This is a genomic window from Aquisalinus flavus (assembly GCF_014640095.1).
In the GTDB taxonomy this organism is placed as follows: Bacteria; Pseudomonadota; Alphaproteobacteria; order Caulobacterales; family Parvularculaceae; genus Aquisalinus; species Aquisalinus flavus.
This window is the reverse complement of record NZ_BMGH01000001.1, coordinates 1,853,808-1,966,501: the sequence shown is the minus strand read 5'-3', so window position 1 is coordinate 1,966,501 and position 112,694 is coordinate 1,853,808. Positions and strand designations below refer to the sequence as shown.

General features: G+C 62.5%; 108 protein-coding genes (2 of these 108 cut by a window edge). 83 read left to right on the top strand and 25 right to left on the bottom strand.

Features of this window, described 5'->3' with window-relative positions; genetic code table 11:
* Positions 1 to 546 carry the 3' portion of a right-handed parallel beta-helix repeat-containing protein gene (locus IEV88_RS09100; protein WP_188158745.1) on the top strand. Its footprint begins 555 nt before the window's first position, so only the last 546 of its 1,101 coding nucleotides appear in the window; its start codon lies beyond the left edge, outside the window; it ends in the stop codon at positions 544 to 546.
* A gap of 25 nt (positions 547 to 571) precedes the next feature.
* On the top strand, positions 572 to 1,450 hold the full coding sequence (locus tag IEV88_RS09095) for a phytanoyl-CoA dioxygenase family protein (RefSeq protein WP_188158746.1): 879 nt from the start codon (positions 572 to 574) through the stop codon (positions 1,448 to 1,450).
* A gap of 38 nt (positions 1,451 to 1,488) precedes the next feature.
* On the opposite strand, the gene purU is transcribed toward IEV88_RS09095, so the two are convergent.
* Positions 1,489 to 2,355 (bottom strand): formyltetrahydrofolate deformylase, encoded by an 867-nt coding sequence (gene purU, locus IEV88_RS09090; protein WP_188158747.1) that lies wholly within the window; start codon positions 2,353 to 2,355, stop codon positions 1,489 to 1,491.
* A gap of 132 nt (positions 2,356 to 2,487) precedes the next feature.
* Here purU and IEV88_RS09085 point away from each other — a divergent pair, with 132 nt between their 5' ends.
* From IEV88_RS09085 to IEV88_RS09040, 10 genes are all read left to right on the top strand, one after another.
* Positions 2,488 to 2,769, top strand: a complete 282-nt coding sequence (locus IEV88_RS09085; RefSeq protein WP_188158748.1) for a hypothetical protein — start codon at positions 2,488 to 2,490, stop codon at positions 2,767 to 2,769.
* Between the two features lie 169 nt (positions 2,770 to 2,938).
* On the top strand, positions 2,939 to 4,255 hold the full coding sequence (locus IEV88_RS09080) for a UDP-glucose dehydrogenase family protein (protein WP_188158749.1): 1,317 nt from the start codon (positions 2,939 to 2,941) through the stop codon (positions 4,253 to 4,255).
* Between the two features lie 163 nt (positions 4,256 to 4,418).
* A complete protein-coding gene (locus IEV88_RS09075) occupies positions 4,419 to 5,576 on the top strand; it encodes an NAD-dependent epimerase/dehydratase family protein (RefSeq protein ID WP_188158750.1) in 1,158 nt (385 codons plus the stop codon).
* A gap of 784 nt (positions 5,577 to 6,360) precedes the next feature.
* Positions 6,361 to 7,086 (top strand): DUF3450 domain-containing protein, encoded by a 726-nt coding sequence (locus IEV88_RS09070; RefSeq protein WP_188158751.1) that lies wholly within the window; start codon positions 6,361 to 6,363, stop codon positions 7,084 to 7,086.
* A 28-nt stretch (positions 7,087 to 7,114) separates the two neighbouring features.
* The gene (locus IEV88_RS09065; protein WP_188158752.1) at positions 7,115 to 8,470 is read left to right on the top strand and encodes a MotA/TolQ/ExbB proton channel family protein; all 1,356 of its coding nucleotides are present in this window, start codon (positions 7,115 to 7,117) and stop codon (positions 8,468 to 8,470) included.
* Positions 8,471 to 8,501: 31 nt separating this feature from the next.
* Complete coding sequence (locus IEV88_RS09060) at positions 8,502 to 9,041, top strand: MotA/TolQ/ExbB proton channel family protein (protein ID WP_188158753.1); 540 nt, start codon at positions 8,502 to 8,504, stop codon at positions 9,039 to 9,041.
* 12 nt (positions 9,042 to 9,053) lie between these two features.
* Positions 9,054 to 9,476 carry an ExbD/TolR family protein gene (locus tag IEV88_RS09055; RefSeq protein WP_188158754.1) on the top strand — a complete coding sequence of 141 codons (423 nt, stop codon included), beginning with the start codon at positions 9,054 to 9,056 and terminating at the stop codon, positions 9,474 to 9,476.
* 56 nt (positions 9,477 to 9,532) lie between these two features.
* A complete protein-coding gene (locus IEV88_RS09050; protein WP_188158755.1) occupies positions 9,533 to 9,940 on the top strand; it encodes an ExbD/TolR family protein in 408 nt (135 codons plus the stop codon).
* Position 9,941: 1 nt separating this feature from the next.
* On the top strand, positions 9,942 to 10,544 hold the full coding sequence (locus IEV88_RS09045; RefSeq protein WP_188158756.1) for an energy transducer TonB: 603 nt from the start codon (positions 9,942 to 9,944) through the stop codon (positions 10,542 to 10,544).
* A gap of 69 nt (positions 10,545 to 10,613) precedes the next feature.
* Complete coding sequence (locus IEV88_RS09040) at positions 10,614 to 12,158, top strand: tetratricopeptide repeat protein (RefSeq protein ID WP_188158757.1); 1,545 nt, start codon at positions 10,614 to 10,616, stop codon at positions 12,156 to 12,158.
* Positions 12,159 to 12,766: 608 nt separating this feature from the next.
* On the opposite strand, the gene IEV88_RS09035 is transcribed toward IEV88_RS09040, so the two are convergent.
* Entirely contained in the window at positions 12,767 to 16,339 is a 3,573-nt protein-coding gene (locus IEV88_RS09035; RefSeq protein WP_188158758.1) for an autotransporter domain-containing protein, read from the bottom strand.
* Positions 16,340 to 16,470: 131 nt separating this feature from the next.
* Entirely contained in the window at positions 16,471 to 16,776 is a 306-nt protein-coding gene (locus IEV88_RS09030; protein ID WP_188158759.1) for a hypothetical protein, read from the bottom strand.
* Positions 16,777 to 16,921: 145 nt separating this feature from the next.
* On the opposite strand from IEV88_RS09030, the gene IEV88_RS09025 reads away from it, so the two are divergent.
* From IEV88_RS09025 to IEV88_RS08970, 12 genes are all read left to right on the top strand, one after another.
* Positions 16,922 to 18,127, top strand: a complete 1,206-nt coding sequence (locus IEV88_RS09025) for a DUF2336 domain-containing protein (protein WP_188158760.1) — start codon at positions 16,922 to 16,924, stop codon at positions 18,125 to 18,127.
* A gap of 330 nt (positions 18,128 to 18,457) precedes the next feature.
* The gene (locus IEV88_RS09020) at positions 18,458 to 19,042 is read left to right on the top strand and encodes a Na+/H+ antiporter subunit E (protein WP_188158761.1); all 585 of its coding nucleotides are present in this window, start codon (positions 18,458 to 18,460) and stop codon (positions 19,040 to 19,042) included.
* Positions 19,042 to 19,341, top strand: a complete 300-nt coding sequence (locus IEV88_RS09015; RefSeq protein WP_188159233.1) for an MrpF/PhaF family protein — start codon at positions 19,042 to 19,044, stop codon at positions 19,339 to 19,341. Before IEV88_RS09020 ends, IEV88_RS09015 begins: the two co-directional genes overlap by 1 nt.
* On the top strand, positions 19,338 to 19,682 hold the full coding sequence (mnhG, locus tag IEV88_RS09010) for a monovalent cation/H(+) antiporter subunit G (RefSeq protein ID WP_188158762.1): 345 nt from the start codon (positions 19,338 to 19,340) through the stop codon (positions 19,680 to 19,682). The genes IEV88_RS09015 and mnhG overlap by 4 nt, the downstream gene beginning before the upstream one ends.
* Positions 19,682 to 20,299: a DUF4040 domain-containing protein gene (locus IEV88_RS09005; protein WP_188158763.1), complete on the top strand. Its 618-nt coding sequence runs from the start codon at positions 19,682 to 19,684 to the stop codon at positions 20,297 to 20,299. The genes mnhG and IEV88_RS09005 overlap by 1 nt, the downstream gene beginning before the upstream one ends.
* Positions 20,300 to 20,303: 4 nt before the next feature.
* Positions 20,304 to 20,747, top strand: coding sequence for a Na(+)/H(+) antiporter subunit B (locus IEV88_RS09000; RefSeq protein ID WP_188158764.1), 444 nt, complete (start codon positions 20,304 to 20,306; stop codon positions 20,745 to 20,747).
* Positions 20,747 to 21,442, top strand: coding sequence for a sodium:proton antiporter (locus tag IEV88_RS08995; RefSeq protein ID WP_188158765.1), 696 nt, complete (start codon positions 20,747 to 20,749; stop codon positions 21,440 to 21,442). Before IEV88_RS09000 ends, IEV88_RS08995 begins: the two co-directional genes overlap by 1 nt.
* Positions 21,442 to 22,980 carry a monovalent cation/H+ antiporter subunit D family protein gene (locus tag IEV88_RS08990; RefSeq protein WP_188158766.1) on the top strand — a complete coding sequence of 513 codons (1,539 nt, stop codon included), beginning with the start codon at positions 21,442 to 21,444 and terminating at the stop codon, positions 22,978 to 22,980. The genes IEV88_RS08995 and IEV88_RS08990 overlap by 1 nt, the downstream gene beginning before the upstream one ends.
* Complete coding sequence (locus tag IEV88_RS08985; protein WP_188158767.1) at positions 22,980 to 24,497, top strand: proton-conducting transporter transmembrane domain-containing protein; 1,518 nt, start codon at positions 22,980 to 22,982, stop codon at positions 24,495 to 24,497. Before IEV88_RS08990 ends, IEV88_RS08985 begins: the two co-directional genes overlap by 1 nt.
* Position 24,498: 1 nt before the next feature.
* The gene (locus tag IEV88_RS08980) at positions 24,499 to 24,831 is read left to right on the top strand and encodes a hypothetical protein (protein ID WP_188158768.1); all 333 of its coding nucleotides are present in this window, start codon (positions 24,499 to 24,501) and stop codon (positions 24,829 to 24,831) included.
* Entirely contained in the window at positions 24,828 to 26,585 is a 1,758-nt protein-coding gene (locus IEV88_RS08975; protein ID WP_188158769.1) for a proton-conducting transporter transmembrane domain-containing protein, read from the top strand. Before IEV88_RS08980 ends, IEV88_RS08975 begins: the two co-directional genes overlap by 4 nt.
* A 254-nt stretch (positions 26,586 to 26,839) precedes the next feature.
* Positions 26,840 to 27,382 (top strand): helix-turn-helix domain-containing protein, encoded by a 543-nt coding sequence (locus IEV88_RS08970; RefSeq protein WP_206711223.1) that lies wholly within the window; start codon positions 26,840 to 26,842, stop codon positions 27,380 to 27,382.
* A gap of 19 nt (positions 27,383 to 27,401) precedes the next feature.
* On the opposite strand, the gene IEV88_RS08965 is transcribed toward IEV88_RS08970, so the two are convergent.
* The 3 genes from IEV88_RS08965 to IEV88_RS08955 form a co-directional block, all read right to left on the bottom strand.
* On the bottom strand, positions 27,402 to 27,890 hold the full coding sequence (locus IEV88_RS08965) for a GNAT family N-acetyltransferase (protein ID WP_188158771.1): 489 nt from the start codon (positions 27,888 to 27,890) through the stop codon (positions 27,402 to 27,404).
* A 28-nt stretch (positions 27,891 to 27,918) separates the two neighbouring features.
* Positions 27,919 to 28,329, bottom strand: a complete 411-nt coding sequence (locus IEV88_RS08960; protein ID WP_188158772.1) for a SufE family protein — start codon at positions 28,327 to 28,329, stop codon at positions 27,919 to 27,921.
* Between the two features lie 94 nt (positions 28,330 to 28,423).
* On the bottom strand, positions 28,424 to 29,362 hold the full coding sequence (locus IEV88_RS08955) for a hypothetical protein (RefSeq protein WP_188158773.1): 939 nt from the start codon (positions 29,360 to 29,362) through the stop codon (positions 28,424 to 28,426).
* Between the two features lie 318 nt (positions 29,363 to 29,680).
* Here IEV88_RS08955 and IEV88_RS08950 point away from each other — a divergent pair, with 318 nt between their 5' ends.
* Positions 29,681 to 30,898: a PAS domain-containing sensor histidine kinase gene (locus IEV88_RS08950; protein ID WP_188158774.1), complete on the top strand. Its 1,218-nt coding sequence runs from the start codon at positions 29,681 to 29,683 to the stop codon at positions 30,896 to 30,898.
* Between the two features lie 39 nt (positions 30,899 to 30,937).
* On the top strand, positions 30,938 to 31,282 hold the full coding sequence (locus IEV88_RS08945; RefSeq protein ID WP_188158775.1) for a DUF1491 family protein: 345 nt from the start codon (positions 30,938 to 30,940) through the stop codon (positions 31,280 to 31,282).
* A gap of 118 nt (positions 31,283 to 31,400) precedes the next feature.
* Here the strand turns inward: IEV88_RS08945 and IEV88_RS08940 are convergent, their stop codons facing one another.
* Both IEV88_RS08940 and IEV88_RS08935 read right to left on the bottom strand, forming a co-directional pair.
* Positions 31,401 to 32,477: a DUF2336 domain-containing protein gene (locus tag IEV88_RS08940; RefSeq protein ID WP_188158776.1), complete on the bottom strand. Its 1,077-nt coding sequence runs from the start codon at positions 32,475 to 32,477 to the stop codon at positions 31,401 to 31,403.
* 208 nt (positions 32,478 to 32,685) lie between these two features.
* Entirely contained in the window at positions 32,686 to 34,884 is a 2,199-nt protein-coding gene (locus IEV88_RS08935) for a transglycosylase domain-containing protein (protein WP_188158777.1), read from the bottom strand.
* Between the two features lie 123 nt (positions 34,885 to 35,007).
* On the opposite strand from IEV88_RS08935, the gene IEV88_RS08930 reads away from it, so the two are divergent.
* The 15 genes from IEV88_RS08930 (at position 35,008) to IEV88_RS08865 (ending at position 43,674) form a co-directional block, all read left to right on the top strand.
* Positions 35,008 to 35,478, top strand: coding sequence for a YcgN family cysteine cluster protein (locus IEV88_RS08930; protein ID WP_188158778.1), 471 nt, complete (start codon positions 35,008 to 35,010; stop codon positions 35,476 to 35,478).
* On the top strand, positions 35,475 to 35,933 hold the full coding sequence (locus IEV88_RS08925) for a GNAT family N-acetyltransferase (RefSeq protein ID WP_188158779.1): 459 nt from the start codon (positions 35,475 to 35,477) through the stop codon (positions 35,931 to 35,933). The genes IEV88_RS08930 and IEV88_RS08925 overlap by 4 nt, the downstream gene beginning before the upstream one ends.
* Before the next feature lie 146 nt (positions 35,934 to 36,079).
* The gene (locus tag IEV88_RS15255) at positions 36,080 to 36,436 is read left to right on the top strand and encodes a hypothetical protein (RefSeq protein WP_229731443.1); all 357 of its coding nucleotides are present in this window, start codon (positions 36,080 to 36,082) and stop codon (positions 36,434 to 36,436) included.
* Between the two features lie 64 nt (positions 36,437 to 36,500).
* Positions 36,501 to 37,628, top strand: coding sequence for a DNA-packaging protein (locus tag IEV88_RS08920; RefSeq protein WP_229731442.1), 1,128 nt, complete (start codon positions 36,501 to 36,503; stop codon positions 37,626 to 37,628).
* Positions 37,629 to 37,640: 12 nt separating this feature from the next.
* The gene (locus IEV88_RS08915) at positions 37,641 to 38,786 is read left to right on the top strand and encodes a phage portal protein (protein ID WP_188158780.1); all 1,146 of its coding nucleotides are present in this window, start codon (positions 37,641 to 37,643) and stop codon (positions 38,784 to 38,786) included.
* A complete protein-coding gene (locus IEV88_RS08910) occupies positions 38,779 to 39,033 on the top strand; it encodes a hypothetical protein (protein WP_188158781.1) in 255 nt (84 codons plus the stop codon). The genes IEV88_RS08915 and IEV88_RS08910 overlap by 8 nt, the downstream gene beginning before the upstream one ends.
* A 10-nt stretch (positions 39,034 to 39,043) precedes the next feature.
* Positions 39,044 to 39,565 (top strand): HK97 family phage prohead protease, encoded by a 522-nt coding sequence (locus tag IEV88_RS08905; protein WP_229731441.1) that lies wholly within the window; start codon positions 39,044 to 39,046, stop codon positions 39,563 to 39,565.
* A gap of 14 nt (positions 39,566 to 39,579) precedes the next feature.
* Positions 39,580 to 40,818, top strand: coding sequence for a phage major capsid protein (locus IEV88_RS08900; protein WP_188158782.1), 1,239 nt, complete (start codon positions 39,580 to 39,582; stop codon positions 40,816 to 40,818).
* Between the two features lie 74 nt (positions 40,819 to 40,892).
* On the top strand, positions 40,893 to 41,453 hold the full coding sequence (locus IEV88_RS08895) for a head-tail connector protein (protein WP_188158783.1): 561 nt from the start codon (positions 40,893 to 40,895) through the stop codon (positions 41,451 to 41,453).
* Positions 41,450 to 41,767: a head-tail adaptor protein gene (locus IEV88_RS08890; protein WP_188158784.1), complete on the top strand. Its 318-nt coding sequence runs from the start codon at positions 41,450 to 41,452 to the stop codon at positions 41,765 to 41,767. The genes IEV88_RS08895 and IEV88_RS08890 overlap by 4 nt, the downstream gene beginning before the upstream one ends.
* Positions 41,764 to 42,183: a DUF3168 domain-containing protein gene (locus IEV88_RS08885; RefSeq protein ID WP_188158785.1), complete on the top strand. Its 420-nt coding sequence runs from the start codon at positions 41,764 to 41,766 to the stop codon at positions 42,181 to 42,183. The genes IEV88_RS08890 and IEV88_RS08885 overlap by 4 nt, the downstream gene beginning before the upstream one ends.
* A 9-nt stretch (positions 42,184 to 42,192) precedes the next feature.
* On the top strand, positions 42,193 to 42,609 hold the full coding sequence (locus tag IEV88_RS08880; protein WP_188158786.1) for a phage major tail protein, TP901-1 family: 417 nt from the start codon (positions 42,193 to 42,195) through the stop codon (positions 42,607 to 42,609).
* Positions 42,606 to 42,998: a gene transfer agent family protein gene (locus IEV88_RS08875; protein WP_206711225.1), complete on the top strand. Its 393-nt coding sequence runs from the start codon at positions 42,606 to 42,608 to the stop codon at positions 42,996 to 42,998. The genes IEV88_RS08880 and IEV88_RS08875 overlap by 4 nt, the downstream gene beginning before the upstream one ends.
* Positions 42,998 to 43,141 carry a phage tail assembly chaperone gene (locus IEV88_RS08870; protein ID WP_188158787.1) on the top strand — a complete coding sequence of 48 codons (144 nt, stop codon included), beginning with the start codon at positions 42,998 to 43,000 and terminating at the stop codon, positions 43,139 to 43,141. The genes IEV88_RS08875 and IEV88_RS08870 overlap by 1 nt, the downstream gene beginning before the upstream one ends.
* Positions 43,138 to 43,674 (top strand): phage tail tape measure C-terminal domain-containing protein, encoded by a 537-nt coding sequence (locus IEV88_RS08865; RefSeq protein ID WP_188158788.1) that lies wholly within the window; start codon positions 43,138 to 43,140, stop codon positions 43,672 to 43,674. The genes IEV88_RS08870 and IEV88_RS08865 overlap by 4 nt, the downstream gene beginning before the upstream one ends.
* Here the strand turns inward: IEV88_RS08865 and IEV88_RS08860 are convergent.
* Complete coding sequence (locus IEV88_RS08860) at positions 43,671 to 44,345, bottom strand: DUF6498-containing protein (RefSeq protein WP_188158789.1); 675 nt, start codon at positions 44,343 to 44,345, stop codon at positions 43,671 to 43,673. The genes IEV88_RS08865 and IEV88_RS08860 overlap by 4 nt on opposite strands.
* Before the next feature lie 114 nt (positions 44,346 to 44,459).
* On the opposite strand from IEV88_RS08860, the gene IEV88_RS08855 reads away from it, so the two are divergent.
* From IEV88_RS08855 to IEV88_RS08790, 14 genes are all read left to right on the top strand, one after another.
* Positions 44,460 to 45,089: a DUF2460 domain-containing protein gene (locus IEV88_RS08855; RefSeq protein WP_188158790.1), complete on the top strand. Its 630-nt coding sequence runs from the start codon at positions 44,460 to 44,462 to the stop codon at positions 45,087 to 45,089.
* Entirely contained in the window at positions 45,089 to 45,973 is an 885-nt protein-coding gene (locus IEV88_RS08850) for a phage/gene transfer agent baseplate hub protein (RefSeq protein WP_188158791.1), read from the top strand. The genes IEV88_RS08855 and IEV88_RS08850 overlap by 1 nt, the downstream gene beginning before the upstream one ends.
* Positions 45,970 to 46,416: an NlpC/P60 family protein gene (locus IEV88_RS08845; protein ID WP_188158792.1), complete on the top strand. Its 447-nt coding sequence runs from the start codon at positions 45,970 to 45,972 to the stop codon at positions 46,414 to 46,416. Before IEV88_RS08850 ends, IEV88_RS08845 begins: the two co-directional genes overlap by 4 nt.
* A 12-nt stretch (positions 46,417 to 46,428) precedes the next feature.
* Positions 46,429 to 50,337 (top strand): baseplate multidomain protein megatron, encoded by a 3,909-nt coding sequence (locus IEV88_RS08840; RefSeq protein ID WP_188158793.1) that lies wholly within the window; start codon positions 46,429 to 46,431, stop codon positions 50,335 to 50,337.
* Positions 50,338 to 50,455: 118 nt separating this feature from the next.
* On the top strand, positions 50,456 to 51,415 hold the full coding sequence (locus IEV88_RS08835; protein WP_188158794.1) for a DnaJ C-terminal domain-containing protein: 960 nt from the start codon (positions 50,456 to 50,458) through the stop codon (positions 51,413 to 51,415).
* Positions 51,416 to 51,498: 83 nt separating this feature from the next.
* Positions 51,499 to 53,016 carry a hypothetical protein gene (locus IEV88_RS08830; RefSeq protein WP_188158795.1) on the top strand — a complete coding sequence of 506 codons (1,518 nt, stop codon included), beginning with the start codon at positions 51,499 to 51,501 and terminating at the stop codon, positions 53,014 to 53,016.
* Positions 53,017 to 53,246: 230 nt separating this feature from the next.
* Positions 53,247 to 54,743, top strand: coding sequence for a Do family serine endopeptidase (locus IEV88_RS08825; protein ID WP_188158796.1), 1,497 nt, complete (start codon positions 53,247 to 53,249; stop codon positions 54,741 to 54,743).
* 173 nt (positions 54,744 to 54,916) lie between these two features.
* Positions 54,917 to 55,594 (top strand): response regulator transcription factor, encoded by a 678-nt coding sequence (locus IEV88_RS08820; RefSeq protein ID WP_155142806.1) that lies wholly within the window; start codon positions 54,917 to 54,919, stop codon positions 55,592 to 55,594.
* Positions 55,595 to 55,611: 17 nt separating this feature from the next.
* Positions 55,612 to 57,189 (top strand): sensor histidine kinase, encoded by a 1,578-nt coding sequence (locus IEV88_RS08815; protein WP_188158797.1) that lies wholly within the window; start codon positions 55,612 to 55,614, stop codon positions 57,187 to 57,189.
* A gap of 196 nt (positions 57,190 to 57,385) precedes the next feature.
* Positions 57,386 to 57,673: an HU family DNA-binding protein gene (locus IEV88_RS08810; protein WP_155142810.1), complete on the top strand. Its 288-nt coding sequence runs from the start codon at positions 57,386 to 57,388 to the stop codon at positions 57,671 to 57,673.
* Between the two features lie 131 nt (positions 57,674 to 57,804).
* Complete coding sequence (locus tag IEV88_RS08805; RefSeq protein ID WP_188158798.1) at positions 57,805 to 60,726, top strand: bifunctional [glutamine synthetase] adenylyltransferase/[glutamine synthetase]-adenylyl-L-tyrosine phosphorylase; 2,922 nt, start codon at positions 57,805 to 57,807, stop codon at positions 60,724 to 60,726.
* Positions 60,727 to 60,823: 97 nt separating this feature from the next.
* Positions 60,824 to 61,393, top strand: a complete 570-nt coding sequence (locus IEV88_RS08800) for an RNA polymerase sigma factor (protein WP_188158799.1) — start codon at positions 60,824 to 60,826, stop codon at positions 61,391 to 61,393.
* 16 nt (positions 61,394 to 61,409) lie between these two features.
* A complete protein-coding gene (locus IEV88_RS08795) occupies positions 61,410 to 61,820 on the top strand; it encodes a hypothetical protein (protein WP_188158800.1) in 411 nt (136 codons plus the stop codon).
* Position 61,821: 1 nt separating this feature from the next.
* Positions 61,822 to 62,379, top strand: a complete 558-nt coding sequence (locus IEV88_RS08790; protein WP_188158801.1) for a periplasmic heavy metal sensor — start codon at positions 61,822 to 61,824, stop codon at positions 62,377 to 62,379.
* Positions 62,380 to 62,397: 18 nt separating this feature from the next.
* Here the strand turns inward: IEV88_RS08790 and IEV88_RS08785 are convergent, their stop codons facing one another.
* The 4 genes from IEV88_RS08785 to pepN form a co-directional block, all read right to left on the bottom strand.
* Positions 62,398 to 64,794, bottom strand: a complete 2,397-nt coding sequence (locus IEV88_RS08785; RefSeq protein ID WP_188158802.1) for a sensor histidine kinase — start codon at positions 64,792 to 64,794, stop codon at positions 62,398 to 62,400.
* Between the two features lie 283 nt (positions 64,795 to 65,077).
* Positions 65,078 to 65,704 carry a porin family protein gene (locus IEV88_RS08780; RefSeq protein WP_188158803.1) on the bottom strand — a complete coding sequence of 209 codons (627 nt, stop codon included), beginning with the start codon at positions 65,702 to 65,704 and terminating at the stop codon, positions 65,078 to 65,080.
* A 189-nt stretch (positions 65,705 to 65,893) separates the two neighbouring features.
* Positions 65,894 to 66,769, bottom strand: a complete 876-nt coding sequence (locus IEV88_RS08775; RefSeq protein ID WP_188158804.1) for a restriction endonuclease — start codon at positions 66,767 to 66,769, stop codon at positions 65,894 to 65,896.
* Positions 66,770 to 66,859: 90 nt separating this feature from the next.
* Entirely contained in the window at positions 66,860 to 69,475 is a 2,616-nt protein-coding gene (gene pepN, locus IEV88_RS08770) for an aminopeptidase N (RefSeq protein ID WP_188158805.1), read from the bottom strand.
* A 110-nt stretch (positions 69,476 to 69,585) separates the two neighbouring features.
* Between pepN and IEV88_RS08765 the strand changes: the two genes are divergently transcribed.
* The 4 genes from IEV88_RS08765 to IEV88_RS08750 all read left to right on the top strand — a co-directional run bounded on the left by IEV88_RS08765 (position 69,586) and on the right by IEV88_RS08750 (position 73,904).
* Positions 69,586 to 70,218, top strand: coding sequence for a LysE family translocator (locus IEV88_RS08765; RefSeq protein ID WP_188158806.1), 633 nt, complete (start codon positions 69,586 to 69,588; stop codon positions 70,216 to 70,218).
* Positions 70,219 to 70,233: 15 nt separating this feature from the next.
* Entirely contained in the window at positions 70,234 to 70,833 is a 600-nt protein-coding gene (locus IEV88_RS08760; RefSeq protein ID WP_188158807.1) for a hypothetical protein, read from the top strand.
* Positions 70,808 to 71,812: a glutamate cyclase domain-containing protein gene (locus tag IEV88_RS08755; RefSeq protein ID WP_188158808.1), complete on the top strand. Its 1,005-nt coding sequence runs from the start codon at positions 70,808 to 70,810 to the stop codon at positions 71,810 to 71,812. Before IEV88_RS08760 ends, IEV88_RS08755 begins: the two co-directional genes overlap by 26 nt.
* Positions 71,813 to 71,924: 112 nt before the next feature.
* Complete coding sequence (locus tag IEV88_RS08750; RefSeq protein WP_188158809.1) at positions 71,925 to 73,904, top strand: glycoside hydrolase family 97 protein; 1,980 nt, start codon at positions 71,925 to 71,927, stop codon at positions 73,902 to 73,904.
* Positions 73,905 to 74,007: 103 nt separating this feature from the next.
* Here IEV88_RS08750 and IEV88_RS08745 read toward each other — a convergent pair whose 3' ends face one another.
* Complete coding sequence (locus IEV88_RS08745) at positions 74,008 to 75,018, bottom strand: DUF6807 family protein (protein ID WP_188158810.1); 1,011 nt, start codon at positions 75,016 to 75,018, stop codon at positions 74,008 to 74,010.
* A 56-nt stretch (positions 75,019 to 75,074) separates the two neighbouring features.
* Entirely contained in the window at positions 75,075 to 75,536 is a 462-nt protein-coding gene (locus IEV88_RS08740) for a hypothetical protein (RefSeq protein WP_188158811.1), read from the bottom strand.
* 148 nt (positions 75,537 to 75,684) lie between these two features.
* On the opposite strand from IEV88_RS08740, the gene IEV88_RS08735 reads away from it, so the two are divergent.
* The 3 genes from IEV88_RS08735 (at position 75,685) to IEV88_RS08725 (ending at position 78,636) form a co-directional block, all read left to right on the top strand.
* Positions 75,685 to 76,680: an N-acetylornithine carbamoyltransferase gene (locus IEV88_RS08735; RefSeq protein WP_188158812.1), complete on the top strand. Its 996-nt coding sequence runs from the start codon at positions 75,685 to 75,687 to the stop codon at positions 76,678 to 76,680.
* Positions 76,681 to 76,781: 101 nt separating this feature from the next.
* The gene (locus IEV88_RS08730) at positions 76,782 to 77,150 is read left to right on the top strand and encodes a hypothetical protein (protein ID WP_188158813.1); all 369 of its coding nucleotides are present in this window, start codon (positions 76,782 to 76,784) and stop codon (positions 77,148 to 77,150) included.
* A 166-nt stretch (positions 77,151 to 77,316) separates the two neighbouring features.
* Positions 77,317 to 78,636: an acetylglutamate kinase gene (locus tag IEV88_RS08725; RefSeq protein WP_188158814.1), complete on the top strand. Its 1,320-nt coding sequence runs from the start codon at positions 77,317 to 77,319 to the stop codon at positions 78,634 to 78,636.
* A 22-nt stretch (positions 78,637 to 78,658) separates the two neighbouring features.
* Here IEV88_RS08725 and IEV88_RS08720 read toward each other — a convergent pair whose 3' ends face one another.
* Positions 78,659 to 79,045, bottom strand: a complete 387-nt coding sequence (locus tag IEV88_RS08720) for a YkgJ family cysteine cluster protein (protein ID WP_188158815.1) — start codon at positions 79,043 to 79,045, stop codon at positions 78,659 to 78,661.
* Positions 79,046 to 79,303: 258 nt separating this feature from the next.
* On the opposite strand from IEV88_RS08720, the gene IEV88_RS08715 reads away from it, so the two are divergent.
* A complete protein-coding gene (locus tag IEV88_RS08715; protein ID WP_188159264.1) occupies positions 79,304 to 79,450 on the top strand; it encodes a hypothetical protein in 147 nt (48 codons plus the stop codon).
* Between the two features lie 49 nt (positions 79,451 to 79,499).
* Positions 79,500 to 80,564, top strand: coding sequence for a zinc-binding metallopeptidase family protein (locus IEV88_RS08710; protein ID WP_188158816.1), 1,065 nt, complete (start codon positions 79,500 to 79,502; stop codon positions 80,562 to 80,564).
* A 51-nt stretch (positions 80,565 to 80,615) separates the two neighbouring features.
* Here IEV88_RS08710 and IEV88_RS08705 read toward each other — a convergent pair whose 3' ends face one another.
* Positions 80,616 to 81,641 carry an aspartate-semialdehyde dehydrogenase gene (locus tag IEV88_RS08705; RefSeq protein WP_188158817.1) on the bottom strand — a complete coding sequence of 342 codons (1,026 nt, stop codon included), beginning with the start codon at positions 81,639 to 81,641 and terminating at the stop codon, positions 80,616 to 80,618.
* A gap of 143 nt (positions 81,642 to 81,784) precedes the next feature.
* Between IEV88_RS08705 and IEV88_RS08700 the strand changes: the two genes are divergently transcribed.
* Positions 81,785 to 82,216 carry a hypothetical protein gene (locus IEV88_RS08700; RefSeq protein WP_188158818.1) on the top strand — a complete coding sequence of 144 codons (432 nt, stop codon included), beginning with the start codon at positions 81,785 to 81,787 and terminating at the stop codon, positions 82,214 to 82,216.
* On the opposite strand, the gene IEV88_RS08695 is transcribed toward IEV88_RS08700, so the two are convergent.
* Positions 82,213 to 83,217, bottom strand: a complete 1,005-nt coding sequence (locus IEV88_RS08695; protein ID WP_188158819.1) for a DUF3667 domain-containing protein — start codon at positions 83,215 to 83,217, stop codon at positions 82,213 to 82,215. The genes IEV88_RS08700 and IEV88_RS08695 overlap by 4 nt on opposite strands.
* Positions 83,218 to 83,364: 147 nt before the next feature.
* Here IEV88_RS08695 and IEV88_RS08690 point away from each other — a divergent pair, with 147 nt between their 5' ends.
* From IEV88_RS08690 to odhB, 8 genes are all read left to right on the top strand, one after another.
* Complete coding sequence (locus IEV88_RS08690; protein WP_188158820.1) at positions 83,365 to 83,766, top strand: BlaI/MecI/CopY family transcriptional regulator; 402 nt, start codon at positions 83,365 to 83,367, stop codon at positions 83,764 to 83,766.
* Positions 83,766 to 85,361: a M56 family metallopeptidase gene (locus IEV88_RS08685; RefSeq protein ID WP_188158821.1), complete on the top strand. Its 1,596-nt coding sequence runs from the start codon at positions 83,766 to 83,768 to the stop codon at positions 85,359 to 85,361. Before IEV88_RS08690 ends, IEV88_RS08685 begins: the two co-directional genes overlap by 1 nt.
* Before the next feature lie 95 nt (positions 85,362 to 85,456).
* On the top strand, positions 85,457 to 86,878 hold the full coding sequence (locus IEV88_RS08680; protein WP_188158822.1) for a M23/M56 family metallopeptidase: 1,422 nt from the start codon (positions 85,457 to 85,459) through the stop codon (positions 86,876 to 86,878).
* 225 nt (positions 86,879 to 87,103) lie between these two features.
* The gene (gene sucC / locus IEV88_RS08675; RefSeq protein ID WP_188158823.1) at positions 87,104 to 88,297 is read left to right on the top strand and encodes an ADP-forming succinate--CoA ligase subunit beta; all 1,194 of its coding nucleotides are present in this window, start codon (positions 87,104 to 87,106) and stop codon (positions 88,295 to 88,297) included.
* 73 nt (positions 88,298 to 88,370) lie between these two features.
* On the top strand, positions 88,371 to 88,907 hold the full coding sequence (locus IEV88_RS08670; RefSeq protein ID WP_188158824.1) for a hypothetical protein: 537 nt from the start codon (positions 88,371 to 88,373) through the stop codon (positions 88,905 to 88,907).
* 21 nt (positions 88,908 to 88,928) lie between these two features.
* A complete protein-coding gene (gene sucD, locus IEV88_RS08665; RefSeq protein ID WP_188158825.1) occupies positions 88,929 to 89,831 on the top strand; it encodes a succinate--CoA ligase subunit alpha in 903 nt (300 codons plus the stop codon).
* A gap of 185 nt (positions 89,832 to 90,016) precedes the next feature.
* Positions 90,017 to 92,995, top strand: coding sequence for a 2-oxoglutarate dehydrogenase E1 component (locus IEV88_RS08660; RefSeq protein WP_188158826.1), 2,979 nt, complete (start codon positions 90,017 to 90,019; stop codon positions 92,993 to 92,995).
* Positions 92,996 to 92,999: 4 nt separating this feature from the next.
* Complete coding sequence (gene odhB / locus IEV88_RS08655) at positions 93,000 to 94,622, top strand: 2-oxoglutarate dehydrogenase complex dihydrolipoyllysine-residue succinyltransferase (RefSeq protein WP_188158827.1); 1,623 nt, start codon at positions 93,000 to 93,002, stop codon at positions 94,620 to 94,622.
* A 147-nt stretch (positions 94,623 to 94,769) separates the two neighbouring features.
* Here the strand turns inward: odhB and IEV88_RS08650 are convergent, their stop codons facing one another.
* Entirely contained in the window at positions 94,770 to 95,384 is a 615-nt protein-coding gene (locus IEV88_RS08650) for a DUF998 domain-containing protein (protein WP_188158828.1), read from the bottom strand.
* A gap of 136 nt (positions 95,385 to 95,520) precedes the next feature.
* Between IEV88_RS08650 and lpdA the strand changes: the two genes are divergently transcribed.
* Entirely contained in the window at positions 95,521 to 96,936 is a 1,416-nt protein-coding gene (lpdA, locus tag IEV88_RS08645) for a dihydrolipoyl dehydrogenase (protein WP_188158829.1), read from the top strand.
* 116 nt (positions 96,937 to 97,052) lie between these two features.
* A complete protein-coding gene (locus tag IEV88_RS08640) occupies positions 97,053 to 97,751 on the top strand; it encodes a tellurite resistance TerB family protein (protein ID WP_188158830.1) in 699 nt (232 codons plus the stop codon).
* On the opposite strand, the gene IEV88_RS08635 is transcribed toward IEV88_RS08640, so the two are convergent.
* Positions 97,748 to 98,191: an HIT family protein gene (locus IEV88_RS08635; RefSeq protein WP_188158831.1), complete on the bottom strand. Its 444-nt coding sequence runs from the start codon at positions 98,189 to 98,191 to the stop codon at positions 97,748 to 97,750. The genes IEV88_RS08640 and IEV88_RS08635 overlap by 4 nt on opposite strands.
* A 166-nt stretch (positions 98,192 to 98,357) precedes the next feature.
* On the opposite strand from IEV88_RS08635, the gene IEV88_RS08630 reads away from it, so the two are divergent.
* Positions 98,358 to 100,160, top strand: a complete 1,803-nt coding sequence (locus IEV88_RS08630; protein WP_188158832.1) for a peptide MFS transporter — start codon at positions 98,358 to 98,360, stop codon at positions 100,158 to 100,160.
* A 156-nt stretch (positions 100,161 to 100,316) separates the two neighbouring features.
* Here the strand turns inward: IEV88_RS08630 and IEV88_RS08625 are convergent, their stop codons facing one another.
* A complete protein-coding gene (locus IEV88_RS08625; RefSeq protein ID WP_188158833.1) occupies positions 100,317 to 101,822 on the bottom strand; it encodes a lipopolysaccharide biosynthesis protein in 1,506 nt (501 codons plus the stop codon).
* 143 nt (positions 101,823 to 101,965) lie between these two features.
* Here IEV88_RS08625 and IEV88_RS08620 point away from each other — a divergent pair, with 143 nt between their 5' ends.
* The 4 genes from IEV88_RS08620 (at position 101,966) to IEV88_RS08605 (ending at position 106,759) form a co-directional block, all read left to right on the top strand.
* Entirely contained in the window at positions 101,966 to 103,192 is a 1,227-nt protein-coding gene (locus tag IEV88_RS08620) for a GNAT family N-acetyltransferase (RefSeq protein WP_188158834.1), read from the top strand.
* Positions 103,189 to 104,031, top strand: coding sequence for a cupin-like domain-containing protein (locus IEV88_RS08615; RefSeq protein ID WP_188158835.1), 843 nt, complete (start codon positions 103,189 to 103,191; stop codon positions 104,029 to 104,031). The genes IEV88_RS08620 and IEV88_RS08615 overlap by 4 nt, the downstream gene beginning before the upstream one ends.
* A gap of 55 nt (positions 104,032 to 104,086) precedes the next feature.
* On the top strand, positions 104,087 to 105,241 hold the full coding sequence (gene argE, locus IEV88_RS08610; protein ID WP_188158836.1) for an acetylornithine deacetylase: 1,155 nt from the start codon (positions 104,087 to 104,089) through the stop codon (positions 105,239 to 105,241).
* A 192-nt stretch (positions 105,242 to 105,433) separates the two neighbouring features.
* The gene (locus IEV88_RS08605; protein WP_188158837.1) at positions 105,434 to 106,759 is read left to right on the top strand and encodes a class I SAM-dependent methyltransferase; all 1,326 of its coding nucleotides are present in this window, start codon (positions 105,434 to 105,436) and stop codon (positions 106,757 to 106,759) included.
* Between the two features lie 9 nt (positions 106,760 to 106,768).
* Here IEV88_RS08605 and IEV88_RS08600 read toward each other — a convergent pair whose 3' ends face one another.
* Positions 106,769 to 107,548: a metallophosphoesterase family protein gene (locus tag IEV88_RS08600; protein WP_206711227.1), complete on the bottom strand. Its 780-nt coding sequence runs from the start codon at positions 107,546 to 107,548 to the stop codon at positions 106,769 to 106,771.
* Positions 107,549 to 107,651: 103 nt separating this feature from the next.
* On the opposite strand from IEV88_RS08600, the gene galE reads away from it, so the two are divergent.
* Genes galE through kdsB form a run of 3 tightly spaced genes read left to right on the top strand, consistent with a single transcriptional unit; the run spans position 107,652 to position 109,873 of the window.
* On the top strand, positions 107,652 to 108,635 hold the full coding sequence (gene galE, locus IEV88_RS08595; protein WP_206711228.1) for a UDP-glucose 4-epimerase GalE: 984 nt from the start codon (positions 107,652 to 107,654) through the stop codon (positions 108,633 to 108,635).
* The gene (locus IEV88_RS08590) at positions 108,636 to 109,079 is read left to right on the top strand and encodes a VanZ family protein (RefSeq protein ID WP_188158840.1); all 444 of its coding nucleotides are present in this window, start codon (positions 108,636 to 108,638) and stop codon (positions 109,077 to 109,079) included.
* Entirely contained in the window at positions 109,076 to 109,873 is a 798-nt protein-coding gene (gene kdsB / locus IEV88_RS08585; RefSeq protein WP_188158841.1) for a 3-deoxy-manno-octulosonate cytidylyltransferase, read from the top strand. The genes IEV88_RS08590 and kdsB overlap by 4 nt, the downstream gene beginning before the upstream one ends.
* A gap of 67 nt (positions 109,874 to 109,940) precedes the next feature.
* Here kdsB and IEV88_RS08580 read toward each other — a convergent pair whose 3' ends face one another.
* From IEV88_RS08580 to efp, 3 genes are all read right to left on the bottom strand, one after another.
* Complete coding sequence (locus IEV88_RS08580) at positions 109,941 to 111,632, bottom strand: M56 family metallopeptidase (protein WP_188158842.1); 1,692 nt, start codon at positions 111,630 to 111,632, stop codon at positions 109,941 to 109,943.
* A gap of 36 nt (positions 111,633 to 111,668) precedes the next feature.
* Positions 111,669 to 112,049 carry a BlaI/MecI/CopY family transcriptional regulator gene (locus IEV88_RS08575; protein ID WP_188158843.1) on the bottom strand — a complete coding sequence of 127 codons (381 nt, stop codon included), beginning with the start codon at positions 112,047 to 112,049 and terminating at the stop codon, positions 111,669 to 111,671.
* A gap of 120 nt (positions 112,050 to 112,169) precedes the next feature.
* Positions 112,170 to 112,694: the 3' portion of an elongation factor P gene (gene efp, locus IEV88_RS08570; RefSeq protein ID WP_188158844.1), read on the bottom strand. 39 nt of this gene lie beyond the right edge of the window; only the last 525 of its 564 coding nucleotides appear in the window; its start codon lies beyond the right edge, outside the window — the gene reads right to left on this strand; its stop codon occupies positions 112,170 to 112,172.

Here is a 112,694-nt window from a genome sequence, read left to right as displayed (position 1 = left end):
GACGATGGCGTGATCATCCTGTGGGCATCGCGCGAAGCGCTGATCAGCAATTTGCGCAGCTATGAGAACGGCCGCGACGGTGTCGTCTTCGACCATTCCGAAGGCTCTGCCGTCAATGTCATCGCCAATGCCAATGGCGGGAACGGAATTTTCTTCCGCAATCTCTTTGGCGGCAGCTATGTCAATATCTCGGCCACGCGGAATGGACGCCACGGGCTCTATCTGCAGGGATTTGTCGGCTCTACCGGTGCGTCGTGGCGGGCCCAGGCCAACAGCCAGAAGGAAGAGGGCAAGTTCGACGAGATCTTCCTGACCGACTCTGCCGAACTCAGCTATGGCATATCGCGCGACTCGGTCGTCACCGGCGTCGTTACCGGCAGCGGTCCGGAGTTCGGCACGCCTCCGGCGCGATATGGCATCACCTGGCATTCCGCCGATGTCGATATTGAATTCGCCAATGTCCGCTTTGGCGTCACAGCGTCGGGCGATGAATGCCGCGCGCCGGACAATTGCATTGCCGCGTCGGCCTTGAGTGACAGGAATTGACCTTCAGGATCGCGGGAGCCAGCCAGTGAAAAGCCCATCCATTTTCCAGTCCCTCACATCCTCGCTTTTCGGCAGGCAGAGTGCCCAGAAGTGCGACCGGATCGCGCGATGCGTGGCGGATTTCGAGCGCGATGGGTATGTGATCATGCGCGGCGTCGTGGACCATCACCTGATCGATTCGTTCTGGGACGAGGTCGCCCACTTGCAGAAAACCGAAGGCGAGCTGAGCTATGGCTTGTCCGGCGGCGTGCTGAAGAACCGGGATGTGCTTGACGGAACCTATACGGACGATACCAGCCGGTTGCGGATCGTCGGGATCGAGAATTTCAGCGCCGTGGCGCCATCTCTCATCCTCCATCCCTCGATAGCGGACTTTCTCAGCGCCTGGTACGACAACGCGCCGACCTGCATCCAGTCATTGACCTATCGCTATTCGAGCCAGCAGGGTGCCCATTCCGACAAATATCTGGTGTCGCCGCGCAGCGTCGGTCACAAATATGACCGCGACAGCCTCGCGGCATCATGGATCGCCTGCGAGGATGTCGATGAAGGCAACGGTTCCCTGATCATCTATCCGGGCTCCCACAAGCCGGAAAAGAAAACCCTGAAGGAGGACTTCGAGGGCAATTACACGGCCTATGTTTCCTATCTCGAAAATCTGTGTACGAACAGGGGGATCGAGACGGAGCGGTTTACGGCGGCCAAGGGCGATGTGCTGATCTGGCATGGTGACTTCGTTCATGCTGGCGGGCGCATCCTGCAGCCGGAGCGCACGCGCCTCAGCCTGGTCAATCACTACGCCAACCTGACCGCAGAGGACCCCGGCGCAGGCCTGGGCCGCAAGAAGCACAAATATCCCAATGGCTATATCTTCAAGGACGAGGCCGGGACATCAGCGCAATAACATCGGGGCAGTAAAAAAAGTCCTTCCGTATCCGGATATTACCGGCGGAACACGACCGTCTTGTTGCCATTGAGAAAAACCCGGTGCTCCAGATGATAACGCAGGGCCCGCGCCAGCGTGAGGCATTCGACATCGCGCCCGACGGCGATCATGTCGTTGACCGAGTTGAAGTGCTCGACCCGCTCGACCTGCTGCTCGATGATCGGCCCCTCATCGAGATCGGCGGTGACATAATGCGCCGTCGCGCCGATCAGCTTCACGCCGCGTTCATGGGCCCGGTGATAGGGACGGGCGCCCTTGAACCCCGGCAGGAATGAGTGGTGGATGTTGATGATCCGGCCGTGATATTTTCCGGCCAGGCCGGCGGACAATATCTGCATGTAGCGCGCCAGCACGATCGTGTCTGCCTGCGCCTCTTCCAGGATGGCATCGATGCGCGCTTCCGCCTCTGCCTTTGTCGCCGGCGTCACCGGTATGTGGTGGTACGGAATATCGTGCCAATCCGCGAGCTGGCGCAGGTCCGGATGGTTGGAAATGATCGCGGGGATCTTCATGCGGATATCGCCCGTGCGATAGCGAAACAGGAGATCGTTCAGGCAGTGGTCGAGCTTTGAGACCATCAGTACGACCCGCCGCTTCGCGGTGCGCTCGAACAGGTCGACCTGCATGCCGAGCCGGGTCCGCAGAGGGGCAAACCCATCCATGAAGGCATCGGCATCGAACCCGGCCAGGGTCGGGCGGAACCGGATGCGCATGAAGAAGCGGTTGGTCTGCGGGTCGCCATAATCGGAGGATTCCTCGACGAAACAGGCATGACCGGCAAGGTGCCCGGTCACTGCGGAAACGACGCCGATCTGGTCCGGGCAGGACACGTTCAGAATGTAATGCTTGTCTTTCTGGCTCATGGTCTTCGGTCATTCTCCCCCATCGGCACCGGCTGACTTACCATCAGCCGTTTTCAACCGCCGGACGCAATAGCTTATTTCTCTTGCCACCGTATTTTCCGTCTGTGAGGATGGGTCCGGGAGAGAGTTATCATGAGTATCAACAACATTGCCTTTGGCCGTGTCGAGCGGTTTGTATTCGCCTGTTCCAATCCTGCATGCCGTGCCGATATCGAACAGTTCGGCAGGCGGTTGAAGAACAACCATGCCTATGTCTGTCGCAGCTGTGGCCATGCGACCTATCTGGGCGAAGAGGCGATCGAACGATCAATGGCCGGCGCGGGTGCTGCCGGCCTCCGTGCCAACAAAGTGGCGCGGGGCGCAGAAGCGCCGCCCAGTCCCGGTCCCTCGCGCAGCCCGGCCACCCCGGCCTAGCCGGGCCGGCGCAACGCCATGATCTGTCCTCCCGCCGGGAAAAACGTTACCGGCCTTGCGCCTTGGGCGTGATTTTGCGGCGCCGCCATGGTTCAGGGTGGCTTGACGTTTGCGGGTGGACCCGGCAAAGCCGGACGACAGGATAATTCATGACGATAAGGATTCTCTCATGCGCATTGCGATGATCGGTACCGGCTATGTCGGACTCGTTTCCGGGGCATGTTTTGCCGATTTCGGCCATTCGGTCGTCTGTGTCGACAAGGACAAGGACAAGATCGAACGCCTGCTGCGCGGGGAGATACCGATTTTCGAGCCGGGCCTGGACCGTCTCGTGGCCGAGAATGTGGAAGCCGGGCGGCTGTCCTTCACGACCGATCTTGCCGAAGGGATGAAGGGGGTCGAGGCCGTCTTCATCGCCGTCGGCACGCCGTCGCGGCGGGGTGATGGGCATGCCGACCTGTCCTATGTCTACGCGGCGACGGAAGAGGTCGCGGCGCTGATCGACGGCTATACCGTGGTCGTGACCAAATCGACCGTGCCGGTCGGCACCGGTGCCGAGGTCGAGGCGATCATCCAGAAAGTCCGTCCCGACCTGAAGCCGGGGGAGGGCTTCTCCGTCGCCTCGAACCCGGAATTCCTGCGCGAAGGCGCCGCCATCGACGATTTCAAGCGGCCGGACCGGGTGGTCTGCGGGGTTGAGGACGACAGGGCCAGGGAAGTCCTGTCGGAGCTCTACCGGCCGCTATACCTGAACGAGACGCCGATCGTGTTTACGCGGCGGGTCACGTCCGAGCTGATCAAATATGCCGCCAACGCCTTCCTTGCGACCAAGATCACCTTCATCAACGAAATGGCCGATCTGTGCGAGAAGGTCGGCGCTGATGTTCAGGCGGTGGCCCGCGGCATCGGCCTGGACAAGCGGATCGGCTCCAAATTCCTGCATGCCGGACCGGGCTATGGCGGCTCCTGTTTTCCCAAGGACACGCTGGCGCTGGTGCGCACCGCCCAGCAGCATGGCGCGCCGGTGAAGATCGTGGAATCCGTCGTCGAGGTGAATGCCGCGCGCAAGCAGTCCATGGCCGCCCGGGTCAAGGCCGCCGCCGGCGGTGACCTCAGCGGCAAGACCGTCGCTGTCCTCGGCCTCGCCTTCAAGCCCAATACCGACGACATGCGCGACTCGCCCTCGCTCGACATCGTGCCTGCGCTGGTCAGGGATGGTGCCACGGTGCGCGCCCACGACCCCGAAGCGATGGGTGAGGCGCGCAAGCATTTCGGCGACACGATCACCTATTGCGACGGGGCCTATGAGGCGATGCAAGGGGCGGATGTCCTTGTCATCATCACCGAATGGGACGAGTTCCGGGCGCTCGATCTCGGCCGGGCGCGTGAATTGCTGTCAGCGCCGGTCATCGTCGATCTGCGCAATATCTACCCGCCGGCGGAAATGGCCGAAAAAGGGTGGGCCTACACATCCATCGGGCGCTAGGAGGGGGTCGGCCGTGCGCGGGCTCGCAAGCTGTTTGGGCCGCGCACGAACACCGCGCTTGTTTTTTCTGTCGCAAATCTCCTAAACAATCATCACACTCGGTTCACAAAGCGCTAGCACCCGTCATTGCCAGCGCGCTCACTGTATAGGTAAGGAAATCCTGATGGCCAAAGTCATTGTTCTTGGCGGAGACGGCTTTTGCGGCTGGCCGACCAGTCTGCATTTGTCCAAGCGGGGTCACGACGTGATCATTGTCGACAATTTGTCCCGCCGCAAGATCGACATCGAACTCGAAGTCGACTCGCTGACCCCGATCCGCCCGCTGGGTGAGCGGCTCGCGACCTGGGAAGAATTGACCGGCAGCAAGATCCGGTACGAGAATTTCACCATCGGCGAGAATTATCACCGGCTGCTGACCCTCATCAAAGAGGAAGAGCCCGATGCGATTATCCATTTCGCCGAACAGCGCGCTGCGCCCTATTCGATGAAATCCTCCTGGCACAAGCGCTATACGGTCTCCAACAATCTCAACGCCACCAATGATGTGCTGGCCGCGATCGTGGAGGCGGAACAGGACATCCACCTGATCCACCTGGGCACGATGGGCGTCTATGGCTACGGCACCGCCGGCATGAAGATCCCGGAAGGCTATCTGACCGTGAAGGTGCAAACCGCGGAAGGCCTGGCGGACCAGGAAATCCTCTATCCGGCCAATCCGGGCTCGATCTATCACATGACCAAGACCCAGGATCAGCTGTTCTTCCACTTCTATAACAAGAACGACAAGGTCAAGATCACCGACCTGCATCAGGGCATCGTCTGGGGCACCCAGACCGAAGAGACGCGCATGGATGAGCGCCTGATCAACCGGTTTGACTATGACGGCGATTACGGCACGGTGCTGAACCGCTTCCTGATGCAGGCGGCGGTCGACTATCCGCTGACCGTGCACGGCACTGGCGGCCAGACCCGCGCCTTCATCCACATTCAGGATACGTGCCGCTGTATCGAGCTGGCGCTGACCAACCCGCCGCAGAAAGGCGAGCGCGTCAACATCCTCAACCAGATGACCGAAACCCACCGGGTGCGCGATCTCGCCCAGATGATCGCCGACAAGACCGGGGCCGAGGTTGCCTTCGTCAAAAACCCCCGCAAGGAGGCCGACGAGAACGATCTCCATGTCGCCAATGACCGGTTCATCGGCATGGGTCTGGAGCCGATCACGCTGGATGAGGGCCTGATGGCGGAGGTCACCGAGATTGCCCGGCATTATGCGCAGCGCTGCAATCTGGAGAAAATTCCCTGCATCTCGCAGTGGTAAGGCCTTGCCCGTGATCGTGGCTTGCGCCCTGATCGGCTGAATGCCGGATCCAACGGGGCAGAATTTTTCGAATCGTCCACTGCCCTGCAGGATGGTCCTGCGGGGCAGTTTCTGTTTCTGGCCAGCATGGAGACGGCCTGTCCGGGGCTGTCGACGGGTTCCGGCGCCGCTATCGCCATCTTTTTCACCGCATCGGGCGGGGCTGACCATCCGGCCGCCTGCGGTCATGGCGCTTGAGGCGGCAATGCCAGCATTTGCCTGACACTGAGCCGGGTCTGCCGGATGAGCCGTGTACTGACTAGAAATTCATTCCATGCACGAGGTGCGCAGCTCTCTGTCGCGGTTTGACGGGGTTGCGCTAAAATCCTGCAAGATCGCTGGATTTGTAATCCGGTAAATGCTAAATCCTGCCAGCCTTGCCGACAGGGCCTGTAAATAAATTGTTTACATTTGCTGGTTGCTGTCGCTATGGTGTAACAAAATAACAGAGCCAGGCAATGGCCACAGAGGCGTGGGAAACGACCCGCATACCGGTTTTCGCGGATTGAGAAATAAAGGCGTTGCCTTTTGCAGCGTTTTTTCCCAATCTTGGAACGGGGTGTGATTGGGGACAAACTTTTCCACCCTTTATTTATGGCGCCCAGGGCGTCTTTCTATGGCACCTTGCAGGGTGTTCATGTGTTAACAATTCTGGCGGCCATCCCGGTCGCCTTTGACCGAAGCAATGCGGTAGGTGAACAGGATGATTAAACAAGTCGCTTTTTTGGGAACGGCCATCGCTCTGGTGGCGTCAGCAACTGCGCCGGCTGCGGCCCAGTTCAGTGCTGCTATCGACGTCAGCAAGCAGACCGTCGCTGAGGCAAAGGCCTCCCAGCAGCGGATCGACAGCCTTGACGAAGAGACCAGCCGTCTCCTCGTCGATTATCGCGCGAACCTGAAGCAATACGAGCTTCTGTCGCGCTTCAACCAGTCACGTGCTGTCGAGGTTGAGCGTCAATCGACGCAGATCGAGAACCTCCAGCTCGACGTCGACAACATCGAGAACATCCAGCGCGCCATGCTGCCGCTGATGGAAGAGATGCTCGGAACTCTGGAAGAGTTCATTGCGGCGGACATGCCGTTCCTCGAGCAGGAGCGTGCGCGCCGGATCGAGCGTCTTCGCAGCGTCATGACGGACTCCAACACGTCCGAGGCACAGCGCTACCGCCTGATCATCGAGGCCTTCCAGATCGAAAACGAATATGGCCGCACCATCGAGGCTTACAGTGGTACGGTTGCTGCCGATGGCGGCGAGCTCTCCGTCGAGTTCCTGCGCATTGGCCGTATCGCCCTGATCTACAAAACGGCCGATGATTCGGTCCTGCGGATCTATGATCGCGACGCGAATGCCTTCGTTGATCTCGACAGGAAATATATGTCCGACGTTAAGCTTGGCCTGCGCATGGCCAAGGAACAGACAGCGCCAGCGCTGCTCGGTGTGCCGGTTCCGGCCCCGATCCAGGCTCAGTAAGTAAGGCGAATTGGAAGGAATTCTCGACATGAAACTCATTCGTAAACTAGGCATTTCTCTCGTCGCCGGTGCCGCAGCGCTGTCCGCGTTCGGGACAGGCGCCATCGCACAGACCTCGCTTCAGGATGTTCTGAACGCAGCCCGCGCCGAGCGTCAGGCTGTTCAGCAGACCAACCAGGAGCGTGAGCAACGCTTCCTTGCCGAGCGCAACACGCAACAGCAGAAGCTGGCTGAAATCCGCAGCCAGGTGAATGCGGAAACCGCTCGCTCGAACCAGCTCGACGCTGCCTTCGCAGCGAACCGTGCCCGCGTCGAGGAGTTGCAGGCTGAACTCGACAGCCGTCAGGGCGAATTCGCCGAACTGTTCGGTGCTGCCCGCTCCGCTGCCTCCGACCTTGCATCGCGCCTCGATGACTCGATCATCTCCTCGCAATATCCGGGTCGTTCGGAATCCCTGCGCGAAACGGCCGAAAGCGAAACCCTCCCGACCGTTGTCGAACTGGAAAACCTCTATTTCACGCTGCTGCAGGAAATGGTCGCCCAGTCCGAAGTCGCAACCTATGGCGCTGAAGTCGTTCGTGCCGACGGCACGGCGGAAGAGCGTGAAGTGACCCGCATCGGGCCGTTCTCGGTGTTCAACAACGGCAATTACATGACCTATGAAGGTGGTGAGCTGGAACTTCTGGCCCGTCAGCCGGCCGTCGCCGACGCCCAGTCTGCTGCCCGGACTGTCGAAGGCTTTAGCGGCGACGGTTTCGTCCGCGGTGTCATCGACCCCTCGCTCGGCACGCTGCTCGAGCTGGTTGTCACCCAGCCGTCCATCATGGAGACCATCCAGCAGGGCCGTACCGTCGGCTATGTGATCATCGCCATTCTCGCGATCGGTCTGCTGCTCGGCCTGTACAAGCTGGCAACGCTCTGGGCCGTCAATGGCGCCGTTCGCAGCCAGATGCGCAAGAAGACACCGTCCAAGTCGAACCCGCTCGGCCGTATCATGATGGCTTACGACTCCAATCGTAACGCCGATGTCGAAACGGTTGCGCTGAAACTCGACGACGCGGTTCTGAAGGAAGTGCCGAAGCTCGAGGGTGGCCTCAACCTGATCAAGGTTCTTGCCGCTGTCGCGCCGCTGCTCGGCCTGCTCGGTACGGTTATCGGTATGATCCGGACCTTCCAGGCGATCACCCTGTACGGTACGGGCGATCCGCAGCTGATGGCATCGGGTATCTCCGAAGCGCTTGTCACCACCGTTCTCGGCCTGGTCGCGGCTATCCCGCTGCTCCTCATCCACGCCTTTGCCAGCGGTGCCGCGCGCGGCGTCTCGCAGGTCCTGGAAGAGCAGTCTGCCGGGATGATCGCCGAGCACGCGGAGTCTCGGTCTTAAGGGCAACGCCTGTAACATAGGAGTTCGTTAAATGCCCGAAGCCTTGAATCCACTCAACGCGTTGGACTCGCTGAATAACTTCCTGATCGCCGGTGGAAATGTTCTTTTCATCATCATGATCGCGACGTTTGTCATGTGGGCCCTGATCCTGGAGCGGGTGATCTATTTCACCACTGCCCAGGGTGGCGTGAAATCCCGGGCGGTCCGCGCCTGGCAAGCCCGGTCCGAGCATACCTCCTGGTATGCTCTGGCCGTCCGCCAAAAGCTGCTTTCCGAAGTCAAGCTGGCCGCGAATTCGAACCTGACGGTCATCAAGGGCCTGGTCGCAATTGCACCGCTGCTTGGTCTGCTTGGCACCGTTACCGGCATGGTCGAGGTCTTCGAAGTCATGGCCGTGACCGGATCGTCAAACGCCCGCCTGATGGCGGGGGGGATCTCCAAGGCCACCATCCCGACGATGGCCGGTCTTGTCGCCTCCCTGTCAGGTATCCTGATGATAAACATCCTTGAGCGCGCCGCTGCCAAATCTGTTTCCGATACGGCAGATGCGTTCGACAAGGTCAGAGACTGATAGGACCAAACCATGCGTAGACGATTTGGATCCCAGAACGACGAGACCGAAGTCAACGTCACACCGTTGCTCGACATCGTCTTCATCATGCTGATCTTCTTCATCGTGACGGCGACGTTCGTATATGAAGACGGCTTCAATCCGCAGACGCCGGAGGACACGCCTCCGGACGAGAATAACCCGCCGCCGCCCAGCCTCCTGCTTTACGTGCAGGCTGACGGGTTTGTCTCGGTCGACGATGCCCGCATCATCGATCCGGGCTCGACCCAGCCGGTTGTGTCGGAATTCTTCGCTTCCAACCCGCAAGGTGTTGTCATCGTCAGCGCCGCGCCGAAATCCAAGGTCGGGGTCGCCGTGTCCGTCTATGACGAGGCGATGCAGGCCGGCCGGTCCGTCGGCACGACCAGTGTCACTATTACCAAATCCAGTGAATAGGGCGGTGATCGCCCTGTTCCTGCCAGTTCAGTCAACAGCGATACGGAACTAATATTATGGCAAGACGGCCAATCAGATCTGCAGGGGGTGGCGACGACGAGGACGTCAACGTCACGCCGCTGCTCGACATCGTCTTCATCATGCTGATCTTCTTCATCGTGACTTCGACCTTCATCAAGGAGCCTGGTATCGATACGGATCGGCCGGATGCGCAGATTTCGGAAAAGATCAAGCTCATCGCCCTTCTCGTCGGCATCAGCGACGATGACGAGGTCTGGATCGACAACGAGATCTACGCGATCGACGAGGTGAAGGCCAAGGTTCAGGAGTTGCGTCGTGAAACTCCCAAAGGCAGGGCCGTTCTGCGGGTCGATGCCAATGCCAGCTCCGAGACAATGCTCGATGTGATCGAGCAGATGAAGCAGGCGGGTGAAGAGCAGATTCAGATCGCTACGGAGGAATAAGATGGGATCGATCATCAGATTATTCGTCGGCACGCCGCTGGCAATGCTTGTTACGGTCGTCCTGTTTCTGTTCATGTATTTCCTGATCAGCGGGACTGACCTGGATCTCAACGAGGATGCCGAAACCGTCCGTATCGAGATCGGCCGCCAGATCGAGGATACGCCGGAGCAGACGACCCAGAAGCAGTTCGAGCGCCCGCAGCTCGACCAGCCACCACCTCCGCCGCCAGCGATCAATGACGCCAATTTCCGTCCGGAAGTTGCCGGCGTCAGGGCAGGGGCCCCGACATTCGATGCGAATGTCGATATCGGCACCGGCTTCAACCCGGACCGTGATGCCCAGCCGCTCGTGCGTATCGAGCCGCAATATCCGGATCGCTGCCAGGGCCGTTCGGGCGACATCGAAACTGTCGTTGTCGAGTTCGACGTGGACCCCGCCGGCCAGACGGTGAATGCCCGCGTCGTGCGCAGCACCAACAGCTGTTTCGACCGGAACGTCATCCGTGCCGTCGAGCGCTGGAAGTATCAGCCCAAGATCGTCGACGGCCAGGCTGAGCCGCGCTACGGCGTTCGCACGACCTTCAAGTTCCAGATCCAGGAATAAGCTATCGCACGGCCGGCTCCTTCCCGGCGCCGGCCGTATCACACAGTACAGGCACCCAAGAGCAGTATAATGAGCAAATTGTTCCACAAGTCCTTCATGGCGCTCTCCGCAGGCGCATTCATTCTGGCAGCCGGTGGTGTCATGACGGCGGTCAGCGTACCGTCCGCCTGGGCGCAGGACGAAGAGGAAGAGACCGCCAACCAGTCTCTGTCGTCAGCCGTCGCGACCGAGGTGCAGAAAGCCTACATACTCGCCTCCGAGGAAGAGAAATACGCCGAGGCCATCACGGTTCTCGATCGCTTGCTCGCCAGCCGTGGTAGCAGCATGACGGCTTATGAGCTCGGCACGACCTATGAATTGCGCGCCAGCTTCAAGGCGAACCTGGATAATCCGAACTTCACCTCGATCCTCGAGGATCTGGAGCGTGCTGCTGACTCCGGCGGTCTGCCGACCGACCGTGTGCGCCAGATCCGCTTCAACATGGCGCAGATCTACTTTCAGGAAGAGCGCTATCCGGAAGCGATTCGTCTGCTGACCGAATACATCAATTATCAGGAAAGCGTCGGCGAACCGGTCAATGCCAATACCTATCGCCTTCTCGCCGGTGCCTATATCGCCCAGGACCAGTTCCAGCAGGCCCTCGGCCCGATGGAAAATGCCATGCGCCTGCACCGCCGGGAGAACAACCCGCAGAAATCCTACTATGCGACGATGAACTACATCTATTCGGAGCTGAAACAGGAGAGCAAGCGCGGCGATCTGCTGGTCGAGATGATCAATATCTGGCCGGAAGAAGAGCAATACTGGTCGCAGCTCGCCGGCGCCTATTCCCAGGCCGATCGTGACGAAGATGCCGCCGCTGTTCTGGAGCTTGCCTATCGCGCCGGTATCATCACCGAGCCGAGCAAGATCCTGAACCTCGTCCAGTATTTCACCATCCTGGACAACCCCTATCGGGGTGCCTTGCTGCTCGAACAGGAGATTGCTGCCGGCAATCTGGAGCGGGACCTCGACAATCTGCAGCTTCTCGCCCAGGCCTACAACCTCTCCCGCGAACAGAAGAAAGCCCTGGTGCCGCTGCGTGAAGCGGCCCAGATCGCGCCGACCGGTGAATTGTATTATCGCCTAGGCCAGATTCTGTTCGCCGACGAACAGTGGCAGGAATCGGTCGATGCGCTGACGGAGGCCGTCAATCGCGGCGGTCTGGAAGCGCGCGATATCGGTGACGCATGGCTGCTGATCGGCAATGCCTACTACAATATCGATACCAATTCCGAGGCCCAGCGGGACCGCGCGATCGATGCCTGGAACCGCGCCCAGAACTACAGCAACAGCCGCAGCGCTGCATCGGGCTGGATTTCCTATGTTCGCGAGGTCCGCCGCGTCGAGCAGAACCAGGATCGTGTCGAGCGCCTGCAGCGTGAGGAAGCGTTCAAGAGCGAGCGCCGCCGCTGCCAGACCAACCTCGAGATCTTCGAGCGCCTGGGCAATTCCAGCGGCTTCAGCCAGGAAGATGCCAATCGCTGCGAGACCATACTCGATGCCGAATGGAGCAATGGTCAAATCGTTCTCGCCGACGGGTCTACGGCCGTCGCTGTCGAGGACATCGAATAGAGACAGACACGATCGGATCGAACGATCGTCCAGAAAGGCCCGGAGCATCGCTCCGGGCCTTTTTCTTGTGGGCGGTCATTTTCTTATGGGTAGTCATTCCCGTAGGCCTTCCGCCAACTGGCCGCCTGTCTTTCATGCCGTCTGCCTTGCGTGCCCTGAGCGTCCCGGGGCGACCGGCCCCGATTGACGGGTTACTCAGGAGCGGCGCTCTTGCGGAGGCTCATGTGTAGGACATGTTGGTCATGGGTGATATCGGCCCGGATTCGCCCGGCCTGCCATTTCGCGGCGGAAAGCGGGGGCTGTGAAGCACGCCTCACCGATAGCGTTTCCCGGTGAAGTGGAAACCGGTTCACCGTCAGGAAACGCGGAAAACAAGGAGTCTGGGTCGTTTCAGCGTTTCGACAGAACGTTGAAACGATCTACAAGGCGCGCGATGAGAGCCACTTGGGACTGGCAGCATGCCAATGAGCGCGCCGGCGCGTGTACGATCCGGTGGCAGCCTGCATTGCGGGGTCGGCCGCGCCGGACAAAAGAAAAGGCGCCCGGGGCGGGCGCCTTTTCGCAAGGATGAGGGCGATGTCCCGGCGCGTGCCGCCGGGACACCGGTATCAGAAGCGGTAGACGCCGCCGACGCGCAGGGTGCGCATATCGACATTGTCCCGGCCATACATGGCGCTGAATTCCGCCGACAGGCTGAAGGCGTCGTTGATGTCCGCCTCGAGACCGATGCGCGGCTCGAACCAGCTCTCGCCGATATCCGCACCGGTGACCGCGAAGGGAGTCGTCGCGCCATTGGCGAAACTTGCCTGCACGACCTGCTCGTCATCGGCCAGTTCCTGCACATAGGACAGGCCGCCGAACGGACGGATCGTGGCAGTGCCGGTCTCGTGCGACGCCATGAAGTCGACGCCGATCTTGGCCTGCAGCGACTTGATGTCGTAATCCTCGACCGAAAGAGCACCCTGGCCACCGCTCTCGACATAGCCGTCGATGTCATATTCGGAGAAATACAGACCAGCGCGTGGAATGACATGGGTGCCGTTTCCGGTCACCTTGTCATAGCCGAGTTCGAGGCCGGCAAGGACCTGCTCGACATCGGTCGAGCCCATGCCGTCGGCCGCACCGCCGAAGCCAGCCGCGACGCGCGAGACTTCCAGGTCATACCGGCCGCCGCCATACCAGGCTGACAGGCTGAGCGGCCCGGCGATGGCAAGATCGCCATAACCGATGATGCTGTAGCCGTCCGACGAGGCATAGCCGCCATCGCTGACATCGACATCGCCGTCCTGATAATGACCGGAAAGACCAAGGGTCAGCGCCTCCGAGAGGGCCCGTTCGAGGCCGATGGCAGCGGAGAAGTTCTCCAGCTCTTCCTCGTCATTGGCCAGATAGCCGGCCGTATCACCACGGGAATAGGTGATGTCGGCAAAGCCGCTCCACGCCTCATCCATGGCGATCGAGCCCTGGGCCGAGCCCTGGGTCGAGCCGGCGTCCTGCGCCGCCAGCATGGCAAAGGCCGCCGTGCCGTCGGCAGAGGCGGTGCGCATGCCGTCAGCGGCAGCCAGTACCTGAACGTCGTTGACATTCGTCGCGACCGAGAAGCTGCCCGTGCTGCGGCCATAGCTGCGGCGCGTCACGCTGCGTACGGCAAGGTCGCCCTGGCCGAGCAGCATGTTGTTGGCGTAGAAATTCTCCGCCGGGGCGAGCATGTCGAGCGCATTGCCGAGAGACCCGGACGGCAGGTAATCGACCACACCGTAAATCTCGCTGAGGCCGGCATAATTGCCATCGCGCGACGCATCGAGGGCGTTGCCGATGCTGAGCTGGTTCTCCGAGCCGGTAGCGGCGAGGAAGCTGGTGAAGGCCTGCGCCTCGATCGCGACGCTGACAACACCGGCGTCAACGCTGGACGTGCCGTAGAGAACGCCCTGCAGCTGCGGTGTCAGCACCCGGTCGAACCCGCCGATGATATCGCCGGTCGCCATCATGATGTCGTAGCTGTCGCCATAGACCGGCAACGCGTCGAAATCGACGCCCAGCGTGCCGTCGAGCGATATCGAGCCGAAGACATCGAGCAGGTCGGATTCCCCGTTGCGAATATTGGCGAGGAACATGCCGGCCTGGGTCTGGATATAATCGCCATCGAGCAGCAGGGTGCCGGTGGTGTCGAGATCGCCCGGGCTGACCATGCCGGCAATGTTGAACAGCGTGCCATAGGCGAGCACACCATTGCCATAGAGCTGGTTGAAGTCGATCAGCGTCATGGTGCCGTCACCGGTCAGCGCGCCGCCCCACAGGACGACTTCGCGGGTCAGCAGGGAGCCATCGACATTCAGCAGGCCGTCAAAGACCTCGGTGTTGATGTTGACGAACATCGACCAGTCACTGGCGATATCGAGGCCGGTATCGGCGCCGTTCAGTGTCAGCTTGTCGATCTCGACATCCATGTCGAGGGTCGTCGTGCCGGCGGCATTCAGCGTGACCTCGAAGAACTGCGCCGGGTCGACGAAGGTTTCGCCACGGGCACCATAGAAATTGTCCGGCACGAAGTTTGTCGAACCCGGGCCGGTGAGCGACTGCTCCAGGCCGGTCAGCGTGCTGACCTCGGACAGGGCGCGGTCGAGCGCGGGCGTGCTGGCGGAAAGACCGGTCGCCTCGCTGGTGAGGTCCGTCGTGACGATACCACCAAGATCCGCTGTACCTGACAGCCCGCCACCGAGCCCGTCGCCGCGGGAGACAGCTGCCGTCGCGGTGAGACCGGTGTCGAGGCTGATGGACGCATCTTCCCGGGCCCCGGCAAAACCGGCCAATTCGACTTCAGCCATGCCGTCGCCTTCGCCCTCTGCAGCATCGGCCGTGTCATAGGTCTGGACGTCGGTATCGAAGACCGTGCCTTCGGTCGGACGTTCCTGGAACACGCCGCCTTCATCGCCGGAGGGCAGACCGTTTACCAGATTGCCCTCGCTGTCATAGACGAAATAGTTCGGGTCGAGGGTCTGGATCCAGCGGGTCGGGTCGGACCAGTTGCCGTCGCCTTCCAGTGCCGAGACATATTTGTAGGGGTTGTTCTCGGAAATGAACTGGTAGGAGGTGAACAGCGGGTTGTAATAGGAGACCTCGCCATAGCTCTGGCCTGCCGCGTGGAAGAAGCCGGGCTGGAAGCCGCCGGACAGGACGCCGAGGATGAGCGGGAAGTCGGCGAGCTGGTCGGCAAACAGCGGTCCGCCGGAATCGCCACCGGCCGTGGCGAATTCGAACGGCAGGGCATCGCCGGGGAACAGGTCGATCGACGGGCCGGGCAGGACCACCGTATCGCTGTCGAGGAAGGTGCCGCTGAACCCGTCCCAGTCGGAACAGACAATGGAGTTGCTGGCGCCAAAGGCGGTCGTGCGCTCGCACTCGCCTTCGCGGCCCGGCAGGTCGAAATCGATCCAGTAGAGAAGCTGGTTGGAAGCGCCACCAGAGCCAAATTGCAGGTTTTCGTTCTGGGCGAGGGCCTGGACGAAATCGTTCTGCGAGGCGAGCAGGCCGAGCATGTTCTCGCCCGCGCGGCGCTTGCCGTTGATGCCGATACCCGTCCCCGAGCCGGGTCCGTAGGTGCCGTAGCCGACGCCGACGGTATGAAGCCCGTCCTCGATCGCGCCTTCCGGTACCGGGCTGAACAGCATGGCATAGGACGGAATGGTGTAGATCGGGTCTTGCAGGCCGATCAGGGCGACGTCGGCAGCCGGGAACGGCATATTGCCGAATTCGGCATCCGGATGGAGGATGACATCGACGCCGAAGGTCAGGCCGTTGCGGTTATCGAGGAACTGTTCGCCGGTGCCGATCCAGTTGAACAGCGGATCGAACGTATCCGGGCCATAGGCAATGATCGGTGTGTACCACAGCGTGTCCGGGCCATATTCCTCCGATGGCAGGTTGTTGAAGCAGTGCGCGGCCGAAATGACGGTGCGCGGGTTGATCAGCGAGCCTGTGCAGTTGAACAGGATGTCGCCGAAAAGATTGTCGAGGAGATAGATCTGGACCACACCGTCCCAGTAAGCCGCGTAATCCTGAGAGCCCTCATCGCCGACATCGTCGCGATACAGTTCTGCATTTGCCGGCACGGCCATGGCGGCCAGTGCAAGAGCGGAAACGCCTGCGCCAAGGCGGCTGGCGAGCTTTTTGTTGATGGTCATGATAATCCATTCCCAAGGCTGATAGGTACCATAGTACGCATATCGCCCGCCCCCTCAAGCAGGATAAGGAGTTATCTCTCGTGATAAGTGCAGATTTAACTCAGGTCGATCTCGCCTGACGCGGCGATCTTCTAGAACGGTTCAAACCCGTTGCCGGCGCGGTCGGGAGAATCGATTTGTTCGGTCTTGCAGGATGAAAAGCCCTGGCGCCAGCCGGTGCGATAGCTGCGGTCGTTCGCGAACAGCGCCTCGTCCTGGATAACCTTGGTCGAGAAGGCGCGATCCGCTTCCCGGGCGCTGGCGCAGCCATCGGCATAGCCTGCCGGATACATCGGCCCGTCGATCGCCTGCTGGGTCGTTTCGGGGCTTGCGCACCCGCTTGCCGTCAGGGTCAGGCCGGCCAGAAGGCAGGCGAGGGCTGGAAATCCGGTTCTCATGGTCATCCCACTCACATAGGGCCGGACGCGCGTCCGGCGATTAACGAAATCCTTCTGACCCTCGCATGTCCTGAAGGGAAATGGAAAGCAAGAATTAACGGGATTGCGTCTAGTGTGGGGCGCATCGATCACCAGAGGATTGCCCATGGCTGAAGAAGCGAGAGTTCTGGAGCAGCATCATGCGGTTGCAGGGCCGGGCGAGCAGCTGACCCTGAGCGGCCAGATGACGACCCGTATGGCGCTTGTGCGCAAGCTGACCGATATTGTCGTGCTGCCCCTCGGCAAGATCAGCAGCAATGAGCGTTCCTTCGCCGCCGATATTCTGATCCGTACCCTGTTGAACGTCGATGCCGCCGCGCGCGGCGAGGTTGCCCATCGTCTCGCCGGGATCACCGATATTCCCCGTCACCTGCAGCGCTTCCTGATGACCAGCGATATCGAGATCGCCCGCCCGATGCTGGAGACCCGCACCCATGTGCCGGAGACCATGCTGATGGAGGCAGCAGAGTGCAGCCGCGCGCATCGACAGATCATCATGCGCCGTGACGATGTCACATCGGCAGTGGCCGACGTGCTGATCGGCCATGGCGAAGCCGATATCATGCGGCGCCTGCTCGACAAGCATGAAGTTCATCTGTCCGACCAGGCGATGACGACGATCATTCACAAGTCACGCACTGACGAGCATCTGCGCGAGCCGCTGCTGCGCCGGCTGGAACTGCGCCCCGACCAGGCGTTCGTCATGTACTGGTGGATGAACACGACCCAGCGCAAGCACCTTTTCAAACGCTTCATGACCGACCGCTCGGTCATTCAGGAGGCCATGCACGAACTGTTCGTCGTGACCTTCACCAGCGACAATCCGGACAAGGTCGTCAAGGCCAGCCTGAAACTGATCGACCGCCGTCACCGGCCGCGCGGGCGCAATGGCGAGATGGTGACGATGGACATCGTCCAGAAGACGCTGACCGCCGCCCGCTGCCAGCCGACCCACGAATTCGCCCACGCCGTCGGCCTGTTGGCCGGGGTGTCGACCGATACCGCGGAAATGGTGCTGTTCGACGTGACCGGCGTGTCTTTCGCGATCATCTGCAAGTCCATCGGCCTGTCGCGCAGTTCCTTCCGCGAGGTCATCTCCGACAGCCGTTTCGCCGATGAGGGCTCAAGCGCGATCCTGACCGAAGACCAGATCGAGGAGCTTGTCGGGATTTTCGATTCCATCGCCCGCGACTTCTCTCGCACCATCCTGCGCTATTGGGACTGGAAGACCGACATGTTCGTGATCGGCGAGGAGCAACTGGCCCAGAACGGCCAGAGCGATGTCCACAAGACCTATTTCGGCGAACTTTGATCGAATAGCGAAAATTGCATCTTTCCGCTTAAACCCGTTTTAAGGCTGCCGTGCCATAGTGTTCCGGTCGGTCGCTGCCTTGCGTATTTTGGCGGCGGCCGGCCTTCCCCCCCTCTGTAATCCCTTGAGCCACCATGGCGCAGCGGCTGGCCAAAAACGCCAACGCAACCGGCTTTTGTGCGATTTCTTTCAACAAGGGATTGATTTCGTCGCGAATTTGGCCAATTTCCCCGGAGACATTCCGGTGCGGAAAAGGGTATTGGTGCCGGGACCTTCAACAGCCGCGGTAGGGCGGTGGACAGCAAACAGAACGGGCAGACAATCACAGCCATGCTGCGTTTCCTGACAAAAATTGCCGGTCGGCACGTTGTGCTTGCCCTGTCCATGTTCGGCCTGTGGCTGTTGCTGTCGGGCTACTTCACTTATCCCTCGCTGCTGACATTTGGCATCATATCCGTCCTGCTGACCACATGGCTGGCCCAGCGCGCCGGGATGCTGGACCGCGAGGGCGTGCCGACGCGCGTTTTTCCAGGAATTTTTGCCTACATGCTCTGGCTGACCGTCGAGATCGGCAAGTCCAACCTGATCGTGACCATGCATGCCCTGTCGCCGAAGCTGAAGCTGAGCCCGACGATGGTGACCGTGCCGGCCTATCAGGCGAGCGATCTCGGCAAGGTCATCTTCGCCAACTCGATCACCCTGACCCCCAGCACGGTGTCGGTTGACCTGCACGAGAACAATATTCTCATTCACGCGCTGACCGCAGAAATGGCCGACGTCGCCGGCATGATCGCGATGGGCGAACGGGTTTGCGCGTTTGACGGTCCGGAAGGCCGTGACTGGGTGCGCCAGCGCAAGGCCGAGCGCCGCGCCGAGGCCGACAGGGCCGCCGCCGAGAGGCAGGCCGGTCTATGATGTTCGCTGTCGCCGCTGCCGCCATCATCGTTGCGATGGTGATCACCTTCGCCCGCGCCGTACTCGGGCCGTCCCTCTATGACCGTATCCTCGCCGGCAACTCGTTTGGCACGAAAACCGTCCTTCTGCTCGGCATCATGGGCTATCTCACGGGCCGTCCGGACTTCCTCGATATCGCGCTGCTTTACGCGCTGATCAACTTCCTCGCCACCATCGCCATCCTGAAATTCTTCCGTTACCGGACGATGTCGCCGACGATGGACGACCTGCGCCAGGCAGAGAGGGAGAAGGCGGAATGATCCTCGATAGTCTCAGCTGGTGCCTGTTCCTGCTCGGGGCGCTGTTCATCATTTCCGGCTCGCTTGGCCTGTTGCGTTTTCCGGACTTCTACACCCGCCTGCATGCGGCCGGCGTAACCGATACGCTGGGCGTGGAGCTGATGCTGCTCGCCATGATCTTCCAGTCCGACAACTGGATCACCATCGTCAAGCTGTTGCTCATCGCGCTGTTCATGTTGCTGACGAGCCCGGTTTCAACCCACGCTATTGCCCATGCCGCCTGGGTCGGCAAGCTGAAGCCAATGCTCGGCCCCGACCTCAGGCGCGACGGCGACGCAGAAACACATGAGGAGGACGCCTGATGGAAGAATTCCAGACGCCACTCCAGCCGATCATCCTGCTCGATCTGGCAATCCTGTCGCTGCTGATCGCAACGGCCTTCGCGATGATGCGTGTCCGCCGGCTGTTCGCGGTCGTGATGCTGTCGGGCATTTTCTCCTTCCTCGCCGCGCTGTTTTTCGTCTCGCTCGATGCGGTCGACGTCGCCTTTACCGAGGCTGCGGTCGGCGCGGGCATTTCCACCGTACTGATGCTGTCCGGCATGCTGTTGACGGCCCGGCGTGAAAAGCCGGCGGTGCCGGGGTACAGGAATGTCGCGATGGTGGTCTGTCTCGTCACCGGCGCGGCGCTGTTCTATGCGACCATCGACATGCCGGCCTTCGGCGACCCGAACGCGCCGGCAAACGCCTATATCGGCCAGCAATTTGTCGAGCGTACACCGCAGGACGTCGAGATACCGAATATCGTCACCGCCATTCTCGCCTCCTATCGGGGGTTCGATACGCTGGGCGAGGTGCTGGTCGTCTTCGCCGCCGGTGTCGGCGTCATCATGCTTCTTGGTGCCGGGTCTCTGCGCGGCGGCCGGAAGGTGAAGGACGAGCGCCCCGAGGACGATAGCAACGAGGGAAGGGAGTTCTAGAACCATGATGGCTCACCTGATCCTCCGCGTAACGATCAAGCTGCTGTTCGCGCCGATCATCGTCTTTGCGCTCTATGTGCAGTTCCATGGAGAATACGGGCCCGGCGGCGGCTTCCAGGCCGGGGTCATCTTTGCTGCGGCCTTCGTGCTCCATGCCCTCGGCTTTGGTCTCGACGAGACCAAGAAGGTCCTGCCGCCCAAGGTATTGCCCTGGCTGATGGTCACCGGAGTCATGTTGTATGCCGGGACCGGCGTTGCGACGATGCTGCTCGGCGAAAACTTCCTCGATTACGACATCCTGCAGCCGGACAGCCATCACCATGCCGGCCAGCATATCGGCATCATCCTCGTCGAGCTCGGCGTGGGCGTTGCCGTCGCCTCGACCATGCTGACGATCTTCTATTACTTCGCCGGCCGCGAGCCCGAGATCAGGGACGAGGACTGGTAATGGATATCATCGAATTCATCGTCGGGCGGTACAATTACTGGATCTTCATCACGCTGATGATGATCGGGCTTTATATCGTCATTTCGCGCGGAAACCTGATCAAGACCATTGTCGGCCTGAACCTGTTCCAGACGTCGGTCTTCATCTTCTACATCTCCATCGGCAAGATCGTCGGCGGTACCGCGCCGATCCTGGTTGGCAGCTATAAAGCCGATGATAGCTATGGCGAGGGATATGGTGACGAAAGCCATGGCGCCGGCGAGCAGACCTCCGGCGCTCGGGAAGGCCTGCATGACGCGGACGGCCTCGATATTCCGTCGAACAGTCTTTCGGCAGAAGTTCCGGCAGGGGGCGCGCCAAGCGCCGTCTCCGGCAGCCTGCACCAGATGCCCGACACCGCTCGCGAAACAGCGGCCGGCATGGCCAGCGGCGTGAACGCCACCTATGACAGCGTCGCCGATGCTGCGGCGCAGGGCGCGGAAGTGATCTATACCAACCCGTTGCCGCACGTGCTGATCCTTACCGCCATCGTCGTCGGCGTGGCGACGACCGCTCTGGGCCTGGCTCTGGCGGTCCGCATTCGCGAGGCCTATGGCACGATCGAGGAAGACGAGCTGGAAGCGGAAGACCATTTCGCCGAGTTCGGCGTGCCCTTGCACCCTGAGCAGGGGCAAGCGCGGGGAGGGGCTGCGTAATGGCAATTCCGGGTCTTGAACAGCTGCCGGTCCTGCCGGTTGTCATTCCGCTTGTCGCCGCGCCGCTGACGCTGCTGATGAAGCCCGGCCGGGCGCCGTGGGCGTGGGCGACGCTGGTCAGCTGGGTCACCTTCGTGGTCACGCTTCTGCTGCTCGAAGCTGTGTGGGTCCATGGGCCGGTCGAATACGCCATGGGCGGCTGGGGCGCGCCGGAGGGTATGTCCGCGCCGATCGGCATCACCTATTATGTCGATCTCGCCAATGCGCTGGTGTTGACGCTGGTCGCCGGCATCGCCTCCGTGGTCTTTCCGTATGCCTATTATTCCGTCGAGTCCGAGATCGACCATCGCCAGACCCCGGCATTCTATACCGCGCTGCTGATCTGCTTCACCGGCCTGCTCGGGGTGACGATCACCGGCGACGCCTTCAACGTCTTCGTCTTCCTCGAGATCTCGTCGCTGTCGACCTACGCGCTCATCGCCATGGGCGCGCGCAATGACCGCCGGGCGCTGACGGCATCGTTCAACTATCTCGTCATGGGAACGATCGGTGCGACCTTCTATGTCATCGGGATCGGCCTGCTCTATCAGGCGACGGGCACGCTCAACATGCTCGACCTGCACCAGCAGCTGATGGGCCAGTCGAATCGCATGGTCGAGGCGGGCTTTGCCTTCATCATCACCGGCATCGGCCTGAAGCTCGCCATGGTGCCGCTGCATCTGTGGCTGCCGAACGCCTATTGCTATGCGCCGTCGGCGATCTCCGCCTTCCTCGCCGCGACGGCAACGAAAGTGCAGGTCTATATCATCCTGCGCTTCATGTTCTCCGTGTTCGGGTTCGAGTTTGCCTTCCTCGAGGTCGCGCTGAACGCCTTCATCGTCCTCGGCATCGTCGGCATGTTCTACGCCTCCTTCGTGGCGGTGTTCCGCGATAACGTGAAGCAGATGCTGGCCTATTCTTCCATTGCTCAGATCGGCTACATGCTGCTCGGCATCTCGTTCGGCACGGTCGACGGTGTCGCCGCGTCGCTGATCCATGTCTTCAACCACGCGCTGATAAAGGCTGCCCTGTTCATGGGCGTCGGCTGTGTCGTGCTGCGTCTCGGCTCCAGCAATTTCGCCGCCTTCAATGGACTGGCCAAGCGCATGCCGTGGACCGCCTGGGGGCTGATCATTTCCGGCCTGTCGCTGGTTGGCGTGCCGCTGACGGTCGGCTTCATTTCCAAATGGAAACTGATGGAAGCGGCGTTCCAGACCCAGACCTTCATTCCGCCGCTGCTGATCGTCCTGCTGATCGGCGCCTCGTCCCTGCTGGCCGCCATTTACATCGGCCGGCTGGCCTATGCGATGCTGCTGCAACCGGTGCCGGAGGATGCCGAGCCGGTGAAGGAGGCGCCGCATCTGATGCGGATCACCATGTGGATCATGGTTCTCGCCAATATCTGGTTCTTCTTCCAGACCGATGTGACGGTCGGGGTTGCCACCCGCGCGGCGCAGGCGCTGCTTGATACCGGCCTCGGTTATGGGGGGGCGTACTGATGTTGTCACTGCTGAGCCCTGAAATGGCGATGTATATCAGCCTGATCCTGCCGATCTTCGGCCTGTTCGGCATCATGCTCGCCGACAAGGTGCCGAATGTGCGCGAGGGCGTGACCCTCGTGACCGGCGCGATCGTGTTCTACATGGCGATCATTGTCGCCGTTGCCGTCTCCGGCGGTGCGCGGCCCGGCTTCGAGGTCGCGGAGATCATCCCCGGTCTCGCCATCCGGTTCGAGGTCGAGCCGCTGGGCGCCATGTTCGGCGTCATCGCGTCCGGCCTGTGGATCGTCAATTCGCTCTATTCCATCGGTTACATGCGCGGCACGCACGAAAAGCACCAGACGCGCTTCTACATGTGCTTCGCCATCGCCATCATGTCGGCGCTGGGCATCGCCTATTCGGCCAACCTGCTGACCTTCTTCATCTTCTACGAAGTGCTGACGCTGTCGACCTTCCCGCTGGTCACCCACAAGGAGAACGAGGCCGCGCGCAATGGCGGGCGCATCTATCTAGGCATCCTGCTCGGCACGTCCATCGGCCTGCTGCTGCCTGCCATCGTGTTGACCTATGTGCTGACCGGCACGACCGAGTTTACCCTCGGCGGGCTGTTCGCCGGCGGTGCCGAGGGCCCGATCCTGATGGCGACCTCGCCGGTCATTTTCGTACTGCTGGCGCTCTTTGCCTTCGGTATCGGCAAGGCGGCGCTGATGCCGATCCACCCATGGCTGCCTGCGGCCATGGTCGCGCCGACGCCGGTCTCGGCCTTCCTCCACGCGGTTGCGGTCGTCAAGGCTGGTGTTTTCGGTATACTGAAGGTGGTCATCTTCATCTTCGGCGTCGATTTTCTCGCCGAAGGCTGGGCGGCCGATTTCTTTCTCTGGCTTGCCGCCTTCTCGGTGCTGGCCGCCTCGGCCATCGCGATGACGCAGGACAATCTGAAATCCCGCCTCGCGTTTTCAACGGTTTCGCAGCTCTCCTATGTCACCATCGGGGCGATGCTGGCGACCTCCATGGGCGTTGCCGGCGGCGCGACGCAGATCGCCGCCCATGCGCTCGGCAAGATGACCTTGTTCATGTGCGCCGGCGCGATTTACGTCGCCCACCACAAATCCCTGATTTCGGAAATGCGCGGGCTGGGGCGGAAAATGCCGTTCACCTTCATCGCCTTCATCATCGGCGCGTTTTCGATTATCGGCCTGCCGCCCATGGCCGGCTCTTGGCCGAAATTCATGCTGATGTGGAGCGCAGCCGATGCCGGCCACCAGCTGGTCTTCGTGGTGCTGATCGCCTCGTCGCTGATGAACATCGTCTACCTGCTGACGCCGATGCTGCGTGGCTTCATGGACCCGATGTCGAGCGGCCTGAAATTCGACAAGGACTGCCTCGCCGAGGCGCCGCTCTTCTGCCTGGTCCCGGCCTGGATCACTGCCATCGGCACCATCGTCCTGTTCTTCTATATCGAGCCGCTGATTGCCTTCCTCGAGCCGGTGACCGGCGCAATCGGGTTTGGAGGATAAGATGAGCGACAATCACCACACCCCCGCCAGCGAAGAGACGGGCGACACCGGCTTTTTCGAGAAGCCGGGGATGCGCAAGATCCTGTGGGTCGCCTTGCTGGCATCCTGCGCCATCTTTGCCGCGCTCGGCATTTACGGCATGGTCGCCGGCTGGATGCATCCCTACTTCACGCTCGACGGCCTGCCGGTCTTCTATGCGCTGGCCGGGGCAATCGTCGCTGCCGTGCTCGGCGCGGGCGGGCGGCTGTTGTCCGAGGCGCTGACAAAGCCGTCGGACTATTATGACAGCCCGGCGGACGAGACGAGGCCAGACGACGGGGAGGGGCGGCCATGAGCGATTTGTTGGCTGGCCTGATCCAGAACCCCGGCATGCTGCTGATTGTCGCCGGCGTCATCGTCGCCTTGTTGCCGGGCCGTCAGCTGCGCGCCATTGCGGCGCTCGCTGCCATTATCGGCTGTTATGCGCTGCTCGCGTCCTATGGCACCGCACCGATGGACGCGCCCGTGCTGATGGGCGAGAGCACGCTGTTCGGGCTCGATCTCGTCTCGATACGGATCGACCGGCTGTCGGTCGTCTTTGCGACCCTGTTCTTCATCGCGGCGGGCCTGAACGCGATCTATGGCTGGCTGCATGCCAGTCGCATGGAAGCGTCGATGGGCCTGATCTATGCCGGCGCGGCGATCGGCGGCGTGCTCGCGGGCGATCTCCTCACCCTGTTCATCTTCTGGGAACTGGCGGCGCTGTCATCGGTCTTCATCGTCTGGGGCGGCGGCACCCATGCCGCGTTCAAGGCGGGCATGCGCTATCTGGTCATCCAGGTCGGTTCCGGCATGGCCCTGATGGCCGGTGTTGCGCTGACGGTCGCGGCCACCGGCGAGACGGCCTTCACCGCGATGAGCCTGACCGCCGAAGATGGCTCGCTGAACATTGCGGCACTTCTGATCTTCATCGGCTTCGGGGTAAAGGCAGGCTTTCCGCTGCTGCATTTCTGGCTGCCGGATGCCTATCCGCGCGCCAGCGCCGTTGGCGCGGTGATGCTGTCGGCGTTTACCACCAAGATGGCGATCTATGCGCTCGCCCGCGGCTTTCCCGGCGAGGACATCCTGATGCTGATCGGCGCGGTGATGGCGGTCGCCTTCATCTTCTTCGGCGCGGCGGCAAGCGATCTGCGCCGGGTCCTGGCCTATTCGCTCAACAGCCAGCTCGGCTTCATGGTCTGCGGCATCGGCATCGGCAGCGAGCTTGCGATCAATGGCGCCGTCGCCCATGCCTTTGCCAGCGTGATCTACAAGGGTATGCTGTTCATGGCGATGGGCGCGGTGCTGACCCGTGCCGGGACACTGCGCGCGGCGCATTTGAGCGGGCTTTACCGCGCCATGCCGCTGACCGCGCTCGTCGCGTTCATCGGCGCGCTGACGATCACCGGCGTGCCGCTCTTCGCCGGGTTCGTGACCAAGTCGATGACGATCTCCGCCGCCGGGTATTACGAGCACATGCTGGTCTGGCTGGCGCTGATCGCGGCGACGGTCGGGGCGGTGAACAATATCGGTGTGCGGATCTTCCATGATACATTCATGGGCGCGCGCAGCGACGCGGCGAAGGTTTCGGGCGATGCGCCGCTGCCGATGCTGATCGCCATGGCGCTTGCCGCCGCGATCTGCCTTGTCGTCGGGATACAGCCGACCCTGTTATGGTCGATGCTGCCCTTCGACTATGACTATGCCGCCTACACGATGGATCACCTGATCACGCAGATGCAGCTGATCCTGTTCGCGGTGCTGCTGTTTGCCCTCGCCCGCCGGTTCGGGCTCGCGGCCCGCCCGCGCGACGGGGTGCTGCTTGATGTCGATTGGCTCTATCGCGTCCCGGGGCGTATTGCGCTGGCGGGCGTGGTGCGCGGGACGGCCGCCGCCTGGCACCGTCTCTGGTGGGGTATCCAGGCCGGCGTGGCCCGGTTGGTGAAAGGCCTCTACGATACGCATGGTCCGGAAGGGGCGCTGGCGCGCTCCTGGCCGGTCGGCTTCATGGCCCTGTTCACCGCGGTGGTGCTCGGCCTGATGCTGATCGTGACATTCGTGGCCTATTGATCAGCGGCCTGTCTCCCGACAATCCATGACGTGACACAACCGCAGGTGCGGTGGCGCTTGCGTCTCGCGCGTGTTCATGGTATGTTCTTATTGCTGGCTGTTTCTACATCGTGATCTTTCGCTCGTGTCCCCGTCGGGGCAGGCGAGACCGGTTGAGGAGACAGTGGATGGTTGGGGACAGGACAGAGGGGGCTGTCGGGCTGCGTGGCCTGGCGCCTGTGAAGGATAGCGCTTGCAGGGCCGCCGCAGGCATTGTGACTGCGCGGCACGGCGAGACGTCCGGTCGTGTCTTGCTGAACGAGGAGGGCTGGAACGCGGCCTGTGCTGCGGCGGCACAGGAAATTGCCGCTCGCGCCTATGACATGACCCTCGACCAGATGCTGGCCAGGAATCGCTGCCGCGCCTGGATTGCCGAAGGGCGTCAGGTCGCCATGTATCTGACCCATGTGATCGGGCAAGTGCCGCTCAGCGAGACGGGTCCGCATTTCGGGCGCGACCGGACCACTGTCGCCCATGCCTGCGCCCGCATCGAGGACAAGCGCGACGAGGACTATTTCGATAACGGCCTGATGCGGCTCGAAGCGCTGATGATGAAGCGTGTCGGCGAGTTGAAGATGCAGCGCCTGCTGACGCTCGAGGCAGCGCGCGCGGCAGGTAATCGCGACCACGAGATTACCATCGAGAAGCCGCTGATCATCCGCACGGCAAAGGGCCGGTTCTATACCTTTCAGCCCGTAGGGGAACAGCCGATGGAGGCCCAGCCGCTCGAAACCCGTCAGCCAGCGGACGAAGGATAATCCAGTACGGACATGTCGATCAGGTCAGCGCGTCGAACGCTTCGGCATAGAGCACTTTCGTCGCCAGCGTGTCGGCGGCGCCGTCTTCGAGCTCGAGGATCTGGAAATAATCCTTCGGATAGGGCGTCTCGAACCGCGCGGCCCTGGCGACGGAAAACCCGAAACGGCCATAATAGGCCGGATCGCCAAGCACGAAGATCGCGCGCCAGCCATTGGAAACGGCGCGATTGATCGCCTCGCGCACCATCTGGGCACCGAGCCCGCCCTTGCGCTGACTTTCCGCCACGGCAATGGGGCCGAGGCCGAGACAATCGGCGGGAGAGCGCATCTGCGACATCAGGCAATAGCCGTCGACCGCGCCATCGCTTTCATGGACGATGGAGACGGGGTCATAACCGCCGCGATTGATTGCCTCGACGAGAGAGGCCTCGGCCGTCGTTTCGAATGACTGCGCCAGCAGGGTGATGATCGCGGCCTGGTCTTCCATCCGCGCGGGTCGCAAAGGCATGCTGCTATCCCCCTTTACTCCAGTTTCTCTATCCGTCCTGCCGCGCGGCTGCGGCCCTGATCCGCGCGATCATCGCCGTGAGCCCGTTGGAGCGCTGCGGCGTGATGTGATCCTGCAGATCGATTGTGCCAAGCGCCGCCGGCGCGTCGATGGCCAGCACGTCGCTTGCGCTCTTGCCATTATACAACCCATGCAACAGGGCGATAAGCCCCTTCACGATATGGGCATCGCTGTCGCCGCGAAAGGTGATCCGGTCCGGCTCGGTCTCGTCAAACACCAGCCAGACCTGGCTTGCGCAGCCGCGCACCTTGTTGGCATCGCTGTGCTCGGCCTCGCTCAACGGCTCGAGCGTGCGCCCGAGGTCGATGATGTATTTGTAGCGCTCCTCCCAATCGTCGAGAAAAGCGATATCGTCGGCTATGGTCTGAAAATCGGTCATCTGTCTCAATATAGGGGCCGCTAAACAAAAAGGCCGCCAGCATGGCGGCCTTGATACAGGACCGGGCGGGCGGCGTGAACCCGCCACGCAGGTCCTAATCGTCGGCTTCGCCCGCGCCGGCGACCCAGCCAAGGCAGCCGGAGACATCGTTGAGGCCATGTTCGCCGATGCAGAAAGCTTCTTCATAGGCGGTTCGGGTCGCGGCGATGCACTGGTCGAAATTCAGCATCGCCATGTTCAGGCACCGGCGCGACTGGTCGGACTTGGCATAGCCATCGACGACAGGATCCGTGACCTCGCCAACGGAATATCGAACCGCCAGCACGAGGACGCGGTCGATGATCGGCGTTGCGCGCGGGTTGATCTGCGGCACGGCCTCTTCGTTGGACCAGGTCGCCTGCCATTCCCGATCCGTCGTCTGGGCGAGGGCGGGAAGCTGCACGCCGGCCGAAACATAGGCCGGCAGCACCGGCGTACCGGCACGCTCGCGGGTCGCTGCATAATCGCGGGCCTCGTAGACGCGGCTCATGCCTTCGCTGAGTTTCTTCTTGGCCCAGGCAGCATTCTGCATGGAATAGGCGCGGTCGATGAAGCTCTGGCCGAGGGAATTGATCTTTGTGGCGTCCCGGGCCGCCATCATCATGACCGCCTCGATCGCCTTGTCTGCGCCCGGCAATTCGCGGATCGAGCGCGGCTCCATGCGCATGCGGGCGAGGAAGGCAGTCTTGGCTTCAGGCGTGGCAACGCTTTCCTGGATGGCCTTCGCGAATTCCGGGGTATCGGCCGCAACGAGAGCCGCATAGGCAACCCAGCCGGAAGACAGCGCATCGGGGTCATGGGAGGCGAGGCGCATATGGGCGTCGCGCATGGCAGACTCGCTGTCGATCGTGGAGCCTTCGATCAGCCCCAGATCGCCGCGGAACTCGACATATTTGATGGCACTTTTTTCAAGCGGGGTGGAGAGCGTCGCTGCGGAGACCGGCTGGGCGTAGGCCGCACCGATGGAACAGGCCATCGTCACCATCACGGTCATGATAAACTGCTTCTGCGGGCACGGTTTTTGGGGGGTCGTCACTGCAAATACTGACTTCAGAAATCCTGCCCGGGATACCATTAACCTGCTCCTTGAACTCTACAAAACTTCCCGTTCAACCCCACGGGACTATGGGTAACATATTTCAGCAAAAAAGAATCGCCGAAATGCCGCCTGTCCAAAAATTTAACATTTAACCCGCTGAGAATTGCTTATCCAATCCCGTAAAATTCGCCAGATACCACTATTGGAGCGGATTCTGGCAAATCGGGGCGATGTTTAGGAAGCGTTAAGATTCGGCGTTCAATGGTTAACCCGATGATCAATACGCTGCGTTCAATCCTGACCGGGTCTTGCCAAGCCGACAGTCTGTGGACTGGCGACAGCGACGACATGATCGCGCTGCATCATCCCGATGGCCGGTTCAGCCGGATTTCTGATTCCGCGCGTCTGGTCACCGGCCATGCGCCCGATGCGCTGTCCGGCAAGCCATTGAGCGCGATTATCGCGCCGGATGATCGCGGGGCTGCGTTCAATGCGCTGGCGAAGGCCTGCTATCGCGGCGGCAAGGCCCGGGCGGAATTCCGCATCCTGAAGGCTGACGGCTCGATCGGCTGGGCCGAGATGGCCGTCTCCGCCGACGGCAAGGGCCGGGTGCGCTCCATCATCCGCGATATCGGCGAGCGCCATGCCATGGCGGTGGCCGATGCCGCGGCGCTTGAACAGGCCGAGGAACAGGCGACGGCCCACACCACCTATCTTGCCGATCTCAGCCACGAAATCCGCACGCCCCTGAACGCCGTCATCGGCTTCGCCGAAATGATGAAGCACGAGACATTCGGCCCGCTTGGCCACCAGAAATACGAGGAATATGCGGGGCTCATTCACAAGAGCGGCCAGCATCTCCTGTCGCTCGTCTCCGACCTGCTCGACCTGTCGAAGCTGGAGGCCGAGCGCTATCAGCTGGAGCCGCAGCCGACCGACATCGCCGGGCTGGTCAGCGATTGCGTGGAAATGACGCGCCTCGGTGCCGAGGAGGCGGGGCTCACACTGACCGCCGATCTCGATGCCCTGCCGGACGACGTGCTGGTCGACCAGAAAGTGCTGCGCCAGATCGTGCTGAATCTGATCTCCAATGCCGTCAAGTTCACCCGCGATGGCGGCATCGAGGTGCGCCTGCGTCATGATCGCGAGAGCATGTGGATTTCCGTCATCGATACCGGCATCGGCATGAATACCGACCAGCTCTCCAATATCGGCAAGCGCTTCACCAAGGCCCAGCGCGATGGCGTGCGCGGCGCCAAGGGCACCGGTCTCGGCCTTGCGCTGTGCGATGCCCTGGCGCGTCTGCATGAGGGCGAGCTGCGCCTTGCCAGCCGCGAGGGCGAGGGGACGCGTGCTGTCCTGTGCCTGCCGCTCGTTGCCGCTGGCGAACAGACAGAGGAAGATGATGACAGCGACACAGCCTCGGTGCTCGACCGGCTTGGCCGCGCCATTGTCAGCGAGGCCCCCGATCGGGAGCGCGGCGTCGCCTGAGGCATTGCCTAATCGCTGCCGGCTTCCTATACGTTCTCCATGATCCGTATAAAGACCGCCATTTTTGTCGATGCCTGGCGCCGCCGCTGCCAGCAGGGCGGGGCCTTCGCCACGGTACTGCGCCGGGGCGATGGCGATGCCGGCATGGTCGCGGTGCGCGTCTATCAGCGCGGCGAGCCGATGCGGGTATGGATGGAAACCCGCGATATCAATGGCGAGCGCGCCTGGCGTGACCTGACACGGGGCGGGGCGAGCGAACAGGAAGCCGACAGGCTTCTGGAGCGCGAGGTCAGCTTCGATCCCGACCTGTGGATCGTCGAGGTCGAGGACCGCGAAGGCCGGCCCTTCCTGCAGGAGAAGCTGCTTGATGACGGTGAGATGTAAGAGAGTCTGATGGCGGCGATAGCGTTTCCCGGTGAAGTGGAAACCGGTTCACCGTCAGGAAACGCGGAAAACAAGGAGTCTGGGTCGTTTCAGCGTTTCCACAGAATGCTGAAACGATCTAGCGGCGACCGAAAGACTTGCCCGTGTTATTGGTCGCCGGTGCCGGTGCCGGTGCCGGCGTCGGCGCGGCGTCGTTGTTATTGGCAGGCGGATAGCTGAGGGTAAAGTCGTCATCATACGACACTTCCTTCAGTGCCGAGACCCGCACCTGCCAGAAGCGCATGACCCTGTCGGCCGATTCGCGCGGTATCTTCTCGTACAGCCCCATGATCCTCAGCGCACTGTGCTTGTCGTCCTCGCGCTTGTGCATCGAATTGACGATCTTCGAAAAAGCGCTGCGCGAGATGCGCGAGGCGCGGCAGGCGATTGCCAGTGATTCCCATGTCGCGTCGTTGAGGATACGCAGGATCGTCGTCGTGTCGACATCCAGCATGTGAGTCAGGCCAAGGGTGAACTGCAAACTGTGGCCGGTTGCGAGCAGTTCCTCGAGAAAGGCCTCGTTCATCTTGCGCTCGCGGATCCGTCTCTGCACGGCGGTGCGCGCTTCAAGGATGGCGTCGCGCGCTTCTGTCGAACTTTCCCCGATCAGGCGCTGGCCGTTGAGCTTGACCGAATGGGCGATCAGCGGTGCCAGCTTGCCCTGGCCCCTGGCGACGGCCTCGCGGGTGATCGACAGCCGGATGAAACGGAACATTTCATCCAGCAATGCTTTTGGCAGGGTGAAGCGATGCTCGGGTAAATGAATCTTTCCCGCGGGCGCCAGCGCATCGGGCCCGAAATGGGACCGCGTCTTGTCACGGACCATGTCGACGAGATCGGGCAATGTCTGGGTCGCCGACCGGCGCAGGATCTGCCCGAGCATGGAGGGCGGTGCGACGATCAGCGCGTGGATCATTTCCTTCGACAGCCCGGCTTTGGCCAGCGTCGCGATCATCAGCTTGCGGGTATGGCTGTCCATCTGCCGCGCGGTGTTGGAATAGAGCAGGTCGAAGAATTCCATCTCGCGGATGCCGTAACGGTCCGGGGCGGCGAGAAGACGATCCGTGCACAGGCGCATCAGCTCACGCCGCTCTGCACTTTCCCCGTCCCGGGGGAAGTCGATAAGCTGTTCGAGCGGGGTCTTCCGTGCGGGCATGGGCGTTTTCTCTCAGGCCTGCACGCTAACCGGACACCCTTAAAGAAAGCGCTAACACACGGGTAAAATTGCCGCGAAATGCAGTCTTAACATAGGATAAGATCGATGGGCCAAAGCCACGCAGATCGACGCAGATACGCTGCCCCGAGGCCCCCGGAGGCGATCACTTGTTCTGCGTTCACATGATCTCATTTGAACGCAGTTTGATCTAGTTGCGGCCGAAGATCCACCAGCCGCGCCGCTTGCGGGGCTGCTCGTCCTGACGGTCATCGTCGCGCGAGCGGATGGGTTCCGGATCATTATAGGCGCGCCCGACGACCTGCTGCGAGCCGCCATCGTCAGGATATCTGTTATCGGCAAAGCTCTGCTGGCCGCCATAGGCGAGTGCGGCCATGTCCGCCTGCAGAGTGCCGTAGAACTGGGCAAGGCGCAGGTCATTGCTGTCATGGCGCAACCGGTCGGCGCCGGGCAGGGCAAGGCGCGGCTTGCCTTCATGGGCGGCGATCATGAAATTCTTCCAGATCGTCGCCGGAATGCCGCCGCCGGTCACTTTCTGCATCGGGTCATTGTCATCATTGCCGACCCAGACGCCGGTGACGAGCTGGCCGGTATAGCCGACGAACCAGGCATCGCGCCAGTCATTGGTGGTGCCGGTCTTGCCGGCGGACTGGCGCGAGCCGAGATTGGCGCGCGACCCGGTGCCGTTGACCATCACCTGGTGCAGCAAATAGTTCATCTGCTCGGCGCGCTCGGCGTCGAACACCTGGCGCTGCTGGGCCGGCTGGCGCTCATACAATACTTCGCCGCGGCGGTTCTCGATGCGGGTGATCGCATAGGGGCTCGCCGTCAATCCGCCCCGCGCGAAGGGGATATAGGCGGCTGTGAGTTCATCAAGGGTGACGTTTGCCGCACCGAGCGCGATCGAGGGCAGCGGCTGAAGCGTGTGATGAATGCCCATCGCGCGGGCGGTCTCGACAACGCGCTCGCGCCCGATCGCCTCGCTCGCCTGCACTGCCACCGTGTTGATGGAGCGGGCGAGCGCCGTCGTCATCGGCATCGCTCCGGCATAATCGCCGGAATAGTTCTGCGGCGACCAGCCATCGACGGTCACAGGCTCGTCGACGAAGACGGTGCGCGCACTCATGCCGCTTTGCAGGGCGGCGAGGTATACGAAGGGTTTGAAGGTCGAGCCTGGCTGGCGCAATGCCTGTGTTGCCCGGTTGAACTGGCTTTCCTCATAGGACAGCCCGCCGATCATGGTACGGATCGCGCCGTCGGTGTCATAGGCGATGAGCGCAGCCTGTTCGGCGCCCAGCGCCCTGATATCGTCGGTCATGGCGGCGCTGATCACGCGCTGGCCCTGGCGCTGCATGGCGAGGTCGATGGTTGTGGTTACGACGATGTCGGTGTCGACCGTGCCGCCGAGCAAGGCCTCCGACTGTGCCATGACATAGTCGAAGAAATAGCCGACATCGGGGTTGTTATCGATGACGATCAGCTCTGGCGGTGTCGCCTTGGCGATCTCGGCTTCTTCCTTGGTGATCTTTTTCGTCTCGACCAGATTGTCGATCACTTCTGCCGAACGGGTCGTCGCGCCGCCGAAATTAGTGGTTGGGGCCAGCGCCGACGGCGCCTTGGGCAAGCCGGCCAGCAGCGCCGCTTCCGACAGGGTCAGCTCGCGCGCCGATTTGGAAAAATACAGTTGCGATGCCGCCTCGATGCCGAATGTGCCGGCGCCGAGATAAGTGCGGTTCAGGTAAAGTGACAGGATCTCGTCCTTGGTCAGCCGCGCCTCCAGCCAGAAGGCGAGGTTCAACTCCTGCAGCTTGCGGTCCAGCGTCTTCTCGTTGGTCAGGAACAGGTTGCGGGCGAGCTGCTGCGTGACGGTCGAGGCGCCCTCGGCCAGCCTGCCGCGGCGGATATTGGTGACGATGGCGCGCATGAACCCCTTGGCGTCGAAACCGAAATGGTCATAGAAGCGCCGGTCCTCGGTCGACAGGAAGGCCGAGATCACATAGGGCGGCAGTTCCTCGACCGGGATCGGATCGCCATAATAGCTCCCGCGCGTGCCGATGACGTCGCCCTCGCTGTCGAGAAAGGTGATACTGGCCGGGCGGTTGATCGCCCACAGATCGACATCCTCAGGCGGGGTATAGGCGCGGGTCAGGTGAAACAGGCCAAAGCCCGCGACCAGCATGCCAGCGAAAGCCAGCGACGCAAGATGCAGGCCCGCGCTTGTCCAGGTCTTGCGCTGCTTCAGGCGGCGGCCGATGGGCGCGGCGGCGGGCTTCACCGCCTGGCCGAACACCCAGCCGAGCGTTAGCACCCCCGCCCACAGATCGAGCGCGATACCGCCCGCCTGTTGCAGCAGCTTGCCTTCATTCTTTGTCTTTTTCTTCTTGCTCACCCGGATCGCCCTGGCTTTTCCCGCTTTGCAGCATGGTCTATCATGAACCGGGCCGCTTTCTGCGAAAAAGCGGGTAAAATTATGGCAATGAAGCTGCGGGCGTGTTTATCGCAGCGGAGAGCGATGCGTATCACGCTGACAGACCGATACTGGGAGACCAAGACCCTGGGCGAAATGACCGCCGAGGAATGGGAAGCCCTGTGCGATGGCTGCGGCAAATGCTGCCTGATGTTGCTCGAAGATGAAGACACCGGCGATGTGTGGGAGACGGATGTCGCCTGCAAGCTGTTCGACCAGGGCTGCCGTGCCTGTTCCGACTATGCCAACCGCCAGAAACACGTGCCCGGCTGTGTCCAGCTGTCGGCGGACAATATCGAGGAATTGCGCTGGATGCCGAAATCCTGCGCCTATCGGCGGCTGGCCGAGGGGCGGGGCCTCGCCGACTGGCATCCGCTTGTCTCCGGCGAGCAGGAAAGCGTGGCCCGGGCCGGCAAGGCGGTGCGCCTGCCTCTTGCCCGCGAGCAGGAGGTCGATCTGCTTGACCTTGAGGACCACGTCGTCACGCGCAGGCTGAAGGGCAGTGACCTGAAATGAGCAAGCCGGTCTTTCGCGACGCGGTCGCCGCCGACATCGCCGCAATTCTCGCGCTGAGCGACGCCGGACGCCCGGCCGGGGCGGCGCCGGTCACATCCGATGCCGGCGACCCGGCCTATGCCGCTGCGCTCAACCGCATCGCCGCCGACCCGAATAACCGCCTGATCGTGATGGAGCGGGGTGGCGAGATCGTCGGTACGCTGCAGATCACCCTCATTCCCGGCCTGACAAGATGCGGGCTGACCCGCGGCCTGCTGGAGAATATCCATGTCCGGCCCGATTGCCGCGGGCAGGGGCTCGGCTCGGCGCTTGTCGGCTGGGCGATCGGCCAGTGCCGCGACGCGGGCTGCGGCCTGATCCAGCTGACCTCCGACAAGCGCCGCCCTGACGCGCACCGCTTCTACGGCAGTCTCGGCTTCGAAGCGACCCATGAGGGCTTCAAGCTGGTTTTGTAAGGCCGCTTCCACGCCTGAAAACAATTTTCCGATACTTATCCCCGCGTTCCGCAGCGCGCCTATTCTTGCGCCTGTCGAAACAGCCAGCGCCGCGACGGGGCAGGCGGAAACAAGCGGCGGATAAGCCATCACCATACGGAGAAATGATGCCGGAGGATATCCGAAGCAAGCCGACCGTCCTGTCCCGTCTCGAGCTGCTGGAAGAAAAGCTGGACGATACGGTGGTCGATTTCTGCGCCGACCGGGAGGGGGAGGACCTTGCCCGCAATGAGCGCACGGCCAGAACGCTCGCGGCGCTGCTGCGCGAATGCGAGAGGATGGAAGCGATGAAGAAGAAATATGACGGATCAGAGTCAGGCGGACATGATGACGACGAATCTGAAGCCCTGGAAGCCCTCACCCTCGAACTTAAGCGTAAGATCATTCGATCACGCAACGGAGGAAGAGATCGAACAGTGGCTGAGGAGTCAAACGGCGGCGAAACGGAAGAATCTGCCTCATGACTGGCATTTCTGGGCGCGTAAAGATCAGAAGGAACCCCGGTCCACGGACTGGTTCACCTGGCTGGTGCTGGGTGGGCGCGGGGCGGGCAAGACACGCACCGGCGCGGAATGGGTGCGGGCGCTGGCTGAAACGGGCGCGGCCTGCCGCATAGCGCTTGTGGGGGAGACCTACAGTGATGTGCGCGAAGTGATGATCGACGGCGAATCCGGGCTGATCGCCATCGCGCCTGATAAGCTGCGGCCTGGCTATGAAGCCTCGCGCCGCCGCCTCGTCTGGCCCAATGGCGCCAGCGCCCAGTGCTTCTCGGCGGAAGACCCGGAGGGTCTGCGCGGCTATCAGTTCGATGCAGCGTGGTCTGATGAATTGTGCAAGTGGCGCTATGCCGACACGGCGTGGAGCAATCTCCAGCTCGGCCTGCGCCTCGGCGAACGGCCCCGCCAGGTGGTTACGACCACACCGCGCCCGACGGCGCTGATCAAGCGGCTGATGGCCGCCAATGGCACCCACCTGACCCGCACGTCGACCTGGGCGAATGAAGCGAACCTCGCCGAGACTTTCCTGAGCGAGATCACCGCCGTCTATCGGGACACCCCGCTCGGGCGGCAGGAGCTGTATGGCGAACTGGTCGAGGACACGGCTGGCGCCCTGTGGCGCTGGTCGATGATCGAGGCCTGTCATGTCGACCTTGCGCCGGACATGGACCGGCTGGTCATCGCCATCGACCCGCCGGCGAGCGCCGGGGCGGAGGCGGATGAATGCGGCATCGTCGTTGCCGGCCGCTGCGGCGAGATCGCCTATGTCCTCGAAGACCTGTCCGCACGCGGGCTGTCGCCGCTGGACTGGGCGCGCAGGGCGGTTGCCGCCTTTCACCGCCACGGGGCCGATCGCATTGTTGCCGAAGTCAATCAGGGCGGCGACATGGTCGAGGCGATCCTGCGCCAGGTCGACCCGGCCGTGCCGGTGCGGGCGGTGCGGGCCAGCCGGGCCAAGCGCGTGCGGGCAGAGCCGGTCGCGGCCCTCTATGAACGCGGGATGGTGCGCCATGTCGGTGCGCTGGCAAAGCTGGAAGACCAGCTCGTCTCGTGGACCGGCGAGGGGGCAAGCCCCGACCGCCTCGATGCGCTCGTCTGGGCACTGACTGATTTGATGCTGGGTGCCAGGGCACCCGATCCGACCATTCGAACCGTCTAGGAGACTTCTCTGATGCCAACCCTTCTCTCCGGCCTTCGCACCGTCTTCGACCGGCCCGCCCCTGAAACCCTGGCGCAGCCGGACGAGACCAAGCACAGCGCCACGCGCCAGGTCATCGCCTTGCAGACGCCGGCAGGGCCGGTCTGGACGCCGCGCGATTATGCAGCGCTCGCGCGCAACGGCTTCATGCGCAATGTCATCGCCTATCGCTGCATCCGGCTGGTGGCCGAGGCTGCCGCCTCGATCCCCTTCGCCGTTACCTGTAAGGGCGAGGCGATGGCCGAGCATGATCATCTGCGCCTGTTGAAAGCACCGAACCCGGACCAGTCAGGCACGGCGCTGATGGAGGATGTCTATGGCTACCTCCAGACCGCCGGCAATGCCTATGTCGAGGCGGTGCGGCTCGACGGGACCCTGCGCGAGCTTTACGCCCTGCGTCCGGACCGGATGAAGGTGCGCGCGGGCCGCGATGGCTGGCCCGGCGGCTATGACTACGAGGCTGGCGGGCGGCGCACCGGCTTCCGGCGCGACGGCGACGGCTTCATGCCGGTGCTGCATCTGAAGCTGTTTCATCCGCTTAATGACCATTACGGCCTTGCCCCGCTGGAGGCCGCCGGCAATGCCGTCGACATCCACAACGCTGCCTGTTCGTGGAACAAGGCGCTTCTTGATAACGCGGCCCGGCCATCCGGCGCGCTGATCTACAATGGCCCCGCGGATGCGGCGAACCTGACCGCCGACCAGTTCGAGCGGTTGAAATCGGAACTGCAGGAGACCTATCAGGGCCAGACCAATGCCGGGCGCCCCATGGTGCTCGATGGCGGGCTCGACTGGAAGCCCATGTCCCATTCTCCGGCGGAGCTTGATTTCATCGAAGCCAAACACTCCGCCGCGCGCGACGTGGCGCTCGCCTTCGGCGTACCGCCGCAGCTACTCGGCATTCCCGGCGATAACACCTACGCGAATTATCGCGAGGCCAATCTCGCCTTCTGGCGCCAGACGGTGCTGCCGCTGGCAGGCCGCGCCGCCAGCGCCCTGTCCGGCGAACGCTCAGCCCGGCTCGACAGGATCATGCAGACAGATTGCCTGACCGACAGGGAAAAGCGCTTGGCGCTTGGCTTCCCGGCAAATCCCGAAACGGAGAGCGACGATGAGTGAGATGAAACTCCCCGCGACGGAGCTGAGATTTTCCCTCGCCCTTGGCACCGGCATGCTGATCCAGGCGGCGGTCGCGCTGATCTGGGCGGGTGCGGCGGGCGAGCGGCTTAACCAGCTGGAGCGCCGCGCCGATACGACGGCGCAGATCATCGAGCGCACGGCGCGCCTGGAAGAGCAGATCTATTACCTGCGCTCGACCCTCGACCGGATCGACACGCGGCTGCAGCAGATCACCGAAGAAGAATAGGGCGACCCTCATGAGACTGATGAATGACAGCGCGGGGATTTCCCGCGACAGGAGGGGCGTGGCCGTCATCGAGGGCTATGCCTCGATCTTCGGCGAGCGCGACCTCAATGGCGATATCGTCAAAAGAGGCGCCTTTGCCGAAAAACTTATCCCCGGGCGGCTGCCAGCGGTGAAGATGCTTTACCAGCACGCGGCGGATCAGCCGATCGGCCGCTGGCTGGAGATGAAGGAAACGGCAAGGGGGCTTTATGTCCGTGGTGAGATCATTCTGGACAGTCCGCGTGCTCGCGAGGTGGCGACGCTTGTCGCCGGCGGCGCGCTTGACGGCCTGTCCATCGGCTTCCGTACCCGGGCGGCGCGCAAGATCGCCGGCGGGCGGGAGTTGATCCGGCTCGACCTGTGGGAGGTCTCGGTCGTCACCTTCCCGATGGCACCGGGCGCGCGGATCACCCGGCTGTTTTCGCCGGATGCAGATACGGCCCCGGCTACAGCAACGGCGATCCGCGAAGCAACACGTCAGTTCACGTCATAAGGAGACAATGAGATATGACACTGGAAACCAAGCAACTGGAAACGAAAGCGGGCGGCGATACGCCGGAAGTGCGCGCGGCCATGCACGACTTCCTCAACGCCTTCGAGGACTTCAAGAGCGCCAATGACGAGCGCCTGTCGGAGCTCGAGGGCAAGTCGCGCGAGGACGTCGTCCTGAGCGAGAAGGTCGCGCGCATCAACGCTGCCCTCGACGAGCAGAAATCGGCCATCGACCGGCTGCTGCTCGACCGCCAGCGGTCCTCGCGCGGCGGCGCAGAGCCCGCCCGGCCGGACGAGCGCAAGCACGCTTTCGAGCGCTATGTCCGCACCGGCGATGCCTCACGCATGCTGGAGGAAAAGGCGCTCTCCGTCGGCTCCGACCCGGATGGCGGTTATCTTGCGCCGGACGAGACCGAGCGGCTGATCAATGCGGCGGTCAGGGACATCTCTCCGATCCGCCAGATCGCGACCGTGCGCCAGATCGGCGCCAGCTCCTATCGCAAGCCGGTCTCGACCACCGGCATGGCGGCGGGCTGGGTCGGCGAGACCGGCGACCGTACACAGACGGCCACCTCGACCCTCGCCGCCGTCGACTTCCCGACCATGGAGCTCTACGCCATGCCGGCGACGACGCAGGCCCTGCTCGATGATTCAATCGTCGATCTGGAACGCTGGATCGCCGACGAGGTTCAGACCGAATTCGCCGCCCAGGAAGGCGCCGCCTTCGTCGCCGGTGACGGCACCAACAAGCCGCGCGGCTTCCTCGACTATGACAAGGTCGCCGAGGGCAGCTGGGCCTGGAACAAGATCGGCTATATCGCCACCGGCGCCGATGGCGCCTTCGGTACCAATCCGATGGATGCGCTGATCGACCTGATCTATGCGCCCAAACAGGCCTTCCGCGCCAATGGCCGCTTCGTTATGAACCGCTCCGTTGTCGGACAGCTGCGCAAGTTCAGGGATGGTGACGGCAACTATCTCTGGCAGCCATCGGTCCAGGCCGGCGCCCCGGCGACGCTGATGGGCTATCCGGTGACCGAGGCCGAGGAGATGGAGGACGTCGCCAGCGATTCCTTCTCGATCGCCTTCGGTGATTTCGCCCGCGGCTATCTCATCGTCGACCGTGTCGGCATCCGCGTGCTGCGCGATCCGTTCTCGGCCAAGCCCTATGTGCTGTTCTACACGACCAAGCGCGTCGGCGGCGGCGTCCAGCATTTCGATGCGATCAAGCTGCTGAAATTCGGCACGGCGTAAGACTTTCCTCCCGACGGCCCCGCGAGCCGATTGCCTGCTCGCGGGGCCCTTTCAAGACTTTCCCTGAGGATCCCATGTCCCTGACCCTGATCACCGCCCCTGTGGGCGAACCCCTGACGCTGGCTGAAATAAAATTCTTCCTCCGCGTCGCTCACGATACGGATGACAGCCTGATCACTGATCTTGCCGAGGCCGCCCGTGGCCAGGTCGAGGCGGTGACGGGCTTGGCCCTGATGACGCAGGGCTGGCGCCTCACGCTTGACCGCTGGCCGACAGAGCCTGTCACCCTGCTGCGCCCGCCGGTGCAGTCGGTGACCAGCGTTAGCGTTCAGGGCACGGACGGCATCTGGACCGAGCTCGACGAGGGCGATTATGCGCTCATCCCCGGCTATCCGGCGCGGGTGCTGCTGAAGGCGCCGCCGCCATCCCCTGGTATTGCCGCCGGCGGTATCCGCATCGATTTCACCGCCGGCTTCGGCGATGCCGATGCCGTGCCGGGCACACTGAAACAGGCCATGCGTCTGCTCACGGCGCATTATCATGAACATCGAACGCCAGCCTCCGAGCGGCGGGTGACGACCCTGCCGAACTCGGTCGGGGCGCTGCTCGCGCCCTGGCGGGAGGTGCGGCTGTGATCGGGACCCTGACAGAACAGGTCACGCTGCTCACCCGCCAGCGCACGCCCGATGGCGGCGGCGGCGCGGCGATCTCGTGGACAGAAGGCGACAGACTGCCAGCCCAGGTGGAGAGCCTGTCCTCGCGCCGCGACACGACGGCTGAGCGCGATATCGGCCTCATGCGCCTGCGCATCACCCTGCGCCACCGCGCCGATATCGGCCATGGCACGCGGCTCGCCCATGATGGCAGGACATTCCGCATTACCTCACTCCAGCGCACCGGCAAGGCGCGGGAGTGGCTGCAGCTAGATGCCGAGGAGGTGCGCCCATGAGCGAGACGTTCACCGAGGCCAGCTGGCCGCTCCAGCAGGCGGTTTATGTCCGGCTCACCGCCGATGCCGGCGTCAAGGCACTGCTCGGCGATCCGGCGCGGGTTCATGACGGTGTCCCGGAAGAGACGATCTTTCCCTATCTCACCCTCGGCGCGGCCCGCACCCGCGACTGGCCCGGCGTCGATGGCGGGCAGGAGCATGATCTGCGCCTCACCGCCTGGTCGCGCCATGGCGGGCGCGGCGAGGTCAAGCAGGTCATCGCCGCCGTTCACGCCGCCCTCCATGACGCGTCGATGAGCGTCAGCGGCTTCCATCTCGTCAGCATACGCTATGTCTTCGGCGACACCTGGCGGCTGGCCGACAATGAAACATGGCAGGGCGTGATGCGCTTTCGTGCCGTAACCCACCCAGTTTAGGAGAACTCCATGACCGCCCAGAAGGGAAAAGACATCCTGTTGAAGATCGGCGATGGCGCCGCAAGTGAGAGCTTCGCCACCGTGGCCGGGCTGCGCACCAAGACCCTGTCGCTCAACGCCCGCGCCATCGATATCACCAATGCATCCTCCGATGGCTGGCGTGAATTGCTGGCCGGCGCAGGCGTGAAACAGGCCAGCATCGCCGGGGCCGGTGTCTTCCTCGACGATGAAGCGGCGGCGCAGATCCGCGCCGTCTTCTTCGCCGGCACGGTGCGCACCTGGCAGGTCGTGCTGCCGCATTTCGGCATCATCGAAGGCGCGTTCCTCCTTACCAATCTCGATTATGCCGGTGACCATGCCCGCGAGATGACGATGTCCATGGCGCTTGAGTCGGCGGGCACGCTCACCTTTACGGAGACTGCATGATGACCAGCGGCATGAACAGATATCGCGGCGATGTGCCGCTGGAGATCGACGGCGAGGTCCACACCTTGCGCCTGACCCTCGGTGCCCTGGCACAGATCGAGACCGCGCTCGGTACGGACGATCTCGCCGGGCTGACGGCGCGGCTCGCCAACCCGTCCGCTCGCGACCTGCTGGTCATCCTGTCGGCGCTGCTCGGCGGTGGCGGGCACGACCTGCCGGTCGACACGTTGAAATCGAAGACGTTCGACCTGAAGGCGGCAACGGCCACTATCGCGCGGGCCTTCGCCCTGGCGCTTGGTGCGGGGGAGGGCGCGGACGATGGAGAGAGGCCGGGAAAGCCCCAATTCCAGAACACTGGCGCAGCTGGTGCCGGGCCGGGCTCGGCCTGATGCGCCTGGCGCCCGACCAGTTCTGGGCCATGAGCCTCGCCGAATGGCAGCTGCTGTCAGGCGGTGGTGCTGGTGGCGGAGCGCTGACCCGCGAGAGCTTCGACCAGTTGCGAACACTTTATCCGGATGAGGATCAATCATGAAAGTGAGCATAGACACAGAAGAGGCGAGCGAGACCATGCGGGCCATGGCCGGCGATCTGGAGCGCACCATGCGCGAGGATATCGTGCCCCTCGCCGCGGTAATGGAGGAGAGCTTTGCCAGCGCCTCGCGCTCCATCGCCGACGAGATGGAAAAGGCGGCCCGCTCGGGTACGCTGTCGTTCAAATCGATGGTGCAGGAAGTGCTGGCCGACCTCGCCGGACTTGCCGCTGACACGGTGATCCGCCAGCCGCTCGAAGCCGCGCTGGGGCAGATCTTTTCAGGGTTCGGCGGAGGGAGGGCAGGCGGCGGGTTCGTCGCGCCGGGCAATGCCTTCCTGGTGGGGGAGAACGGGCCGGAGATGTTCGTGCCGCCGCAGTCCGGCCGCATCGCGCCGCTCTCCGGCGGGGCAGGGAACGTCACCGTCAATCTGCACATGCCGCAAACCGGCGACGCGGAAAGCTATCGGCGCTCCGCCCCCCAGATCGCCGCTGGCCTTCAACGCGCGCTCGCCCGCGCCAACCGGAATGGTTAGACCCGCCGCGTCTCTGTCTTTGCCGCTTTCGCGCCGGCGCCATAGATCAGCTGCTCGACCACATGCATGCCGCCATCGGCGATCGTTTTCATCGCCATGAACAGCACGATGCCGAGCCCGGCATAGACACCGCCGAGCATGATGATCAGATGCATCGGGACAATGCGCAGATAGGGCATGAACATCATCGAGCCGATATTCAGCTTCACGTCTTCCGCCTTGCCGCCGCTGATCAGCGAGGCGATGTGCGAGACGAGGAAGACGATGACCGCCAGGCCAATGCCGGCATTGCCGAGGTCTTCGCCATACTGCACCAGCAGGAAGACGCCATAGACGATGTGGAAGAAGCCATAGTGAAAGGCGAAGAAGATCGCGACACTGATCTTGGTGCCCTGCGTCGGCTCGACGCTGCGCCCGTTCATGGTGAAGTTCTCGGTCGAGAAATCCTTCAGCGCCAGCAGGCGGAAGAAGTGCACGACGCCGATGATGATGCTTTGCAGCCAGTAGACCCAGAGCACTTCGCCCAGCGGCCAGCCCTGGATTTTGGCCAGGCCGATGATGAAGAGATTGCCGAGCACAACGAACCACAACCCGGTATCGCCGGTCAGCGAATAACCCTTCGGGTCAAGCCCGGCCGGCCGCGTTGCGTCGTATGGATCCTGTCTGCTCATCGTCACTCCCCCGAGTTGTTTGTCTCACTTTAGGCCGGTCCGGCGGGCCGCGCCAGCGAATTTATCCCCGCGCCCGCCGCAGCGATTACAAGGATCGTACAAGGAGCATAGAGAATGGCTTTTCACGATATCCGCTTTCCTGTCGATATCTCCCTGTCCTCCGCGGGCGGGCCGGAGCGGCGCACCGACATCGTCACGCTCGCCTCCGGGCATGAGGAGAGAAACTCTCCCTGGGCCGGATCGCGGCGGCGCTTCAATGCCGGCTATGGCATCAAGTCATTGCCGGAGATCGAGCAAGTTATCGCCTTTTTCGAGGCCCGCCATGGTCGTCTTCATGCGTTCCGCTGGCGTGACCCGTTCGACTGGAAATCCTGCAGCATCGCCGCCACGCCGCAGGCGCACGACCAGCCCATCGGCACCGGCGACGGGGAGGTGACACAGTTCCGGCTTTCAAAGACTTATGCCAGCGGCGGGCACAGCCATGTCCGGGCGATCACCAAGCCCGTTGCCGGCACGGTGCTCGTCGCGGTCAACGGCGTCCTCCTCGACCCGACCGACTACTCCGTCGACATATCGACCGGCCTCGTCACCTTCGCCACCGCCCCGGCAGATGACGTGGCGCTCACCGCCGGGTTCGAATTCGACATCGCCGTCCGCTTCGACAGCGACACGCTCTCGATCAGCCTTGCCGCGCTGAAGGCCGGCGACATTCCCGACATACCCGTGATCGAGGTACTGTCCTGATGCGCACGATATCGCCCGCCCTCCAGGCCCATCTCGACTCTGGCACGACGACGCTCGCTACCTGCTGGCGTCTGACCCGCAGAGATGGCACCGCTTTTGGCTTCACCGATCACGACCGGTCGCTGGTCTTCGACGGCACGAATTTCGCGGCCATGACCGGCGGCACGCTGTCGGCGCTGGAGGCCTCAGCCGGCCTGTCGGTCGACAATGCCGAGATCGAGGGCGCGTTCAATGCCGCCGCGCTGACGCCAGCCGATCTCGATGCCGGCCGCTATGACGGCGCGACGCTGGAAGTCTGGCGCGTGAACTGGCAGGACACGGAGCAACGCCTGCTGCTGAAGACCGGCACGCTCGGCGAGGTCCGCCGCGGCAGTCACTCTTACACGGCGGAGCTGCGCGGCCTCAGCGCCCGCCTCGACGAGGAGACCGGCCGCGTCTATCAGCATGGCTGCGATGCCGTGCTCGGCGATACCCGCTGCGGTGTCGATCTCGCCGCGCCGGCATACAAGAGCAGCGCCACGGTCAGCGCGATTCCGGGGCAGGCGGAGATATCCGTCACCGGCCTCGACGCCTTCGCCAATGGCTGGTTCACCCATGGCCTCGTCACCTTCACCGGTGGGCAGAATGCCGGACTGCGCGTACCCGTCCGCCGCCACGTCGCGGGCACGCCGCACCGGCTGATCCTGTGGCAGCCGCCGCACCGCCCGGTCGCGGCAGGCGACACGCTCATCCTCACCGCTGGCTGTGACCGGCGCTTTGCCACCTGTCGCAACAAATTTGCCAACGGCCTCAACTTCAGGGGCATGCCGCACATACCGGGCAATGATTTCGTCACGCGCTATCCGGTCTCCGGCGAGCCGAACACAGGGGGCAAGCGCTCATGAACCTTCCCAACGGACCCTCCCGCGACCAGATCGTCGCCGCCGCCCGCACCTGGCTCGGCACGCCCTATGTCCATCAGGCAAGCGCGAAAGGGGCGGGTACGGATTGTCTCGGCCTCGTGCGCGGTCTCTGGCGCGAGCTCTATGGCGCGGAGCCGGAAGTGCCGCCGCCCTACACCCCCGACTGGATCGAGCGCCATGGCGATGAACGCCTGATCGGTGCCGCAAACCGCTGGATGGTCGCACGGACTGACGGCGCGTTGCTGCCCGGCGATGTCGTCCTCTTCCGCATCATGCCCGGCGGCCCGGCCAAGCATATGGGCGTGCTGACGGGCGATGACCGCTTCATCCACGCCTATGCCGGACGGTCAGTGTGCGAAAGCTGGCTGTCGCGCTGGTGGAAGGCGCGTATCGCCGGTCTCTATGTCTTTCCCGGCGTTCAGTAACAGGAGAAAGTCATGAGCCAACTCGTCGTCACCGCCGGGCGCCTTGCCGGCGGCGCTGCCAGCAGCCTTGGCCGCGGTCTTGCTTCCGGTATCGCCCGGGGCGCTGCGGCTTACGTCACCGGTCAGGCGGAAAACCTGATCTATGGCCCGGCAAGACGGCGGCGCACCGGTCCACAGGTCGAGGCCTTCCGCCTGCAGACGGCGAGCGAGGGCACGCCCATCCCCGCCATCTATGGCCGTGCCCGGCTGTCCGGCGAGATCATCTGGGCCTCGGATTTCCTCGAGACCGTCGCCACCGATACGACTACAACCGGCGGCAAGGGCGGCGGCGCCAGCCGTCCGGTCGAGACGACGACCACCACCTGGCTCTATTCCGTCTCCCTCGCCATCGGCCTGTGCGAAGGGGAGATCAGCCGCATCGGCCGGGTCTGGGCCGATGGCAAGCCGGTCAGCCTGCAGGACTACACATACCGGCTTTATACGGGTGCGGAGGACCAGCTGCCTGACAGCGCCATCGAGGCGGTGGAGGGGGCAGGGCTCGCCCCGGCCTATCGCGGCCTTGCCTATATCGTGTTCGAGGACCTGCCGCTGGCCGCTTTCGGCAACCGCGTTCCGCAATTCTCCTTCGAAATCGAACGGCCCCTTGCGGATGAAAACGGGGCGAGCCTAGAGAACGTTGCCCGGGCCGTCTGCCTGATCCCGGGTTCGGGCGAGTCCGCCTATGCGACGACGCCGGTCCTGGTCGATGATGGCGAGGGCGCAACGCGGCAGGAGAATGTCAACAACAATGCCGGCGGCACCGACCTCGTCGCGTCGGTCCGGGCGCTGACGGAGACGCTGCCCGCGTGCTCGAAAGTCGCGCTGATCGTGTCCTGGTTCGGGACTGATCTGCGCGCCGGGTTCTGCGAGGTCAGACCCGGTGTCGAGTTACTCGACAAGGAAACCACGCCATTCCAGTGGTCCGTGGGCGGCACGACCCGCGAAGACGCCCATGTCGTCTCGACGGTCGATGGCCGCCCGGCCTATGGCGGCACGCCGTCGGACCGCTCGGTGGTCGAGGCGATCCGGCATCTGACGGCGCAGGGCTTCGAGGTCCTGTTCTATCCCTTCATCCTGATGGACATTGCGCCGGGCAATGCCCTGCCGGACCCGGATAGCGGTGCGCCCGGCCAGCCGGTCTTCCCCTGGCGCGGGCGTATCCGGCCCGGCAGCCTCGACAAGTCCGCCGCTGCCCGCACGGGCATAAATGCCCTGTTCGGCGCGGCACAGGCGGATGATTTCTCCGTGTCCGGCACCAGCGTCACCTATACCGGCCCTGCCGGTTGGGGCCTCAACCGCATGATCTTGCACTATGCCCATCTGGCCAAGGCCGCAGGCGGCGTCTCCTCCTTCCTGATCGGCTCGGAGATGCGCGGTCTCACCTGCACCCGCGACGGAGCGGGCGCGTATCCGGCGGTGGAGAAATTCATCGCGCTGGCGGCGCAGGTCCGTGCGGTACTTGGCCCCTTCACAGAAATTTCCTACGCCGCCGACTGGTCGGAATATGCCAGCTACCAGCCGGACGACGGCACCGGCGACGTTCTGTTCCCGCTCGATGCTCTGTGGGCTGACAGCAATATCGACTTTATCGGCATCGACAATTACATGCCGCTGGCCGACTGGCGCGACGGCCACGGCCATCTCGATGCGCAGCTTGGCTGGCGCAGCGCGTATGAGATCGCATATCTGCAGTGCAATATCAGGGGCGGGGAGGGCTATGACTGGTTTTACGCCAGCGATGCCGACCGTGCCGCGCAGATCCGTACCCCGATCGACGACACTGCCCATGGCGAGGCCCATAATGAGGATTGGGTCTTTCGCCCCAAGGATCTTTGGAACTGGTGGGCCAACACCCATCACGAACGCCCCGGCGGCGCGCGCAGCCCGTCTCCCACCGCCTTCACCCCCCGCGCCAAGCCGATCCGCTTCACCGAGCTTGGCTGCGCCGCCATCGACAAGGCGGCGAACCAGCCCAATGTCTTCTTCGATCCGAAAAGCTCTGAAAGCGCCCTGCCGCATTTTTCCAGCGGCAATCGCGACGACTTCATCCAGCGCCGGTTGATCGAGGCGCATCTGTCCTTCTGGGCAGAGACGGAAAACAACCCGGTCTCGCCGGTCTATGGCGGCCCGATGGTCGATGTGTCCGGCATCTATCTCTATGCCTGGGACGCCCGGCCCTTCCCGGATTTCCCGGGGCGGGTCGATCTGTGGTCCGATGGCGACAACTGGACTTTCGGCCACTGGCTGAACGGGCGGGCGGGGCGCGTCCCGCTGGGCCAGCTGACGGCGGCGATCGCCGGGCGCACAGGCCTGACGCAGATCGAGACCGGGGCCCTGCAGGGTCTCGTCACCGGCTATGTCATCGACCGGCCGATGAGCCCGCGCGCCGCGCTGGAACCGCTGCTCGGCCTCTATCAGGTCGATGCGATGGAAACGGCGACGGGCATCTCTTTCGTGCCGCGCGGCGCAGAGGCGGCGCTCACTATCCCGCCAGGCAGGCTGGTTGCGGGCGAGGGCGAACCCTTCGAGTTGACCCTGGCCCAGGCCGGTGACCTGCCCGCTGCGCTGGAGATCGCCTATCTCGATGACGGTCAGGATTATGCCCTGTCCGTCGCCGGGGCAAGGCAGGATCAGGCCATCAGCAGGCGGACGGTCAGTCTCGACGCGCCGGTGATCATGGAAGCGGGGGAGGCGGAAGGCCGGGCGCGGGCGCTGATCGCCGATGCTCTGGTCATGGCCCGCTCTGCCAGACTCTCGCTGCCGCCCTCGCTGTTGGCGCTGGAGCCGACCGATGTCATCGCGCTCGCCCTGCCGGAGGGGGCGGTGACCCTGCGCGTGGGCGAGATCCTCGATGGGCAGGCGCGGCAGGTCGAGGCGGTTGCGACCGCGCCCGGCATCTATGGCATCGACCTCGCCGCCTCGCGCCGCCGGATCGAGGCACCGCCCGCCAGCTTCGGCGCGCCAATATTCGAGCTGGTCGACCTGCCATTGCTCGGGCCGGGCGATACGCCATCGCTGTACGCGGCCGCCTATGCCAGCCCGTGGCCCGGTGGCATCGCCGTCTATCGCGAGACCGGCGGCGAGCCGGTGCTGGAGGAGATTCTCGAAGCACCGGCGCGGATGGGGCGGCTGGCAGCCGCCCTGCCTGGCGGGCCGACTGGCCGCTGGGACAGGGCGTCGTCCCTCCGGATCCGCCTGTCGAGCGGGGCGCTGTCCTCTGCGGCGGAAGAAAACGTGCTCGCCGGGGCGAACGGCCTTGCCGTGCAATCGGCGACCGGCGGCTGGGAAGTGTTGCGGTTTGCGACCGCCAGCCTGCAGCCGGACGGCAGCTGGCTGCTGACCGATCTCCTGCGCGGCCTTGCCGGAACAGAGGAGGAAGCGGCAGCCGGCGCGAGCGACGGCGCGCGGGCGATCTTGCTGTCCGGCGCGGTCGAGGGCTTCCCCCTGCCAGTGGAGGCACGGCTTGTGCCCGCGACCCGGCTTGCGGGTCCGCGCCAGTATCCGCCGCAAAGCGATGCCTATGTCACCCGCACCGACACGCCGCAGGGGCTCGGCTGGCGGCCGCGCTCTCCTGTCCATCTCAGGGCAGAAAAAGCGACAGGCGGGATCGCCATCGGATGGATACGGCGCACACGGATCGGCGGGGATAACTGGGAGATCGAGGACGTGCCGCTCGGTGAAGACAGCGAGCTTTATGATGTCGACATTCTCGACGGCGAGAGCCTGAAACGGACCCTTGTGGCCACGACCCCTTCGATTGTCTGGACCGATGCCATGATGGTCGAAGATTTTCCCGGCGGCGGCACGGCGACGATCCGCGTGGCCCAGCGCTCTGCGATCTTCGGGCGCGGCAGCGCCGCGGCGATCACGGTCACCCTGTAGAGGGGTCTACCCTGCCACCCTTGAAAAACCGGATGAAAAACAGACATATGGAACATTCCATCAAACAGGCCGTATACTCGCTGAACGGCTATATTCCGGTGATCAAGAGGTATTCGACTTGGCTAAAGACCCATACACGGTTCTGGGCGTGCACAAATCTGCGGATCAGGACACGATCCGCAAGGCCTATCGTGCGCTCGCCAAGCAGCACCACCCTGACCGCAATCCCGGCGACAATTCAGCCGAGGACAAGTTCAAGGCAGCCTCCGCCGCGTTCGAGATCATCGGCGACAAGGACAAGCGCGCCAGATACGACCGCGGCGAGATCGATGCCGATGGCAACGAACGCGCCTTTGCCGGCCGCAGCTATGGCAGCGGCCCGGGTGCGGGCGGTGACGGGTTCCGGGCAGGCGCCTATGGCCAGCCGGGCGGCGGCCAGTCGCGCACCTATCGCTCCACCGGCGGCGGCGGCTTTGAGGATATCTCCGATATTTTCTCGGAGATGTTCGGCGGCGCCGCCGCGCGCGGGTCCGCCTCGCAACAGGGCCGGGACGTGCGCTATCGCATGGAGGTCGATTTTCTCGAGGCGGCGCGGGGAAACCGCAAGCGCGTGACCATGCCCGACGGGCGCACGCTCGATATCAACATCCCCGAAGGCCTGCGCGACGGCCAGTCCCTGCGCCTGCGCGGCCAGGGCGAACCGGGCATGAACGGCGGCGAGCCGGGCGATGTCTATGTCGATATCTCGGTAAAACCGCATCGCTTCTTCAGGCTGGAGGGCGATACCGTCACCCTCGAGGTGCCGGTCACCCTCAGCGAGGCGGTGCTCGGCGGCAAGATCACCATTCCCACCGTCCATGGCGAGGTCTCGATCGCGGTTCCAAGGGGCGCGAGTTCCGGCACGGCCCTGCGCCTGCGCGGCAAGGGCCTGAAGAATGCCAAGACAGGCACCCATGGCGACCAGATCGCCCGCCTGCGCATCGTCCTGCCGGACAAGCCGGACGAGGCGTTGGAGGAATTTGCCAGGACCTGGGACGGCGATCGCGAAGATGATCCCAGATCGAGGCTAAAACTGTAGGGTCCGCTATTGCGCGGGCGGCCCGACACACTTTACCCCTTGAGGCTGCTGATTGTCTTATCGGGCAACAAGGGGCGGCAGACTTGATTGGATCCGCAAAGGAAGAAAAGCTTTTGGAGCTCTTCAGGGCCGTTCCGGCGGACCTGTTGCGGGGCCTTCATCTTGCTCTCGAAAAAAGCGCTTCGGGCGATGTCGATGCTATCCTGCTGCGCCTGATCGGCCGGGCGGCGGGGGACAGGGGCATCGCATTTGATCATGTGACGCCAGCACCAGGGACCGTTGAGGAACCCTTGATGCTCGATGCAGAGCGCGACGGGATCGATGGTGACGCATCCGTTGAGACGGAACCAGAACCCGCTGCCTTCACCCCGCCGCGCAATGCGATGCACGCTTTCTTCCTGCCGTTCGAATCCCTGATCATCGATCCGCCGCGCTATGCCGGGCGGATCGACGGCTATTTGTGCTCGACCTCCCTGCCGGGCATATGGCGTATGCTGAACGATGAAGGATCCGGCGCCGTCATCCGCGATATCTGGATGCGCGCGGAGCTTGAAGGCGCGGACCAGCCGGAAGACTATTACCGCCACATCACCAGCGAAATGCATTCCGCTGCCCGTGTGATCGTCGACAATCTCTTTGCCCGCGCTCGCGATGACAAGGCGACGCGCCGGGCGCTCGTCACCCGTCTGGGCGGCGAAACCGGCCTTGGCGATTTCGCCGAGCTGCAGAAGATGCTGCCGCTGATCCTGTCGTTCCAGAGCGAGTTCAGCAAGGTCCGCCCCCTGATCGATCAGCGCCTCAAGGCCAGGGCCGGCGAGATCGCTGCCCAGGTCATGGACCTGACCCGCGCCAAACCGGCGCTTGGCGCCTATCTGCAATATGCGATCCTGTCCAATCTTGAACAGCCATGGCAGGGTCTGTGGCTGCATGCCGCGCTCACCGAGGCGGCGCAGGAAGAGGGACGGCAGAAGCCCGTCTCCCTGATCGCGCGTCACCTCCTGTCCGTGCTCGACCTGCAAAGCGACTGGCTCACCCGGCGGTTCACCGCCGAGGGGGGCGAGGCAAGTGCGCTCGATCCGTTCCTCGGCTTCTCCGAACTTCTCTCCGGCGTGATCGGCAAACGGTCCCTGCTTGGCAGCGAGGAGCTGGAAGACCGCCTCGACGAGCTGGTCGAAGCCGGTTCTGACATGTTCGAGCAGCTGATCGAGACCGCCGCCGGGGCGCTCGAGGCCATCCTGCGTGTGCGTGCCGACAACGCCGATGGCGATGTGCCGGACCTGTCCTGGCAGAGTGGCTCGGAAGAGGCGCGCCGGCTGGTCCGCACCGGCCATGATGCCGCACATTTCCTGCAGGCCGGCGACATGATGGCGCCGCTCTATGGCAAGAGCGAGGTCTGGCGCTCGCTGCATCGGGAAACGGCGGCCTTTGTCGACCACTATCTCGGCCAGGTCACCGCCCGGTTGCGGGCGCTGTCAGGTCCGGCGCTGGAAGACGAGGCGACCCGCGCCGCCTTCCTGGTGCCGGTCGCCGAGCTGCTCGGCAGCCACGGCACGCTCGTGGCTCTGCAGGATGCCCTTGAGCGGGCAAAGCTCGCCGCCTGACCGGCAATGGACGTGGATACTTCATTTATCATGTAAAAACAGACACTTGTCTGTGTTGTCCATTACTAAGATGTAACTCCTATGACACGGTCATGTAAGAGTATTGTCACCATATTATGGGGACGTCGGCTGCCAGTGTGCTGGCCGACAGTTAAGAGATCACCGTCTCGCTGTTACCGTTTCATGGAATTGGGCAGGTTTCGGAGAGAACCGGAAATAAGGGTAAGAAGATGACACTCCGCACGATCACGAAAACACCGTTGAAAAAACTAATTCTTTCAGGGGTCGGGGCGCTCGCCATCGGTGCGGCTGCCTTCGCCCTTCCCGACACCACCTATGCCCAGGCGCCGCGCCTGATGACCCCGCCGACCGGCTTCGGCGGCCAGATATCCTTTGCCGACCTCGTCGAGCAGGTGAGCCCGGCAGTCGTCTCGATTCATACCGAGAAAACCATCGAGCAGCCCGAGATCCCCAGCGAATTCCAGTGGTTCTTCGAGCGCCAGTTCGGCGAGAATTTCGAAGAACAATTTGGTCAATCGCGCCAGGCCGCTGCCGAGGGCTCCGGCTTCTTCATCGATGGCGAGGGCCATATCGTCACCAATAACCACGTCATCGATGGCGCCGAGACCATCACCATCCGCCTGAATGACGGCTCAGAGCTGGAAGCCGAGCTTCTCGGCACCGATGCGGCGACCGATATTGCCGTCCTGAAAGTCTCTGCCCCGCAGGGTCAGCCTTTCGTCACCTTCGCCGATAATGTGAATTTGCGCGTCGGCGACTGGGTACTGGCTGTGGGCAACCCGTTCGGCCTCGGCGGTACGGTCACCAGCGGCATCGTTTCGGCCATCGGCCGCGACAACGGTATGGGGGTCTATAACGACTTCATCCAGATCGACGCGCCGATCAACCGCGGCAATTCAGGCGGCCCGACCTTCGACCTCAATGGCCGTGTCGTCGGCGTCAACAATGCCATCTTTTCGCCGACCGGCGGCTCGGTCGGTATCGGTTTCGCGATCCCGGCCCAGACGGCAAGCTTCGTCGTCGAGCAACTGATCGAGAAGGGCACCGTGACCCGTGGCTGGCTCGGGGTCGAGATCAGGCCGTTCGACAACAACCACGCTGCCGCTGTCGGTCTCGACAGCGCCGAAGGTGCGCTGGTCGTCAATGTCCAGCCCGGCACGCCGGCAGCCAATGCCGGTGTCCAAAGCGGTGACATCGTGATCGATTTCAACGGCACCAAAGTCGACAATGCCCGCACGCTGACCCGCGCTGTCGGGTCGGTCGCCCCGGGAGAGACCGCCAAGCTGACGGTCTGGCGTGACGGGTCGGAGAAAAACCTGCGCGTCAAACTGGGTGAGCGCAATGAAGATCAGCTGGCCCAGGCCGAGGTGCCGAGCGATGATGGCGCCAGCCCGACGCCGGAAGTCACCTCCGAACTGGGTGTCCGGTTCAGTGCACTGACGGATCAGGCCCGCCAGCAGTATGATCTGCCGACGGACCTGCGCGGCGCGCTGGTCACCTCCGTTGCGCCGAACAGTCCGGCGGCCCAGGCCGGCCTGCAGCGCGGCATGGTGATCTACGAGATCGATAATGATGCCGTCAATTCGCCGAGCGATGTCGAAAGCAAGATCAAGGCCCTGCAGGAAAGCGGCAAGGAAGCCGTGCTGTTGCGGGTCCAGGCCGGCGACCGCAAGGATTTCCGCGCCCTGCCGCTGAAGAAATCCTGAGGGACGGGATTGCCCGTGGCTCTGAACCTTTGCAGCGGGCAGGTATTATAAGGAAACAGGCTGTCTTTACTCGGGGCAGCCTGTTTATCCTTTTTTGTGCCACACGGCGCTGGTAGACCGGCGGCGACAGTTTGGCGACACGAGAATTACGGGGAACGAAAGGAAGTTCGAACATGCGGATCCTGGTAGTCGAAGATGATGCGGATGCGGCAGCCTATCTGGTCAAGGGCCTGCGCGAGGCGGGTCACTCTGTCGACCACGTGATCGACGGCGCTACCGGCCTTAACATGGCGGAGAATGGCGGCTATGATGCCTATGTCATCGACCGCATGCTGCCGCAGATGGACGGCCTGACCATGCTGGAAAAGCGCCGCGAGGCGGGTGACGAGACGCCGGCCCTGTTCCTGTCGGCGCTGGGCGAGGTCGATGACCGTGTCTCCGGCCTGCAGGCGGGCGGCGATGACTATCTGGTCAAACCCTATGCCTTCTCCGAACTGCTGGCGCGGGTCGAAGCGCTCGGCCGGCGCCGCGCGCCGTCCAATGTGACGACGAAATTCTCCGTCGGCGACCTGGAAATGGATATACTGTCGCGGACCGTGCGCCGCGGTGGCCGCAAGATTGACCTGCAGCCGCGGGAATTCCGCCTGCTGGAATATCTCATGCGTCATGCCGGCCAGGTCGTGACCCGCACCATGCTGCTCGAAAACGTCTGGGAGTATCACTTCGATCCGCAGACGAACGTTATCGACGTCCATATCTCCCGCCTGCGCGGCAAGATCGACAAGGATTTCGATACCCAGCTCCTCAAGACCGTCCGCGGGGCAGGCTACACGCTCTCTGACGAAGACTGATCGCCGGGACGAGGGGCATGACCGAGGACCGACAGGACAACAACCGGAAGGGCTCAAGCCGCGTCTTCCGGCTGGTGAGGACGACGTCGTTCAGGTTCACCCTGATCACGATGATCCTGTTCGTCATCTCGGTCTTCGTGCTCAGCGCCTTCGTCTATCGCGCCACGATCGGCGATGCCATCGGCGACATGGAAGACCAGATCACCGACGAGATTGCCGCGATGGAACAGGTCTATGAACGCGCGGGCTATCCGGGCCTGCGCCGCGTCATCGGCCTGCGTTCGTCTTCCTACAATGCCCGTGGCAGCGCCTATACCAAGGACGCGCTTTATATCCTGATCGATCCCGATAATCGCCAGGCGCCGGTGCGCGACCTGTCGCAGATCCCGCCGGAGGCACTCGACAGCGAAAACATCGTCGAGTTCAGCTATGAGCGGATCACCGCGAGCGCCCGCAATAATATTCTGGACCCGGACAAGATCGAGATGCGCTACGGCATCGGCGGCATGCGGCGCATGTATAATTCCGAGACGCGGCGGCAGGAGGCGATCGTCTTCGTTGCCCGCGATATCACCGACCTTGTCCGTATCCGCGAGGCAGCAAGCGATGTCTTCGTCCGCATGGCGGGCGTCACCTTCATTCTGGCTTTGGTCGTTGCCTATTTTTCATCCCGCGCCTTCCTTGCCCGCCTCGATGATGTGAATCGCACGGCCGAAGCGATCACCGCTGGCGATCTCGGCAAGCGTATTCCCCTGTCCGGTGCTGGCGACGAGTTCGATGCGCTGTCGCGCAACCTCAATTCCATGCTCGACCAGATCGAGCGGCTGATGACCGGCATGAAGCAGGTCTCCGACAATATCGCCCATGATTTGCGCTCGCCGCTGACGCGCATCCGCAACCGGCTTGAATCCGCCGTGAGCGAGCCGGAGACCGACTACAAGACGGTTGTCGAGCAGACGATCCCCGATGTCGACCGTCTGCTCGCGACCTTCAATGCGCTTCTGTCAATTACCCGGATCGAATCCGGCGAGCGTTACGGCACGATGAAACCGGTCGATCTCGTCGCCCTCGTTGAGGAAGTGACGGAGCTGTACGAGCCGGCCGCGCAGGATGCCGGCTTCCGGCTGAATGTCCATCTGCAGGCAACGCCGCAAGTGATGGGCTCGCGTGAACTGATCTCGCAGGCGCTCGCCAACCTGCTCGACAACGCCTTCAAATATGGCAAGACGACCGAGGCGGGCGTCGAGCCGATGATCGAGGTCAAGGTCGCGCCCCGGGTCGGCGGCGGGGCGCTGATGTCGGTTTCCGATAATGGCCCCGGCGTCTCGCCAATCGACCGCGAGCGCATTCTCAATCGCTTCGTGCGGCTGGAGAAGAGCCGCTCGACCCATGGCTCCGGCCTCGGCCTGTCGATGGTCACGGCGATTGCCCGGTTCCATAATGGCCAGCTCTCTGTCGGTCCCGGCCTGCCGCGCCATGAGGACAAGCAGTCCCTCGATCAGCCGGGCAATTACGGTCTCGGCATCAGAATTGCATTCCCGCCAGCGCCGAAGAACCTGTTCGAGATGATCAAGATCGGCAACCAGAAGGGCTGACCTTTTTGCCGTGAAAGTCCTTGCCAGCGGTGATTCTGACCCCTGCAAGTGCCTTTTCGGCCTGAAAACATGCAAAAATAAGGGTTTTGTGGCACCTTGCCGCTTGAAACCCTGTAAAAATCAGGTCTTTGTTCAAGCATCCGCCCACGGATAGAGGGTTGGGTCCGTTTCAACAAAGATCTGGGAAGAATCCAAAATGAGCAAAGCAGACTTTATCGCCAACGTTGCCAAATCCGGTGACATGAGCAACGCCGAAGCAAAGCGCGTTGTCGAGCTGGTTTTCGGCGAAATCGAAAATGGCCTGAAGAAAGCGAAAAAAGAAGGCAAGTACACGATCGGTACCTTCGGCACGTTCACCATCACCAAGCGCGCCGCCCGCAAGGGCCGCAACCCGCGCACGGGCGAGGAGATCAAGATCAAGGCATCGAAATCGCTGCGCTTCAAGCCGTCGACAAACCTGAAGGAAGCTGCAGGCACCAAATAGGCGCCGCGCAGGATTTTCCGGGAAAGCCCGCCGCCATGGCGGGTTTTTTTGTGCCCGCGCTGCCTTATAATCATACAAGGAGACATCGGGCAGGAGAAACGCCGGGTAGAAGCAACGCCGGAAGGAACACGATGGCTGACAGCCAAACCATCGAACAGCTGATTGCCGGGGTAGACCGTGCCCGCTGGCCGCGTCGCCATAATGCGGAACGCGCGGACCGCCTGCGCGGTGAATTGGCGAAGAGGGCGGGTGATCTCGACCCTGCCGCCGCCGACCTTCTATGCCTGATCGCCAGCGGCTCGCCCTTTCTGGACAGGACGTTCCGGTTGAACATCGAGGTGCTGGCCGACCTGTTGCGGCTGGACCCCGAGCATGCCATCGACCGGATCGTCGAGCGTGCGCAGACAGCACGGACGGACCCGGAGGCACCGGCAACGCTCCGCGCACTGAAGAAGCAAGTGGCGATGATCCTGTCCGTCCTCGACCTGTCGGGCCTTCGGGATGACCGCGCGGTCATGGCGGGGCTGAGCCGGTTTGCCGATGCAGCGGTAAGGACCGCCTTCGATCATGCCTTGCGCGACCTCACCGGTGCCTTGGGCCCCGACCCGCTCGCAGAGCGGGCGGGCTTTGCCGTCTATGCGATGGGCAAGCATGGCGCCTGCGAGCTGAACTATTCCAGCGATATCGACCTCGTCATTTTCCACGAGCCGAATCTGGTCGAGGCGTTCGTTGCACCCCACGACATGACGGAGAAGATGAAGGAGACGCGGCGCTTTCTCGACCGCACGATCCAGCGCGCGATGGCAACGCTGCAGGATCAGACGGCCGAGGGCTATGTTTTCCGTACGGACCTTCGGTTGCGGCCGGATCCCGGATCGTCGTCTGCCTCGGTCAGCGTGTCTGCAGCGGAGCATTATTACGAGACCTATGGCCAGAACTGGGAGCGGGCAGCGTTCATCAAGGCGCGCTTCATTGCCGGTGACGAGCGCACTGCCAATGTGATGAACGATATCTTCACGCCCTTCATCTGGCGCAAATATCTCGATTACTCGGCGATCGAGGACATTCATTCGATCAAGCGCCAGATCCACGCGGTGCGCGGCCAGGCTGATTTCAGGTTCGAGGGCCATGACATAAAGCTGGGCCGCGGCGGCATTCGCGAGATCGAGTTTTTCGTCCAGACCCAGCAGCTGATCCTGGGTGGCCGTATTCCCTCCCTGCGCGAGAAGACGACGCTTGGCGGCCTGCAGGCTCTGGTCGGTGCCGGGCAGGTCGAGGAGAGAACCTGCGAGGAGTTGAGCGCTGCCTATCTCTACCTGCGCCATCTGGAACACCGTATACAGATGGTCAATGACGAGCAGACCCACGAGATACCGGAGCGCGAGGAGGAAATCGCCCGCCTTGCCCATCTGTCCGGCTATGACGATAGCGCGGCGCTGAAGCAGGACGTGGTCGAAACCCTGAAGATTGTTCACAACCATTATGCCGACCTTTTCCATGAGGAGGAGGACCTGTCCGCCGGCATCGGCTCGCTCGTCTTCACCGGTGTCGATCATGACCCGGAAACCCTGCGTACGCTGGCCGAGCTCGGTTTCCAGAACCCGCAGGCGGTCTCGGCGACCGTGCGCAAATGGCATCAGGGTAATATGCGCGCGACGCGCACTGCCCGCGGCCGGGCATTGCTGACCAAGCTCGTGCCGTCGATCATCCGTGCCTGTGCCAATGTCGATGAGCCCGATGCCGCGCTTGCCGCCTTTGACGGCTTCCTGCGCAACCTGCCGGGCGGGGTGCAGGTCTTCTCGCTGATGCTGAACAATCTGGATATTCTCGACCTTGTCGCCGGGCTCGTCAGCATCTCGCCCCGCCTGGCGCGGGAAATGGCGGTGCACGGGCGGCTGGTCGAGGTTTTGCTGGACGAGGCCTTCCTGCAGCGCTCCGACGCCGATATCACCATCGACGACGAGGAAATCCTCGACGCGGTGGAACGGGCTGTCGATTACGAGGATGCGCTCAATTCCCTGCGCCGGGAAGACCGCGAAGTCTGGTTCCAGATTTCCTGTCGTCTGCTGCTGGAACGCAGCGCGCCGCGCGATGCCGCGCGCAGCTATGCCGCCCTTGCCGATATCGGCATCGGCGCCTGCGTCGACATCGCCATGCGCGAGATGGTCGAGGCCCATGGCGAGATCGACGGCTCGATCACCGTCATCGGCATGGGCCGTCTCGGCGCGGTGGCACTGACCGCGACGTCCGATCTCGATCTCATCTTCATTTATGACGCCCCGCCCGAGGCGGAGTCATCAGGCGGCACCGGCAAGGCGCTCGATGCCACCAACTGGTACACGCGCTATGTCCGCCGCCTCGTCACCGCGCTGTCGGCCCAGACAGAGGAGGGCGAGCTTTACGAGATCGACATGGCCCTGCGCCCGTCGGGCGGGGCCGGTCCTGCCGCGGTCAGCCGCAACGCGTTCGAAAGCTATTACCAGAAGGATGCCTGGACCTGGGAGGAGATGGCCCTCGTCAAGGCACGGATCATCGCCGGCAATGACAACCTTGCCGATTGGCTCGACCGCCATATCGAGGCGATCCTGACGCGCCGCCGCGACCCGGCCGAGATGGCGAAGGACGTCATCGACATGCGCCGGCGGCTGCTGGAGAACAAGCCGGGCCGCAGCGTGCTCGACGTCAAGCTTGCCCATGGCGGGCTGACCGATATCGACTTCATCTGCCAGTATCTGAGCCTCGTCCATGCCGCCGAGAAGGGGCGCTTTCCCGCCCATATCGCCGACGCCCTGCCGGTGATGGCCGATCTCGGGCTGATCGACCGGCAGGATGCCGCGACCCTGGCCGAGGCGGCGCAGGGCTATGAGGCCGTCATACAGGTGACAAGGATCACACTGGATCGCGGGGCGGACCCGTCGACCATGCCCGCTGCCGTGCGCCGGCTGATCGCGCGCAAGCTTGGCCTCGATGACCCGGAGGCTATCGAGGGCTGGCTGGAGGCGAAGCAGGCCGAGGTAAGGGCCCTGTTCCAGCGCTATGTCGGCGCTTTATAGCCCGGTGCATTCTTCGCGACGGATTCCTGCCGCTGCGGCGTTATAGTCCTGTCAGCGAGCGGTAGCCGCGCAATGCCTTTGGAGACCGGAAACAGCCTTGTCCCTTGAAGACCCTGACATCGAGGATATCCGGCTGCTGGCCCGGGGCGATGCAGCTGCCGCGTCGCGGCTGGTTCTGCGTCATTCCGACCGGCTGATGGCGGTCGCCTATCGCATGACCGGTACGCGCAGCGCCGCCGAGGACATCGTGCAGGAGGCGTTCATCCGGATGATGCGGCAGGCGGCAGATTGGCAGGAGGGCAAGGCGCTGTTCTCCACCTGGCTGCACCGGGTGACGGTCAATCTGTGCTACGACCGGCTGCGCAAGGCGTCGACGCGCTACGAACAGGCTGCCGGCGATGACCTGCCCGAGCAAATGGCGGATGATCCTGGTGCCGATGCGGTGCTGGAGGCGCGCGAGCGCGGGCTTGCCGTGCGTGCGGCACTCGACCGGCTGCCGGAGCGCCAGAAGATGGCGATCGTCCTGTGCCACTACGAGGAGCTGTCCAACCATGAGGCGGCAGAGGCGATGGATATCAGTATCGAGGCGCTGGAATCATTGCTGGCGCGGGCGCGGCGCTTGATGCGCAAGGATATGAAACTGGCCGCGGCGCTGGCCGACGGATGAATTGCGGGGGACGGAAATGAGTGATGGAAACAAGATGAAAACGCATACGGAGTTAGAGCCTGAAGACCGCCAGCTCATCGCGGCGATTGCCCGTGACAGGGCCGATGACCCGGCACCGCCGCTCGGCGAGGCAGCGATGGCGCGGATCATGGCGCAGCTGCCCGACGCCGCCGCGCCGGCGGGGGCGCGTGAAGAGCGCTCCGCCGCGGCACCGGCATGGCAGCGCAAGGGCCTGTCGGCGATTACCGGCTTTTTCCGCCCGCCTGCGTGGCAGGCCTTCGCCGCGGCTGGGGTCGCGGGCATCATTGCCGGCGCCGTGCTGCCGTCCGTTTCGCCTGTGGGTGAAGGCGTGACACCGGAAGAGCAGTTTGCCATTTATCTGCAGTCTGACGATATACTCGCCACGCTGCTTGAGGAGGACCTTTAACATGCGGTTTGCCCTGATAGCATCGCTCGTCGTCAACGTTTTTCTCGCTTTCGCGATCCTCAGCGGGACAGTCCTGCATGGCGGCAGGCCGCCCATGGATGGCCCGCGCCATCATGGCGATCATGACAATCGTGGCGGCGGTGACGACCTGTTCCTGTCACCCCGCGCCTTCGAGGACCTGCCGGAGGAATTCCGCCTGAAAATGCGCGAGAAGATCCGTAGACAGATCCCGGCGGCCCGTGACCTGCACCGCGAGGTCTGGATGAAGAGACGCGAGGCGCTCGAATTGATGCGCAAGCCTGACTTCGACGAGGATGCCTTCCGCCAGCTGTCGCAGGAAATGAGAACGCTGGAAGCCGAGGGCAAGGACCTGATGTATTCCACCGTTCTCGACATGGTGACGAGCCTGCCCGATGAAGAGCGCATTGCCTTTGCCGAGCGCGTCATCGAGCAGGAAGAGGAAATGCGGGCTCGCTGGCGCGGGCGCATCGAGGAGTGGCGGGAGGAGCGTGAAGGCTCCCGCGACATGCGGCCCCTGCGGCCGATGGACGACGAGTAGCAGCCGGGGCCGGAGCGGCTATTCCGCAGCGCGTTCCTGTGCGCCGACTCTCGCAGCCCTCGCCGGGCTCGGCAATCTGGTCAGCACATGACCGTGGCGGCGCAGGATTTCCGGAACTTTCACCGTGACGCCCGCGCGGCGCGGAATGGTGAAGGCGGCGACAGTACCGCGGCCTTTTTCGCTGGCCATGACGAGCAGGCCGCTTTGCAGCTCCATCAGTGATTTCGACAGGGCCAGGCCGAGGCCAGATCCATTGCGGCTCTTGGCCAGGTGATCCTCGATCAGTTCGAACGGCTCGCCGAGTTTCTGCAGGCGGTCGCGGGCGATGCCGATGCCTGTATCGGCGATCAGTACCGTGACGGAATCGAGGTCGGCCTGCGCCGTCACGGTAACGGAGCCGCCTGCCTCGGTGAACTTCACCGCATTGGACAACAGATTCACGAAGACCTGTTTCGTCGCGCGGTTATCCGCCCAGACCGAGGGCAGCGTGTTGATCGAGGATGTCAGCAGGATATCGCGTTCGCGCGTTTCCGGCTCGACGAAGCGCAGGCCCTCGCCGAGAATGCGTTCGAGGTCGACCGGCTGCGGGTTCAACTCCATCCTGCCGGCCTCGATCTTGGACATGTCGAGAATGTCGTCGATCAGCGCCAGCAAGTGACGGCCGGAGCCGAGAATGTCGTCGATATATTCCTTGTACTTGGCATGACCGATGGGCCCGTAGAGCTCCGACTGCATCACTTCCGAAAAGCCGTTGATGGCGTTCAGCGGCGTGCGCAGCTCGTGGCTCATATTGGCGAGGAATTCGGACTTGGAGAGGTTGGCATCCTCCGCCCGCTTTTTCTCGATCTGGTAATTGTGCATCGCCTCGCGCAGTTCGGAGCGGGACTGTTCCAGCGTCTCCACCGTCATCTCCAGTTCGCGCTCCTTGCGCTTCTGGGCACGGGCGCGGCGCTTCATGTCGGTGATATTGGTAACGACGCAGACCCAGCCGCCTTCCTGGGTGCGGCGGCGGGAGACATGGCCCCAGCGATTGCCGGGCAGGCGCACTTCCAGCGATTGCTCGCGGCCATCGGCGGGCGGGCCGAAATATTCCGTGACCGTTTCCTTGTCCTCTTCGGCCAGATCGGCGACAAGGCCGATATTCTGCCCGGCGACAAGCCGCGTCGGCTGGATCCGGAAAATGTTGCAGAATTTGCGGTTCCAGGTGACCAGCCGGCCCTGGTCGTCCCACAGCAGGAATGCTTCGGGGATGCTTTCGATCGCGTCGGTCAATCGTGCCTGCAGCTTGGCGGCGCGGCCATTATCGACCGGGTTCTCGCCCAACGGGACGATGATGCCGTGACAGGGATCCGACAGGGTGTCGAGGCGGGTCATGACCCAGATCCAGCCGCGCGTGCCCGAGCGCATGCGGAACTGCATCGGCTGGGCGCTGTCCGACTTGCCCGACCACAGGGAGAGGACCGGGCGGATATCCTTGGGATGGATCAGGCCGGACACCTCGCGCAGCACCAGCTTGCGGTCTTTCGAGCCGATACCGAGTTTCTGCATCAATGACGCCGGCAGGGTGACGAGACCGGCCTTCGGATCGACGGACCAGGACCCGCCGCCGAGATCCTCGAACGCCGACAGGCGTTCCCGGGCATCGGCGAGGGCGTTGCTGGCGCGCCCCATGGCCAGCGATTGCCGGCGCACAAGCAGGAACATGCTGCCGGCGATCAGCAGGAACACAGCGAGGATCATGGACGAGGTGATCCATGGCGGCGTGCGGGCGAAAATATCCCGCGCCGGGGAGAGCACAACGACCGCGCGGCCGTCGGCCATCGGGCGCCATGTCACCATCGTCTCGCCGATCGTGCCATTGGCGACCGCGCCCTTTTCAAACAGTGAGACACCAGGCTGGGACAGGTTGAAGCCCGCCATGTCATCGGGATGCAGGGCATAGAAATCGGTCGCGCCCGCGCTGATATAGGAAGACCGGTCCGCGGCGATGTCAAAGACAGCAGTGCGCGGTCCGACTGAGTTGTCGAGCATGATACGGCGCACGAGGCTCGCCTCGATCGACGGGTCGGCGACCCGCAACGGCGCGAGCTGATCGGCGGTCGCAACGGCGATACGGCTCTGGACCAGTTCCGTCTCGATGCGGCGGTCGCCGGCCTCGCCAGCCGCGCGGAACATGATGAGCAGGGAAATCGCTGCCATCAGGACCCCGCCGAGAATGGCGACAGCCTTCAACGATGGCATCTCGATGACGAAACGGTCAACCGGGCGCTCATCCTGCGCCGTGTCCGTCGCCTGGTGGCGGGAGATGGCGTCCAGCATTCCGTCATCGCCGGTTGTGGACGGAGTGCGCCCGGCGCTATCGTCGCGCGGAATGCCCAGTGCCATTGGCGATTTGGTGTTGTCGAGGTGAGCCATGATTCTCGTCGTCGGGGGTTCTCGTCGTCGGGCAGTCTCGGGTCGTTCAGTCTCGGGGGCTATAACAGCCGAATGTTTACTGTTTTGAAACTATTCCGGTTCGACTCACCCTGTCACGCCCTAAAGGGTTAACAAACCCCTGATTTCACCGGTTATTTCTCCCCAATACCACTCTACCGTGCAGCATGTCGAAACGCAAAAAAGCCGCTTCGCGAGACGCGGAGCGGCTTTAAAGGCTGCGGCACCCGGGCAGGGAGGGCCGCAGCAAGTGGGTCAGCTATCGCTAGAATTTATACTCGTAGGAGACGGTGCCGGCATCGGCATTGGCCTCGTCATATTCGTAGCGGGTGTAATCGGCACGGATGGAACTGGATTCAGTAACATCGAACGCAGCCCCGGCCCCGAACGCGGCGCCATTCTCGGACCCGCCGGTCCGAAACTCGGTACCATCCGCAAGTTCGATCGTGGAATCGATCTCGGTGAAGCCATAGCCAGCGCGGGCGAAGACATCGAACCGGTCGCTGACGGGCAGGGTGTAGCGGCCGAAAATGGCAGCCTGATAGTCAAGGCCGATATCGCCGGTGCCGATCAGCGCATCGTCGATGTCGCCGTCATTGTTGGCATCGAAGTCGAAATCGTCCTCGCTGCCTTCATAATCGAATTCGCCATCATCGACGCCGAACGTGCCTTCACCCTCGACCGACCAGTTCGGAGTGAATTGATAGCCGAGGCGCGCGGTTGCGGCATTGGTGTTGTCACCGATGTCATTATCCGTTTCCACATCAAGGAAGGTATAGCCGCCGCCGATATAGAAGCCGGTGTCTTCGGTGGCATAGTTCTGGGCCATGGCCGTGGAGGCACCGCCCATCACCAGGGCACTCGCAGTAGCGACCAGAATTTTCTTACTCATAACATTAGTCCTTTCCATTGCAGACATGTGCCGTAAACGACGTGGAAGGAGGAATGTTCCGGTAAGAATTTGGGTATTATTGTGGCAGGCGAAAGAGTGTTGTGATTACGCAACAGTGAGCGTGTACGGAGCTTAAATTACGGTAAGAATGGAGTGATCACAATCTCGCCGTAATGGGGCCGGACCATATCAGCCGCTAGCTGAAAGGTTCCTGTTCTTCGTTGCGTGGCTCAACAGGCTTTCGGCGCGGGCAACAAGCTCCGCGTGATGGAGCAGATCGATATTGAGCCCATTCGCCTCATACAGCGCCTGCTTGGTGAATCCGGAGGGCGCCACGACACATGCATGTGTACAGCGATAGAGCGTCTTTGCGGCATGCACCTCCTGCAACGCCTTGTTGCCAACCTTGCCTGAATAGCGCTTGCATTGTATGGCCAGCCTGACCGGGCCCTTTTGGGCAATGACGTCAGCACCGGAATCACCGCTGGCCGGGGTCAACCGAACCTTCCAACCATTCTGCTTGAGAGCCCTGCCGCACACGATTTCATACTGGGTGGGACTCAGAGTAGCCGGTTCTCGCGTCAATATCGGGTCGTGCGCGCGCACTGCCTGCACTTCCGCTGCGGCGAAAGCATCGACGTGGACAAGTGCCTCGGCGGCCTCTCGTGATTTTGCCCACTCACGGAAATCCGTACCCTGATATACTTGCTTTTGCAGGAATTCATTTATTTTCCTGCGCCAAAGCGTGTCGTCGATATTGCCAAAATCATCCTGGTTACGTGTCCGCATATAAAGTGCAGCGAGCGTAACCCGGTGTTCCTCCATCTGCATATCGAGGCGCTTTTGAAACGCTCTAGCCCGGCTTCTGTGGAATAGAAATATTGCCACGGCGGGTATGGAGACGGCCAAAAAGACAATCGTCATGGCGCCAATAACGAAGGCGGTAAATGCGCCACCCTCGAAGGCATCAAAATGGTTCAGGCCGTACCAGCCTGCGAGGCCAAGCATGAAAAGTTGCGCCTGCCAAGGCAGCGCGCCAGATTTTCGCGATGGACGCCGTGCCATATGCCCGCCCCAAGTTGCATGGCGCCGACGATACAACGCAGCGAATAAGGCTTGCTTAAGGAAGCTGGCTAATTTTCGTTAACCGCGGCTTCAATCCGACAGGCGCTCTGCCATCTCGAAAGTGTTGTTCGACAGGCCGTCTTCCTGCGCCAGCGCCTTGAGGCGGGAGCCCAGCATGTCGCGGCGTTTCGGCTCCAGCCTGCGCCAGGCTTCCGTCGCCGTCAGCAGGCGCGCAGCGACCTGCGGGTTGCGCTTGTCGAGTTCTCGGACCTTCTCGAAGAATAAGTCATAGCCGGCCCCGTCGGCGCGATGGAACGCCTTGGGGTTTTCCATGGCAAAGGCACCGATCAGCGAGCGCACCTTGTTCGGATTCCCCATGTCGAAGGCTTCGTGCCTGGTCAGCGCGATGATCTTGTCCAGCGCATCCTCACCGCCGGCGAGCGCCTGCCAAACCAGCCATTTGTTGACGACCAGCGGGTCGTGCTTCCACTTGTCATAGAAACGCGACAGGGCGTCTTCTCGCTCCGGCCGGTTCGACTGGGCGAGCAGTGACACCGCGCCGGCCTCGTCGGTCATGTTGGTGGCGTTGTCCGCCTGTCTCAGGGCGAGTTCGGCAGTTGTATCAGACGGCTCGGCCATCAACAGGGCGAGGGCGGCGTTTTTCAGGGCGCGCTTGCCGGCCTGATCGGCGCCGGGATCGTAGTCATCATTGACCAGATTGGCCGTATAGAGATCGGACAGCGTGCCCTTCAGGGTCTCGAGCAGGCCGCGGCGGAACTTGCGGCGCGCCTCGGAAATGGCGTCCGGGTCGATCTGCGCGACGGCGCGGCCGATGTCGGTCTCGGTCGGCACACGGAGCACTTCGGCGCGGAAGGCAGGCTCCAGTGTCTCGTCGGTGATGATCGTTTCGATCGCCTTGGCATAGGAGATCAGCGCTTCATGGCTGTTCTTCATCTCCTGCTGCCCGGCCATGGATTTCAGCAGATCCATGGCGAAGGCGTGGGCGGTGGCCCAGCGATTGAAACTGTCCGTATCCTGTGCAATCAAACGCAAGCGCTCTTCGGTGTCGAGTTCTCGCTTGACGGTAACCGGGGCGGAGAAGCCGCGAAACAGGGAGGCGACCGGCTTGGTCTGCAATCCATCGAAGGTGAAGGTCTGGCTCTCTTCTTTCAGCTGAAGCACTTTCTCGTCGACCATCGGCCCGTCCGGCCCGATCAGGCCCATGCGCACGGGGATGTGTCGCGGTGCCTTGTCGTCCTGGCCCGGTGTCGGGTCGGTGTGCTGGGTCAGGGTCAGCGCGTAGGTGCCATTGTCCCAGGCCTCCGTGGCGCTGATCTGCGGCGTGCCGGCATCGGAATACCAGCGCCGGAATTGCGTCAGGTCGATGCCCGAGGCCTCTTCCATGGCGCCGACGAAATCCTCGACCGTCGCGGCGGTGCCGTCATTCCTGTCGAAATAGAGATCGGTCGCCTTGCGGAAATCTTCTGGACCCAGCAGGGTCTTCATCATGCGGACGAGTTCGGCGCCCTTGTCATAGACGGTGGCGGTGTAGAAATTGTCGATGGTGATGTAGCTCTCCGGCCGCACCGGGTGGGCGAGGGGGCCGGCATCTTCCTGGAACTGGCGCTGCCACAGACGGCGTACGTCGCGGATGCGGGCGACGGCGCGCGAGCGCTGATCGGCGGTGAATTCCTGGTCGCGGAAAACGGTGAAGCCTTCCTTGAGGCAGAGCTGGAACCAGTCGCGGCAGGTGACGCGGTTGCCCGACCAGTTATGGAAATATTCGTGCGCGACGATGGACTCGATCAGCTCGAAATCGCCATCGGTCGCGGTCGTCTCGGACGCCAGAACGCAGGAGGAGTTGAAGATGTTCAGCCCCTTGTTCTCCATCGCACCGAAATTGAAGTGATCGACGGCGACGATCATGAAAATGTCGAGATCGTATTCGCGGCCGAAGGTTTCCTCGTCCCATTTCATCGAGCGCTTCAGCGCGTCGAGGGCATAATCCGTCTTGTCGAGATTGTGCGGCTGGACGAAGATCTGCAGCGTCACCTCGCGGCCTGACATGGTGGTGAAACTGTCCTGCTTGTGGGCGAGGTCACCGCCGACCAGCGCGAACAGATAGGCGGGCTTGGGATGCGGGTCGGCCCATTCGGCGAAATGGCGGCCATTTTCGAGGTCGCCCTTGTCACCGGGATTGCCGTTGGCGAGCAGCACTGGATAGGCGCTCTTGTCGGCCTCGATGCGGACATCATAGGTCGAGAGCACATCCGGACGGTCGGGGAAGAAGGTGATGCGGCGGAAGCCCTCGGCTTCGCACTGGGTGCAGAACATGCCGTTGGAGATGTAGAGGCCGGACAGCTTGGTGTTGGCGTCCGGGTTGATCAGAACCTCGGTCTCGAGCGTGAAGGCGGCGGGCACATCGCGCACGGTCAGCACATTGTGCTCATAGGTGTAGGCGTCCTCGCCAAGCGACTTGCCATCCACGGCGATGGCGACGAGGTCGAGATCCTCGCCATCGAGTACCAGCGGCGCATCGGCGGCGGCACCGTCATTGCGCTTGACTGAAAGCCGCGCCGTGACCCGCGTTTTCGTCTTGTCCAGGGCGAAGGTCAGGCTGACATGCTCGACCAGGTAATCCGGCTTGGCATAGTCCTTCAGGAAGATCTTTTTCGGGGCCGATTGCGGCGCTGTGTCTGTTTTCATGGGACTTGATGTAGGCCGCTGCCGGGTTCCGCGCAACGGGCACGCGGGGGAGAATGTCACGCTGCCGGTTGTAGCTGACAGGTCCGCCAAAACCCGCCTATAAAATGGCGATGGAGGAGTTTGTGATCCTGTTCATGGCCGCATTCGCCATGCTCGGTTCGCCCGGACCGGCGCCGATCGCGCTGGCCGCGAGCGGGGCGGCGTGGGGCTATCGCGCGACGCTGCCTTTCTATGCGGGCATCATGGCCGGGCTGTTCGCCGCGATGCTGCTCAGTGCCTTTGGCTTTGCCGCGCTGATCGCTGCGGTGCCGGCCGCAGCCGTGCTCTTGCTGGCGCTCAGCCTTTGCTATGTCCTCTATATCGCCTGGGGCATCGCGTCGGCGCCGCCGATCGAGCGCAGCCAGTTGCAGGCGGCCGGCAAGCGCCGGCCGCGACCGGTCGACGGGTTCATCATCAATATCGTCAACCCGAAGGTCTATGCCGCCTTTGCGACGCTCTATGCGTCCTTCGTGCCGGCGCAGCTTGAGGGGCGGACCGGCATCGCGGCGGCGGGCCTGGCCGGGTTTGCGATCGCGCTGGTGATGAACAATGTCTGGATGCTGGCGGGCGAGGGGCTCGCCAGACTGTTTTCCAGCCCACGCCAGAACCGCATCCTGCGGCTCGTGCTGGCGGGGCTGATGGTTCTTGCCGTGTTGCTCGCCGTCTACAAGCTGTGGGCAACCGGCCTGTTCGCAAACGCGTAAGAGGGGAGAGGGATCATGCCATACGCGCTCATGCAGTCGGGATTGCTGGATAAACTTGCAGCGGGGTGGGAGGCGTTCTGGGCCTTTGCCATGACGTTCGACGGCGCCAGCTTCGTGTTGCTCATCATCACCACGGGCGGTCTGGCCATCGGTATCTGGCAGACGTCGCAGAACATGTTGCGGACCCAGAAAACCGAGCAGGCGCAGCTCTATTTCGAGATCGCGAGCCGCTGGTCGGCGGTCTTGCAGAAACTCTATCTCGTGCGGGCCACGCCGCCGCCTTCGCTCGAGGATCTCGAGAAGAATCACGCATCCTGCGCTGATTTCATGAAGTCGTCCCAGTGGAAGGACGAGTATCGCATGATCTGCAATTTCTTCGAGGATCTGGGCCTGCTGGTTTACAACCGGAACATTCCGATCGAGATCATCCGCGTTCTGGTAACCGTATCCAATGCCGACTATATGCTGATGAAGCCGGTATTGGACTATTTGCGCAAATGCTATCGCCACGACATTTACAGCTTCTGGAACTACCTGTTGAAGGAAGCCGAGAAGACCAAGCCGTTGCGACCCTTCAGGGGCGAGTTGTATGAGCCAGACCAGACCCAAAGCTGACCTGCCCGCTGGCGCTGTCAAAACCCGTCGCGGGCTGACCCGGCGCGATCGCCTGCGTCTTTTCCGTGAGGGCGCGCGGGGGCTGATCGTCGACGGTGCCAGCCGTGGCATCGGCAACATCCGTACACCGGCAAGTTTTTCACTGCATCGGCTGGCCGAGGACCTGGCCGGTAACGGCGTCGAGCCCTGCATCGGCATCCTGACCGGCTTTCCGATCCTGTTGCCCGATGGCACGGTGCAGTTCGAGAATGACGGTCCCATCGGCGCGGGAATGCTGGCCGGGGCGTTTGCTGCCCTGGGCTGGAAGTCGGTCATCATCTCGGACCACATGGCAGGGCGCATCGTCGACGCTATCATCGACGGCGCCGCTCAGAACAGTGGTGCCGGAATTGGAAAGATCCTGCTGGACGAAAATTGCAACCACGGCACGGTCTATGGCCGCGGCATCCGTTCCCGGCTGCAGACCTTGGGCATCACCCATCTCATTGCCATCGAACGCCCGGGCAAGGCCCGCGATGGCGAATATTACAACATGCGCGCCGAGCAGATCAGCTCGCATATCATCGCTGCCGATGCGCTGTTCCGCAATTGCCCGTGGAAGACGGCAGGCTTTGCCGATGGCGGCAACGAGATCGGCATGGGCAAGGTCGGTATCGACCGGATTGCGCATTATGTCGACAAGGGCAGCACCATCGTCAGCCGCACCAAGGTCGACTATCTGACATTGTGCGGCGTCAGTAATTGGGGGGCCTACGGACTTCTTGCCGGCCTCGCGGTGGCTTTGCCCGACAGGCGCGACCTTCTGTTCCAATTCCTGTCGGCGCAAACCAATCGCAAGCTGTTCGCGGCATGCAAGGACGCTGGCGCCGTCGATGGCGTGACCCGCCGCCAGACATCGACCGTCGACAATATCCCGCTGGCGGACCATGACGCGAAAATTGGCGCCTTCAGGGCGTTGGCCGACCGTCTGACGCGCTGAGCGGTCCATCCGCAGGCATGTAGCGACGGGTTTTTCTTGCGCGCCACGCCGGTTCTGTGCCTAAAATCCCGAAAAATATACTGAAAACAAGTTACGGGACGAAGGAAACACCATGCGCCTTTCTGCTGCGACCGCACTCATTACATTTGCCACCACCCTTGCCGTGCCCGCCATGGCGGAGGACTGGACTGTTGCCTCGCCAGACGGCGATCTGACAATCACCGCAAGGCACGAGGCGGGCGAGGGGGTGTCTTACCGCGTCGATTATGCCGGGGGCGACGAGAGCCGTCAGGCAATCGGCTGGTCGCCGCTGGGCTTCACGCTGGAAGCGACCAAGGGCTATGAGCGCGTTGAGACGATTGCCGATTTCAGCGAGGGGCTGTCCTTCGTGTCGGTCGATGAGTCCGGGGGCACCGACGCCTATACCATGCATACCGGCAAGCGGCTGGAAAACGAGGCCGGCTGGAACGGCCTGTCGCTGACTTTCCGCGATGACGAGACAGAACTCCTGCTGCGGCTCGACCTGCGCGCCTATGACGAGGGCGTCGCCTTTCGCTACGTGCTGCCCGAGGATGATATCTTCTTCCACGAGGTGACGCGCGAAGCGACCGGGTTCAATCTGGGCGAAGACGGCACTCATTGGGGCGCGCCTTATGATTTCTACACGACCTATCACCCGTCCTATGAGACCTTCTATACCGCCCAGCCGACGGGCACGTCGACGCCGGAAAGCGCGGGCACGGCCTGGGGCTTCCCGTCGCTGTTCGAGGTCAATGACCTGTATGTGCTGATCCATGAATCCGATGTCGATGGCAGCTATCAGGGTTCCCATCTGGCGACCGACGCGCCGGGCGGGGTCTACACCATCGCGCCGCCGATGGCGCAGGAGGCCGAAGGCTTCGGCAAGAACACGCCGAGCTGGACCCTGCCGTGGGAAATGCCGTGGCGCTTTGCCATCGTTTCCGACGAGTTGGCTGACATTGCCGAAAGCAATCTGGTCTTCCACCTCGCGGAACCCTCCAAAGTCGAGGAGGACGGGTTCGTCGAACCGGGTACGGCGACATGGAGCTGGCTGTCCGACCATGGCTCGCCGACGGACATGGCAAAGCTGCAAAAATCCATCGATCTGGCCGCTGACATGGGCGCCGAATATACGCTGGTCGATGCCAACTGGAACACGATGGGCAACAGCGCCATGGAAGATTTGGTGGCGTATGCGGACGAAAAGGGCGTCGGCCTGTGGTTCTGGTACAATTCCGGCGGGCGGCACAATATCGTCAGCGAACAGCCGCGCAATATCATGAGCGACCCGGTCAAGCGCCGGGCCGAGTTCGCCAAGCTGCAGCGCCTCGGCGTGCGCGGCGTGAAGGTCGATTTCTGGCAGTCCGACAAGCAGGACATGATGGCCTATTATCATGCGCTGCTGGCCGATGCGGCGGAATTCGGCATCATGACCAATTTTCACGGCTCGACTATCCCGCGCGGCTGGGAGCGGACCTGGCCGCATATGATGACGAAGGAAGCCGTGCGCGGCGCGGAGTTCTATTCCTTTGAGGGGCAGGCAGACTATACCGCAAAGGCCCCGGCGCAGAACGCGACCCACCCGTTCCTGCGCAATGTCATCGGCTCGATGGACTACACGCCGGTGCATTTCTCGCAATTCGCTGACAATACGCGCCTGACGACGAATGCCCATGAAGCGGCGCTGGCGGTGGTGTTCGAAAGCGGCGTGCTGCACCTGTCGGACAGCGCCGATGCTTATGCCGCGATCCCGCAGGACTGGCGCGACTTTCTCGGTTCCGTGCCGGCGGCATGGGACGAGACGAAGCTGCTGGCCGGCGAGATCGCGGAATATGCCGTCGTCGCGCGGCGCAAGGGCGATGTCTGGTATGTCGGCGCGATCAATGGCACGGGCGAGGCGATGGAAATCGATCTCGACCTGAGCGATATCGCCGAGAGCGGTGATGCCCTGTTCACACTGTCGGATGATGGCGAAGATGGGTTTGGTACGGAGGAAGGCACGCTTGATTCAGTGACGCCGACCGTCGCGCTGGAGCCCTATGGCGGCCTTGTCATGGTGCTGGGCGAGTAAAACCCTCGTCCTTCGAGGGCTGCTTCGCAGCCGCCTCAGGATGAGGGTTTGAGTGCGGCCTCACCCCGAGGTGCTCGCCGCAGGCGAGCCACGAAGGGCCTGCTTATTGCCGGATGGTGATCGTCGCTTCGATCACCACCGGCTCGTCCATCGGGACATCGGCCATGGTGTTGCCGGGCCAGGCGCAGTTCTGCATCGATAATTCCTGACGCAGCACCCAGTTGGTCCACGGTTCGCCATTGACGGTGCAGGCGACGCTGATCTCCTGTGGCCAGTTGGGCGGCACGTCCTTGCCCTGACCATCCCACAGGAACGCCACCGTCTCACCGGTCTGCATCGCGGCATTGGTGGCGGTGAGCCTCTCGCCATCGCTCTCGATGTCCATCTTGTCTGGGTGTGCGAAGCGGAACGACATGCCGCCATAGCCTTTCTCGTCATCGGTGCCGCCCAGCTGCAGGCCGGGAGTGAGGGCAGTGACCTCAGTGCTGATTAGTATCTTGCGCAAGCCGTCAGCGGTTTCTTCATCCGCCTTGATTCGCATGGTTTCGCGCATGAAGGGTTCGGTCGGGTGAAAAAGATCAGAATACCAATCAAAATGAAACATCATTTTGATGTCGTAATGGGGGTCCCTGTCATCGCCATAAGCCCATCCCAAGCCTTGCGGTCCTTCGTCGCCTTGATGAACATGTTCGCCGGACCAGCTGTCGCCAATGGACTGTCCATCGATATGGATGCGGCGCCAAGCGGTGAAGATACCCCGGTGGTGCGGATGGTCTTCCGGCGCGTCCTCAGTGAGAATCGCCTGCGAGGGCGCAAACAAAGGATGAATATAGTAGCGCCGCCAATATTGATCTTCTGGATATGGCGCCAACTGCACCGCGAGCACTGGCGCGTTTTCGCCGAAGAGAATGAGGCCACCCCGGCTGGAGGGCGCCATCATTGCTGCGGACGACTTTTCTGGCTCGCCCCTGTCGGCGACGATCTCTTCCAGTTGTTCAAGCACCGGTCGCGCGTCCGGCATTGTCTCTGATCGATCCGGCTCTTCCTCCTGCGCTGCGACCGTGCCCGTTGTCAGAAGGCTGAGCGCCACCGTTGTTATCAGAATTGTCTGCATCGTTCCCACCCCTTGGCTCTTATTGTCCTTAGCACAGTTTAGTGCTGCCAAGAACCTCACCGCCCGGTGATCCCGTCGACGCCGAGCGTGATCGCATAATGGATCAGCGCCACGATCGCGAAAGTCCCGTTGATCAGCGCGATCGAGGCGATCTCCACCACCGGGTCGGCGTCGGGCAGCAGTCCGAGCGACAGGTGCAGGAAAATGAAGAGAAGGGCGCAGAAGCCGGTCAGGATCGCCCAGCTTGCAACTGTCGTCAGCAGGCTGCTGTTGGGAAACAGCCTGTGGCCCAGCCAGGTCGTCAGATGGAACAGGGCGTAGATGAACAGGCAGCCGCCACCGACTGTGGCGATGGTTCGCCAGTTTTCCACGCTGACCGGGCCGAACTCGCCCGACCGCACCCACATCATCACGCCCGTGGCGATGCCGATGGGCACGCCGATATAGAGCAGGAGAAGGATGGCGATGGCGCCATAGCCAAGGGCCTTCAGGATGGGATGGGGACTGCGCGCCGGCATAGGGAATTGTCTCAACAAGGTTCGTTTTGAGTGATGGAGTATAGGCATGCGGGTCGCCCGGCGCCATTGTTGCGGAGGCAATGGATCGTCCAAACCGGTCCGGATTTCAGCTTTATTCTGCCAATAACATCCGCTAAAGCGCTAGCGCATGAAACATTTTCTGAACACCTATGACTACACCCGCCCCGAGCTGCAGGCGATGCTTGATGAAGCCAAGCGCCTGAAGGAAAGCCCGATCGGCGAAGCGCTGAAGGGCAAGACCGTCGCGCTGCTGTTCCTCAACAATTCGCTGAGGACGCGCACCTCGTTCGATGTCGGGGCCAACCAGCTTGGCGGGCATGCGGTGGTGCTGTCGCCGTCCGGCGGCATGTGGCCGCTGGAGTTCGAGGACGGTGTCGTCATGGATGGCGATGCCGAAGAGCATATTGCCGAGGCGGCCGGCGTCTTGTCGCGCTATTGCGACCTGATCGGCGTGCGTGCCTTTCCGAAATTCGTGAACTGGGAAGAGGACCGCAAGGACAAGATCCTCAACGGCTTTGCCAAATATGCCTCCGTGCCGGTGATCAACATGGAGACGATCACGCATCCGTGCCAGGAGATGGCCCATGTCATGGCGCTGCAAGAGCGGATGGGCGAACTCGACGGCAAGAAATTCGTGCTGACCTGGACCTATCACCCGAAGCCGCTGAACACGGCGGTCGCCAATTCCGCGCTGATGATTGCGGCCAAGTTCGGCATGGATGTGACCCTGCTTTGTCCGACCCCGGACTATGTGCTCGACCAGCGCTATATGGATATTGCCCGGCAAGACACGAGCGGGCAGGGGCGCTCGCTGACAGTGACCCACGATATCGAGGAAGCCTATTCCGGCGCCGATGTCGTTTATGCCAAGAGCTGGGGCGCGCTGCCCTATTTCGGCAATTGGGAGCCGGAAAAGCCGATCCGCGATGCGCACCAGCATTTCATCGTCGACGAGAAGAAGATGGCGATGACCAATGATGCCGTTGTCTCCCACTGCCTGCCGATGCGGCGCAATGTGAAGATGACCGATGCGGTCTTCGACAGCCCCGCCTGCATGGCCTATGACGAGGCGGAGAACCGCCTGCATGTGCAAAAGGCGATCATGAAGCACCTGCTGGGGTAGGGCTGGTGTCAGCTGCCGCTTGCACTTTGCGCTGGCGAGTGTGAAGCTGGGGGCCGATCCTTTCCTGATCCCTTACCGATATTCGGGGAGAATACCGTCAGATGGTCCTTGCCGCTTTCCTGCTTTTCGTCATGGCTGACCCGTCAGCCGGTGCCGACCCGGTCGCGCCGGAGCGGAAATACGAGGACATGGAGCTGTATGAGCTGTGCGAGATCTATGACGAGATTTCCGACCGGCTGGCGGCGGAGTTCATCGCCTCGCGTTCCGGCAAGGCGACCGACGGCAGCGATCAGCGCCCGGTAACCGAAGAGGAACTGGCCGAGGAGCGCAAGATGTTCTTCGAACAGGTCGAGGCGCAGAAGCGCTATACCGCGACCAAGCAGGAATTGCGCGCCGTGGTCACCGCGCTCGGGACGCGCGAATGCCCCGCCCGGGAGTATGAGTTCGAGCCGCTGATCGACGATGTCTAGGTGCGGCGATATCTGCCACAGCCGGGCATTTCCCTGACATTTGATTCCACTATTGCGGCCTCCGGCATTGCCGGATACACCCCGTTTAACGAAAAGTCCGGCCATTCATGGGCCGTACAGAAGCCGTTCAGGGGCCCGTACCGGGTAGGGGATCAAGTCGAAGATCATGACCAAACAGACCGATATCCGCAGCGCGATCGTCCAGCTTCTCTCGTCCATGAGCGGCTCCAAGGAAGTGCGCACCTATCTGCAGCGCTTCTCGACCGTCGAGGCGGACCGGTTTGCCGTGATCAAGATCGGCGGGGCGATCATCGAGGAAGAGCTGGAAGCAACCGCCTCGGCGCTTGCCTTCCTGCATCAGGTCGGGCTGACGCCGGTCGTGATCCATGGCGGCGGGCCGCAACTCGACAAGGCACTGGAAGCGCGCGGCGTGACCTCCGACAAGATCGACGGGTTGCGGGTAACGAGCCCTGACGTTCTCGATGTCGCGCGCAAGGTTTTCCTCGACCAGAACCTGAAACTGGTCGAGGCGGTGCGGGCCCAGGGCGTCGAGGCGCACACGCTCAATTCCGGCGTGATCGAGGCGGACTATCTCGACCGGGACAAATACGGCTTTGTCGGCCGCGCCCGGGGTATCCAGCAGAATCTGATCCGCTCGGTCATCTCCTCCGGCGCGATGCCGATCCTGACCTGCCTGGGCGTCGCGCCGGGCGGGCAGATCGTCAACATCAATGGCGATGCGGTGGTCGCGGCCCTCGTTCATGCGCTGCAGCCGATGAAGATCGTGTTCCTGTCCGGTGTCGGCGGCCTTCTCGACGAAGAGGGCAAGGTCATCGACACGATCAATCTGACCGCGGATTACGAGCGCTTGATGAGCGAGCCCTGGGTGCATTCCGGCATGCGGCTGAAGCTCAAGGAAATCAAGCAGCTGCTCGATGACCTGCCGCTGGAAAGCTCGATCTCCATCACCCGGCCCGGCGAGCTGATCAAGGAGTTGTTCACCCATGGCGGGTCGGGCACCTATATCCGCCAGGGCGAGGCGATCCACCTCCATCACGGCAAGGATCGCCTGGAGGGCACGCGGATCTGTGCCCTGATCGAGGAAGGATTCGGCCGGACGCTGAAGGCCGACTGGTGGGGCGCGACAGATATCGATCGGGCCGTCGTGTCGGAGACCTATCGGGCCGCGGCCCTGGTGACGAAGCCTGCGGGGCTGTCCTATCCCTATCTCGACAAGTTCGCCGTCGCCGAAAGCGCGCGGGGCGAGGGTCTCGCCAAGGCGGTCTGGCAGCAGCTATGCGCTGACGTGCCGGTTTTTTTCCTCCGCTCACGGACGGAAAATCCGTTCAATGAGTTCTATCGCGTCAATTCAGATGGCGCGATCAAGCGCGGTCGCTGGACGATGTTCTGGAAGGGCAATGTCGATCTCGCCACCATCGCCGGGGAAGTCGAGGCGATTACCGCCCTGCCGGAAAGCTTCAAATAGGCACCCCTATTGAACGGCTCGTCTATTGCCGGGCCGGGTCGGCGGTGATGATCGCCGCACCGGGAGCCTCTTCCGGCACCACGGTGAAGGCGGTGGCCATCTTCGCTGCCGCCAGGTGACCGCGATGTTTCCTCGCCATCTGGCATTCGAACGAGCCGGCGCGAAACGCGCGGCAGGCTTCGGGCCGGTTATCATAATCACCACAGGCAAGCCGTCCGTCGACCGTCAGGGTCAGGAGGGCGCAGTGGCCGCACCTGATATCCATGTTGAGATACTGGCGCCCATTGGCCTCGTGCACGGTGAGCGGCGAGATCTCCCGCCCGGCATCCTGCGGCAGGATCTGGACATAATGGGGGTTGGACGAGAAGCAACAGGCGCCGCAACGCGTGCAATCGATCTCGGGTGTCATAAGGGTCCGGTAAGGCTCCGCCCTGCGCGGCGCTATGCCGAACTCCGGTGAGCGGCGGGTATCTAGCGCCTTTGCGTGGCGGTGAAAAGAGGATTGTTTTGCGGGCACGCCATGACGCTTGTTATATCCGGCCAAGAGGCCCATGATCGAGACGTCTGACACGCGCAAGGCGAATGACCTTCACGTGCCGGTCAGGATATTCTCTACTCTATTTCAAAACGGGCCCGGGCGTACCGGGATATATTTTCGAAGGACTACATGATGGCCAAAGGTCAACAACGCAGTAATCGCGAACTCAAGAAACCCAAGCAAAACAAAGACAAGAAGGCAGGCGGGGCCCCATCCGCCGTCAGCGATGCGTTCCGCACGCCGGTTTCGAAACCAGGCAAGCCTGCCAAGCACTGAACGCCTTTATTTCCCGGGTGTTCTGCATCGGGCTTGAACAGGAGCACCCATGAAACTCTTCGAATGCCAGAATTGCGGGCAGCTTCTCTATTTCGAGAATGTCACCTGCGAGAAATGCGGTCACCGGCTCGGCTTCAACTCCGAAACGCTGAGCCTTGTCACGCTGAAGGAAACCGGCGATGGGTGGAAGCCTGTCGGCAACTGGCGCGGCAAGGTCCGCTTCTGCCGCAATGCGCAGGAACGGGTCTGCAACTGGCTGGTGCCGGATAGCAGCGGCGAGGACTATTGCATCGCCTGCCGGCTGAACCGGACGATCCCCGATCTGGGGCCGCCGGAAAACCGCGCCCTGTGGCAGAAATTCGAAAGCGCCAAGCACCGGCTCGTTTATGGCCTGCTGCGCCTCGGCCTGAGCGTGCCGAGCAAGACCGAGGACCCCAAGGGCGGCATAGCCTTCGATTTTCTGTCGCCGCAGGCAGAACCGGACGGCGTCATCACTGGCCATGAGAGCGGGCTGATCACGCTGAACCTCGACGAGGCGGACGATGCCAAGCGCGAAGTGAACCGCAAGAACCTGCACGAGCCCTATCGCACCGTACTCGGACATTTCCGTCACGAGATCGGACACTATTACTGGGACATGCTGGTCGCCGGCGGCCCCTGGCACGAGCGCTATCGCCGGATGTTCGGCGACGAGACGATCGATTACTCGTCAGCCCTGCAACAGCACTATCAGAACGGCCCGGCGCCGGGCTGGCAGCGCAATTTCATCAGCGCTTATGCGACGTCCCATCCCTGGGAGGATTTTGCCGAGACCTGGGCCCACTACATGCACATCGTCGATACGCTGGAGACAGCGGAGTATTTCGGCGTGAAGATCGAGCCGCGGGCCGGGCGGAAGGGCGCCAACCGCATGGCGATCGACTATACCCGCATGGCCAGCAGTTTCGAGGCCATGCTGGAGGGCTGGGTGCCGCTGACGACGGCGCTCAACACGCTGAACAAGTCGATGGGCCAGCGCGATCTCTATCCTTTCGTCCTGACACCGAGCATTACAGCCAAGCTGAAATTTGTACACGAGTTGATCGCGGATAGTGCCCAGCCCGCACGGGCGTAACAGGGTCCCGGCGCAATGGCCGGGCTTTTGCCTGTTTCAGGACAGGAGCGATCAGCTGCGGGTTTTCAGGTGGCCCTTGTTGAGCAGAAGCTCGGCGATCTGTACCGCGTTCAGGGCCGCGCCCTTGCGCAGATTGTCGGAGACGATCCACAGGACCAGGCCGTTATCGACCGTCGGGTCGGTGCGGATGCGCGACACATAGGTGGCGAAATCCCCGACGCATTCGACCGGCGTGATGTAGCCCTCGTCCTCGCGCTTGTCGACGACCATCAGGCCTGGGGATTCGCGCAGCAGGTCGCGTGCCTCGTGGTCGGAGATGGGACGTTCGAACTCGATCGTCACGGCTTCGGAATGGCCGACAAAGACCGGCACGCGCACGGCGGTCGCGGTCAGCTTGATCTTGGGGTCGAGTATCTTCTTGGTTTCGGCGACCAGCTTCCACTCTTCCTTCGTGTACCCATCATCCATGAACACGTCGATATGCGGGATCACGTTGAAGGCGATCTGTTTGGTAAAGGCCGAGGGCGTCGGCGAGTCGCCGACATAGATGCCCTTGGTCTGGGTCCACAGCTCGTCCATCGCTTCCTTGCCGGCGCCGGAAACGGATTGGTAGGTGGAGATGACGACACGCTTGATCTTCGCACGGTCATGCAGCGGCTTTAGCGCGACGACCAGCTGGGCGGTGGAACAGTTCGGGTTGGCGATGATGTTTTTCTTCGCATAGCCCGCAACGGCGTCCGGGTTCACCTCCGGCACGATCAGCGGCACGTCCGGGTCCATGCGGAAGTGGGACGAGTTGTCGATGACGATGGCGCCGGCCCTGGCGGCCTTTGGTGCCCATTCAGCGGAGACGGACCCGCCGGCGGCGAACAGCGCGATGTCGACCCTGGAGAAGTCGAACTGTTCGAGGTCGAGGCATTTCAGCGTGCGGTCGCCATAGGAAACCTCGCGGCCGAGCGACGAGCGTGAGGCAATCGCGTAGACGTCCTTGACCGGGAACATCCGCTCTTCGAGGATTGACAACATTTCCTGGCCGACATTACCGGTCGCGCCAACCACTGCTACATTGTAAGCCATCATCAACTTCCAGTTTTAGAGATTTCGAGCGCGTGGCTTGGCCTTCCCGCGAGATAATGTCAAGTGAGGGATTCTACAGCTGTCATCAGCAAGTGTGAGGGCGCGCCGTCCCGTGCTAGTCTCTGGCCACAAAGGAGAGAGACATGAGACATTTCATCATTGCCGCCGGTGCCTTCATCGTCCTTTTCGGCACGGCGTTCGCGCAGGATACGAAGCCCGTCCGTATGTTGAGCCAGCAACCGGTAACGCCATCGCCGCAATTGCAACTGGCCCAGCCAAAGCCCGGCCAGCCGCAGAATGTCGTGATCGAGGGGCAGGTGCAGGATCTGTTCTATTTCACCGGCAGCATCGTCGCGCTCGGGATCGACGAGGGCGGCGGCCAGACCCGCAATATCTATATCTGCAATGATGACTATACCAATGTCACCCTCGATTTCAGGGAGACGACGCTCTACGACCTGTTCAAGCTGGCCTTCGAGACGAAGGCAATGGTCAAGGCGCGCACGAAGGTCGTGATGCAGGCAAACAAGGACGCCGTCGCCTATTACTGCACGGAATCGATCATCCTGAACTAGCTCTGATACAGCGCGTAGGACACGCCGAAGAGGACGAGGATGAAGACGACGATATTGTAGATCGACGTTATCAGGAATCCCTTGCCGACGACGGAGACCCAATTGGAGCCATAGGCCTGGCGCAGGACGGCATAGGGCTGCAGGGCCGGCCAGATCAGCAGGAACGGCACCAGCCAGCCAAGCAGCGGGATCATCGACAGGATGAGCGCGATCAGCAGATAGGCGTAGAGTGCCGCATGCATGTAGAGGCTGACGACAAGATGGTCGTAGAACACGAATTTGCGCCGGTAGATATAGAAGAGCGCCAGCAGCGAGGCATAGAAGAGCGGGGCGAGCAGCAGGACGCGGGGCAGATTGTTCTGCAGCGAGTTGAGATAGAGGCGCGGCTCGTCGATGACACGGGTGGTGGCATAGTGCAGCCGCCGGGCATGCGGCTCGAACCAGGCCGGGCCGGTATAGGACATCTCTTCCCAGGTCTGATCGAACCAGGACGATCCGCCATCGGGGCTGGAAGCCTCGCCTGAAGCACCGCCCTCACTTTCGGGCTCGATTGACCCCTCGCCGGGCGGTGTTGCGTCCGGACTTTCCCCATCGGCGGGCGCCGGACGGTCGCTGTCGTCCCGGATACCCTCCTCGATCCCGCGCACGAAATCGCGAATGGCTATGGTCTCGTCATCAATGGCGGTGTTGCCGGCAGATCCGATCAGCAGGAAGGTCAGGAAGAAAAAGAAGACACTGGCGAACAGATACATGCGGAAGGGCGGGGTGTATCGCACCCGCTTGCCATCCAGATAATAGCGGGCGAGGCGACCTGGTTTCCACAGGAGCAGGCCGATGGATCGCAGCAGCCGCCCGTCGAGCCACAGGGTTTCCACGAAGAAGTCCTGAACGAGGCCGATGACGGCGCGGCGTGGCTCGTTCGCCCGCTGGCCGCAATCATGGCAATATCTGCCGCGCAGGGAATTGCCGCAATTGCTGCAGATATTGCGGATATTACTCATCGCCCTCAGGAACCCTTGGAAACCAGATGCCTACTCTTGGGCGCACCGGGCGGCGCGCCAATCGCCCATGTTACACCCAGTTAACAAAAATCCCGATTGACGAGATGCGACACATGTCGCACACTCGCGACAAAGGAAGTCACCGTCATGTCAAACGCCGATAAGTCCGCCGCCAAACCGTCCCAGAGCGAACTGGCCATCCTCAAATCGCTGTGGTCGTCCGGCCGCCAGAGTGCGCGCGAGATCCATGATGCGGTCTCCGCTGACCTTGGCTGGTCCTATTCCTCGACCCGCAAGACGCTCGACCGCATGGTCGACAAGGGCCTGCTGGCAACGCAGGACGTGCACGGCATCCGCGTCTATGCCGCCGGGGTCACAAAGCTCGCGACCATCGCCGCGATGACGCGGGACTTCGCCGCGCGGGTGCTGGAGATCAACGGCGCCCTGCCGGTGACGGCCTTCACCGATTCCAGGCTGCTCAGCGAAGACGAACTGAACGAGCTGCAGGCGATGCTGGATGAGGGCGATGATGAGGGGGAGGCGCGCTGATGGCGATCATCCTGTTCCTGCTCGTCGCCTTCGTATGGAGCGGCCTTGTCCGCGCCGCTGTCGACCTGCACCAGACCCTGTCGCGGGATACCGCGCCATATCTGTCATGGCCGGCCTATTGGCTCGCGGCGATCATCGCCTGCGTGCTGCCGCCGATATTCCTGGTACTGATGGTGCTGTTTCCGTCGCTGAAGCCCGCTTTCCTTGATGGCCTGTCATTGCTCTCGATGGAGACCGCGCTGGCGGGGGAGGCAACGGCCCTGCCTGCACCCGATTCGCTGCGGCATCCAGCCGACCCGGCTATAGTCAGTCTGACCGCCACCGAGCGTGAGACCGGCTTCATTCTGCTGCCGCCTTTCGCCGGGATATTCCGCACCATCCTGCCGTTCATCGCGCCGCTGCTGGCGCTGGTCTATGTTGGCGGTGTCGTCTTTCTTGGCCTGCGCCTTGCCGTCGGGCGGTCACGTGTCGAGGCGATCATTGCCCGTGCCAGGCCGGAGCCGACGCTGCGCGGTCCGGCCCCGGTGCTGATCACGCAGGAGGCGATGACACCCTTTGCCCGCGGCGGGTTCACGCCGGCGATCATCCTGCCGTCCTGTCTGACCGACGAAATGGATGGCGAGCGGCTGAATAGCATCATCGCCCATGAGGGTGCCCATATCGCCCGCCGGGATCCGGAATGGTCGATGGGGCTGAACGTGCTGGCGATCCTGTTCTGGGTCAGCCCGTTCGTGAGATCACTGATCGACGACTGGCGGCTCTCCGCCGAGCTTGCCTGTGATGCTGCGGCCCTGAAGGGGGCCAGCACCGCCACGCGCAGGGCCTATGCGCAATCGCTCATCGATGCCCTGCGTATCCCCAGCCAGCACGGGGCACTGCCATGCCCTCTGGCTGCCTTTTCAACCACAGAGCTAAAGGACGAAAAAATGAGACTGTCGAGAATTCTTAAAGGTAGCGGCGTGAAGGCCATCGGCCTGCGCGAGAGGCTGACGCTCGGAGGCGCTGCCATGGCGCTGGCCCTTGCCGGCTGTGCCGGTGCGGCGACGATGACGGCGGATCAGGCGGAGGAAAAGACCGCCGCCACCGATCCTAAACCACACAGGGTTATCACTGTGCATCCGGCCGCGTCCGGCGATGAGGTTCGTGTGGGCACCAGTGCGTCGGACGTTCTGACCATTAACAATCTCGGCGACGATGAAGGCCGCATCAGGCAGGTCATCGTGTACAGGGACGGCACCAAAACCGTGCGCGAATGGGATGACATGAGCGCCGAAGAAAAAGCCGAGATCATGCAGCAAATCGAACAGGCCGATCGGGAGATGTCCCTCACGCGGATCGAGGTGAACAAGGCCCGTGACGAGATCGACAGTGCCCGGATGGACATCGAGAAAGCGCGTGTCGAGATTGGCAATGTCGAGGGTCTGAGCGACGCGGAAAAGGCCCGGGTTGACGCCGAAATCGAGAGAGCCCTGGCGAATATCGCCGAGGCGGAAGGCGAAATCAGGGTCGAGATCGTGCGTGTCGAGCGCGATCAGGTCGACTTGCGCGCGGACCTCGAACGCCGCGAGGCAGCCGAACCGGCCGGGCAAGAGTAAAATACCGGGTCGTGCCGCCGCGCCGTGCCAAGGCGTGGCGGAGGACAACGGGCGGGCAGACATCAGGGCGCGAAACGCGCTGATCAGGGCAGGTTATGACCTTCATCACTCTACTGACTTTCGCACTTGTCTGGACCGGGCTTGTCTGGCTGTCGGCGCGCTATCTTGGCGGCGAGACCCGGTCCGACTGGTCGGCCTGGTGGGCGCTGCACCTTCTGGCTGCCGTGCTGCCGGTGACCGGGCTTTTCGCGGCCAGCTTTCTGCCGGCCATGCCCGGCGGTGTGACGATCGCCGTGCCTGACGATCTTTCCTTCCTTGACGCGCCTGTCGCGGACGGGGCGGGCGGTGAGGCGGCGGTGATGCCGCTTGCCGGTCTGCTCGACGTGGCGCTTGTCGCCATCGCTGCTCTTTACCTGGCGGTCGCGGCGGTCCTGCTGACGACCTTCTTCATCGGCCGCATCCGGCTCGCCTTGCTGGTGCGCCGGTCTTGCCCGGTGTTCGTATCGGACACCGACGTGCCGGTGCTGGTCTGCACCGAGGACATTTCCCCCTTCGCGTTCTCCGGCATTCTGGTCGGTGGCAAGCCCGCCATCGTGCTGCCGGCGCGCCTGCTGGAGGAAGTGGGCGAGGACGCGATCGAGCCAGTCATCGCCCATGAAGCGGCGCATCTCACGCGCCGTGATACTGACCTTGCCTTCCTGTTCTCGCTCGCCGCGATCTTGCTGTGGCCGAGCCCGTTCATCGCGATGATGGTGCGCCGCTGGCGCCTGTCCGCCGAACTGCAATGCGACCGCGCCGCGCTGGCGCGCGCTGATGCATCCACGCGCAAGGCCTATGCCCGTACGCTGCTGGCGGCCCTGCGACTGACAAAACTCTCTGCCGAAAACAAAAAGGCAGGCCGGGCACTGCCATGCCCGCCTGCCGCGTTCTCAACCTCTCAGCTAAAGGACGAAAAGATGAGAATAGCCAACATTATGGAGGGTGCGGCTAGCGCCCGCAAGTCACCCTTTGCCGCAGCCGGGCTGTACATGGCCGTCGCCTGCCTCAGTATTGTCGGGATTGGTGCGGCGGTGACCCTCGGCACCGGCGCGAGCGCGGCTTCCGGAGCGAATGCCACGATCGTGGAAGGCGGCCAGATCAGCTCCCCCTATGGCATGCGCAGCAATCCGCAGGATAAGGCCAGGAAACAGCACCATCACGGCGTTGACGTGAAGGCACCGATGGGAACGCCGGTCCGCGCCCCCGCCGATGGCGTGATCATCGATGTGAGCGAGACGTACAAGGATAAGGAGACCTACGGCAAGGTCATCGTCATGCAGTCCGCCGGCGGCATCACGACCGCTTTCGCCCATCTGGGCGACTTCAATGTCGCCAAGGGTGACAGTGTGACCAGGGGCCAGAAGATCGCCGAGATCGGGATGAGCGGCCAGACTACCGGCCCGCATGTCCATATCGAGACCTATATCGATGGTGAGATGGTCGATCCTGCAACGGTCTGGTCCAGTCTGAACAAGTAAGCTGTCAATCCGGGCAGGGACGGAAAGCGCCGGGCGACCGGCGCTTTTTCGTTGTGGCCACCCGTGTGCCCTCCACCTATAGGCATTCTCAATCGGCCAGGATGAAATTATTGATGGGTCGGGGTGGCCAGCGCGGTTGCGCCGCAAAACGGCAGTGTTATAAGCGCTCGTGATCATTAACGTCCGGCCGTCCGGCCCGCTTCAGCAAGACGAGAGAACCCGCCCATGAACATCCATGAATATCAGGCCAAGCAACTGCTGAAAGAATTCGGCGCCCCCGTCGCCAACGGTGTCGTCGTGCTGAAAGGCGACAAGGCGCTTGAGAAAGCCAAGTCGATGAAGGCGGGCCTGTATGTGGTCAAGGCCCAGATCCACGCCGGCGGGCGCGGCAAGGGCAAGTTCAAGGAAGCCGAAGCCGGTGAAAAGGGCGGCGTGCGCCTCGCCAAGACCCCGGAAGAGGCCGCCGAGGAAGCCCGCAAAATGCTGGGCTCGACCCTCGTCACCAAGCAGACCGGGCCGGAAGGCAAGGTCGTCAACCGCATCTATATCGAGGATGGCGCCGATATCGAGACCGAGCTGTATCTGTCGGTTCTGGTCGATCGTGCGACATCCCGCATCGCCTTCATCGCCTCGACCGAGGGCGGCATGGATATCGAGGAAGTCGCCGAGCACACGCCGGAGAAGATCGTGACCGTCGCGATCGACCCGGTCACCGGGCTGATGCCGCATCACGCCCGCCGCCTGGTCAAGGCGCTCGGCCTGACCGGCGACGCTGCCAAGCAGGGCATGAAGCTGATGGGCATCCTGTACAAGGCCTTCACCGAGAAGGACATGGACATGCTGGAGATCAACCCGCTGATCGTCATGACCGACGGCAATGTGCGGGTGCTCGACGCCAAGGTGTCGTTCGATAGCAATGCCGGGTTCCGTCACCCTGACCTGATGGAGCTGCGCGACGAGAGCGAGGAAGACCCGCTGGAGCTGCGCGCGTCGGAATTCGACCTGTCCTATGTCAAGCTCGACGGCAATATCGGCTGCATGGTCAATGGTGCCGGCCTTGCCATGTCGACCATGGACATCATCAAGCATTACGGCGCCGAGCCCGCCAACTTCCTCGATGTCGGCGGCGGCGCGACCAAAGAAAAGGTGACGGAAGCGTTCAAGATCATCACCTCCGACCCGGGCGTGAAGGGCATCCTCGTCAACATTTTCGGCGGCATCATGAAATGCGATGTCATCGCCGAGGGCGTTCTGGCGGCTGTGAAAGAGACCGGCCTCAACGTGCCGCTGGTCGTGCGCCTGGAGGGCACCAATGTCGAGAAGGGCAAGGAGATCATCAACAAGTCCGATCTCGACGTCATCGCCGCGGACGATCTCGACGATGCCGCCCGGAAAATCGTCAAGGCAGTGCAAGGGTAGCCGAGTGATCCGAGCAGCCGGACATAGTGCAGCTATTCTTGCAGCCATCACCACAGTGTTCTGTGGGCTGACAATGACGGCCCATGCCCAGTCGGATGCCGTCAATGAAGCGATCAATGCCCGTCTGATGGTCGGCACTTTCGCGCGGTTGTGCGCCGCGGCCGATGCCAGCCCGCAGGATCTGCGGCTTCGTGCCGACGAGCGCGGCTGGCGCATTGCGTCGCCGGATAATCTGGGCGATCTGGCTCCGGCTGGCGACAATGCCTGGCGGGCAAGCTTTGGTGGCGGTGACGGCCAATCGGTGCCGTTCACGATCTTCATCAAGGACGGCGAAGACCCGATGCACCTTGCCACCTGCGGCTTGCGCTATCAGGGCATTTCCTACGCCAATATGGTCGCTGCCCTTGAGGCAAGCGCCCTGTTCAAGAAGGACAGCGACGGCGAGGGGCAAGCTACTTTCTGCGTTTCGAAATATCCGATGGCCGGACGCGGCCACGAGATCGACGTCCTGCTTCAGGACGACGTCCTGCAAGACGGCCTTGTCTATATCAATCGTGCCGAAGGCGATGACGCCAGCGGCTGCCCGCTGACAGAAACCATTACCGACTGACCAACCCTTAAGGATCGAAACATGTCCGTACTCGTCAACAAAGACACCAAAGTCATCTGCCAGGGCCTGACCGGCAATACCGGCACCTTCCATACCGAGCAGGCAATCGCCTATGGCACGAAGATGGTCGGCGGGGTGACGCCGGGCAAGGGCGGCATGACCTGGGAAGCGGGCGATGCTGCAAAAGGCGCGACGCTGCCGGTTTTCGACACGGTCGCCGAGGCCCGGGAAGCGACCGGCGCCAATGCCACGGTCATCTATGTGCCGCCGCCCTTCGCCGCCGACTCGATCCTCGAAGCGATCGACGCCGGGATCGAACTCGCCATCTGCATCACCGAGGGTATTCCGGTGCTCGACATGATCAAGGTCAAGCGCGCCCTCGACGGCTCCAACACCCGCCTGATCGGGCCGAACTGCCCGGGCGTCATCACGCCGGGCGAGTGCAAGATCGGCATCATGCCGGGCCACATCCACAAGCGCGGCAATGTCGGTATCGTCTCGCGCTCCGGCACGCTGACTTATGAGGCGGTGCACCAGACGACCATGGCGGGCCTTGGCCAGTCGACCTGCATCGGCATCGGCGGCGACCCGGTCAAGGGCACCGACTTCATCGAGTGCCTGGAAATGTTCCTCGCCGATGACGAGACCACCTCGATCATCATGATCGGCGAGATCGGCGGCTCCGCCGAGGCCGACGCGGCGCGGTTCCTCGCCGAGAACAAGGTCAAGAAACCGACGGTCGGCTTCATCGCCGGTGTCACCGCACCGCCGGGCCGCCGCATGGGCCATGCCGGCGCCATCGTCTCCGGCGGCGACGACACCGCCGAAGCCAAGATCGAGGCGATGAAATCGGCCGGTATCGCCGTCTCGCCGACCCCGGCAGCGCTGGGCACGACCCTCGTGAACCTTCTGAAAGGCGCTTGAGCGGTTTTAAGTAGCGGCCACGCCAGTCCGCCCGTAGCAGGGTGTTGCTATTGCAGCCCCTGCGCTTAATTAGATGCTGACAGGGCGTTGAAATCACTGCTATACGCGCCCGCGATATAGATAATGGGGGCCAGGCCCCCCACATGACAGATTGGGGCATTCGCCCCTGACAGATCGGACCCGATATGGCCCATGATGGCTCTCAAGGAGGGGCAAACGGCCTCTCCCGTAATGCGGCACACGCCGCCACTTCCTTCCTGTCCGGCGGAAACGCGCTCTATCTCGAAGAGCAATTCGCCCGCTATGCCCGCGATCCCGCCTCGGTCGATCCGGAGCTGCGTGAATTCTTTGACGAACTGGGCGACACCGACCTCGCCGAAAGCAATGCGGAGGGCCCAAGCTGGGAGCGCACCGACTGGCCGCCGCGCGCCGGCGATGAGCTGACCGCCGCCCTCGACGGCAATTGGGGCGCTCTGGAACATGCCTTCGAGAAGAAGATCGCCGAGAAAAAGCCCGAGCTTGCCCCGGCCGACGTCCATGCCGCGACGAAAGACTCGATCAAGGCGCTGATGCTGATCCGTGCCTATCGCATCCGCGGCCACCTGATCGCCGATCTCGATCCGCTCGGCCTGCAGAAGAAGAAAATTCATCCCGAGCTCGACCCGAAAACCTACGGGTTCGAGGACAAGGATTTCGACAGGCCGATCTTCATCGACATGGTGCTGGGTCTGGAAAGCGCGACCCTGCGCCAGATCCTGGAAATCCTGCAGCGCACTTACTGCGGCACCTTCGCCGTCGAGTTCATGCACATTACCTCGCCGGAACAAAAGAGCTGGATCCAGCAGCGCATCGAAGGGCCGGACAAGGACATCTCCTTTACCGAGGAAGGCAAGAAAGCGATCCTGTCCAAGCTCGTCGAAGCGGAAGGCTTCGAGAAATTCCTGCAGGTCAAATATACCGGCACGAAACGCTTCGGGCTCGACGGCGGCGAGGCGATGGTGCCGGCGCTGGAACAGATCATCAAGCGCGGCGGTGCGCTGGGCGTGAAGGAAATCAATTTCGGCATGCCGCACCGCGGCCGCCTCAACGTGCTCGCCGCAGTGATGGGCAAGCCCTATCACCACATCTTCCACGAATTCCAGGGCGGCTCTGTGACGCCGGAATCCGTCGGCGGATCGGGCGATGTGAAATACCATCTCGGCGCCTCGTCTGACCGTGAGTTCGACGGCAACAAGGTGCACCTGTCGCTGGCTGCCAACCCGTCCCACCTCGAAGCGGTGAACCCGGTCGTTCTCGGCAAGTGCCGCGCCAAGCAGGACCTGATGGATGCCGGCGACGTGAAGGTCGCGCGCACCCATGTCCTGCCGCTCTTGCTGCATGGCGATGCCGCCTTTGCCGGGCAGGGCGTCGTGGCCGAATGCTTCGGCTTTACCGGCCTGCCGGGCTATCGCACCGGCGGCACGATCCATTTCATTGTCAACAACCAGATCGGCTTTACCACGAGCCCGAAATTCGCGCGCTCTTCTCCGTACCCGTCGGATGTGGCCAAGATGGTCGAGGCGCCGATCTTCCACGTCAATGGCGACGACCCCGAAGCGGTCGTCTATGCCGCCAAGGTCGCGGCGGAGTTCCGCATGGAATTCGGCATGGACGTCGTCATCGACATGTTCTGCTACCGCCGCTTCGGCCACAATGAAGGCGATGAGCCAAGCTTCACCCAGCCGCTGATGTACAAGAAGATCGCCAAGCAGCCGACGGCGATGGAAAAATACGCCAAGCGCCTTGAGGAAGAGGGCGTCATCCCGCAGGGCTGGATCGATCAGCAGCAGGAAGACTTCCGCAACTTCCTCGAGGAAGAGTTCAAGGCGGGCGGGGAGTTCAAACCGAACAAGGCAGACTGGCTCGATGGCCGCTGGTCGGATTTCGCCCCGCCGGAGGACGACGACCGCCGCGGTGATACGGCCGTCGACATCGACCGGCTTAAGGAAATCGGCAAGGTCATGACGACGGTGCCGGACGGTTTCGAAGCGCACAAGACGCTGCAGCGAATCCTCAAGGCCAAGGAAGAGATGTTCGACAGCGGCGAGGGGTTCGACTGGGCGACAGCAGAGGCGCTGGCTTTCGGCTCGCTGCTGCGCGAGGGCTATCGCGTTCGTTTGTCGGGCCAGGACTCGCGTCGCGGCACGTTTTCGCAACGTCACGCGCAATTCGTCGATCAGAAGACGGAGAAACGCTACACGCCGCTGCGCCATATCGCGTCGGAACAGGGGGAGTTCGAGGTCATCGACTCCAACCTGTCGGAATTCGCGGTCATGGGCTTCGACTATGGCTATTCGCTTGCCGACCCGACCTGCCTGACTCTGTGGGAAGGCCAGTTCGGCGACTTCGCCAACGGGGCCCAGGTCATCATCGACCAGTTCATCTCGTCGGCCGAGCGCAAATGGCTGCGCATGTCCGGTCTCGTTCTCCTGTTGCCGCATGGCTATGAGGGGCAGGGTCCGGAGCACTCGTCAGCCCGGCTCGAGCGTTTCCTGCAGTCCTGCGCCCAAGACAATATCCAGGTTGCCAACTGCACCACACCGGCGAACTATTTCCATATCCTGCGCCGCCAGATGAAACGCGACTTCCGCAAGCCGCTGATCCTGATGACGCCGAAATCGCTGCTCCGCCACAAGCGGGCCGTTTCCACCCTGAAGGACATGGGCCCCGGCTCGTCCTTCCACCGTGTCCTGTGGGACCATGCCGAGACGAACCCCGGCTCGACCGTCAAGCTTGTCTCGGACGCCAAGATCAAGCGCGTCGTGATCTGTTCGGGCAAGGTCTATTACGACCTGCTCGAGGAGCGCGAGAAGCGCGATATCAACGACATCTATCTGCTGCGGACTGAGCAATTCTATCCGTTCCCGGCCCATTCGCTGATGGATGAGCTGAAACGGTTCAAGAATGCCGAGATGATCTGGTGCCAGGAAGAGCCAAAGAACATGGGCGCCTGGACGTTCATGGAGCCGAACCTCGAATGGGCGCTGAACCAGGTCGGGGCAAAACACAATCGTCCGCGCTATGTCGGCCGCCCGGCGTCGGCATCGCCCGCCACCGGCCTGATGCGCCGCCACCTTGAAGAACTGCAGGCGTTTCTCGATGAAGCGCTAACCCTGGAGAAATAATCACATGACGGAAATCCGTGTACCAACGCTGGGTGAATCAGTCACCGAAGCCACGATCGGCCAATGGCTGAAAAAGGAAGGCGACACCGTCAAGGCTGACGAGCCGATCGTCGAGCTCGAGACCGACAAGGTCTCCGTCGAGGTGCCGGCTCCGGCCGCTGGCGTTCTGTCCAAGATCACTGCCAAGGAGGGCGACACGGTCGAACTCAATGCGCTGCTCGGCGAGATCGAGGAAGGCGCGTCCGGTGAGAAGCCGCCTGCCGCCAGCAAGGACAAGAAGACGAATGGTGCTGCCGCCAAGTCTGAGGGCGTAGCGAAAGGCGGCGCTAAGGATGATTCGACCAGTGCAAGCGAAGGCAAGGACGTCGAGATCATCGCGCCATCCTCCGGCGAAAGCGTGACCGAGGCCGATATCGGCGAGTGGCTGGTCAAGGTCGGTGACTATGTGAACCAGGACGATCCGGTCGTCTCGCTGGAAACCGACAAGGCGTCCATGGATGTGCCGGCACCCGTCTCCGGCACGCTCAAGGAGATCAAGGCCGAGGCAGGCTCGACCGTCGCTGTCGGTGATGTGCTTGGTATTATTGCTGAAGGCGCCGATGGTTCGTCGAAATCCTCCGCTGATAAATCCTCCGGGGACAAATCATCCGGCGAGAGCAAGATTCAGGGCCAGGGCCCGGCCAATGCGCCGACACCGCGGGCCGAAGCCTCCGGCGGCGAGAGCGTCGCTGCCGGTGCTGATGACCAGAAACTGTCGCCGGCGCCGCGCCGCGTGATCGAGGAACACAATCTCGACGCCTCGCGCATCGAGGGCACGGGCAAGGATGGCCGCATCACCAAGGGCGACGCGCTCGCGGCACTGGAATCCGGCTATTCGAAACCGTCCCAGTCCAAAGCTCCGGCGCCGTCCGCGCCGCGCGAGCTTGGCGACCGCGAAGAGCGGGTGAAGATGTCCCGCCTGCGCCAGACCATCGCCCGCCGCCTGAAAGAATCCCAGGACAGCGCAGCGATGCTGACGACCTTCAACGATGTCGACATGACGGCTGTGATGGACGCGCGCAAGTCGTACAAGGACCTGTTCGAGAAGAAACACGGCGTCAAGCTCGGCTTCATGTCCTTCTTCGTGAAGGCCTGTATCGCCGCGCTGAAGGAAGTCCCCGATGTCAATGCCGAGATCGACGGCACGGACATCATCTACAAGAACCATTACGATATCGGTATTGCGGTGGGGACGGAGAAAGGCCTCGTCGTGCCGGTGCTGCGCGATGCCGACCACATGTCGCTCGCCGGGATCGAGAAGCAGATCGTCGATTACGGCACGCGCGCAAGAAAAGGAGACCTCAAGCTGGACGAGATGCAGGGTGGCACGTTCACGATCACCAATGGCGGCATCTATGGCTCGCTGATGTCGACCCCGATCCTGAACATGCCGCAGTCGGGCATTCTCGGCATGCACCGCATCGAGGATCGTCCCGTCGTGGTCGATGGCGAGATCGTCATCCGCCCGATGATGTATCTGGCGCTGTCCTATGATCACCGCATCGTCGACGGCAAGGGTGCGGTCACCTTCCTCGTCCGCGTGAAGGAAAACCTGGAAGACCCGCAGCGCCTGCTGCTGGATCTGTAGAATATAACACCCCCGTCCTTCGTGGCTCGCTGCGCGAGCACCTCAGGATGAGGGTTCTTTTTTACTAGACTAACCCTCATCCTGAGGTGGCTTCGAAGAAGCCCACGAAGGACGAGGGCGGATTAAACGCCCCTGACGGTGCCGCCGTCAGGGGTTTTTCATTTGCCGGACCAGATAGGCGCCGCAGGCGATCATCCAGCCGAAGGTGACGAGTTCGCCGAGCCGCTGGACGAGGCCGACAAAGGGATGCGGTGCGAGGAAGAGGAAGCACGCCAGGCAAACGATGCCCGCGGCCAGCGCAAAGGTGGCCAGACCGCCGGTCTTGCCAGGCCATTGCCTTGCGGCACCGCCGAGCATGATCAGGCCGACCGCGCCCGCCAGATAGCTGACAACCGCACCGAGATTATGGATGACCTGCGCGGCTGTCTGGTCTCCATCGACGGGACAGCCGTAATCGCACGGAAAGAAGGGCGAGATGATATAGCCGCCGGCCCACAGTAGCAGCCCGGCAAAGCCGAGGATCGTGCCGGCAGTTTTCGGCAAGGATGCGATAGCGGCCAGGCAGAAGACGATCATCAATATGCCGATCGGCAGGAAGCCGAACCAGTTGACGGCGAAAGCCTGCGGTGCGCCGATGGCGCCAAGCTCGGATATGTACTGGCTGACATGGCTGTAACCGGGCCAGGTCAGCCCGCCCGCGATCAGCATGATGAGCCAGACAAGGCCGGTCAGGATCGCTGCCCAGAATGCAAGATGTCTCATTTTTCCTCCCTCGTTCATCTGAAGACATAGGCATTGTTGCTTTCTGGCGAAAGGGTCGGCGCCCCTTGCAGTTGACCCGCTGAGGGCACAGGTCTAAGCCACCCTGAACTCTCTCTTCAGCATGGATGCGACAGTTATGGCAGACAATTCGACGGATTTCGACATCGTGATAATCGGCGGCGGACCGGGTGGCTACAACGCAGCGATCAGGGCCGGGCAGCTGGGGCTGAGCGTTGCCTGTATCGAGATGCGCGAGAGCGGCGCTTTCGGCGGTACCTGCCTCAATGTCGGCTGCATACCGTCCAAGGCGATGCTACATGCCTCCGAACTGTACAGCGCTGCGCTAAACGATTTCGAGAAGCTGGGGATCAAGGCCAAGGTCTCTCTCGATCTCGACCAGATGCTGAAGCAGAAGGACGAGGCGGTCGACGGGCTGACCAAGGGTGTAGAATATCTGCTCAAGAAGAACAAGGCGACGAGCTATCTCGGGCGCGGCGAGATTACCGGTAAAGGCAAGGTCACCGTCCATAAATCCGATGGCGGCACGGAAGACCTGAAGGCGAAAAACATCATCATCGCGACGGGTTCCGAGGTCACGCCGCTGCCGAATGTCGAGATCGACGAGCAGCAGGTCGTCTCCTCCACCGGCGCGCTGAGCCTGAAATCCGTGCCGAAGCATCTGGTCGTCATCGGCGGCGGTGTCATCGGGCTGGAGCTCGGCTCGGTCTGGCGCCGCCTCGGCGCGAAGGTAACCGTCGTCGAATATCTCGACCGTATCCTGCCGACCATGGATGGCGAGGTTTCCAAGGGCTTCCAGCGTATCCTGAAGAAACAGGGGATGGACTTCAAGCTGTCGACCAAGGTGACCGGCGTCGAAAAGCTGAAGAGCAAGGTCAAGGTCTCCGTCGAGCCGGCTGATGGCGGCGACAGCGAGGTGATCGAGGCCGATACGGTGCTGGTCGCGATCGGCCGCCGCCCGGTGACCAAGGGGCTGGGGCTGGAAGCCGTCGGGATCGAGACCGACAAGCGCGGCTTCATCCCGACCGAGCATTTCAAGACATCCGTAGACGGCATTTATGCCATCGGCGATGTCACCCACGGGCCGATGCTGGCACACAAGGCGGAGGACGAGGCCGTCGCCTGTGTCGAGGTCATCGCCGGCAAGCCGGGCCATGTCGACCACAATCTGATCCCGGGTGTCGTCTATACCTGGCCGGAAGTCGCCAATGTCGGCAAGACCGAGGAACAGCTGAAGGAAGCGGGCGTCGACTACAAGGTCGGCAAGTTCCCGTTCGCAGCCAACTCCCGCGCCAAGACCAATCACGACACGGACGGTTTCGTGAAGGTTCTGGCCGATGCCAAGACCGACCGCGTGCTTGGCGTCCACATGATCGGCACCGGTGTCGGCGAGATGATCGCCGAGGCGGCCCTCGTCATGGAATTTGGTGGTTCGTCGGAAGATATCGCCCGCACGTCGCACCCGCACCCGACCCGCAGCGAAGCGCTGCGCCAGGCGGCCATGGGGGTCGAAGGCTGGACGATGCAGGCCTGATGTCACAACCGGAAATCGGATCCGCCGGGAACCAATTGCGGCCTCGGTATCATTGAACGCGGGCCGTCAATTCCTATTTATCCTCCTGATATCATTGACCATCAGGAGGAAATACAATGAGCTCGAAATCGCTGCTGGACCAGTTCCTTGGGGACGACAAGGGCGGCTTTGCCCGCGGTGCCGCCACGGGTGGCCTTGCCGGGCTGGTTCTCGGCGGCAAGGGCGGGCGCAAGATGGTCAAGAACACGGCCAAGATCGCCGGTGTCGCTGTTGTCGGCGGGCTCGCCTACAAGGCATGGCAGGACTGGCAGGCGAAAAAGCAGGCCGAAGGCTCGCCGCAGCCGAGCATCACCACCGGTGAGCGCCTTGCTTTCGACACGGCATCGGTGGGTGCTGCCAGCGGCGGACAGCCGATCTTCCTGCCGGGGCCTGAAGAGGCGCAGGAGGCGCTGTCGCGCAAGCTGATCCGTGCCATGCTCGCCGCCGCCAAGGCCGACGGGCATATCACGCCGGACGAGCGCAAGCGCATCAATGCGCGGCTCGCCGAGATGGACCTCGACGCGAAGGACCGCGATTTCGTCTTTGCCGAGCTCGACAAGCCGCTCGATGTCGATGCGGTGGCAAAGTCCGCCGAGACGCCGGAGGAGGCGGTGGAGCTCTATACGGCCTCGCTCATCGCCCTCGACGAAACCGGGCCGGCGGAGAAGGGCTATCTGGCCATGCTCGCCGCGCGGCTGGAGCTCGATCCCGATCTCGTCGCCCAGCTGCATGTCGAGGTCGGCCACTCGGTCGAGCGGGCACCGGTCCAGATCTAGAATAACGCTGACGGGCTACCGGTGTTGAGGCCTGGCCGCAGCACCGGCATCAGCCTGTCGAGTTTTTCTTTCCGTGCCGCCTCATCCATCGGCGCGCGCGTGCCAAAGCCGACCGCGCCGCCGGGCCAGGCCGCGTCGTTTTCATGCCGGGCGATGACGTGGATATGCAGCTGCGGCACCATGTTGCCGAACATGGCGACATTGATCTTCTTTGCAGCCGTCGCCGCCTTCAGCCGGTCGGAGACGCCGACGATCTCTTCCATGAGAATGGCGCGCAGGGGCGGCGGCAGGTCGTGCAGTTCGCTTAGACCTGCCCGGCGCGGCACCATGACGATCCAGTCGAACCGGGCATCGTCCATCACCCGCAGCATGCACAGCTGCAACATCCCGCCGGGCAGGGTGTCGGCGTCCAGCCTCTCATCCAGATCAAAGCGTGCCATCTATCTGATTTTCCCGCATTTTTGCTTGGCATATTCGGGCAAAAGGCCCCGCCGAATTAGTTTTGGCCATGACATGAAAGTATCATAGACTGCGCGGCAATGCGCCGGTTTCCGGCTTATCTGTCAACAGTTTACGCGGGCGACAGACCCGCGATGAGGGTTTTTGATGTCTGATACCAACGGGACCGACAAGAACGATCCACTCGGCAATGAGCCATTTCCGGATCCGCAACAGCATGAGCCATCCGGCTCCCATGATACCAAGGGCGGCGAAACCGATACCAGCTTTTTCGGCCACCCGAAGGGCCTGGCGGTCCTGTTCTTCACCGAGATGTGGGAGCGCTTCTCTTATTATGGCATGCGCGGCCTGCTGGTCATCTATCTGACCCAGCACTTCCTGTTCTCCGATGAGCGCTCGACCGTGATGTATGGCGCGTACACCGCGCTTGTGTACGTCATGACGATCATCGGCGGCACGCTGGCCGACCGGTATCTCGGCCAGAGAAAAGCCGTCACCTTCGGGGCCATCCTGCTGGTGCTCGGCCATTTTGGCATGGCATTCGAGGGCGCGGGCTCGCGCGAAATCCTGACCTATCAGGGTGCTGAATATCAGGTCACGCTTGACGGGCGCGGCGGCGATGCGAACCAGCTGATCGTTTCGGGCGACGCGAGCTCGCTCATCTCCTTTTCCGAAGACGGCGGGACGATGAGGATCGAGAACCCGGAGGCCGTCGGCCTGCCCGCTGAAATTGCGACCGGCGACTATGAAACCCGGATCGAGCAGGAACAGCTTTATGTCAACATTCTCTACCTGTCGCTGGCGCTGATCATCGCAGGCGTTGGCTATCTGAAGGCCAATATCTCCACGATTGTCGGGGCGCTCTATGGCTTTGGCGACAAGCGGCGGGATTCCGGCTTCACCATTTTCTACATGGGGATCAATCTCGGCTCGTTCCTGGCGTCTCTTGCCTGCGGCTATCTCGGCATCGTCCATGGCTGGAAATACGGATTCGGCCTTGCCGGTATCGGCATGCTGCTCGGCCTCATCGTGTTCCTCGTCGGCCAGCCGTGGCTGAAGGGCCATGCGGAACCACCAAACCCCGAGAAGCTCAAGGAAAAGGTTCTCGGGATCTTCAATGTCGAGGTGATGTGCTATCTGACCGGCATCATAATCATCGCCGTCTCGATGCTGCTTGTGATGAATGCGCAGCTAATCCCGGAATGGTTCGTCGGTATGCTCGGTGTCGCCACCTTCATCTTCCTGATCGGTTACTCGATCGCGAAGCTGAAAGGCGACGAACGCTCGCGCATGCTGGCAGCGCTCTATTTCATCATTGCGCAGATGCCGTTCTGGGCGCTGTTCGAGCAGGCCGGTTCGTCGCTGAACCTGTTCACCGACCGCCTTGTTGACCGCACCATGTTCGGCATGCCGGTCCCGGCGCCGGTCTTCCAGTCGCTGAACGCGGGCTTCATCTTCATCTTCGCGCCGATCCTCGCCTGGGTGTGGATCAAGCTCGGCAAGTATAATCCGTCGACCCCGGTCAAGTTCGCCTTCGGTGTGTTCCTCGCGGGTCTCGGCTTCCTCGCGCTGAATGCAGGCATCGCCTCATCCGGCACCGGGCTCGTCGCCGTCTACTTCGTTTTCCTGATTTACTGGATCCATACAATGGGCGAACTGATGGTCTCGCCGGTCGGCCTGTCGGCCGTGACAAAGCTCGCTCCGGCGCGCGTCGTTGGCATGGCGATGGGCTCGTGGTTCCTGTATTCGGGCTTGTCCAACTATCTCGCAGGCGTCATCGCATCGTCGACCGGCGTCGAGACACTGGGCGGCCAGATCACGAATATCGCCGCGGCGAAGGAGACCTATGCGATGGTCTATACCAACATCGCCTATGTCTCGATGGGGCTTGCGGTGGTCATGTTGCTGATTTCACCGATCATCAAGAAGGCGATGCGCGGGGCGGACTAGATCAACCTGCCTTCAAATGGAATCATTTGAAGGCAGGAAAGTTGATCGCTTCCAAAGTGTTGGAGCAGCTCCCCTGCGTCCATCCGGACGCAGGCTGCTCTAGCGCTCCCTCGCAAGAGTTATAAAAGCCCCGCTTCGGCGGGGCTTTTTTGTGGCTCAGGCGGCCTTGGGGAGCAGGCGGACGAGGACCTTGTCGCGGATGGTTCGTTCGATCCCGTCCGGCCTGCCCTCGGCGTACCAGCAGGTGATCAGGGTGCCGGCAAAGGCGCTGCCGCCCGAAGCGATCAGTATGGCAAGGGCCGCGTAATCCGGCAGGCCAGCGAGCGCCGGCCGCAAGGCGGCGAGCACGCCGGCCATGACGGCGACGCCGATCAGGCTGCGCCGGGCGACCCAGAGGGGCTGCCAGAACGGCGCGCCCGACAGGCGCTGGTAGAGATGCAGGTTGAGCGACAGATGGCCGAGACCGGTCAGGGCTGTCGCAGCGATGGCCCCGATCAGGCCATACATCACCGCGCCGGTAATGAAGATGGGTGTACGGAACATGAAGAACGCGACCTCCCGCCAGAAGACGAGCTGCGGGCGGTCCTGCGCCATGGCATAGCTCTGTGTCGCCAGTACCAGCGATTGCAGGCCCAGCACAGGCCCGATGAACTGGATGACCGGCACGGCCTCGGTCCATTGGGTGCCGAGGATCAGCGGTACGGCGAGATCGGCGACGAGCGCGAAGCCGATGGCGGCGGGCAGGGCAATGATGGCCAGCGCCGCGACGCCCTGAAGGAAGACCTCGCGCATTCGCTCCGGCGTGCCGCTCAATGTCGCAAAGCCCGGATAGAGCGCGCGGGCGATCGGTTCGCCTGATTCACGCGTGGCAAGCTCTGCCAGTTGCTCGCCGACATAGTAAAGCCCGGTGCCGGCCGGGCCGACGATCCGTCCGAGGATCAAGGCATCGAGCTTGTTGTTGAGTGCCGCAGCGAAGCTGATCCCGGTCAGCCAGCCCATGAAGCCGAAGACCTGGCGGAACGAGGTCAGCGCCAGCCCGGGCAGCCATGGGCGCATCACATAGGACAGGATCAGCCGCACACAGCCGCCGGCAACGAGGCCGGCGATCAATGCGATATAGCTACGGAAGATGACGGCAATGGTGATCGCGGTAGCGACCTCGATCAGCTTGGCCATCAGCGCGACCCGGAAATCCTTGGAGAAATCAATGTCGCGCTCGAACTCGAAAAAACGGGGATTGACGAAACCGGTCAGCAGCGGGTGTAGCGCGATCAGCATGAATACGGAGAAAAGCCGTTCATCGCCATAAACCGTGACGGCGAGAGGCGCGATACCGACAAGGACAAGCGCCGTGACGACGCCGCGTGCAGCAGACAGGGTGAACAGCGTGTCGAGATCGGCCTTGGTCGCGTTCTTCATGCGGATGACCGTCTGGGCGATACCCATGTCGCTGACATTCTGCAGCAGTTGCATCATGGTCAGGCCGATGGCGACGAGGCCGAAATCGTCCGGCACCAGCAGCCGCGCAACGATCAGCATGTTCACGAAGCCGGCGAGACGCACGCCGAGGCGACCGGCGACGATCCACGCTGTCGCCCTGGCGACCCTGTCGCCGAGAGAGGTCTCCTGTTCTGGCGCGCTGTGCTCCGGGTTCCCGGTCATTGTTAACGGTCCTTAGGCATAATTCTTGTATGGTTATAGGCAGCCAAGACTTCAGAGTGATTAATATGGCCGGTCCGGATGCCTGAAATAGCCGATTGGAAATGCCGGGATGGGGAAGCTGGACAGGGGTGGGAGTGAGCCGCATGGGTTATAGCGACAGAGAAAGGGCAGGCCCGGCCGACGGCGTTCGCATCCTGCCGTTCTCGCATGCCACCATCGCCTCGCTACGCTCAGACTGGGAAGACCTTGCCGCCAGCGCGGGCGACCCGAATGTCTTTCTCGAGCCATGGTTTGCGCAGGCAGCACTGGAAATCATCGCAGCGGACGAGGCGGATATCGCGGCCTTTCTTGCCGAGGGCAGGCTCATCGGCCTTGTTATTTTTGCCCGCGATGCCAGCTATGCCCACCTGCCGCTCGACCATTACCGGTCGCACCTGCATGCGCACCAGTTCCTGGCGACGCCGCTTGTCCGGCGTGGCTGCGAGGGCCGTTTCGCCGCCATGCTGACCGCCTGGCTCGACAGCGCGCCTGCCGCTGTCAGCTTTTGCCGGTTGACTCATATGTCAGAGGCGGCGGCGATCCGGTCCGCTCTCGAAGCCTATTGCCTCGGGGACAATCGCCGCTGCGATATCGTCCACCGCTGCCACCGTCCGGCCATCGATGCCAGCCAGGATGCCGATAGCTACCTCGAGAGCCATATCTCGAGCCGCCGCAAGAAACGCCTGCGCCGGCTTGGCCGCAGGCTGGCAGAGATGGGGGAGGTGCGCTTCGAACAGTTGCAGGACGCGGATCAGCTCGAGCGCTGGCTCGACGAGTTCCTGACGCTGGAACGAAAGGGCTGGAAGGGCGAAGAGGGAACCGCCATCACCTGCCGGCCCGGGGAAAGTGTCTTCTTCCGCCAGCTCGCCGCAGCGGCGATGGGCCGTGGCCAGCTGGTCTTCAGCCGCCTGACGGTTGACGGGAAGGGCGTGGCCTATGCCTTCGACCTGCGCAGTGCGGACAGGATTTTCTGTCTCAAGGTCGCGTATGACGCGGACTTTTCCCGCTTCTCGCCGGGGATGCAGCTGGAGTTTCATTGCCTGCAAACCTTTCTCGGCGATCCATCGATCAGATTCGTGGATTCCTGTGCGGCCAGCGGCAACACCTCCCTGGAAGGCCTGTGGGTGCAGTCGGTGTCCATCGTGCAGATGGTCGTTGCCCGCAAGGGACTGCGCTATGGCCTGCCCCTGACCGCTGCCCGGCTTCTGGAACAGGCATCGGCCGCGGGAGCACGGATCATCCGCCCACGCCAGGCGCACAGGAAGCTGTCCCCCGCGATGGAAATCCCCAGGGACATGAAAGCCCCGAAAGGCATGGAGACGCGCACATGACGGTGTTTTCCGCAGAGGCGCTGCAATCCTTCGTGTCAGCCTATCCCGGCTGCGCGACGAAACTCGGCCACAGCCTGCTGAACCACCCATTGCTGGAACCGGATCGTCTTGCCCTGCTCGGCGAGCGCCTGCCAGCCGACCAGGTCGAGTACAATCTCGGCAACATCGATGTCAGCCAGCCCGACCCGGCTGCGACACCGGCAAACGGGCTCACGGTCGCGGAAACGCTGGCCAATATAGACCGCGCGGGATCGTGGGTGGCCCTGCGCAATATCGAGACGGACCCGGACTATCGCGGCCTGATGATGGACTGCCTGTCGCCGATCCTGCCGCTGGCCGAAAACCGCACGGGCAGGGCTTACCGGCCGGAAGGATTTATCTTCGCCTCATCCCCCGGGGCCGTGACGCCATTTCATTTCGACCCGGAGCACAATATCCTGCTGCAGGTCAGGGGGCAGAAGACACTGCATCTTTTCCCTGCCGATGACCCGGCGATCGTCTCTGCACGCCAGCACGAAGCGTATCACGCCGGCGGTCATTGCAATCTTGCCTACGACCCGGCGATGGAAACGAAGGCAACCGCCTGGCCCCTCTTGCCGGGCGATGCTCTCTATGTGCCCGTCAAGGCGCCGCACTGGGTACAGAATGGCGATCAGGTCTCGATCTCGCTCAGCATCACCTGGCGGTCGGAGGAAAGCGACCGCCAGCGGCGGATCTATCGCCTCAACCGGCTGATGCGGCGCGGTGGCCTCAATCCGCCACCCCTTCGCGTCTCTGACCCCCGTATCCCGGCAAAGGATTTCACCGCCAGGGTGCTTGACCGTCTCGGCATGCTATAGGCGCGTTTCAAACCACCATCTTTTACTCTTGCCGCGAACATTCTATCTAAGGCTCATGACCGATATACAACACCAGATCGACTGGCTTTCCCGCCTTGTCGCCCATGATACGACATCATCGAGATCGAACCTCAATCTGATCGAGGATGTCGAGGCCTATCTGCACGGCCTTGGCGTTGAAACCAAACGCGTCGCCAATCATGATGGCAGCAAGACCAATCTCTATGCGATTGTCGGCCCGGCGGAAGAGGGCGGTGTCGTCCTCTCCGGCCACACCGATGTCGTGCCCGTCACGGGCCAGCCATGGGATAGTGATCCGTTTACGGTGAGCGAACGTGACGGCAAGCTTTATGGCCGTGGCACCTGCGATATGAAAGCCTTCTCCGCCATCGGTCTGTCGCTGGTGCCGGAAATGCTCCAGGCAGGCCTGAAAAAGCCGCTCATCTTCGCGCTGTCTTATGACGAGGAAGTGGGCTGTCTCGGCGCGCCCGACATGATCGACGAGATCATCCGCGAGGTCCCGCGTCCGGCTGCCGTGATCGTCGGCGAGCCGACCATGATGAAGGTGATCGACGGCCACAAGGGCATCTCGTCTTTCCGTACCCGGGTCAAGGGCTTCACCACCCATTCCAGCCAGACCCAGCGCGGTGTCTCCGCCGTCATGGTCGCGGCGCGGCTCGTCACCTTCATCGAGGACATGGCGCGCGAGTTGCGCGCCGATGCTGTCGATAACCCGTTCGATCCTCCGTACACGACAATGACAGTCAATGTCATCAATGGAGGCACGCAGCTGAATATCATGGCGGCTGACTGCGCGTTCGACTGGGACCTTCGTTCGATCCCGGGTGACGATCCTGCGGAAATCCATTCACGTTTCACAGCCTATGCCCGCCAGATCGAGGCACAGATGAAAAAGCGGGACACGGGTTGCTCGATCGAGACCGAGTGGATGACGAAGGCGCCATGCCTTGCCCCGAGAGCGGACAATCCCGCCGCCGACCTGGTCAAGGCGATCTCGGGCCACAACCATACCGAAGTCGTGCCCTATGCCGCCGAAGCCGGACAGTTCCAGCAGGCGGGCCTGTCGACGGTAATCTGCGGGCCAGGCTCCATCGACCAGGCACATCAGGCGAATGAATTTATCTCGCTCGACCAGATGCGGGCGGGCACCGATTTCATGCGCCGGCTCATTGCCCGCATGGCCTCCTGAGATAGAATTTCAGATAATCCGTTTACCCTCTTTTCAGCCTTGTAAACGAAGCCTGAAGATCTCGACGATTTTAAGAGTTTGCTTACACAATAATTCAGGAAACGGAGTAAAACTGATACCTGCCTTTACTTCGCTTTAAGCGGGTGGCGCGCATTGTCCGAAAGACGAAAGAAAACTGTCTGGGGCAAAGGTATGAGTAAGAAGACCGAACATTGCCGCGTATGCGGCTCCAGGGCCTTGACGCCGGCTTTCACCCTTGGCGGTGATAATGGCTGGGTGATCTGCGATCCTGAAAAAGATGCGACCGCTTGCGGCCTGCTTCAGCGCGGTTGGGATATGCCGGCATTGCCGGTGCATGATCACGCGGCCTGTCGCACGGTGCGCCATCGCCTGCGAGCCACTGTCACCTGCCTGTTGGAAATGCTCAGTGCACGCGATGCCCGCGCGCTCGATATCGGCTGCGGCGACGGCACGTTCCTGTCCTACCTGCCGCGCTGGATCGATGGCGTCGGTGTCGATCGCCATCGTCTCGCGGCGGGAGAGGAGAAATGGGGCACGGCCATTCGCGGCAATTTCCCGGACCGTACCGTGCTCGACATGCTCAATGACAGACTCGATGGCGAGAAGTTCGACGTGGTCAGCGCCGTGTCGACCTTCGGTGAACAGGATGCCCCGAAAGAATTCCTCCAGGCGGTAAAAGGCTTGCTGGCGAAGGATGGCCTTGTGGTGATCGAGACAGCCTATGCGTCTCTCGCCCTCATGCGCAACAATCCGGCGGCGTTTCATGCCGAGGCGAAAGGCGTCTACACGCTGACGGTGCTGGAACATCTCGCCCGGTCAGCCGGCCTGAAAATCATCCGTGGCGGGATGACGGAAACCGATGGCGGTGCGCTTCGGGTCTTCCTGACCCATGCCGATTACCATGGCTATGACGATACACAATGGCTGAGCCAGCTCGCCCGCCTGTGGGACGAGGAGAACGCGCTTGCCCTGACCAGCGCGCAGACCTGCCAGGCCTTCTCCTGGCGCATGGAGCGTAACCGGGCGCGGGTCCAGTCCTTCTTTGATGATGCAAGCCGTTTCAACCAGCACGCCCATGTCATCGGTGCCGACGCGCCGATGCTGGCGATGCTCGACTGGTTCGGTATTGACGGCTCCGTGGTTTCCGCCCTGATCACCCGCGATGGCGACCTTCATGGCAGTCATATCGCGCTGGGGCAGGGGCCGTCCGTAGAGGTTCTGTGCGAGCGTGAACTGTCGTTGCCGGTGCCGGACATCATCATCGCCTCGGCCGCCCATCGCCGCGAGGCCCTGGAGCACTGGCGCGAGGCGATCTTCGACGGCGCACGGCTGGTCTTCCTGTCGCCTGACCTGTCAATCGTGGATGATGCCAATTACGGCACTGAGCTTGGCAAGGCACTGGCCGTCACCGATGGCCCCGGCAGTGTCGACACGTTGCGCGCCGTTCTCGCCTCGATGCAGCGCCCGCAGTTGATCACGGTCAGTACCGGAACCTGATCGGCCGTCTCACGTGGAGATGAACCGCCGGTCGGTGCCCTCCAGCGCCACGGCGGTGAGCTTGCCAGTCCACACGGCACCCGTATCGACATTGATCCGCCAGCCGACATCGAGCGGGGTTTCCTCATTCGGTGTATGGCCATGGACAATACAGGTCTGCCCGAACGCCCCGGGCTTCTGGTCGAAAAAGGCATTGCGGATCCACAGCAGATCTTCCTCGCGCTGCTGTTCCAGCGGGATGCCGGCGCGCATACCGGCATGGACGAAGATATAATCCCGCTCGATGTGCCAGTTGACGAGATCCATCAGGAAACGGAAATGGCTGTCGGGCAGCCTTTCGGTCAACCTGTCACGCAGATCTTCCGGGTCCTCGCCGGCAACCTTGTCGAGGCCATAGCTTTCCAGAGTCGCGCCGCCGCCCCATTCGATCCAGTTGGCCGTCTCCTCGGGGGCAGCGATGAAATCCAGCATGGCCTGTTCGTGATTGCCGCGTAACAGCACGATGTCGTCACCGCGCTCGCGTTTCAGCGCGATGAGGTGTTCGATGACGTCGGCGGAGGTTTCTCCGCGGTCGACATAATCGCCGAGAAAAATGATGCGGTGCGGCATGTCCGCGTCGCGATCAATCCGCTCCATCAGATCCAGCAGCAGGTCGTTACGGCCGTGGATATCGCCGATGGCATATATCCTGACGCCATCCGGTGCCCTTGCCGCGAATTCTCTCTTTTCCTGCTTCTGCCTGAACATCATCATCGCGGCATACCATACTTCATGTCTCTTGGATGACATATTTATTGCATTGCAATGTTCAATTTTTCGAAACCTTGATCAACAACACTTTGTGTTCCGCGGAAATTCACTTAGGTTAACCTTGGTCCCCAGGGAGGACGCCGTGACCATTGCCGTGACAAATGCCGGTGGCTATCCCGGCACCCACATGCTCCTGAGCCTGATGGATGCAGGCGAGGATTTCATCGCACTGGAGCCGGAGGCCAAGCTGCCCCCGGCATTGGGAAGCGTCGATGTCGTGCGCACTGATCTGTCCGACATTGCCAAGCTGACACGCTTGTTCAAGGCGAGGTCGATCGACGAGATCGTCCATTTCACCGGCGAGCGGCTGCCCAAGGCCCAGCAAAGCAATCCAGCCACGCATTACGAAGAGAATACGATCGCGACCTATAATCTGGTGAAAGCGGCAACCGCCGCCGGCATTCGCCGGATCGTCTTTTCATCGACCGCATCGGTCTATGGCGTGCCGGACCGCATGCCGATCCGGGAGGAGACGCCGCTTGATCCGATCACGCCGTTCGGGTCATCCATGTCGATGGCCGAGCGCATGGTGCGCGATATCGCCGAGGCGAACGGTGTCGGCGCTGCCGTGTTGCGCTATTTCAACCTCGCCGGGGCAGACCCCGATGGCCGTGCGGGCGAGGAGGGCGGGCCGCGCCACCTGATCAAGATCGCCGCGCAGATCGCCGTCGGCACGCGCCGGGAGAAATTGCAAATCTTTGGCAATGATTATCCGACCCCGGACGGTACGTGCATTCGTGACTATGTTCATGTTTCCGACATGGCCGAAGCCCATCTGAGTGCCCTTGAATATCTGCGCCATGGCGGGGCGAGCGTTACGCTGAATTGCGGTTACGGCTTTGGCGCATCTGTTCTCGATGTCATCTCCGCCGTCGAGCAGGTGACGGGACAGAAGCTGCCGTCGGAAATCGTCTCGCGGCGCGTCGGCGACCCGCCCCTGCTGATCGCCGACAATGCCGAGATTCGCGCCGTGCTCGACTGGGTGCCGCGCTATGACGATCTGGAATACATCGTCCGTAGCGCGATCAAATGGGAAAGCTTCGTCAAGCAGAGAGATGCTGCCTGAATGATCGACTTTGCCCGGGCGCGATGGTTCGTACTGTCCATGCGCGTCTGTTTCGCCCTTCTCCTTGTCGTCGTGACCCTTCTCAGCCTCATTCCCAATCCGGATGACGTGCCCGGCGGGCCGGACTTCAGCCGCTGGCTGTCAGGTCTGCTGTTCGGCACGGAAGACTATGCCGACAAGATGTCCCATTTCATCGCCTATGGCGCGCTCGGCGGCACGGCGGTTCTCGCCGCGTTGCGTCCTTTCGGCAGAGTTGTATTGCTGCCGGTGCTGCTCATCGCCTATAGCGGTCTCATTGAAGTGCTTCAGGGTATTGGCGGCGCACGCCAGGCCGACATCGCAGACATGCTCGCCAACGCCGCCGGCGTGACGGCCGGGATGCTGGTCGTCGGCCTGACGCTGGCCCTCAATGACCGGTTCGGCAGGAAAACGGTGAGACGATGAAAGCCATGATTGTCATCCCGGCGCGGTTTGCGTCGTCGCGCCTGCCGGGCAAGCCGCTGCTGGTTGCCGGGGGCAAGCCGTTGATTCAGCATACCTATGAAAAGGCCGCAGGCTCTTCGGCCGACCGGGTCATTGTCGCAACCGATGACGAGCGCATCCTGAAGACCGTGCAGGACTTTGGCGGCGAAGCGGTGATGACCTCCGCCGATCACCAGACCGGGACGGCGCGCGTCGCCGAGGCTGCCGACAGGATTGCCGGGGAGGGGGAGCCGGTCGATATCGTCGTCAACATGCAGGGCGATGAACCGGAGACTGATCCGGCCCATCTCGACGCGCTGATCGCCGTCCACCGGGCCGCGCTCGCAGGCGACCGGCCGGCCTTCGTCTCGACGCTGGTCTGCCCGTTCGCGCCGGAACCGGTCGACGGGCCGGGCTCGCCGCAGGATCCGTCCTGCGTCAAGGCGCTACTCGGCCATCCGCGCGCCGATGGCGGCTGCGATGCGCTCTATTTCAGCCGGGCGCTGACGCCTTACCCCCGCGATGACGGTGGCAGGGTGAGCGATCCGACCGTCTATTACCTGCATATCGGCATCTACGCCTTCTCTGCCGCCAGCCTGAGAGCCTATGACAGCCTGCCCGCCGGGCGGCTGGAGGCGATCGAGAAGTTGGAACAGTTGCGCATCCTCGAAGCCGGCGAACGCATTGCCGCGGCGATCGTGCCGCAGGCCGCACCGGGCATCGACACGCCGGCTGATTTTGCGGCCTTCAAGCAACGACTTGCCGGGACAGGATGAAGTCGCCTGTCGCGCTCAAAAAAAGGGCGGCCCTTGAGCCGCCCGCTTTTTCAGACAATTGCGACGATCATTGAACGGTGACGATTTCACCGACGCCGCCGGACATCTGGTAGGCAAAGGTGCCGTCCATGCCCTCCTGCAGCGTCATTGTCAGCGTACGGCCGTCGCGCGAGGCGATGCTCAGGCTCTGGGCGTCGCGGTGACGGATGACCTGCTTGACGACCCGGTTGCTGTTGCCTTCGCGGGTGATGACGATGACTTCCGTCGTCCTTTCGGGTGACGGGTTCACCACCTCGCTCGTCATTTCCAGCTTCTCGATCTCGATACGGGCAGATGTGGCCATGGCGGTTATGGTGTTCACGTCGATATCGATGTCATGGTGGCTATCCATATCCATATGGAAATCGGCATCATGGTCGTGATGATGCGGGTCCTGACACTGCTCTTCAGGATGTCTCAGGCCCGATTTGCCGACGGCAGGCAAGCTCTCGGGGCCCGGGGCCGCCGCGATGGCGAGCCGGGGCAGGGGAATTTCCGCGAAGGCGGGGATCATCTCGATACGGATGGCCTCGGGGCTCGCTGCCCGCAGGTCGTTCAGCAGCGCCTGCAGACTTGCATCTGACATGGCGAAACCTTTATCCGGCATCGACGACTCCATGCCGGCGGTCAGATAGGGGCGCTCCACGGCAGTGTCGAGGCCTGAGCTGAGCACGCCGCGCGGGGAAAGCAGGAACAGGCCGAGCACAGCAACGCCGGCCATCGAGACCCCGGCAATCTGTATGCGGCCGATATCGACACGGGCACGATAGCCCTGGCCGATCAGGCGGCGGATGCGGGCGCGGAAAGCACCGCGCGACTGGTGGTCAAAAGCGGACAGGGCGAGCATGTCGCTGCAGCTTTTGCCATGCAGATGGCCGTATCCATGTTTGCGCTTGTCGGCAACGAGCAGGGTCACGCTTTCCAGAAGGGCGCTGGCATATTGGCGTGAGCAGCCATTCATGGCGACGGCCCGGTCGTCACAGGCCATTTCCCGTTCTTCGCGCAGGCGCGCCCCGATGAAAGCGGTCAGCGGGCTCCACCAGAACACGGCTTCGATCAGGCGCTGGACCAGCGCGAATTGCAGATCGCCGCGCCGGATATGGGCAAGCTCATGGGACAGGACATGACGGATCTGATGGGTCGGCAGGCTGGCGACGAGGCTTGCCGGCAGGATCACGCGATAGCTGAACAGGCCGATCGCCATCGGCGTCCTCACGCCCTCGGCCTGCATCACATCGATCTCTTCCGGCCAGTCGCGGGGCAGCATGTCCGTCGACAGCGGGCAGGGCTTCAGCGTCTGGACGAGGTCATGGGTCTGGCGTGCGGCCGACACGATGCGGAAAATCTTCCAGACACCGACGCCGATCCAGATGGAGACGAGCGCGGCGAGGATCAGCGGCAGCGGCAGCATTTCGAGGGCGCCAGCCAGCGGCGCGAAGACCTTGACCTGAACCGGATGAATCGCCGGGGCAGCAGCAGCCGGCACCGCCATGCCTGCGCCCGGCGCGGCGGCGCTGGCGACTTGGATCGTCGGGATATCGATCAGCGTCGCTACCGGCAGGATCGCGGACAGGACGAGACCTGCCGTCCATAACCAGGAGCGATGCTCGGCGCTCCAGAACCGCTTGCCGGCGAGCAGCAGGCTGACAATACCAATGATGAGAAGACCCTGCCACAGATGGCGAAAGGCAATTTCAGTAAAAAGGCCGGGTAGATCCATGTCCCTATTCCCCTAGTCCGGCACGCCCTCTGTGCTTCAGGATGTTGTGTCGTCCATTTCCTTCTTCAAGGCCTGGAGGTCGTCGATGTCGATTTCGTCGAGTTCGACGAGATGTTCGGCAAGCGCCTGCGGTGAGCCCTCGAAGAACCGGCTGACCAGCTGCGACAAAGCCCGCTGGCGTGCCTCCTTCTGGCTCAGCACCGGATAATAGACAAAGGCGCGCCCTTCCTTGCGATAGTTGGCATAGCCCTTGTCGTGCAGGATTTTCAGGACCGTCAGCACGGTGGTGTAGGCGACCTTCCTGATACCGTTCAGCTTCTCATGTACATCGCGCACGGAAGCTTCCTTCAACTCCCACAGCGCCTGCATCACGCGCTGCTCGGCTTCGGTCAGAATGGGAGACGGTTTTCGCGGCATGATATCCTCGACTAAGCTTATAGTTCAGGATATTCGGAATCCGCTGCCTCCGAAACTATCCATTTAGTAACATTTCAGCCTGAAGCGGCAGCTGCGCCATTTCGGGCGAGGGGGAGAGGGTTACTCGGCGCGTTTGACGTATGCGACCGTCTCAGTGTCGACGACGATGCGCTCGCCCGTCGTCATATAGGGGGGCACCATCACGCGCACGCCATTATCGGTAATGGCGGGTTTGTACGACGACGACGCCGTCTGACCTTTGACGGTCGGCTCGGTCTCGACGATCTCCAGCGTGACATACTGGGGCAATTGTACGCCGATCGGCGTGCCTTCATGCATGTCGAGCACGACCGGCATATTGTCCTGCAGGAACGCCGTGCGTTCGCCGATCATGTCGGCCGGGATCGAAATCTGCTCGTAGCTTTCAGAATCCATGAAGATCAGAAGTTCGCCTTCCTTGTACAGGTAAGTATGGTCCTTCTGCTCAAGGCGCACGCGCTCGACGGTCTCGGAGGCGCGGAAACGCTCGTTCAGCTTGCGCCCGTCGAGCAGGTTTTTCAGTTCGACCTGGGCATAGGCCGGGCCCTTGCCGGGCTTCACGGCTTCGGTCCTGACCGCGACCCAGAGGGAATCCTGATGCTGGAT

What these genes read in the sequence shown, in the direction of transcription:
- IEV88_RS08900 (WP_188158782.1), top strand. Translation starts at nt 39,580, where the DNA reads ATGACACTGGAAACCAAGCAACTGGAAACGAAAGCGGGCGGCGATACG.
- IEV88_RS08735 (WP_188158812.1), top strand. Translation starts at nt 75,685, where the DNA reads ATGAAACATTTTCTGAACACCTATGACTACACCCGCCCCGAGCTGCAG.
- IEV88_RS08930 (WP_188158778.1), top strand. Translation starts at nt 35,008, where the DNA reads ATGCGTATCACGCTGACAGACCGATACTGGGAGACCAAGACCCTGGGC.
- IEV88_RS08915 (WP_188158780.1), top strand. Translation starts at nt 37,641, where the DNA reads ATGCCAACCCTTCTCTCCGGCCTTCGCACCGTCTTCGACCGGCCCGCC.
- IEV88_RS08720 (WP_188158815.1), bottom strand. Translation starts at nt 79,045, where the DNA reads ATGACACCCGAGATCGATTGCACGCGTTGCGGCGCCTGTTGCTTCTCG.
- IEV88_RS09030 (WP_188158759.1), bottom strand. Translation starts at nt 16,776, where the DNA reads ATGAGAACCGGATTTCCAGCCCTCGCCTGCCTTCTGGCCGGCCTGACC.
- IEV88_RS08640 (WP_188158830.1), top strand. Translation starts at nt 97,053, where the DNA reads ATGAGCTCGAAATCGCTGCTGGACCAGTTCCTTGGGGACGACAAGGGC.
- IEV88_RS08940 (WP_188158776.1), bottom strand. Translation starts at nt 32,477, where the DNA reads ATGCCCGCACGGAAGACCCCGCTCGAACAGCTTATCGACTTCCCCCGG.
- IEV88_RS09085 (WP_188158748.1), top strand. Translation starts at nt 2,488, where the DNA reads ATGAGTATCAACAACATTGCCTTTGGCCGTGTCGAGCGGTTTGTATTC.
- IEV88_RS09025 (WP_188158760.1), top strand. Translation starts at nt 16,922, where the DNA reads ATGGCTGAAGAAGCGAGAGTTCTGGAGCAGCATCATGCGGTTGCAGGG.
- IEV88_RS08760 (WP_188158807.1), top strand. Translation starts at nt 70,234, where the DNA reads ATGCCATACGCGCTCATGCAGTCGGGATTGCTGGATAAACTTGCAGCG.
- IEV88_RS08690 (WP_188158820.1), top strand. Translation starts at nt 83,365, where the DNA reads ATGTCAAACGCCGATAAGTCCGCCGCCAAACCGTCCCAGAGCGAACTG.
- IEV88_RS09065 (WP_188158752.1), top strand. Translation starts at nt 7,115, where the DNA reads ATGAAACTCATTCGTAAACTAGGCATTTCTCTCGTCGCCGGTGCCGCA.
- IEV88_RS08600 (WP_206711227.1), bottom strand. Translation starts at nt 107,548, where the DNA reads ATGTCATCCAAGAGACATGAAGTATGGTATGCCGCGATGATGATGTTC.
- IEV88_RS09040 (WP_188158757.1), top strand. Translation starts at nt 10,614, where the DNA reads ATGAGCAAATTGTTCCACAAGTCCTTCATGGCGCTCTCCGCAGGCGCA.
- IEV88_RS08925 (WP_188158779.1), top strand. Translation starts at nt 35,475, where the DNA reads ATGAGCAAGCCGGTCTTTCGCGACGCGGTCGCCGCCGACATCGCCGCA.
- IEV88_RS08755 (WP_188158808.1), top strand. Translation starts at nt 70,808, where the DNA reads ATGAGCCAGACCAGACCCAAAGCTGACCTGCCCGCTGGCGCTGTCAAA.
- IEV88_RS08945 (WP_188158775.1), top strand. Translation starts at nt 30,938, where the DNA reads ATGATCCGTATAAAGACCGCCATTTTTGTCGATGCCTGGCGCCGCCGC.
- IEV88_RS08705 (WP_188158817.1), bottom strand. Translation starts at nt 81,641, where the DNA reads ATGGCTTACAATGTAGCAGTGGTTGGCGCGACCGGTAATGTCGGCCAG.
- IEV88_RS08850 (WP_188158791.1), top strand. Translation starts at nt 45,089, where the DNA reads ATGCGCACGATATCGCCCGCCCTCCAGGCCCATCTCGACTCTGGCACG.
- IEV88_RS08660 (WP_188158826.1), top strand. Translation starts at nt 90,017, where the DNA reads ATGGCCCATGATGGCTCTCAAGGAGGGGCAAACGGCCTCTCCCGTAAT.
- IEV88_RS08730 (WP_188158813.1), top strand. Translation starts at nt 76,782, where the DNA reads ATGGTCCTTGCCGCTTTCCTGCTTTTCGTCATGGCTGACCCGTCAGCC.
- IEV88_RS08625 (WP_188158833.1), bottom strand. Translation starts at nt 101,822, where the DNA reads ATGACCGGGAACCCGGAGCACAGCGCGCCAGAACAGGAGACCTCTCTC.
- IEV88_RS08895 (WP_188158783.1), top strand. Translation starts at nt 40,893, where the DNA reads ATGTCCCTGACCCTGATCACCGCCCCTGTGGGCGAACCCCTGACGCTG.
- purU (WP_188158747.1), bottom strand. Translation starts at nt 2,355, where the DNA reads ATGAGCCAGAAAGACAAGCATTACATTCTGAACGTGTCCTGCCCGGAC.
- IEV88_RS08590 (WP_188158840.1), top strand. Translation starts at nt 108,636, where the DNA reads ATGATCGACTTTGCCCGGGCGCGATGGTTCGTACTGTCCATGCGCGTC.
- IEV88_RS08765 (WP_188158806.1), top strand. Translation starts at nt 69,586, where the DNA reads ATGGAGGAGTTTGTGATCCTGTTCATGGCCGCATTCGCCATGCTCGGT.
- IEV88_RS08845 (WP_188158792.1), top strand. Translation starts at nt 45,970, where the DNA reads ATGAACCTTCCCAACGGACCCTCCCGCGACCAGATCGTCGCCGCCGCC.
- IEV88_RS08700 (WP_188158818.1), top strand. Translation starts at nt 81,785, where the DNA reads ATGAGACATTTCATCATTGCCGCCGGTGCCTTCATCGTCCTTTTCGGC.
- IEV88_RS08740 (WP_188158811.1), bottom strand. Translation starts at nt 75,536, where the DNA reads ATGCCGGCGCGCAGTCCCCATCCCATCCTGAAGGCCCTTGGCTATGGC.
- IEV88_RS08745 (WP_188158810.1), bottom strand. Translation starts at nt 75,018, where the DNA reads ATGCAGACAATTCTGATAACAACGGTGGCGCTCAGCCTTCTGACAACG.
- sucD (WP_188158825.1), top strand. Translation starts at nt 88,929, where the DNA reads ATGTCCGTACTCGTCAACAAAGACACCAAAGTCATCTGCCAGGGCCTG.
- IEV88_RS08990 (WP_188158766.1), top strand. Translation starts at nt 21,442, where the DNA reads ATGGCAATTCCGGGTCTTGAACAGCTGCCGGTCCTGCCGGTTGTCATT.
- IEV88_RS08780 (WP_188158803.1), bottom strand. Translation starts at nt 65,704, where the DNA reads ATGAGTAAGAAAATTCTGGTCGCTACTGCGAGTGCCCTGGTGATGGGC.
- IEV88_RS08810 (WP_155142810.1), top strand. Translation starts at nt 57,386, where the DNA reads ATGAGCAAAGCAGACTTTATCGCCAACGTTGCCAAATCCGGTGACATG.
- IEV88_RS08580 (WP_188158842.1), bottom strand. Translation starts at nt 111,632, where the DNA reads ATGGATCTACCCGGCCTTTTTACTGAAATTGCCTTTCGCCATCTGTGG.
- IEV88_RS08680 (WP_188158822.1), top strand. Translation starts at nt 85,457, where the DNA reads ATGACCTTCATCACTCTACTGACTTTCGCACTTGTCTGGACCGGGCTT.
- IEV88_RS09000 (WP_188158764.1), top strand. Translation starts at nt 20,304, where the DNA reads ATGATGGCTCACCTGATCCTCCGCGTAACGATCAAGCTGCTGTTCGCG.
- IEV88_RS08975 (WP_188158769.1), top strand. Translation starts at nt 24,828, where the DNA reads ATGAGCGATTTGTTGGCTGGCCTGATCCAGAACCCCGGCATGCTGCTG.
- IEV88_RS08635 (WP_188158831.1), bottom strand. Translation starts at nt 98,191, where the DNA reads ATGGCACGCTTTGATCTGGATGAGAGGCTGGACGCCGACACCCTGCCC.
- argE (WP_188158836.1), top strand. Translation starts at nt 104,087, where the DNA reads ATGACCGATATACAACACCAGATCGACTGGCTTTCCCGCCTTGTCGCC.
- IEV88_RS09060 (WP_188158753.1), top strand. Translation starts at nt 8,502, where the DNA reads ATGCCCGAAGCCTTGAATCCACTCAACGCGTTGGACTCGCTGAATAAC.
- IEV88_RS08825 (WP_188158796.1), top strand. Translation starts at nt 53,247, where the DNA reads ATGACACTCCGCACGATCACGAAAACACCGTTGAAAAAACTAATTCTT.
- IEV88_RS09055 (WP_188158754.1), top strand. Translation starts at nt 9,054, where the DNA reads ATGCGTAGACGATTTGGATCCCAGAACGACGAGACCGAAGTCAACGTC.
- IEV88_RS08750 (WP_188158809.1), top strand. Translation starts at nt 71,925, where the DNA reads ATGCGCCTTTCTGCTGCGACCGCACTCATTACATTTGCCACCACCCTT.
- pepN (WP_188158805.1), bottom strand. Translation starts at nt 69,475, where the DNA reads ATGAAAACAGACACAGCGCCGCAATCGGCCCCGAAAAAGATCTTCCTG.
- IEV88_RS08820 (WP_155142806.1), top strand. Translation starts at nt 54,917, where the DNA reads ATGCGGATCCTGGTAGTCGAAGATGATGCGGATGCGGCAGCCTATCTG.
- IEV88_RS08670 (WP_188158824.1), top strand. Translation starts at nt 88,371, where the DNA reads ATGACGGCCCATGCCCAGTCGGATGCCGTCAATGAAGCGATCAATGCC.
- IEV88_RS08955 (WP_188158773.1), bottom strand. Translation starts at nt 29,362, where the DNA reads ATGACCGTGATGGTGACGATGGCCTGTTCCATCGGTGCGGCCTACGCC.
- IEV88_RS08960 (WP_188158772.1), bottom strand. Translation starts at nt 28,329, where the DNA reads ATGACCGATTTTCAGACCATAGCCGACGATATCGCTTTTCTCGACGAT.
- IEV88_RS08725 (WP_188158814.1), top strand. Translation starts at nt 77,317, where the DNA reads ATGACCAAACAGACCGATATCCGCAGCGCGATCGTCCAGCTTCTCTCG.
- IEV88_RS08980 (WP_188158768.1), top strand. Translation starts at nt 24,499, where the DNA reads ATGAGCGACAATCACCACACCCCCGCCAGCGAAGAGACGGGCGACACC.
- IEV88_RS08615 (WP_188158835.1), top strand. Translation starts at nt 103,189, where the DNA reads ATGACGGTGTTTTCCGCAGAGGCGCTGCAATCCTTCGTGTCAGCCTAT.
- IEV88_RS08880 (WP_188158786.1), top strand. Translation starts at nt 42,193, where the DNA reads ATGACCGCCCAGAAGGGAAAAGACATCCTGTTGAAGATCGGCGATGGC.
- IEV88_RS08790 (WP_188158801.1), top strand. Translation starts at nt 61,822, where the DNA reads ATGCGGTTTGCCCTGATAGCATCGCTCGTCGTCAACGTTTTTCTCGCT.
- IEV88_RS08885 (WP_188158785.1), top strand. Translation starts at nt 41,764, where the DNA reads ATGAGCGAGACGTTCACCGAGGCCAGCTGGCCGCTCCAGCAGGCGGTT.
- IEV88_RS08685 (WP_188158821.1), top strand. Translation starts at nt 83,766, where the DNA reads ATGGCGATCATCCTGTTCCTGCTCGTCGCCTTCGTATGGAGCGGCCTT.
- IEV88_RS08630 (WP_188158832.1), top strand. Translation starts at nt 98,358, where the DNA reads ATGTCTGATACCAACGGGACCGACAAGAACGATCCACTCGGCAATGAG.
- sucC (WP_188158823.1), top strand. Translation starts at nt 87,104, where the DNA reads ATGAACATCCATGAATATCAGGCCAAGCAACTGCTGAAAGAATTCGGC.
- kdsB (WP_188158841.1), top strand. Translation starts at nt 109,076, where the DNA reads ATGAAAGCCATGATTGTCATCCCGGCGCGGTTTGCGTCGTCGCGCCTG.
- IEV88_RS09005 (WP_188158763.1), top strand. Translation starts at nt 19,682, where the DNA reads ATGGAAGAATTCCAGACGCCACTCCAGCCGATCATCCTGCTCGATCTG.
- IEV88_RS08605 (WP_188158837.1), top strand. Translation starts at nt 105,434, where the DNA reads ATGAGTAAGAAGACCGAACATTGCCGCGTATGCGGCTCCAGGGCCTTG.
- IEV88_RS08650 (WP_188158828.1), bottom strand. Translation starts at nt 95,384, where the DNA reads ATGAGACATCTTGCATTCTGGGCAGCGATCCTGACCGGCCTTGTCTGG.
- lpdA (WP_188158829.1), top strand. Translation starts at nt 95,521, where the DNA reads ATGGCAGACAATTCGACGGATTTCGACATCGTGATAATCGGCGGCGGA.
- IEV88_RS08695 (WP_188158819.1), bottom strand. Translation starts at nt 83,217, where the DNA reads ATGAGTAATATCCGCAATATCTGCAGCAATTGCGGCAATTCCCTGCGC.
- IEV88_RS08775 (WP_188158804.1), bottom strand. Translation starts at nt 66,769, where the DNA reads ATGGCACGGCGTCCATCGCGAAAATCTGGCGCGCTGCCTTGGCAGGCG.
- IEV88_RS08855 (WP_188158790.1), top strand. Translation starts at nt 44,460, where the DNA reads ATGGCTTTTCACGATATCCGCTTTCCTGTCGATATCTCCCTGTCCTCC.
- IEV88_RS08910 (WP_188158781.1), top strand. Translation starts at nt 38,779, where the DNA reads ATGAGTGAGATGAAACTCCCCGCGACGGAGCTGAGATTTTCCCTCGCC.
- IEV88_RS08815 (WP_188158797.1), top strand. Translation starts at nt 55,612, where the DNA reads ATGACCGAGGACCGACAGGACAACAACCGGAAGGGCTCAAGCCGCGTC.
- IEV88_RS09035 (WP_188158758.1), bottom strand. Translation starts at nt 16,339, where the DNA reads ATGACCATCAACAAAAAGCTCGCCAGCCGCCTTGGCGCAGGCGTTTCC.
- IEV88_RS08715 (WP_188159264.1), top strand. Translation starts at nt 79,304, where the DNA reads ATGATGGCCAAAGGTCAACAACGCAGTAATCGCGAACTCAAGAAACCC.
- IEV88_RS08840 (WP_188158793.1), top strand. Translation starts at nt 46,429, where the DNA reads ATGAGCCAACTCGTCGTCACCGCCGGGCGCCTTGCCGGCGGCGCTGCC.
- odhB (WP_188158827.1), top strand. Translation starts at nt 93,000, where the DNA reads ATGACGGAAATCCGTGTACCAACGCTGGGTGAATCAGTCACCGAAGCC.
- IEV88_RS08950 (WP_188158774.1), top strand. Translation starts at nt 29,681, where the DNA reads ATGATCAATACGCTGCGTTCAATCCTGACCGGGTCTTGCCAAGCCGAC.
- IEV88_RS08865 (WP_188158788.1), top strand. Translation starts at nt 43,138, where the DNA reads ATGAAAGTGAGCATAGACACAGAAGAGGCGAGCGAGACCATGCGGGCC.
- IEV88_RS08985 (WP_188158767.1), top strand. Translation starts at nt 22,980, where the DNA reads ATGTTGTCACTGCTGAGCCCTGAAATGGCGATGTATATCAGCCTGATC.
- IEV88_RS08870 (WP_188158787.1), top strand. Translation starts at nt 42,998, where the DNA reads ATGCGCCTGGCGCCCGACCAGTTCTGGGCCATGAGCCTCGCCGAATGG.
- IEV88_RS09020 (WP_188158761.1), top strand. Translation starts at nt 18,458, where the DNA reads ATGCTGCGTTTCCTGACAAAAATTGCCGGTCGGCACGTTGTGCTTGCC.
- IEV88_RS09080 (WP_188158749.1), top strand. Translation starts at nt 2,939, where the DNA reads ATGCGCATTGCGATGATCGGTACCGGCTATGTCGGACTCGTTTCCGGG.
- IEV88_RS09015 (WP_188159233.1), top strand. Translation starts at nt 19,042, where the DNA reads ATGTTCGCTGTCGCCGCTGCCGCCATCATCGTTGCGATGGTGATCACC.
- IEV88_RS09075 (WP_188158750.1), top strand. Translation starts at nt 4,419, where the DNA reads ATGGCCAAAGTCATTGTTCTTGGCGGAGACGGCTTTTGCGGCTGGCCG.
- IEV88_RS15255 (WP_229731443.1), top strand. Translation starts at nt 36,080, where the DNA reads ATGCCGGAGGATATCCGAAGCAAGCCGACCGTCCTGTCCCGTCTCGAG.
- IEV88_RS08785 (WP_188158802.1), bottom strand. Translation starts at nt 64,794, where the DNA reads ATGGCTCACCTCGACAACACCAAATCGCCAATGGCACTGGGCATTCCG.
- IEV88_RS08860 (WP_188158789.1), bottom strand. Translation starts at nt 44,345, where the DNA reads ATGAGCAGACAGGATCCATACGACGCAACGCGGCCGGCCGGGCTTGAC.
- IEV88_RS08995 (WP_188158765.1), top strand. Translation starts at nt 20,747, where the DNA reads ATGGATATCATCGAATTCATCGTCGGGCGGTACAATTACTGGATCTTC.
- IEV88_RS08795 (WP_188158800.1), top strand. Translation starts at nt 61,410, where the DNA reads ATGAGTGATGGAAACAAGATGAAAACGCATACGGAGTTAGAGCCTGAA.
- IEV88_RS08805 (WP_188158798.1), top strand. Translation starts at nt 57,805, where the DNA reads ATGGCTGACAGCCAAACCATCGAACAGCTGATTGCCGGGGTAGACCGT.
- IEV88_RS08875 (WP_206711225.1), top strand. Translation starts at nt 42,606, where the DNA reads ATGATGACCAGCGGCATGAACAGATATCGCGGCGATGTGCCGCTGGAG.
- IEV88_RS08710 (WP_188158816.1), top strand. Translation starts at nt 79,500, where the DNA reads ATGAAACTCTTCGAATGCCAGAATTGCGGGCAGCTTCTCTATTTCGAG.
- IEV88_RS09050 (WP_188158755.1), top strand. Translation starts at nt 9,533, where the DNA reads ATGGCAAGACGGCCAATCAGATCTGCAGGGGGTGGCGACGACGAGGAC.
- IEV88_RS08575 (WP_188158843.1), bottom strand. Translation starts at nt 112,049, where the DNA reads ATGCCGCGAAAACCGTCTCCCATTCTGACCGAAGCCGAGCAGCGCGTG.
- IEV88_RS08905 (WP_229731441.1), top strand. Translation starts at nt 39,044, where the DNA reads ATGAGACTGATGAATGACAGCGCGGGGATTTCCCGCGACAGGAGGGGC.
- IEV88_RS09045 (WP_188158756.1), top strand. Translation starts at nt 9,942, where the DNA reads ATGGGATCGATCATCAGATTATTCGTCGGCACGCCGCTGGCAATGCTT.
- IEV88_RS08965 (WP_188158771.1), bottom strand. Translation starts at nt 27,890, where the DNA reads ATGCCTTTGCGACCCGCGCGGATGGAAGACCAGGCCGCGATCATCACC.
- mnhG (WP_188158762.1), top strand. Translation starts at nt 19,338, where the DNA reads ATGATCCTCGATAGTCTCAGCTGGTGCCTGTTCCTGCTCGGGGCGCTG.
- IEV88_RS08620 (WP_188158834.1), top strand. Translation starts at nt 101,966, where the DNA reads ATGGGTTATAGCGACAGAGAAAGGGCAGGCCCGGCCGACGGCGTTCGC.